The sequence below is a fragment of the Serratia proteamaculans genome (genome assembly GCF_013337185.1).
GTDB classification, from domain to species: domain Bacteria; phylum Pseudomonadota; class Gammaproteobacteria; order Enterobacterales; family Enterobacteriaceae; genus Serratia; species Serratia proteamaculans_D.
In genome coordinates this window covers 230,686-344,590 of record NZ_SWDE01000003.1, presented here as the reverse complement: position 1 = coordinate 344,590, position 113,905 = coordinate 230,686, and the positions used below count along the sequence as shown (strand labels likewise).

The 113,905-nt window shown below is 56.5% G+C and carries 113 protein-coding genes, 3 tRNA genes and 1 other annotated feature (2 of these 117 running past the window's edge); of the genes, 40 read left to right on the top strand and 76 right to left on the bottom strand.

What is annotated here, in order from left to right; translation table 11 throughout:
• Positions 1–137, top strand: the end of a protein-coding gene (locus FCL49_RS15200) for an alanine/glycine:cation symporter family protein (RefSeq protein WP_174354219.1). The gene continues 1,288 nt to the left of window position 1, outside the view; the window shows 137 of its 1,425 coding nt (coding positions 1,289–1,425); its start codon lies off the left edge, out of view; its stop codon occupies positions 135–137.
• 104 nt (positions 138–241) lie between these two features.
• On the top strand, positions 242–1,015 hold the full coding sequence (gene yaaA, locus FCL49_RS15195; protein WP_017891555.1) for a peroxide stress protein YaaA: 774 nt from the start codon (positions 242–244) through the stop codon (positions 1,013–1,015).
• A gap of 61 nt (positions 1,016–1,076) precedes the next feature.
• On the opposite strand, the gene thrC is transcribed toward yaaA, so the two are convergent.
• From thrC to FCL49_RS15170, 5 genes are all read right to left on the bottom strand, one after another.
• Positions 1,077–2,366, bottom strand: coding sequence for a threonine synthase (gene thrC, locus FCL49_RS15190; RefSeq protein ID WP_135315051.1), 1,290 nt, complete (start codon positions 2,364–2,366; stop codon positions 1,077–1,079).
• Positions 2,367–2,369: 3 nt separating this feature from the next.
• Complete coding sequence (gene thrB / locus FCL49_RS15185) at positions 2,370–3,299, bottom strand: homoserine kinase (RefSeq protein ID WP_012005136.1); 930 nt, start codon at positions 3,297–3,299, stop codon at positions 2,370–2,372.
• A gap of 1 nt (position 3,300) precedes the next feature.
• Positions 3,301–5,760, bottom strand: coding sequence for a bifunctional aspartate kinase/homoserine dehydrogenase I (gene thrA / locus FCL49_RS15180; RefSeq protein ID WP_174354218.1), 2,460 nt, complete (start codon positions 5,758–5,760; stop codon positions 3,301–3,303).
• Between the two features lie 25 nt (positions 5,761–5,785).
• Positions 5,786–5,904: a sequence feature (Thr leader region), on the bottom strand.
• Entirely contained in the window at positions 5,843–5,911 is a 69-nt protein-coding gene (thrL, locus tag FCL49_RS15175) for a thr operon leader peptide (protein WP_071998276.1), read from the bottom strand. Its footprint overlaps the feature before it by 62 nt.
• 212 nt (positions 5,912–6,123) lie before the next feature.
• Positions 6,124–6,810 carry a tRNA/rRNA methyltransferase gene (locus FCL49_RS15170; RefSeq protein WP_174354217.1) on the bottom strand — a complete coding sequence of 229 codons (687 nt, stop codon included), beginning with the start codon at positions 6,808–6,810 and terminating at the stop codon, positions 6,124–6,126.
• 633 nt (positions 6,811–7,443) lie between these two features.
• Between FCL49_RS15170 and arcA the strand changes: the two genes are divergently transcribed.
• Positions 7,444–8,160, top strand: coding sequence for a two-component system response regulator ArcA (gene arcA, locus FCL49_RS15165; protein WP_004949989.1), 717 nt, complete (start codon positions 7,444–7,446; stop codon positions 8,158–8,160).
• A 48-nt stretch (positions 8,161–8,208) separates the two neighbouring features.
• Here arcA and creA read toward each other — a convergent pair whose 3' ends face one another.
• Positions 8,209–8,688, bottom strand: coding sequence for a protein CreA (gene creA / locus FCL49_RS15160; RefSeq protein WP_174354216.1), 480 nt, complete (start codon positions 8,686–8,688; stop codon positions 8,209–8,211).
• A 342-nt stretch (positions 8,689–9,030) separates the two neighbouring features.
• Here creA and robA point away from each other — a divergent pair, with 342 nt between their 5' ends.
• A complete protein-coding gene (gene robA, locus FCL49_RS15155) occupies positions 9,031–9,900 on the top strand; it encodes an MDR efflux pump AcrAB transcriptional activator RobA (protein ID WP_174354215.1) in 870 nt (289 codons plus the stop codon).
• On the opposite strand, the gene gpmB is transcribed toward robA, so the two are convergent.
• On the bottom strand, positions 9,897–10,544 hold the full coding sequence (gpmB, locus tag FCL49_RS15150; RefSeq protein ID WP_135315045.1) for a 2,3-diphosphoglycerate-dependent phosphoglycerate mutase GpmB: 648 nt from the start codon (positions 10,542–10,544) through the stop codon (positions 9,897–9,899). The genes robA and gpmB overlap by 4 nt on opposite strands.
• Positions 10,545–10,655: 111 nt before the next feature.
• Between gpmB and yjjX the strand changes: the two genes are divergently transcribed.
• A complete protein-coding gene (gene yjjX / locus FCL49_RS15145; protein ID WP_174354214.1) occupies positions 10,656–11,195 on the top strand; it encodes an inosine/xanthosine triphosphatase in 540 nt (179 codons plus the stop codon).
• 18 nt (positions 11,196–11,213) lie between these two features.
• On the opposite strand, the gene trpR is transcribed toward yjjX, so the two are convergent.
• A complete protein-coding gene (gene trpR / locus FCL49_RS15140; RefSeq protein ID WP_153858096.1) occupies positions 11,214–11,543 on the bottom strand; it encodes a trp operon repressor in 330 nt (109 codons plus the stop codon).
• 55 nt (positions 11,544–11,598) lie between these two features.
• On the bottom strand, positions 11,599–13,527 hold the full coding sequence (gene sltY, locus FCL49_RS15135) for a murein transglycosylase (protein ID WP_174354213.1): 1,929 nt from the start codon (positions 13,525–13,527) through the stop codon (positions 11,599–11,601).
• A gap of 745 nt (positions 13,528–14,272) precedes the next feature.
• Between sltY and FCL49_RS15130 the strand changes: the two genes are divergently transcribed.
• The 4 genes from FCL49_RS15130 to ettA all read left to right on the top strand — a co-directional run bounded on the left by FCL49_RS15130 (position 14,273) and on the right by ettA (position 18,474).
• Positions 14,273–14,887: a YfiR family protein gene (locus tag FCL49_RS15130; protein WP_174354212.1), complete on the top strand. Its 615-nt coding sequence runs from the start codon at positions 14,273–14,275 to the stop codon at positions 14,885–14,887.
• The gene (locus FCL49_RS15125; protein ID WP_174354211.1) at positions 14,884–16,131 is read left to right on the top strand and encodes a diguanylate cyclase domain-containing protein; all 1,248 of its coding nucleotides are present in this window, start codon (positions 14,884–14,886) and stop codon (positions 16,129–16,131) included. Before FCL49_RS15130 ends, FCL49_RS15125 begins: the two co-directional genes overlap by 4 nt.
• A gap of 37 nt (positions 16,132–16,168) precedes the next feature.
• A complete protein-coding gene (locus FCL49_RS15120) occupies positions 16,169–16,666 on the top strand; it encodes an OmpA family protein (RefSeq protein ID WP_174354210.1) in 498 nt (165 codons plus the stop codon).
• Positions 16,667–16,806: 140 nt separating this feature from the next.
• A complete protein-coding gene (ettA, locus tag FCL49_RS15115) occupies positions 16,807–18,474 on the top strand; it encodes an energy-dependent translational throttle protein EttA (RefSeq protein WP_174354209.1) in 1,668 nt (555 codons plus the stop codon).
• Positions 18,475–18,504: 30 nt separating this feature from the next.
• On the opposite strand, the gene FCL49_RS15110 is transcribed toward ettA, so the two are convergent.
• Positions 18,505–19,416, bottom strand: coding sequence for a LysR family transcriptional regulator (locus FCL49_RS15110; RefSeq protein WP_174354208.1), 912 nt, complete (start codon positions 19,414–19,416; stop codon positions 18,505–18,507).
• Between the two features lie 98 nt (positions 19,417–19,514).
• On the opposite strand from FCL49_RS15110, the gene FCL49_RS15105 reads away from it, so the two are divergent.
• Positions 19,515–20,516, top strand: coding sequence for a zinc-binding alcohol dehydrogenase family protein (locus FCL49_RS15105; protein ID WP_174354207.1), 1,002 nt, complete (start codon positions 19,515–19,517; stop codon positions 20,514–20,516).
• Positions 20,517–20,555: 39 nt separating this feature from the next.
• Here the strand turns inward: FCL49_RS15105 and nadR are convergent, their stop codons facing one another.
• From nadR to serB, 3 genes are all read right to left on the bottom strand, one after another.
• On the bottom strand, positions 20,556–21,815 hold the full coding sequence (nadR, locus tag FCL49_RS15100; RefSeq protein WP_174354206.1) for a multifunctional transcriptional regulator/nicotinamide-nucleotide adenylyltransferase/ribosylnicotinamide kinase NadR: 1,260 nt from the start codon (positions 21,813–21,815) through the stop codon (positions 20,556–20,558).
• Positions 21,816–21,871: 56 nt separating this feature from the next.
• Positions 21,872–23,257, bottom strand: a complete 1,386-nt coding sequence (gene radA / locus FCL49_RS15095; protein WP_012005120.1) for a DNA repair protein RadA — start codon at positions 23,255–23,257, stop codon at positions 21,872–21,874.
• Positions 23,258–23,319: 62 nt separating this feature from the next.
• On the bottom strand, positions 23,320–24,297 hold the full coding sequence (gene serB, locus FCL49_RS15090) for a phosphoserine phosphatase (protein WP_174354205.1): 978 nt from the start codon (positions 24,295–24,297) through the stop codon (positions 23,320–23,322).
• A gap of 104 nt (positions 24,298–24,401) precedes the next feature.
• On the opposite strand from serB, the gene FCL49_RS15085 reads away from it, so the two are divergent.
• Entirely contained in the window at positions 24,402–25,094 is a 693-nt protein-coding gene (locus FCL49_RS15085; RefSeq protein ID WP_174354204.1) for a YtjB family periplasmic protein, read from the top strand.
• A gap of 151 nt (positions 25,095–25,245) precedes the next feature.
• Here FCL49_RS15085 and deoD read toward each other — a convergent pair whose 3' ends face one another.
• The 16 genes from deoD to FCL49_RS15005 all read right to left on the bottom strand — a co-directional run bounded on the left by deoD (position 25,246) and on the right by FCL49_RS15005 (position 40,901).
• Entirely contained in the window at positions 25,246–25,977 is a 732-nt protein-coding gene (gene deoD / locus FCL49_RS15080; protein ID WP_012005116.1) for a purine-nucleoside phosphorylase, read from the bottom strand.
• Between the two features lie 175 nt (positions 25,978–26,152).
• On the bottom strand, positions 26,153–27,376 hold the full coding sequence (deoB, locus tag FCL49_RS15075) for a phosphopentomutase (RefSeq protein WP_174354203.1): 1,224 nt from the start codon (positions 27,374–27,376) through the stop codon (positions 26,153–26,155).
• Between the two features lie 160 nt (positions 27,377–27,536).
• Positions 27,537–28,859, bottom strand: coding sequence for a thymidine phosphorylase (deoA, locus tag FCL49_RS15070; protein WP_099063152.1), 1,323 nt, complete (start codon positions 28,857–28,859; stop codon positions 27,537–27,539).
• Positions 28,860–28,928: 69 nt separating this feature from the next.
• Positions 28,929–29,708 carry a deoxyribose-phosphate aldolase gene (gene deoC / locus FCL49_RS15065; protein WP_174354202.1) on the bottom strand — a complete coding sequence of 260 codons (780 nt, stop codon included), beginning with the start codon at positions 29,706–29,708 and terminating at the stop codon, positions 28,929–28,931.
• A gap of 573 nt (positions 29,709–30,281) precedes the next feature.
• Positions 30,282–31,559: a NupC/NupG family nucleoside CNT transporter gene (locus tag FCL49_RS15060; RefSeq protein ID WP_174354201.1), complete on the bottom strand. Its 1,278-nt coding sequence runs from the start codon at positions 31,557–31,559 to the stop codon at positions 30,282–30,284.
• Positions 31,560–31,899: 340 nt separating this feature from the next.
• Positions 31,900–33,444 carry a bifunctional metallophosphatase/5'-nucleotidase gene (locus tag FCL49_RS15055; RefSeq protein WP_174354200.1) on the bottom strand — a complete coding sequence of 515 codons (1,545 nt, stop codon included), beginning with the start codon at positions 33,442–33,444 and terminating at the stop codon, positions 31,900–31,902.
• 232 nt (positions 33,445–33,676) lie between these two features.
• On the bottom strand, positions 33,677–34,456 hold the full coding sequence (locus tag FCL49_RS15050; RefSeq protein WP_174354199.1) for a TatD family hydrolase: 780 nt from the start codon (positions 34,454–34,456) through the stop codon (positions 33,677–33,679).
• On the bottom strand, positions 34,453–35,574 hold the full coding sequence (locus FCL49_RS15045) for a patatin-like phospholipase family protein (protein WP_174354198.1): 1,122 nt from the start codon (positions 35,572–35,574) through the stop codon (positions 34,453–34,455). The genes FCL49_RS15050 and FCL49_RS15045 overlap by 4 nt, the downstream gene beginning before the upstream one ends.
• A 10-nt stretch (positions 35,575–35,584) precedes the next feature.
• Positions 35,585–35,770 carry a CsbD family protein gene (locus FCL49_RS15040; RefSeq protein ID WP_174354197.1) on the bottom strand — a complete coding sequence of 62 codons (186 nt, stop codon included), beginning with the start codon at positions 35,768–35,770 and terminating at the stop codon, positions 35,585–35,587.
• Positions 35,771–35,828: 58 nt separating this feature from the next.
• Positions 35,829–35,990: a DUF1328 domain-containing protein gene (locus FCL49_RS15035; RefSeq protein ID WP_004857650.1), complete on the bottom strand. Its 162-nt coding sequence runs from the start codon at positions 35,988–35,990 to the stop codon at positions 35,829–35,831.
• Between the two features lie 157 nt (positions 35,991–36,147).
• Positions 36,148–36,762, bottom strand: a complete 615-nt coding sequence (gene osmY / locus FCL49_RS15030) for a molecular chaperone OsmY (protein ID WP_174354196.1) — start codon at positions 36,760–36,762, stop codon at positions 36,148–36,150.
• Between the two features lie 532 nt (positions 36,763–37,294).
• A complete protein-coding gene (gene prfC, locus FCL49_RS15025; RefSeq protein ID WP_135315027.1) occupies positions 37,295–38,884 on the bottom strand; it encodes a peptide chain release factor 3 in 1,590 nt (529 codons plus the stop codon).
• Between the two features lie 157 nt (positions 38,885–39,041).
• Positions 39,042–39,638 carry a type II toxin-antitoxin system HipA family toxin gene (locus tag FCL49_RS15020; protein WP_254611086.1) on the bottom strand — a complete coding sequence of 199 codons (597 nt, stop codon included), beginning with the start codon at positions 39,636–39,638 and terminating at the stop codon, positions 39,042–39,044.
• A gap of 3 nt (positions 39,639–39,641) precedes the next feature.
• Positions 39,642–39,947 (bottom strand): helix-turn-helix domain-containing protein, encoded by a 306-nt coding sequence (locus FCL49_RS15015; RefSeq protein ID WP_174354195.1) that lies wholly within the window; start codon positions 39,945–39,947, stop codon positions 39,642–39,644.
• A 128-nt stretch (positions 39,948–40,075) separates the two neighbouring features.
• On the bottom strand, positions 40,076–40,519 hold the full coding sequence (gene rimI / locus FCL49_RS15010) for a ribosomal protein S18-alanine N-acetyltransferase (protein WP_174354194.1): 444 nt from the start codon (positions 40,517–40,519) through the stop codon (positions 40,076–40,078).
• Positions 40,464–40,901 carry a DNA polymerase III subunit psi gene (locus FCL49_RS15005; RefSeq protein ID WP_174354193.1) on the bottom strand — a complete coding sequence of 146 codons (438 nt, stop codon included), beginning with the start codon at positions 40,899–40,901 and terminating at the stop codon, positions 40,464–40,466. Before FCL49_RS15005 ends, rimI begins: the two co-directional genes overlap by 56 nt.
• A 156-nt stretch (positions 40,902–41,057) precedes the next feature.
• Between FCL49_RS15005 and rsmC the strand changes: the two genes are divergently transcribed.
• Positions 41,058–42,101, top strand: coding sequence for a 16S rRNA (guanine(1207)-N(2))-methyltransferase RsmC (rsmC, locus tag FCL49_RS15000; RefSeq protein ID WP_174354192.1), 1,044 nt, complete (start codon positions 41,058–41,060; stop codon positions 42,099–42,101).
• A 60-nt stretch (positions 42,102–42,161) separates the two neighbouring features.
• On the opposite strand, the gene FCL49_RS14995 is transcribed toward rsmC, so the two are convergent.
• Positions 42,162–43,154 (bottom strand): aldo/keto reductase, encoded by a 993-nt coding sequence (locus FCL49_RS14995; RefSeq protein WP_174354191.1) that lies wholly within the window; start codon positions 43,152–43,154, stop codon positions 42,162–42,164.
• A gap of 130 nt (positions 43,155–43,284) precedes the next feature.
• Between FCL49_RS14995 and FCL49_RS14990 the strand changes: the two genes are divergently transcribed.
• From FCL49_RS14990 to FCL49_RS14975, 4 genes are all read left to right on the top strand, one after another.
• Positions 43,285–44,229 (top strand): LysR family transcriptional regulator, encoded by a 945-nt coding sequence (locus tag FCL49_RS14990; RefSeq protein WP_174354190.1) that lies wholly within the window; start codon positions 43,285–43,287, stop codon positions 44,227–44,229.
• Positions 44,230–44,301: 72 nt separating this feature from the next.
• Positions 44,302–44,388: transfer RNA gene (locus tag FCL49_RS14985), tRNA-Leu, on the top strand.
• 34 nt (positions 44,389–44,422) lie between these two features.
• Positions 44,423–44,509, top strand: a tRNA-Leu gene (locus FCL49_RS14980).
• A gap of 43 nt (positions 44,510–44,552) precedes the next feature.
• Positions 44,553–44,639 (top strand) — tRNA-Leu (locus FCL49_RS14975).
• Positions 44,640–44,721: 82 nt separating this feature from the next.
• On the opposite strand, the gene FCL49_RS14970 is transcribed toward FCL49_RS14975, so the two are convergent.
• Complete coding sequence (locus FCL49_RS14970) at positions 44,722–45,006, bottom strand: DUF1435 family protein (RefSeq protein WP_135315020.1); 285 nt, start codon at positions 45,004–45,006, stop codon at positions 44,722–44,724.
• A 263-nt stretch (positions 45,007–45,269) separates the two neighbouring features.
• Between FCL49_RS14970 and FCL49_RS14965 the strand changes: the two genes are divergently transcribed.
• On the top strand, positions 45,270–46,343 hold the full coding sequence (locus FCL49_RS14965; protein WP_174354189.1) for a diguanylate cyclase: 1,074 nt from the start codon (positions 45,270–45,272) through the stop codon (positions 46,341–46,343).
• Between the two features lie 17 nt (positions 46,344–46,360).
• Here the strand turns inward: FCL49_RS14965 and fucP are convergent, their stop codons facing one another.
• The 7 genes from fucP to FCL49_RS14930 are packed head-to-tail and all read right to left on the bottom strand — an operon-like array spanning position 46,361 to position 52,530.
• On the bottom strand, positions 46,361–47,590 hold the full coding sequence (gene fucP, locus FCL49_RS14960; protein ID WP_174354188.1) for an L-fucose:H+ symporter permease: 1,230 nt from the start codon (positions 47,588–47,590) through the stop codon (positions 46,361–46,363).
• A 23-nt stretch (positions 47,591–47,613) separates the two neighbouring features.
• Positions 47,614–47,973: an L-rhamnose mutarotase gene (locus FCL49_RS14955; RefSeq protein WP_174354187.1), complete on the bottom strand. Its 360-nt coding sequence runs from the start codon at positions 47,971–47,973 to the stop codon at positions 47,614–47,616.
• The gene (locus FCL49_RS14950; RefSeq protein ID WP_174354186.1) at positions 47,970–48,746 is read right to left on the bottom strand and encodes an SDR family oxidoreductase; all 777 of its coding nucleotides are present in this window, start codon (positions 48,744–48,746) and stop codon (positions 47,970–47,972) included. Before FCL49_RS14950 ends, FCL49_RS14955 begins: the two co-directional genes overlap by 4 nt.
• The gene (locus FCL49_RS14945; protein ID WP_174354185.1) at positions 48,724–49,587 is read right to left on the bottom strand and encodes an amidohydrolase family protein; all 864 of its coding nucleotides are present in this window, start codon (positions 49,585–49,587) and stop codon (positions 48,724–48,726) included. The genes FCL49_RS14950 and FCL49_RS14945 overlap by 23 nt, the downstream gene beginning before the upstream one ends.
• A gap of 14 nt (positions 49,588–49,601) precedes the next feature.
• Complete coding sequence (locus FCL49_RS14940) at positions 49,602–50,879, bottom strand: L-fuconate dehydratase (RefSeq protein WP_174354184.1); 1,278 nt, start codon at positions 50,877–50,879, stop codon at positions 49,602–49,604.
• 13 nt (positions 50,880–50,892) lie between these two features.
• Positions 50,893–51,738 carry a fumarylacetoacetate hydrolase family protein gene (locus FCL49_RS14935; protein ID WP_174354183.1) on the bottom strand — a complete coding sequence of 282 codons (846 nt, stop codon included), beginning with the start codon at positions 51,736–51,738 and terminating at the stop codon, positions 50,893–50,895.
• Between the two features lie 51 nt (positions 51,739–51,789).
• Positions 51,790–52,530, bottom strand: a complete 741-nt coding sequence (locus FCL49_RS14930) for an SDR family oxidoreductase (RefSeq protein ID WP_174354182.1) — start codon at positions 52,528–52,530, stop codon at positions 51,790–51,792.
• 235 nt (positions 52,531–52,765) lie between these two features.
• Between FCL49_RS14930 and FCL49_RS14925 the strand changes: the two genes are divergently transcribed.
• Both FCL49_RS14925 and ampH read left to right on the top strand, forming a co-directional pair.
• A complete protein-coding gene (locus FCL49_RS14925) occupies positions 52,766–53,524 on the top strand; it encodes a FadR/GntR family transcriptional regulator (protein WP_174354181.1) in 759 nt (252 codons plus the stop codon).
• 160 nt (positions 53,525–53,684) lie between these two features.
• Complete coding sequence (gene ampH / locus FCL49_RS14920; protein ID WP_174354180.1) at positions 53,685–54,827, top strand: D-alanyl-D-alanine-carboxypeptidase/endopeptidase AmpH; 1,143 nt, start codon at positions 53,685–53,687, stop codon at positions 54,825–54,827.
• Between the two features lie 9 nt (positions 54,828–54,836).
• On the opposite strand, the gene FCL49_RS14915 is transcribed toward ampH, so the two are convergent.
• The 12 genes from FCL49_RS14915 to FCL49_RS14860 form a co-directional block, all read right to left on the bottom strand.
• Entirely contained in the window at positions 54,837–55,136 is a 300-nt protein-coding gene (locus FCL49_RS14915; protein WP_017891533.1) for an addiction module antidote protein, read from the bottom strand.
• Positions 55,137–55,453: 317 nt separating this feature from the next.
• Positions 55,454–55,969: a 4-hydroxyphenylacetate 3-monooxygenase, reductase component gene (gene hpaC / locus FCL49_RS14910; RefSeq protein WP_017891532.1), complete on the bottom strand. Its 516-nt coding sequence runs from the start codon at positions 55,967–55,969 to the stop codon at positions 55,454–55,456.
• A 17-nt stretch (positions 55,970–55,986) separates the two neighbouring features.
• A complete protein-coding gene (gene hpaB / locus FCL49_RS14905) occupies positions 55,987–57,549 on the bottom strand; it encodes a 4-hydroxyphenylacetate 3-monooxygenase, oxygenase component (protein ID WP_174354179.1) in 1,563 nt (520 codons plus the stop codon).
• 179 nt (positions 57,550–57,728) lie between these two features.
• Complete coding sequence (gene hpaA, locus FCL49_RS14900; protein ID WP_174354178.1) at positions 57,729–58,625, bottom strand: 4-hydroxyphenylacetate catabolism regulatory protein HpaA; 897 nt, start codon at positions 58,623–58,625, stop codon at positions 57,729–57,731.
• 59 nt (positions 58,626–58,684) lie between these two features.
• Entirely contained in the window at positions 58,685–60,055 is a 1,371-nt protein-coding gene (hpaX, locus tag FCL49_RS14895; RefSeq protein ID WP_174354177.1) for a 4-hydroxyphenylacetate permease, read from the bottom strand.
• 30 nt (positions 60,056–60,085) lie between these two features.
• Positions 60,086–60,880 (bottom strand): 4-hydroxy-2-oxoheptanedioate aldolase, encoded by a 795-nt coding sequence (gene hpaI / locus FCL49_RS14890; protein ID WP_174354176.1) that lies wholly within the window; start codon positions 60,878–60,880, stop codon positions 60,086–60,088.
• Between the two features lie 124 nt (positions 60,881–61,004).
• Positions 61,005–61,808 (bottom strand): 2-oxo-hept-4-ene-1,7-dioate hydratase, encoded by an 804-nt coding sequence (hpaH, locus tag FCL49_RS14885; protein WP_012005083.1) that lies wholly within the window; start codon positions 61,806–61,808, stop codon positions 61,005–61,007.
• A gap of 10 nt (positions 61,809–61,818) precedes the next feature.
• Positions 61,819–62,205: a 5-carboxymethyl-2-hydroxymuconate Delta-isomerase gene (locus FCL49_RS14880; RefSeq protein WP_174354175.1), complete on the bottom strand. Its 387-nt coding sequence runs from the start codon at positions 62,203–62,205 to the stop codon at positions 61,819–61,821.
• 9 nt (positions 62,206–62,214) lie between these two features.
• Positions 62,215–63,072 carry a 3,4-dihydroxyphenylacetate 2,3-dioxygenase gene (hpaD, locus tag FCL49_RS14875; RefSeq protein ID WP_112363117.1) on the bottom strand — a complete coding sequence of 286 codons (858 nt, stop codon included), beginning with the start codon at positions 63,070–63,072 and terminating at the stop codon, positions 62,215–62,217.
• Between the two features lie 51 nt (positions 63,073–63,123).
• Positions 63,124–64,578: a 5-carboxymethyl-2-hydroxymuconate semialdehyde dehydrogenase gene (gene hpaE, locus FCL49_RS14870; protein WP_153858128.1), complete on the bottom strand. Its 1,455-nt coding sequence runs from the start codon at positions 64,576–64,578 to the stop codon at positions 63,124–63,126.
• On the bottom strand, positions 64,575–65,339 hold the full coding sequence (locus tag FCL49_RS14865) for a fumarylacetoacetate hydrolase family protein (protein WP_174354174.1): 765 nt from the start codon (positions 65,337–65,339) through the stop codon (positions 64,575–64,577). Before FCL49_RS14865 ends, hpaE begins: the two co-directional genes overlap by 4 nt.
• Complete coding sequence (locus FCL49_RS14860; RefSeq protein ID WP_174354173.1) at positions 65,336–65,968, bottom strand: fumarylacetoacetate hydrolase family protein; 633 nt, start codon at positions 65,966–65,968, stop codon at positions 65,336–65,338. The genes FCL49_RS14865 and FCL49_RS14860 overlap by 4 nt, the downstream gene beginning before the upstream one ends.
• A gap of 325 nt (positions 65,969–66,293) precedes the next feature.
• Between FCL49_RS14860 and hpaR the strand changes: the two genes are divergently transcribed.
• Positions 66,294–66,749: a homoprotocatechuate degradation operon regulator HpaR gene (gene hpaR / locus FCL49_RS14855; protein ID WP_174354172.1), complete on the top strand. Its 456-nt coding sequence runs from the start codon at positions 66,294–66,296 to the stop codon at positions 66,747–66,749.
• 49 nt (positions 66,750–66,798) lie between these two features.
• Here hpaR and FCL49_RS14850 read toward each other — a convergent pair whose 3' ends face one another.
• From FCL49_RS14850 to FCL49_RS14830, 5 genes are read right to left on the bottom strand one after another with little or no spacing between them, the layout of a single operon-like run.
• Positions 66,799–67,581, bottom strand: a complete 783-nt coding sequence (locus tag FCL49_RS14850) for an SDR family oxidoreductase (RefSeq protein ID WP_174354171.1) — start codon at positions 67,579–67,581, stop codon at positions 66,799–66,801.
• Positions 67,582–67,585: 4 nt separating this feature from the next.
• Positions 67,586–68,383, bottom strand: coding sequence for a MoaF C-terminal domain-containing protein (locus FCL49_RS14845; RefSeq protein ID WP_174354170.1), 798 nt, complete (start codon positions 68,381–68,383; stop codon positions 67,586–67,588).
• A gap of 10 nt (positions 68,384–68,393) precedes the next feature.
• Positions 68,394–69,176: an SDR family NAD(P)-dependent oxidoreductase gene (locus tag FCL49_RS14840; protein WP_174354169.1), complete on the bottom strand. Its 783-nt coding sequence runs from the start codon at positions 69,174–69,176 to the stop codon at positions 68,394–68,396.
• The gene (locus FCL49_RS14835) at positions 69,169–69,756 is read right to left on the bottom strand and encodes a DUF3156 family protein (protein ID WP_174354168.1); all 588 of its coding nucleotides are present in this window, start codon (positions 69,754–69,756) and stop codon (positions 69,169–69,171) included. Before FCL49_RS14835 ends, FCL49_RS14840 begins: the two co-directional genes overlap by 8 nt.
• Complete coding sequence (locus FCL49_RS14830) at positions 69,731–71,224, bottom strand: APC family permease (protein WP_174354167.1); 1,494 nt, start codon at positions 71,222–71,224, stop codon at positions 69,731–69,733. The genes FCL49_RS14835 and FCL49_RS14830 overlap by 26 nt, the downstream gene beginning before the upstream one ends.
• A 568-nt stretch (positions 71,225–71,792) precedes the next feature.
• Here FCL49_RS14830 and FCL49_RS14825 point away from each other — a divergent pair.
• From FCL49_RS14825 to FCL49_RS14810, 4 genes are all read left to right on the top strand, one after another.
• Positions 71,793–72,440, top strand: a complete 648-nt coding sequence (locus FCL49_RS14825; protein ID WP_174354166.1) for a LuxR C-terminal-related transcriptional regulator — start codon at positions 71,793–71,795, stop codon at positions 72,438–72,440.
• 144 nt (positions 72,441–72,584) lie between these two features.
• Entirely contained in the window at positions 72,585–73,757 is a 1,173-nt protein-coding gene (locus FCL49_RS14820; RefSeq protein ID WP_174354165.1) for an MFS transporter, read from the top strand.
• 13 nt (positions 73,758–73,770) lie between these two features.
• On the top strand, positions 73,771–74,883 hold the full coding sequence (locus FCL49_RS14815) for a class II histone deacetylase (RefSeq protein ID WP_174354164.1): 1,113 nt from the start codon (positions 73,771–73,773) through the stop codon (positions 74,881–74,883).
• 89 nt (positions 74,884–74,972) lie between these two features.
• The gene (locus tag FCL49_RS14810; RefSeq protein ID WP_174354163.1) at positions 74,973–75,779 is read left to right on the top strand and encodes an alpha/beta hydrolase; all 807 of its coding nucleotides are present in this window, start codon (positions 74,973–74,975) and stop codon (positions 75,777–75,779) included.
• A 39-nt stretch (positions 75,780–75,818) separates the two neighbouring features.
• Here the strand turns inward: FCL49_RS14810 and FCL49_RS14805 are convergent, their stop codons facing one another.
• From FCL49_RS14805 to FCL49_RS14795, 3 genes are all read right to left on the bottom strand, one after another.
• Positions 75,819–76,184 carry a cupin domain-containing protein gene (locus FCL49_RS14805; protein WP_174354162.1) on the bottom strand — a complete coding sequence of 122 codons (366 nt, stop codon included), beginning with the start codon at positions 76,182–76,184 and terminating at the stop codon, positions 75,819–75,821.
• 21 nt (positions 76,185–76,205) lie between these two features.
• Entirely contained in the window at positions 76,206–77,507 is a 1,302-nt protein-coding gene (locus tag FCL49_RS14800; protein ID WP_041418871.1) for an NAD(P)/FAD-dependent oxidoreductase, read from the bottom strand.
• Between the two features lie 100 nt (positions 77,508–77,607).
• Positions 77,608–78,366, bottom strand: a complete 759-nt coding sequence (locus tag FCL49_RS14795; RefSeq protein ID WP_174354161.1) for a helix-turn-helix transcriptional regulator — start codon at positions 78,364–78,366, stop codon at positions 77,608–77,610.
• A gap of 266 nt (positions 78,367–78,632) precedes the next feature.
• On the opposite strand from FCL49_RS14795, the gene FCL49_RS14790 reads away from it, so the two are divergent.
• Positions 78,633–79,760, top strand: a complete 1,128-nt coding sequence (locus FCL49_RS14790; protein WP_174354160.1) for an iron-containing alcohol dehydrogenase — start codon at positions 78,633–78,635, stop codon at positions 79,758–79,760.
• Between the two features lie 285 nt (positions 79,761–80,045).
• Here FCL49_RS14790 and FCL49_RS14785 read toward each other — a convergent pair whose 3' ends face one another.
• Positions 80,046–80,615 carry a GNAT family N-acetyltransferase gene (locus tag FCL49_RS14785; RefSeq protein ID WP_174354159.1) on the bottom strand — a complete coding sequence of 190 codons (570 nt, stop codon included), beginning with the start codon at positions 80,613–80,615 and terminating at the stop codon, positions 80,046–80,048.
• Between the two features lie 102 nt (positions 80,616–80,717).
• Positions 80,718–81,647: a LysR family transcriptional regulator gene (locus FCL49_RS14780; RefSeq protein WP_174354158.1), complete on the bottom strand. Its 930-nt coding sequence runs from the start codon at positions 81,645–81,647 to the stop codon at positions 80,718–80,720.
• A gap of 135 nt (positions 81,648–81,782) precedes the next feature.
• Between FCL49_RS14780 and FCL49_RS14775 the strand changes: the two genes are divergently transcribed.
• The 4 genes from FCL49_RS14775 to FCL49_RS14760 are packed head-to-tail and all read left to right on the top strand — an operon-like array spanning position 81,783 to position 87,127.
• A complete protein-coding gene (locus FCL49_RS14775) occupies positions 81,783–83,123 on the top strand; it encodes an aspartate aminotransferase family protein (RefSeq protein WP_174354157.1) in 1,341 nt (446 codons plus the stop codon).
• Between the two features lie 15 nt (positions 83,124–83,138).
• Positions 83,139–84,647, top strand: coding sequence for a CoA-acylating methylmalonate-semialdehyde dehydrogenase (locus FCL49_RS14770; protein WP_174354156.1), 1,509 nt, complete (start codon positions 83,139–83,141; stop codon positions 84,645–84,647).
• Between the two features lie 3 nt (positions 84,648–84,650).
• Entirely contained in the window at positions 84,651–86,015 is a 1,365-nt protein-coding gene (locus tag FCL49_RS14765; RefSeq protein ID WP_174354155.1) for an APC family permease, read from the top strand.
• 2 nt (positions 86,016–86,017) lie between these two features.
• A complete protein-coding gene (locus FCL49_RS14760) occupies positions 86,018–87,127 on the top strand; it encodes a DmpA family aminopeptidase (protein WP_174354154.1) in 1,110 nt (369 codons plus the stop codon).
• 122 nt (positions 87,128–87,249) lie between these two features.
• On the opposite strand, the gene FCL49_RS14755 is transcribed toward FCL49_RS14760, so the two are convergent.
• The 8 genes from FCL49_RS14755 to FCL49_RS14720 all read right to left on the bottom strand — a co-directional run bounded on the left by FCL49_RS14755 (position 87,250) and on the right by FCL49_RS14720 (position 96,274).
• On the bottom strand, positions 87,250–88,500 hold the full coding sequence (locus tag FCL49_RS14755) for a phospholipase D-like domain-containing protein (RefSeq protein WP_174354153.1): 1,251 nt from the start codon (positions 88,498–88,500) through the stop codon (positions 87,250–87,252).
• Positions 88,493–89,143: a MotA/TolQ/ExbB proton channel family protein gene (locus FCL49_RS14750; RefSeq protein ID WP_174354152.1), complete on the bottom strand. Its 651-nt coding sequence runs from the start codon at positions 89,141–89,143 to the stop codon at positions 88,493–88,495. Before FCL49_RS14750 ends, FCL49_RS14755 begins: the two co-directional genes overlap by 8 nt.
• 19 nt (positions 89,144–89,162) lie before the next feature.
• Entirely contained in the window at positions 89,163–91,406 is a 2,244-nt protein-coding gene (locus tag FCL49_RS14745) for a TonB-dependent receptor family protein (protein ID WP_174354151.1), read from the bottom strand.
• 39 nt (positions 91,407–91,445) lie between these two features.
• Positions 91,446–92,192: an energy transducer TonB family protein gene (locus tag FCL49_RS14740; RefSeq protein ID WP_174354150.1), complete on the bottom strand. Its 747-nt coding sequence runs from the start codon at positions 92,190–92,192 to the stop codon at positions 91,446–91,448.
• A 1-nt stretch (position 92,193) separates the two neighbouring features.
• A complete protein-coding gene (locus FCL49_RS14735; protein ID WP_012005055.1) occupies positions 92,194–92,601 on the bottom strand; it encodes an ExbD/TolR family protein in 408 nt (135 codons plus the stop codon).
• A 297-nt stretch (positions 92,602–92,898) separates the two neighbouring features.
• Positions 92,899–93,891, bottom strand: a complete 993-nt coding sequence (locus tag FCL49_RS14730) for an Rpn family recombination-promoting nuclease/putative transposase (protein WP_174354149.1) — start codon at positions 93,889–93,891, stop codon at positions 92,899–92,901.
• Between the two features lie 417 nt (positions 93,892–94,308).
• Complete coding sequence (locus FCL49_RS14725; protein ID WP_174354148.1) at positions 94,309–95,229, bottom strand: L,D-transpeptidase family protein; 921 nt, start codon at positions 95,227–95,229, stop codon at positions 94,309–94,311.
• Positions 95,230–95,395: 166 nt separating this feature from the next.
• Positions 95,396–96,274, bottom strand: coding sequence for a helix-turn-helix domain-containing protein (locus FCL49_RS14720; protein WP_174354147.1), 879 nt, complete (start codon positions 96,272–96,274; stop codon positions 95,396–95,398).
• Between the two features lie 122 nt (positions 96,275–96,396).
• Between FCL49_RS14720 and FCL49_RS14715 the strand changes: the two genes are divergently transcribed.
• A complete protein-coding gene (locus FCL49_RS14715) occupies positions 96,397–97,215 on the top strand; it encodes an AraC family transcriptional regulator (RefSeq protein ID WP_174354146.1) in 819 nt (272 codons plus the stop codon).
• 20 nt (positions 97,216–97,235) lie between these two features.
• Here FCL49_RS14715 and FCL49_RS14710 read toward each other — a convergent pair whose 3' ends face one another.
• The 6 genes from FCL49_RS14710 to FCL49_RS14685 form a co-directional block, all read right to left on the bottom strand.
• Positions 97,236–98,006: a 3-hydroxybutyrate dehydrogenase gene (locus tag FCL49_RS14710; protein ID WP_174354145.1), complete on the bottom strand. Its 771-nt coding sequence runs from the start codon at positions 98,004–98,006 to the stop codon at positions 97,236–97,238.
• Positions 98,007–98,018: 12 nt separating this feature from the next.
• The gene (locus FCL49_RS14705) at positions 98,019–99,413 is read right to left on the bottom strand and encodes a GntP family permease (RefSeq protein WP_206194508.1); all 1,395 of its coding nucleotides are present in this window, start codon (positions 99,411–99,413) and stop codon (positions 98,019–98,021) included.
• 72 nt (positions 99,414–99,485) lie between these two features.
• Complete coding sequence (locus FCL49_RS14700) at positions 99,486–100,409, bottom strand: 3-hydroxyacyl-CoA dehydrogenase family protein (RefSeq protein WP_174354144.1); 924 nt, start codon at positions 100,407–100,409, stop codon at positions 99,486–99,488.
• A gap of 17 nt (positions 100,410–100,426) precedes the next feature.
• Positions 100,427–101,608, bottom strand: a complete 1,182-nt coding sequence (locus FCL49_RS14695; RefSeq protein WP_174354351.1) for an acetyl-CoA C-acetyltransferase — start codon at positions 101,606–101,608, stop codon at positions 100,427–100,429.
• 23 nt (positions 101,609–101,631) lie between these two features.
• Positions 101,632–102,285, bottom strand: a complete 654-nt coding sequence (locus FCL49_RS14690; protein WP_174354143.1) for a CoA transferase subunit B — start codon at positions 102,283–102,285, stop codon at positions 101,632–101,634.
• A 10-nt stretch (positions 102,286–102,295) separates the two neighbouring features.
• Entirely contained in the window at positions 102,296–102,994 is a 699-nt protein-coding gene (locus FCL49_RS14685; protein WP_174354142.1) for a CoA transferase subunit A, read from the bottom strand.
• 169 nt (positions 102,995–103,163) lie between these two features.
• Here FCL49_RS14685 and FCL49_RS14680 point away from each other — a divergent pair, with 169 nt between their 5' ends.
• The 5 genes from FCL49_RS14680 to FCL49_RS14660 all read left to right on the top strand — a co-directional run bounded on the left by FCL49_RS14680 (position 103,164) and on the right by FCL49_RS14660 (position 107,573).
• Entirely contained in the window at positions 103,164–104,066 is a 903-nt protein-coding gene (locus FCL49_RS14680; RefSeq protein WP_167796600.1) for a LysR family transcriptional regulator, read from the top strand.
• Between the two features lie 120 nt (positions 104,067–104,186).
• Positions 104,187–105,191: a hypothetical protein gene (locus FCL49_RS14675; protein WP_174354141.1), complete on the top strand. Its 1,005-nt coding sequence runs from the start codon at positions 104,187–104,189 to the stop codon at positions 105,189–105,191.
• A complete protein-coding gene (locus FCL49_RS14670) occupies positions 105,191–105,580 on the top strand; it encodes a hypothetical protein (RefSeq protein WP_174354140.1) in 390 nt (129 codons plus the stop codon). The genes FCL49_RS14675 and FCL49_RS14670 overlap by 1 nt, the downstream gene beginning before the upstream one ends.
• 180 nt (positions 105,581–105,760) lie before the next feature.
• Positions 105,761–106,159, top strand: a complete 399-nt coding sequence (locus FCL49_RS14665; protein ID WP_368040115.1) for a hypothetical protein — start codon at positions 105,761–105,763, stop codon at positions 106,157–106,159.
• Positions 106,160–106,496: 337 nt separating this feature from the next.
• On the top strand, positions 106,497–107,573 hold the full coding sequence (locus FCL49_RS14660) for a YncE family protein (RefSeq protein WP_174354139.1): 1,077 nt from the start codon (positions 106,497–106,499) through the stop codon (positions 107,571–107,573).
• Positions 107,574–107,610: 37 nt separating this feature from the next.
• On the opposite strand, the gene FCL49_RS14655 is transcribed toward FCL49_RS14660, so the two are convergent.
• Together FCL49_RS14655 and FCL49_RS14650 are read right to left on the bottom strand one after the other, a co-directional pair.
• Entirely contained in the window at positions 107,611–107,910 is a 300-nt protein-coding gene (locus FCL49_RS14655) for a helix-turn-helix domain-containing protein (RefSeq protein WP_085119571.1), read from the bottom strand.
• Positions 107,911–108,015: 105 nt separating this feature from the next.
• Entirely contained in the window at positions 108,016–108,330 is a 315-nt protein-coding gene (locus FCL49_RS14650) for a hypothetical protein (protein ID WP_174354138.1), read from the bottom strand.
• 194 nt (positions 108,331–108,524) lie between these two features.
• Here FCL49_RS14650 and FCL49_RS14645 point away from each other — a divergent pair, with 194 nt between their 5' ends.
• The 5 genes from FCL49_RS14645 to yjiA all read left to right on the top strand — a co-directional run.
• On the top strand, positions 108,525–109,898 hold the full coding sequence (locus FCL49_RS14645; protein WP_174354137.1) for a glutamine synthetase family protein: 1,374 nt from the start codon (positions 108,525–108,527) through the stop codon (positions 109,896–109,898).
• A 63-nt stretch (positions 109,899–109,961) separates the two neighbouring features.
• Entirely contained in the window at positions 109,962–110,672 is a 711-nt protein-coding gene (locus FCL49_RS14640) for a trehalose-6-phosphate synthase (RefSeq protein ID WP_174354136.1), read from the top strand.
• A gap of 244 nt (positions 110,673–110,916) precedes the next feature.
• Positions 110,917–113,097 carry a carbon starvation CstA family protein gene (locus tag FCL49_RS14635; RefSeq protein ID WP_174354135.1) on the top strand — a complete coding sequence of 727 codons (2,181 nt, stop codon included), beginning with the start codon at positions 110,917–110,919 and terminating at the stop codon, positions 113,095–113,097.
• A gap of 66 nt (positions 113,098–113,163) precedes the next feature.
• On the top strand, positions 113,164–113,367 hold the full coding sequence (locus FCL49_RS14630) for a YbdD/YjiX family protein (RefSeq protein WP_004953088.1): 204 nt from the start codon (positions 113,164–113,166) through the stop codon (positions 113,365–113,367).
• 12 nt (positions 113,368–113,379) lie between these two features.
• On the top strand, positions 113,380–113,905 hold the 5' portion of the coding sequence (yjiA, locus tag FCL49_RS14625) for a GTPase (protein WP_174354134.1). The gene runs 443 nt beyond the window's last position; 526 of the gene's 969 nt are visible here — the first part of the coding sequence; the start codon lies at positions 113,380–113,382; its stop codon lies beyond the right edge, outside the window.

The following is a 113,905-nucleotide window of genomic DNA, read 5'->3' as shown; positions in this document are numbered from 1 at the left end:
TGCTGTCACGCGTGGCACTGAAATTGGCTAACGATTACCACCGTCAGCGAACGCTGGGAAGATTGCCCACTTTTGACGCCAACCGCTTCCCCGAGCTGAAATCCCAGCTTGAACCAGGCGTGTGGGACAAAAATTAATTTTTGCGGGCGCGTCAGACACGCGCCCTGCCTATCAGACCCATTGACCCTTTTTCCCGCGCTTTTTGCTACAGTAGCGGTTCTTGGAAAAACAGGATCTGGCCATGCTCGTTATTATTTCACCTGCAAAAACTCTTGATTACGAAAGCCCACTGGCAACCGAACGCTTCACCCAGCCGGAACTGCTGGATAAATCGAAGCAGCTGATCAAAATCTGCCGCGATCTGACGCCGGTACAAATCTCCAAGCTGATGGGCATCAGCGATAAACTGGCCGGCCTGAACGCCGCTCGCTTTGGCGACTGGCAACCGAAATTCACCCCGGACAATGCCCGCCAGGCCCTGCTGGCGTTTAAAGGCGACGTTTATACCGGCCTGCACGCGCAGGATTTCAGCGAAGATGACTTTGATTTCGCCCAACAGCATCTGCGTATGCTGTCCGGGCTGTACGGCGTGCTGCGCCCGCTTGATCTGATGATGCCTTACCGTCTGGAGATGGGCATCAAGCTGGACAATGCCAAGGGCAAGGATTTGTACAGTTTCTGGGGTGAGCAAATCACCAAAAAACTCAATGAAGCGCTGGAGCAACAGGGTGACGATGTGGTGGTCAACCTGGCTTCCGACGAATACTTCAAATCGGTGAAACCGGCCAAACTGCACGGCGAGCTGATTAAACCGGTGTTCCTCGACGAGAAAAACGGTAAATACAAAGTGATCAGCTTCTACGCCAAGAAAGCGCGTGGACTGATGAGCCGCTTTATCATCAAAAATCGCCTGACGCAGCGCGAACAACTGCTTGATTTCAATCTGGAAGGCTACGCATTTGACGAAGCCAACTCCCAAGGCAACGAACTGGTGTTCAAACGCCCCGAGCAGTAATCGCCCGCCCATAAAAAAAGCCGTCGCAATGACGGCTTTTTGCTTTATGTGGCCATGAGGATCAGGCTGGCAACGCCATCAGGAACTTACGCAGTTCGCCAAAGCCGGCGGGCAGATTGTGCGACAACAGCGGCAAATCAGCACGCAGTGCCAGCGCCTTCGGCAGTGGCAATTCCTGGCCGAGAATTTCCTCGACGCTCTCTTTGAACTTGGCCGGATGTGCAGTGCCGAGGAACAGACCAAACTCCCCTTCCTGCAACTGGTCACGCAACGCGCGGTAAGCAATCGCCGCGTGCGGCTCGGAGAGATAACCCAGCTTCGCCAGCTCACGCATAGTGTCTTTGGTGGTTTCGTCACTGACAGTGGCATGGCCCAACTCTTTCAACTGCCAGATCTTACGACGGAACAGCTCTTCGACCCGTGGCCAGTTGTTCGGCTGGCTGACGTCCATCGCATTGGACAGCGTAGCCACCGTGGCATGAGGCTGCCACTGACCGTTAGTCAGGAAGCGCGGCACGGTGTCGTTGGCATTGGTCGCGGCGATAAAACGCTTCACCGGCAGGCCCAGTGACTTGGCCAGCAGCCCGGCGGTCAGATCGCCGAAGTTGCCGCTGGGCACTGAAATCACCAACTGGTTGCGTGCTTCCTGTGGCAACTGCGCTACCGCTTCGAAGTAATAACAAATCTGCGCCAGCAGGCGGCTGATGTTAATCGAGTTGGCTGAGTTCAGGTGCAGAGCTTCTTTCAATTCCTGATCGTCAAATGCCTGCTTCACCAACGCCTGGCAGGCGTCAAAATCGCCGTCAATCGCCACGGTATGGATGTTGCCACCCAGGGTGCAGAACAGTTTTTCCTGCAGCGGACTGATTTTGCCCTGTGGATACAGGATCACTACGCGCACATTCTTCAGACCGTAGAATGCATGGGCCACCGCCGCACCGGTATCACCGGAGGTCGCGGTCAGGATAGTGACCGGCTGATCGCCCGCCACTTCCGCCAGCATCTGCGCCATAAAGCGGCCGCCAAAGTCTTTAAACGCCAGCGTTGGGCCGTGGAACAGCTCCAGGCAGGCGATGTCATCTTCCACTTGCGCTACCGGGGCCGGAAACTCAAAGGCCGCCGCCACGCGCTTATGCAATGCTTCTTCAGAAACTTCATCGCCAATAAATGCCGACAGGATACGGCTGCTGCGCGTGACAAAATCCTGTTCCAGCAGATGGTCGATTTCGGTCAATTCAAACTCTGGCAGATCCAGCGGGAAAAACAGCCCTTGCTGTTTGCCCAGGCCCTGTTTGATCGCCTGTGTGAAGCTGACCTGCTCGTTATGATCCTTAAGGTTGTACAGTTTCATGCGTTATCCCAGTAGTCGTGCGCCTGCGGTATCCAGGCGGCAAATATGAACAAAACCTTCGTCGTTTTGCAGATAGTGATTAGTCAGCCAGTCGGCCATACGTTGCGCCGTTGCGCCGTCATCACAGACGGCGAACAGCGTCGGGCCGGAACCGGAAATACCGCAAGCCAGGGCACCGATATCCTGAGCGGCTTTGCGTGCGTCGGCAAAACCCGGCAACAGGCGGGTGCGGTACGGCTCGGCAATCACGTCCTGCATCAGCTTGGCGGCCAGGCGCGGTTGTTGGGTATGGCAGGCATGGATAAAGCCCGCCAGATAGCGACCGTGGCTGATACAGTCCTGACGACGATACTGCGCGGGCAGGATCGCACGCGCTTCGGCGGTGGATACCTTGATGCCCGGGTAGGCCATCACCCACAGCCAGTCTTTAAAGCATGGCACTTCCTGGCTGATGAAGCCTTCTTCTTCCAACATCAACTGCAGGCCGCCGAGATAGCAAGGCGCCACGTTATCGTAATGCACGCTACCGGAGATGCGACCTTCCAGCTCGCCCATCAGGCCCAGCAGCGTCATTTTATCCAGCGGGCGGTTGCAGAACTCATTCATCGCCATCAACCCGGCGACCACCGAGCAGGCACTGGATCCCAGTCCTGAACCGATCGGCATATTTTTCTCGAGTCGCATCGCCACCGGGATCTGCTGACCGATTTCCTGGCAGAAGCGCTCCCAGCATTGGTAAACGATGTTCTCTTTCGGATCGTCCGGCAGCTTACTGACGAAGCGACCGGCATTTTGCAAACTGAACGTTTCGGCGGCCTCTACACTGACGCAGTCGCCCAGCAAGGTCCCGTCGATCGGCGACACCGCTGCACCCAGAACGTCGAAACCGACGCTGACGTTACCAATTGAGGCCGGTGCATACACCTTAACCATATTAAACTCCCAACTTCCATGACAGTGTGCGCAACAGGTCGGCAAATACCCCTGCGGCGGTCACATCGTTACCGGCACCGTAGCCACGCAGCACCAGCGGCAATGGCTGATAGTAGCGGCTGTAGAAAGCCAAGGCGTTCTCGCCGTTCTTCACTTTATACAACGGATCGTTGCCGTCTACCGCATCTATACGCACCTGGCAGCGACCATTTTCGATCGCTCCGACATAGCGCAATACCTTACCCTGTTCGGTGGCATTGGCCACGTTGCGGGCGTACTCCTTATCCAGCTCCGGCAGGCGCGCCATAAAGGTTTCAACGTCACCGGAAGCGTCAAAGGAAGGTGGCAGCACCGACTCAACCTCAATGTCCGCCAGTTCCAGTTTGTAACCCGCCTCACGTGCCAGGATCAACAGCTTGCGCGCCACATCCATACCGGAAAGGTCATCACGCGGATCCGGCTCGGTATAGCCCTTGGCTTTGGCCTCTAGGGTCGCGGCCGACAGCGACATACCCTCATCGAGCTTACCGAAAATAAACGACAGCGAACCGGACAGAATGCCTGAGAAGCGCGTCAGCTCGTCACCGGCGTTCAGCAGGTTTTGCAGGTTCTCGATAACCGGTAACCCCGCACCGACGTTGGTGTCGTACAGGAACTTGCGGCGCGAACCGGCCGCGGCGGTGCGCAGTTGTTGGTAGTAGTTCATCGACGAAGTGTTGGCCTTTTTGTTCGGCGTCACCACGTGGAAACCGTCGGCCAGGAAATCGGCGTATTGATCGGCCACCGCCTGGCTGGAGGTGCAATCGACAATCACCGGATTGAGCAGGTGATACTCCTTCACCAGGCGGATCAGACGCCCGAGGTTGAACGGCTCCTGCGCGCCGGCCAGTTCATCACGCCAACTGTCCAGCGAGATACCGTGTATGTTGGTCAGCATGGCGCGTGAATTGGCAATGCCGCACACCCGCAGGTCGATATGCTTTTGCTTCAGCCATGGCTGCTGACGGTAGATCTGTTCGATCAACGCACCGCCGACGCCGCCAACGCCGATAACAAACACCTCAATCACCTGATCGGTGTTGAACAGCATCTGGTGGCAGACGCGAACCCCGGTGGTGGCGGAATCGTTGCTGACCACCACCGAGATGGAACGTTCGGAGGAACCCTGGGCAATAGCGACAATGTTGATGTTGGCGCGCGCCAGGGCGGAGAAGAAGCTGGCTGAAATACCGCGCAGGGTACGCATGCCATCGCCGACGACCGAGATAATCGCCAACTGCTCCATTACGTCCAGCGGTTCCAGCAGACCATCTTTCAATTCCAGATAAAACTCGTCTTCCAGTGCGCGACGGGCACGCTGCAACTCACTCTGCGGCACGCAGAAGCTGATGCTGTATTCGGAAGAGGACTGGGTGATCAACACCACCGAGATACCGGTGCGTGACATCACGGCAAACACGCGCGCCGCCATGCCGATCATGCCCTTCATCCCTGGGCCAGAGACGTTGATCATCGCCATGTTATTGAGATTGGTGATGCCCTTTACCGGCGTATCGGTATCCAGATTTTCGCCACCAATCAGCGTGCCAGGGGCCTGCGGGTTGGCGGTATTTTTGATCAGGCAAGGGATTTGGAACTGGGCAATAGGCGCGATAGTACGGGGGTGAAGCACGCTGGCACCGAAATAGGAAAGCTCCATAGCTTCCTGATACGACATCGATTTCAACAGTCTGGCGTCAGGCACGGTGCGAGGATCGCAAGTATAAACGCCATCGACATCGGTCCAGATCTCACAACAGTCGGCGCGTAGGCAGGCAGCCAGTACCGCAGCAGAGTAATCGGAGCCATTACGGCCCAGCACCACCAGTTCCCCTTTGTCATTACCGGCGGTGAATCCGGCCATCAGCACGATGTGATCTGCCGGGATCGCTGCAGCGGCGATGCGCAGTGTGGACTCGGCAATGTCTACCGTGGACTCCAGGTAATGCCCCTGCGCCAGCAGTTTCTCCACTGGGTTTATCACCGTAACCGGGAAGCCTTTGGCGCGAAACACTCCTTCCATGATGGCGATGGAGAGCTTCTCACCGCGACAGATGATAGCCGCGTTCACGCTGTCCGGGCATTGCCCCAGCAGCGCAACGCCATGCAGTACCTGTTTGAGCTGGGAAAACTCCTGGTCCACCAGCGTCTTGAGACGATCGTATTCAAAGCCGGGCAACGCCTGTGCCAGGCCACTCAGCAGATCGGCAAAGATGCGCTCTGCATCGCTCATATTTGGCAGAATGTCCTGCCCCGCTACCGTTTTATCAATCATCGCCACCAGGTGGTTGGTGATTTTAGCCGGAGCGGACAAGACCGTGGCCACCTGTCCCTGACGTGCGTTACTTTCCATGATGTCGGCGACGCGCAGAAAACGTTCTGCATTCGCTACCGAGGTTCCGCCAAATTTCAGCACTCGCATTTCTTGTCTCTCCCGAATTTAAGCCGAAAAAAAAGCCCGCACTGGTTAGGTGCGGGCTTTTTTCTTTTGTTTCCTGTACGCGTCAGCCCGCCCCGTTACCTGTGGTATCGGTGGTGGTAATAATTGTTGTGTTCAGGCTGATATTTCGCATTTTTTCTGTCTGTCTCATTAAATACTCTGTCCCCTCTATTGGTTAAAGCAATCGCTATCCCAAGTCAAATTATTTCTTGTTTTTGCTTGTTTATTACCCAAAGCAGCAACTGGGCAATGCGACAGTCGAAAAGCCAAATGACAGGATAAAAAGACAGACAGGCGGCAATTTTGCAGTGGATCACACTGCCTAATTAGCCTTGTTTGCGGGTATCACTTTGTCAGTTTTTTTTCGATGTCGTGTAGCAAAGTATGCAACATTGCCGTATCGCGCTGCTGCAAAGTGCCGAGCCGCTGATGCAGCCAGTCGCGTAATTTTTGATCGTCGCCCACACCCAATGCACCCAGCAAACCCTCGGCACGCTGACGCAGTGCTTTAAGCTGGCCCTCATTAGCCACTGGCTCCTGCGGTGCGCTAACGTTCATCAGTTCCGACAATTGATAGCAATACACCATCACCGCCTGGCCGAGATTCAACGAAGGGTAATCGGCCTGCATCGGCACACCGGTCAATAGATCCGCCAGTTCCAGCTCTTCATTGGTCAGGCCGGAATCTTCACGGCCAAACACCAACGCTGCCTGCCCCACCCACTGACTGCGCTCACTCAACTGACCCAGCAGTTGCTGCGGCGTACAGTAATAATGAAAACGCGCGCGACTGCGGGCGGTGGTGGCAACGGTGAAATCCACGTCCGCCAGCGCCTGCTCGAGAGTGGCGAAAGTCTGCACGCCGTCGAGGATATCCCCCGCCCCATGAGCCACCCAGCGAGCCGCCGGCTGCAGGTGCGCTTCGCTGTCGACAATGCGCAACGAAGTGAAACCCATGGTTTTCATTGCCCGCGCCGCAGCGCCGACGTTTTCCGGCCGCGCCGGAGCCACTAAAACAATATGAAGCTGCATCAATACTCCACTAAATGAGAGATCGCGTATTTTTGACTGTTTGGGATAGTCTGATTATATTTACATCTGCGCAACAATAATCCCAAGACTGAGGGTAGACAGGGCTAAATAGGTTATTGACCCGATAAATTGCGCGTAATACATATTATTGCTACTTATGTTTTACTGCGCTTATTAATCAAAGCGTTAAAAGAAGACTTTTTTCAATAAGCCAATAATTCTACCTCATTAGGCGCTTCAATGCTGAATCGAACACAGAATTTAGGCTTCTGTGACTTAAGCTGGCATTTCTGTAAGTGTTTTTCACAAAACTGTTAACGTGCTACAATTGAATTTGATATATGTCAACAAACCTTAGTTTTGTTGGGTGATGAATTCGGTGCGCACTGTTATATTGCTGTTAATACGGTTAGGATATGCACCGTTTTGGCACCTTTGGGGATGTAAGGAATAGCGCCCCAACCAAGCTAGCGATCTTGTTGACATGGGATGGAAAGTGCATCAAGAACGAGTTTACGTACTTTAGTCATTGGGTAGCAGGGAACGTGAGCGCTAATCTCTGCCCTCCGCTATGAAAACAAAGACTTCTGTACTTCCTATTTTCTATTTTGTTGGCAATTTTAGGTAGCATATATGCAGACCCCGCACATTCTGATTGTCGAAGACGAGTTAGTCACTCGTAACACCCTGAAGAGCATTTTCGAGGCGGAAGGCTACGTTGTTCATGAAGCCAATGATGGTGCAGAAATGCACAACATCCTGTCTGAAAATGATATCAATCTGGTTATCATGGACATCAATCTGCCAGGCAAAAATGGCCTGCTGCTGGCGCGTGAATTGCGCGAACAGGCCAGCGTTGCGCTGATGTTCCTGACCGGCCGTGATAACGAAGTTGACAAGATCCTCGGCCTGGAAATCGGCGCCGATGATTACATCACCAAGCCATTTAATCCACGTGAACTGACCATTCGCGCGCGCAACCTGCTGTCACGCACCATGAATCTGGGCAGCGTCGGCGAAGAACGTCGCCTGGTTGAAAGCTATAAGTTCAACGGTTGGGAGCTGGACATCAACAGCCGCTCACTGATCAGCCCTGCGGGCGAGCAATACAAACTGCCACGCAGTGAATTCCGCGCCATGCTGCACTTCTGCGAAAACCCGGGCAAGATCCAATCCCGTGGCGAACTGCTGAAGAAGATGACCGGCCGTGAGCTGAAGCCGCATGACCGCACCGTGGACGTGACCATCCGTCGCATCCGCAAGCACTTCGAATCAACGCCGGACACGCCGGAAATCATCGCGACTATTCACGGTGAAGGCTACCGTTTCTGCGGCGATCTGGAAGAGTAAGCCCTCCTCCCGCGTTAAAATATTTGGGGTTCCGCAGAACCCCAAATCTTATTTTGCCTCACCCCAGGGGATGATCGGCACGGCGCTCAGCGCATTTTTCGGTGAACCATCCACCACACGGTCTGAATAGCTAAGATAAATCAATGCATTGCGGGTAGCATCGTAGAAACGCACCACCTGCAGTTTCTTGAACACCAGCGATGTTCGCTTCTGGAACACTACCGTCCCTTCCGCCTTACCATTTTTGATTTTATCGTTCAGCTCAATCGGCCCAACCTGCTGGCAGGAAATGGCAGCATCCGCAGTATCTTCCGCTAATCCCAACCCGCCTTTGATGCCACCGGTTTTTGCCCGGCTGATATAACAAGTTACATTTTTAACATCAGGATCGTCGAACGCTTCCACCACAATTTTATGGTCCGGACCAAAGAGTTTAAATACCGTATCAACCGACCCAACCTGTTCTGCCTGCGCACTATTTACCGTTGCGCAAACTAAACAAAACAAAAATAACCATCCTTTTTTCATTCACTTAACTCCAATAGGCTAAATCCTAAAAATGGGTGCCGGCAATCAATATTGTTTATGTTTTAGGTCACAGAAAAAGGATCTTTCTGGTCCGCACCCGTCTTTTTAGCACAGAGCGTGAAAAAAATCTTTGAGAGTCTCGGAGGAAAAAAATTGCTATTATGCGGCGTCGTTATATCTTTGCGCCCGTTTAAGGTGTGCCCCTGTCCAACCCTTGCTCAACAGCGGCAAGAGGCAAAGAGTGCTACGCAAAATGGCTCATGGATTGGTCTGATAGCGCAAGCACCAGCGTAATGAATAAACAGTTCGGGTTCCTACCCTAAAGCTCTACGAGGAAGATCTATGGATCAAGCCGGTATTATTCGTGATCTGCTTAGCTGGCTGGAAAGCCATTTGGACCAACCTTTGTCACTGGACAATGTAGCGGCCAAAGCAGGTTACTCTAAATGGCATTTACAACGGATGTTTAAAGATATTACCGGTAACGCCATCGGCGCTTATATCCGGGCAAGGAGATTATCCAAGGCTGCGGTAGCACTGCGTTTAACCAGCCGACCTATTCTGGATATAGCCTTACAGTATCGCTTCGACTCGCAGCAGACATTTACCCGCGCATTTAAAAAACAGTTTGCGCAAACGCCGGCACTGTATCGCCGTGCGGAAGACTGGAACTCATTCGGTATTTGTCCGCCAATCCGCCTGGGTGCCTTTACTCTGCCGCAGCCAGAATTTATAACCATGCCGGAACAGCAGCTGATTGGCCTGACACAAAGCTATTCCTGTACGCTGGAGCAAATCTCACACTGTCGTACCGAATTGCGATCGCAGTTTTGGCGCCAGTATCTGGGCGAAGCGGACTCGTTGCCGCCGGTGTTGTACGGGCTGCACCATTCGCGTCCGAGTCAGGAAAAGGATGACGAGCAGGAAGTGCTGTATACCACTGCGCTGGAACCGCATCACGTACCGGCGAAAATTCAGGCCGGACAGCCGCTGGTTCTGCAAGGTGGCGAGTATGCGATGTTCAGCTATGAAGGCCCGGCCTCTGGCCTGCAGGACTTTATTCTGACCGTGTATGGTACCTGCCTGCCGGCGCTCAAACTCACGCGCCGTAAAGGGCACGACATTGAGCGCTTTTATCCCAAGGGTGACCGCCGGCCACCCCAACCGCCGACCGAGATCAACTGCGACTATTTGATCCCGATCCGCCGTTAACGCTGCAGTTCATCCAGCGCGGGCGTGTCCAGATGCGTGACATCGCCCGCCGTTTCGACGATCCAGCCGGAAGCCAACCAGGGGCTCTGCTGATGATCGACTCGCGACAGTGAACAGTTGCGTAAACGCAGACGGCGCTCGGCATAGGCCGGTAGCCCGAGCACGGTACTGATCAGACAGCCTAAAGCGATACCATGGCTGACAATCAGCGGTTTGCTACCCTCGGGTAACATCAGGCAACTTTCCAGTGCCTCACGCATCCGGTCGCCCAGTTCGCTCATGGATTCCCCCTGAGGGATGCGGCCATCGGCAGTACCATCGACCATCTGCTTGCGCCACTGTTCTTCCTGCGGCGTCAGGCTGTCGATTAAGCGCTCTTCCAGCACCCCCATATGCAACTCACGCAAACGTGGATCGTTTATCACCTCGCAACCGCAAGCCTCTGCGATGATTTGCGCAGTGCGACGGGTACGCCCCAGATCGCTGGTAATCACGTGCGTGATGCCTTGTTTGCTGACCCGCTGGGCAACCAGGCGAGCCTGATGTTCACCGTTAGCGGTTAACGGGCTGTCCGACTGACCCTGGATGCGGCGAGCCGCATTCCATTGAGTTTCGCCATGGCGAACGAGGTATACCTGTAACATTTTGCTTTTCCGTTATACTGCGTGAAACCTGAGTTTATCGTCGTCAGATGCCGCTTGCGCAAGCGTCTGACGTATTGAATAGGCTCTTAGCTTAAGGATGCCAAACCCGTTATGTATCATGTTGTCGCTGCAACTACCAACCCGGCAAAGATCAAGGCTATTCAACTGGCCTTTGAGGACACTTTTGGCCAGGACCAATGCCGCATTGAATCGGTCGACGTCGCCAGTGGCGTTTCACTGCAACCCATAGGTAATCACGAAACCCGCACCGGTGCACGCCAGCGTGTTATGGAAGCACGACAGGTACGCCCGGAAGCCGACTTTTGGGTCGGCGTGGAGGCAGGAATCGAAGAGAATATGACTTTCGCCTGGATGACGGTGGAAAACCCGAATACCCGGGGCGAGTCGCGCTCTGCCAGCCTGATGCTGCCAGAGACGATTTTACAGGGAATTCGCGCCGGCCGCGAATTGGGCAGTGAAATGGCAACCATCACCGGCAATGCCGAAGTGAAACGCCAGGGTGGCGCTATCGGTATCTTTACCGATGGGCGATTGAGCCGCACCAGCGTTTACCATCAGGCTCTACTGCTGGCGCTGGTCCCTTTCCACAATCCGATCTACCAGAACCACAACAACGCGCCGCAAAAATAAGCTCTGCCGGGCGCGGTGCTACGGTGCCTCGCCCAGCAACTGCTGTTCCAGCCACTGCTTTAATGCCGGGGTCGCTGCCTTCAGGCTGTTTGAACCGCGAGTGATGGTGGCAATCCCCGCCCCCAGTTCGTTCTTCAGCTCACGTTGGCTCATCTCACCGCGCATCAATTCCTGGATAATCCGTACCCTGGTGCCTAAAGCCGTACGTTCGTCCGGCGTCAACAACAGTTGCATCAGCGGTTGATGCAGATCCTGGGCAAACGAATTCTGCAGCAGCGCAACAAAGCGCAGCCAATCCTCATTACCTTGTTCTGAAAGAGCCGGGTCGTTAAGCGATAATTGCGTCATGGCAAGCCACCATACTATTTAACTAGTACAGCAGCATACCATAGCGACGTCAAAATCAATAACGCCTCTGCCACTCGGCATCGGTCAGCACTTTAGCCGGCCGATGCATGAGATAGCGATAAAATGCGTCGTAAGCCAACACGTTCTTCACGTAAGAACGGGTTTCCGAGAACGGGATGCTTTCAACAAACGCCACGGCATCAACCCGCCCTTCACTGTTGCCCAACCAGGTATTCACCCGGGACGGACCGGCATTGTATGCCGCCGATGACAGGATCCGGTTGCGACCGAACTGCTGGTAAACATACTCCAGATAGCTGGTACCGATGATAATATTAACCCGCGGATCAAGCAGTTGGCTGGGGCTTGAGTAACCTGGAATATTGTACATCTGCACGGTATGCTGCGCGGTACGTGGCATGACCTGCATCAGGCCGCTGGCCCCTACCGGGGACTGTGCTTTCGGGTTCCAGGCGCTCTCCTGACGAGCAATCGCCATGGCATAACTCGGCGTTATCCCCTTGTCATCGGTCGCGGCACGGAACTCTTGCGGCCAGGCCACCGGGAAACGTTCTTCAAGGTGGTCCCACATTTTGCCGACGATGGTCGCCTGTACGCTGAGATCGGCCCATTTCTGTTCGAAGGCATAACGAGCCAGCGCTTCCTGTTCCGGGCGGCTGCGACTGGCCACGAAGGAAGTCCACTCGCTGCGCGCCAGGTTATCCATATTCCAGTACATCAACTCGCGCACCCGAGCAATTTCCGGCCCATCCACTAACGAAGCGCGGGGTTTTGCCGCCACCGCCACCATCACCGGGTAAGGCGTATTCAGTTTCTGCGCCGCCACCATCGGGTAGAAGCCACGTTCGGTCATCAGCCGACGCAGGATCTCTTCCCCTTCGCTGCGCTTGCCTTCGTCCAGCAACATGCTCGCACGCCAGTAACGCCATTCATCCTTATTACGCGATTCCGTCGGTAAACGGGCCAGCCAGGTTGCCACCCCCTGACGATCGCCGGCCCCCAGCGCCATTCGTACTCGACGCTCCAGCAGTGCCGGTGACTGGCTACGCAGGATCACCTTGTCGCGCCACTGGGTCTGTTCAAAGGTCGCATCGCTGCCCATCAGGCGCCATGCCACCGCTTCCTCCAGCCCCAGCCGCTCGCTGTCGCTCATTTTCTGCAGCCGGGCGAGGGTCGGGATCATTGCCCGGGCATTTTCCGCATCCTGACGTGCCAGACGTTCGAAGGCGATACCGGTCGCGGCGCGGGTAAAGTCGGTCGGCCCCACGCTGCGGGCAAAGGACTCGACCGTCGTGGGATCGTTTTGCAGACGCACCAGGGCATCACCCATGGTCTGATAATCTGATGGCAATTGGCGATACAGGCTGTTCACCAGGCCACTGTTGCCCTCTTTCAACGCCAGCTTCATGCGCTCCAGAATAGCCGATGGCGTTTGTTTACCGGCCCCCTGCCAGACGCTGAACAGCTTGTCACAGGCCCCCGGCAACGATTTGCCGCTCATCCAGATGTCGTCGACGCCGCTCCAGGCCGCTTGCTGATCGCCGGTGGCCCATTTGGCATAGTAGTAGTTACAGCGCGCAGCTATGGGTTTCGGCGGCTGCGGGCTGAAGGTCAACAAGGTGCGCCAGTCTTCACGCCGCGCCAGTTCATTAACAAAGCGCGGGGCCAGCGACTTGGCCGGCGGCAGCGTCGGATGCTGCTTGATAAAGTCATTCACCTCAGAGAATCCGGCCTGGCTGAGATCCTGCGTCAGCTCACGGTATTCCAGGTAAGGGTATAGCGGGTAATCACGCAACGTCGGCATCAGTTGCGCCACCACATCCATCTGATTGCTGTCCCACGCCTGCTTGATCTGCAGGTAACGCTGACGCTGAGCGTCCAGCGAGTCCGCCAATGCGGTACTTGAAAATGCCGTCAGGCACAGGCCTACAGCCAAAAACCGCCACTTGTCTACCTTGACCATACTGACTCTTTCCTCGCTAATGCTGATGGTGTTGCCAGAGCCGTTTCACCCCGTTGCCGCGCTACGCCAGCAGCCAACGGATCGGTGAACCCGGCTCTCCGAGTATTTCGCGCTCTGTCGTGGGATAACGTCCATCCGGCACGCCAGAGCAAAAGGGGGGCACTGAGCAACCTGCTCAGCCGTCTATCATAGACAGCAGGATCGCTTATCCATTCACTACTGTAGAAGAAGTTTATCGTCACGATGGGCTTCAGGTAAAAAAGGTTTACCCTTGCTGACAAATCCATTAAAGCCGGCGACAATTTTGCCGTATTAATCATTTCATTCTGGGTTCGGCATTAACAGGCGATCGGATCGCCGATTATTAATCCCCGTTACCAATATAAAATTAAGCCATTTGAAATTATTAGCCATCATAGAATTTCGCCATCAAAACGATGGGCTGAAAAGTTGCGCAAACCGCCAGAATCCAGGCCTGACGCGCCAACTTTGCAGAAAACGCCTGGCAAACCCCGGTGGTCGTTTTTATACTGTTAAAAAAGGGTAAGATAATTCCGAGAAAATGGCACATAAAGCGCGCAACAGGGATATCTTATAATACAATCCGCGCCAATTATGGGTTAGATAGTGTTCATCAGGCAGTGCGATTGACAGTTTTCAGCAAGATAATTATCCCTTCGACCGGGTCAGGCTTCTCATCGTTATGTTGCCGCAACAGTACTGCGGACGTGGGCAGGAATAGCAGATGAAGATGGCAAAAAATGCCGCGTTGTTAGTGACCTGCGCAAAAAACTCATTCACGAGTTTCCTTTGCGCACGTCTGGACAACGGCCGGCTGTTATCGCTGTTTCTGCTCTTCCTGTTGGCATTTCCCGGTTTGGCTCACCCCGAGACGGGCGATTCACATAAAAATCGTAGCCATGCCGTCACCACTGTGGTGGTCGGGATCATCAGCTATGCCCGCTGGCCAAGCGAGCCTAACCCTATCCGGCTGTGCGTAACGGCACCGACCCAATTTGCCGACGGACTGTTCGATCCCATCTTGCTTAGCGCGCCCAGGCCAATAAAAGCCGAGCGTATCGCTTTCGACAGCCCATTGCTGAGCACCGGCTGCGACGTGATTTATTTGGGTAATATCAATGCCGGGCAGAAACAGAATTTCATCCAGCGCATTAGCGGTCATTCGATTCTCAGCATCAGCGAGAACGATGTGGAGTGTTCCGCCGGTAACGCATTTTGCCTGCAGTTCGAAGGCGACGAGGCCAGCTTTAAAGTGAACCTCGATGCACTGGCACGCAGCGGCGTACGCGTTCATCCCAACGTGCTGCAACTGGCACGCAAACCGGTGCCGCCGCTATGAAGTGGTTGCGCAAGAACCGCTCGGGTCAGTCACGCCCGACCCTGGGCCGGGTGCTGCAACGGGTGCATCTTGGCTTGGCGCTGATTGCCGTCGGCACCGCCGGGATTTTCCTGACGCTGGTCGCGCTGTTTGCGCTGCGCGCTTATGCCGACCATAACCTGCATCTGATTGCGCGCTCCATCAGCTATACCGTCGAAGCTGCCGTGGTGTTTGAAGACCGCACTGCCGCACGTGAGGCACTGGCATTGATCGCCTCCAAAGAGGAGGTATCGGAAGCCAGAATTCTCAGCAACAGCGGCAAAGTGCTCGCCACCTGGCGTCACCCCAAAGATGGTCCGCTGCACGGTATGGAACAAATCGTGGCCCATTGGGCGCTGCCGGAGCCGGTGATCCTGCCGATTACTCATGAAGGTAAAGAGGTCGGCAAAGTATGGCTGCTGGGCCACGGTGGCAGCCTGCTGCGTTTTCTGTTGCGCGGTATGATCGGCATGATCGCCTGTCTGGTACTCAGTACCCTGTGTGCGCTGGTGCTTTCCCGCCGCATGCTGGTGGGCATTGTCCGTTCTTTGGATGACATCGCCAATGTAGCGCATGCGGTACGTCGCGATCGCGCCTTTGGTCTGCGGGTGCCGTCGGCGCCGATTGCCGAACTGCATGAGCTGAGCATCGACTTTAATGGCCTGCTCGACGAACTGGAAGCCTGGCAGGCGCACCTGAAACAGGAAAATGACTCACTGACCCACCGGGCTACCCACGACAGCCTGACCGGCTTGCCGAACCGCGCCTTCTTTGAAGGCCGTCTGAGCCGTGCGCTGGGGGACATTAAACCCACCGAAAAACTGGCGGTGCTGTTTATCGACGGTGACCGCTTCAAGGAAGTTAACGACAGTTACGGCCACGCCGCAGGCGATGTGGTGTTGACTGCCATTGCCGGGCGCATTCGCGCACAGCTGCGAGAAACCGATCTGGTGGCACGTTTGGGAGGTGATGAGTTCGCCGTATTGTTGGCACCGGTCCACACTACGGAAGATGTCCTGCAGATTGCCGATAACATTATCGACTGCATGACCCAACCGGTGATTTTACCGAACGATGAGGCGGTGATTTCCTCTCTGAGTATCGGCATTGCACTTTACCCCGAGCACGCGGTAACGCCTCAGGGGCTCTTGCACGAAGCTGACGATGCGATGTACCAGGCAAAGCATCGTTATAACGGAGGCTGGCGGCTGGCAATACAAAAATAAAGCCCCGGCTAAATAATAAAACTAGGGATTTTTGATTATGATACAGCAAACACTAAGAAACCGTTTTTCACTGCTGGCGATGATGTTTATCGCCCTGTTGGCCCTCGCGGGCTGCCAAAGTAAGCCACAGGGCCTGACGCCTGAGCAAATTGCCCTGTTGCAGTCGCAAGGGTTCAAGCTGACCGATAACGGCTGGGAATTTGGCCTGTCCGACAAGGTGCTGTTTGGCAATAACATCGGCAAGTTGAACCCGGAAAGTACCGACACGGTACAAAAAATGGGCCGCGCGTTGATGAGCGTCGGCATCACCCAGTTCCGTCTGGATGGTCATACGGATAATTACGGTGAAGACAGCTATAACGATCAGCTCTCTCTGCGCCGCGCCAATGCCGTGGCAGATCTGCTCGCCAGCGTAGGCATTCCACGTGCCAACATCGAAACCCGCGGCATGGGTAAACGCGATCCGGTGGCCGATAACCGCACCTCCAGCGGCCGGGCAGAAAACCGCCGCGTCGCGATAGTCGTCACCCCTTAAGCGACCGATATGCGCCTTCACCGGCGCATAAAAGGTTATACTTAGCGATCGCTGTGTGATGTCTGGGATCCGCTTTCGAAACGGGCTACACTCCGCAGCCAGACATCCTATAAAAACTGATATAGAGAGGCAGAGGCACCGTGGCTCAATACGTCTATACCATGCATCGCGTCGGCAAAGTGGTTCCGCCGAAGCGTCACATTCTGAAAAACATCTCGCTGAGCTTCTTCCCTGGCGCCAAAATTGGTGTGCTGGGTCTGAACGGCTCGGGTAAATCCACCCTGTTGCGCATCATGGCCGGCATCGATACCGATATCGAAGGTGAAGCTCGCCCGCAACAAGGGATCAAGATCGGTTACCTGCCACAGGAACCGCAGTTGAACCTCGAACACACCGTTCGTGAGTCGGTTGAAGAAGCGCTGGCCGAAGTGGTTGGCGCGCTGAAACGCCTTGATGAAGTGTACGCACTGTACGCCGAAGAAGGTGCCGATTTCGACAAGCTGGCCGCTGAGCAGGGCCGCCTGGAAGAGATCATTCAGGCTCACGATGGCCACAACCTGAACACCCAGCTGGAGCGTGCCGCCGATGCGCTGCGCCTGCCGGAGTGGGACGCGAAAATCGCCAACCTTTCCGGTGGTGAACGTCGCCGTGTCGCCCTGTGCCGCCTGCTGCTGGAAAAACCGGACATGCTGCTGCTGGACGAACCGACCAACCACCTGGATGCCGAATCCGTGGCCTGGCTGGAACGCTTCCTGCATGACTTCGAAGGCACCGTAGTGGCCATTACCCACGACCGTTACTTCCTCGACAACGTGGCCGGCTGGATCCTCGAGCTGGACCGCGGCGAAGGCATCCCATGGGAAGGCAACTACTCTTCCTGGCTGGAGCAGAAAGACGCTCGTCTGGCGCAGGAAGCCTCTTCCGAAGCCGCACGTCGCAAATCCATCGAGAAAGAGCTGGAGTGGGTTCGTCAGGGCGCCAAAGGCCGTCAGTCCAAAGGCAAGGCCCGTCTGGCTCGCTTTGAAGAGCTCAACAGCACCGAATACCAAAAGCGTAACGAAACCAACGAACTGTTTATCCCACCTGGCGCACGCCTGGGCGATAAAGTGGTTGAGGTCAATAACCTGCGCAAGTCTTACGGCGACCGCCTGCTGATTGACAATCTGACCTTTGCAGTACCGAAAGGCGCCATTGTTGGCATTATCGGCCCGAACGGCGCCGGTAAATCCACGCTGTTCCGCATGATGTCCGGTCAGGAGCAACCTGATTCCGGCGAGATCGTGCTGGGTGACACCGTCAAACTGGCCTCGGTCGATCAGTTCCGCGACAGCATGGATAATTCCAAAACCGTTTGGGAAGAAGTTTCCGGCGGCCAGGACATCATGCGTATCGGCAACACCGAAATGCCAAGCCGTGCCTACGTCGGTCGCTTCAACTTCAAGGGTGTCGATCAGGGCAAACGTGTCGGCGAATTGTCCGGTGGTGAGCGTGGTCGTCTGCATCTGGCCAAGCTGTTGCAGGTTGGCGGCAACGTATTGCTGCTCGATGAACCGACCAACGACCTGGATATCGAAACCCTGCGCGCGCTGGAAAACGCCCTGCTGGAATTCCCAGGCTGTGCAATGGTCATCTCGCACGACCGTTGGTTCCTTGACCGCATCGCCACCCACATTCTGGATTATCAGGATGAAGGCAATGTGGAATTCTTCGAAGGTAACTTTACCGAATACGAAGAGTACAAGAAACGGACGCTGGGCGCCGAAGCGCTTGAGCCACACCGTATCAAGTACAAACGAATCGCCAAGTAATCCCGGAAAGCGCCGCATGCGGCGCTTTTTTTATTCCCATGCCAGCTCGCGGGCATAATCGTCAAACACCGGGTGCTGCAATACCACGTCGATAAAACAGGCCAATGCCGGTGAATTCAGCTTGCGGCTTGGATAAACCAAATACAGCTCATTACCTTCCGCCTGCCATTCCGGCAACACCTCTACCAGTTGTTTTTGCGCCACCACCTCACGGCTGAGAAAAGCCGGTAGCAAGGTGATACCCGCACCGGAAATCGCACATTCCCGCGCGTACAGCAGATTATCGGTAACATGCCGCATCGGTAGCTGCCAACGAAAATACTCGTCGCCCCGACGCAGGCTCCAGACCGGCCAGGAGCTGTGTGCAATACAGCGGTGCTGCTGCAATTGTTGCGGATCGACAATCGGCGGGGACTGCGCCAGATAGGCCGGTGACGCCAGCAAATAACGTGGCGCATGCCCCAAACGACGGCCAATCAGGGAAGAATCCTGGGGCTTACCGGTACGCAGCGCGGCATCGAGCCCTTCCTGCACCATATCCACCATAGCATCAGATACCGACACCTCCAGCGAGACATCCGGATATTGCCGCTGGAAATCCGCCGCCAGCCGCGCCAGCAAGGTCGCCCCCAACCCGGCGGGGGTCGAGATGCGCAACCGTCCACTGGGGTTATCACGCAACCGTTGCAGCGCCAGATCGGCCCGTTCGGCGGCGGACAGCATTTCCTGGCAGTGTTCCAGATAACGTTCGCCGGCAAAGGTCAGATTGAGCTGACGTGTGGTGCGGTTCAACAGCCGCAGGCCCAGCGTCTGTTCCAACTGACTAATGCGCTGGCTGACGCTGGACTTTGGCAAGGCAGCCCGTTTGGCGGCGGCGGTATAGCTGCCACATTCGGCCACCAGCGCAAACAACGCCATATCCTGAAGCTGTTTAAACCTCATTGTTCACCTCAAACGAACACTTAGTTAGCTATTGTCCATCTTATCATCAAGTGCCAACAGGTCTACACTGAGGGTATTCATTCGAAAGGAGCAAACTCATGCCGATTAAAGCCATTGCCGTAGACCCTAAAAACCCCACCAACTTCATTGAAATCAGCCCGGAAAAACCCACCCCAGGCCAGTACGATTTATTGGTTGAAGTCAAAGCGGTGTCGGTCAACCCGGTGGATACCAAGGTCCATGCCGGTCTGCAAAAAAGTGGCCTGCAACAGCCCCGCATTCTCGGTTGGGATGCCAGCGGTATCGTGGCCGAAGTGGGCAGCAGCGTCAGCGGTTTCAAACCCGGCGATGAAGTCTGGTATGCCGGTGACATCACCCGCCCAGGCAGCAACACTACCCATCAGTTGATTGACTCGCGTATTACCGCCCATAAGCCGAAAAGTCTGAACTGGGCTGAAGCCGCGGCCATGCCATTGACCGCCCTGACCGCCTGGGAAGCGCTGTTCGAACATCTGAAGATTCAGGACGCCGCTCCCGGCAAAACCCTGTTGATTATCGGCGGTGCCGGTGGCGTTGGTTCGCTGGCGATCCCCTTTGCCGCGCAGCGCAGTCAGGTAAAAGTGATTGCGACCGCCTCACGCCCAGAGTCAGCGGCCTGGTGCCGGGAGCGCGGTGCCGATCTGGTGGTGGACTACCGCGATCTGAAAGCCAATCTGGCGCAGCAAGGCATTGAGAATGTGGATTATATTCTTTGCCTGAACGACACCGACGGCCACTGGAAAGCGATTTCCGATCTGATTGCGCCAATGGGCCACATCTGCACCATCGTCGAAAATGCACAGCCGTTGGACCAAAATGCGCTGAAGTTGAAAAGTGCCGCTTTGCATTGGGAGTTGATGTTTACTCGCAGCATGTTCACCACGCCGGACATTGCCCAACAAGGTGAGATCCTCAAGCAAGTGGCGCAACTGCTGGATGAAGGGAAACTGAGCACCACCCTGAGCGAAACCTTGCAGGGGCTGACGGTAGACACCCTGACCGCCGCGCATAAAAAACTGCTCGATGGGCATATGCAGGGCAAACTGGTGATTGTTTACTGATGACAGTTGGGGCGCAGCACTGAACTGCGCCCCGATGGTTTATACCGCCGCAACACCGAGCAGCCGACTGGCATCCGCCGCCAGCAGTTGTTTAACCAGCTCAACGCAGCGCAGGAAGCGTTCGTCATAGTCGCTGGATTCCACGTGTACATACTCGATGTTATTGGCCCGCAGCATCTCTTCCAACAAATGCTGGAACACTTTGCGATCCCTGGGGTTACCCAGGCTGCGCAGGCCATCCGCCACCCAGGGGGTGTTGTTTTCCAGCAGGATCACCAGATCAAACCGGTACTCGTCAATCAGCGCCTGCACAAAGGGGTGCTCGCGCCCTTCGTATTTTTTGCAGAAGGCCTGAGTGGTGACAAAGTCGGTGTCGATAAAGGCCACTTTGTTGGCGTACTTCACCGCAAAGTCGACGTACTGCGCCTGCCCGAGGGCAATCTTGTCGTAGTCGGAATACTGGAGCGCCATCTCATCCCCGCCGAGGTGCGAGAACACATAGTCGCGGCCATATTCCCAGGCACTGGTGGTGTTAAAGATGTTTGCCAGCTTATTCACCAGCGTGGATTTACCGCTCGACTCACCGCCGAGGATCGCCACGGTACGAACAAAGAACGGCTTCACTTCAGTCGGAATATAATCCCAATAAAGGAACGGATCCTGACGGATCTGGCGGCCGCTGATATTCATAAATGAACGTTCGGGATCAATCAGAACGGTTTCAATCCCCAGATGTTCACGGTAACGCGGGGCATCCTGCGCTTCGCTGGAATAGATAAAGCTCGGCACTATGGCTTTCTGTTCCAGAAAAGCCTTCACCCCGTCACTCCAGACGTTCCAGCCGTGCGGATAGGGTTCAATGCCCTGTTCGTCGAAGGAATGAATATGGATGTTTTTCTGGTACTTGAAGGTTTGCAGCAGCCAGCGCAGACGATCGCTGACCGTCGGCTGTTGCGACATCGAACTGTTCTCGAACAGCTCCCTGTCGCGGGGTTCATCGTGACACAGGATCACATGCAGCTCATCTACCTGGCTGCAGGCGCGCTGGATCAGGTAAATGTGGCCGGTGTGCAGCGGGTAAAATTTACCAAACACTACGCCGACCTTTTTCTCACGCCGTGGAAACTCCAGGCCAAGATAGCGGTGCAGCGCCTCCAGTTTCTGGGCGCTCGGACTTTTGATTTTGTCGTTTAACAACTGGCTGAGGTAGCCTTTGGTCATGCCACTGGCATCCGCCACCTGTTGCAGGGTACAGTTCTTCTGCTTAATCGACGCCTTCAGGTAATCGAATTGCCGCATAGCCCCTCCGTTTAATATGCTAAACAAAATAGCACAGTCTGTGCACCGCGTGGCAATTAATAAAACTGTTCCAGCACGTCCAGGGCGTCCGCCAGTTTCTTCACGCCGAACACCTGCATATTGGCCGGTGGTTTTTTAGGGACGTTGGCATGTGGCACGATGGCGCGCTTGAAACCGTGTTTGGCTGCTTCGGAAATACGTTCCTGACCGCTCGGCACCGGGCGTATTTCCCCCGCCAGCCCCACTTCGCCAAACACCACCAAATCGTTTGGCAGAGGGCGATCTCGCAGGCTGGACACCAGCGACATCAGCAACGCCAGGTCGGCGCTGGTTTCACTGACTTTCACCCCGCCAACCACGTTGACGAACACGTCCTGATCGGACATCTGCAGCCCGCCGTGGCGGTGCAGCACCGCCAGCAGGATCGCCAACCGGTTTTGTTCCAGACCTACTGCCACCCGGCGCGGATTGGACATCATCGAATGATCCACCAATGCCTGAATTTCCACCAGCAACGGCCGCGTGCCTTCCCACACCACCATCACCGAACTGCCGGAGGTGACCTCGTCGCCACGGCTGAGGAAAATGGCCGACGGGTTGCTGACCTCACGCAGGCCCTGCTCTGTCATGGCGAAAACGCCCAATTCATTCACCGCACCAAAGCGATTTTTGTGGCTGCGCAGGGTACGAAAACGCGAATCGGCGTCGCCGTCCAGCAGCACCGAACAGTCGATACAGTGTTCCAAAACTTTCGGCCCGGCCAGTGAGCCGTCTTTGGTAACGTGCCCCACCATCACAATGGCCACACCGCGCGTCTTGGCGAAGCGCGTCAGGTAAGCGGCGGTTTCACGCACCTGCGCTACGCTGCCTGGCGAAGACTGAATATCCGCCATGTGCATCACCTGAATGGAGTCGATCACCATCAGTTTCGGCTGTTCCTGCTCGGCAATCAGGCAGATCTGCTCGATACTGGTTTCCGACAGCATATTCAGGCCACCGGTTGGCAAGCCGAGACGGTGAGCGCGCATCGCGACCTGCTGCAATGATTCTTCACCGGTGACATACAGGGTTTTCATCTGTTCGGAAAGTTTGCACAGCACCTGTAACAGCAGCGTACTTTTACCGGCGCCAGGGTTACCGCCGATCAGGATCGCACTGCCCGGTACCACTCCACCGCCCAGCACCCGGTCAAACTCAAGGAAACCGGTGGAGAAACGCGGCAGCTCATCCAGACTGATGTCCGACAGCTTTTGCACCTTGCTGATACCGGCATCGCCGGCGTAGCCGCTCAGGCGCTCATTGCGAGAAGAGGAAGACACCGCAGCCAGACGCACTTCTGTAATGCTGTTCCAGGCGTGGCAAGCGCTGCACTGCCCCTGCCAGCGCGGATAATCGGCTCCGCACTCATTACATACAAACGCCCGTTTTGCTGCTTTTGCCACGTATTACCTCTGTTTTTACCACATTGCCGCTGTCTGGCACTATCGCCGGGACAGGGTCAATTTTAGCGAACTTCGTGTTTCAGGCTGCCGGTCAGTACACACAGCACGCCAATCAGGTCAGCATGGCGAATCGACACCTGCGCCTTCTCATAGACTTTCGGTTTGGCGTGATAGGCAATGCCCAACCCGGCAACCTGCATCATTTTTAAATCGTTGGCACCGTCGCCGATAGCCACGGTTTGCTGCGGTGGAATACCCAGCTTTTCAGCCAGTGCGACCAGCGTATCGGCTTTAAACTGCGCGTCGACTATCGGTCCCAGCACTTCACCGGTCAGCTTGCCGTCGCGAATTTCCAGCTCATTAGCCGCCACCGCCACCAGTTTTAGTTTATCGCGCAGGTACTCGGCATAATAGGTGAAACCGCCGGAAGCGATCGCCACATGCCAGTCCATCGCCTGCAGCTTGCGCACCAGATTCACCAGCCCAGACATCAGCGGCAGCTCATCGCGCACCTGCTTGAGGATATTGGCATCGGCGCCTTTCAGCGTGCCGACGCGTTGGCGCAGGCTGGCGGTAAAGTCCAGTTCACCGCGCATCGCGCGTTCGGTGACTTCAGACACCTGTTCACCAACGCCCGCCAGTTTGGCGATCTCGTCGATGCATTCAATCTCTATCGCCGTAGAGTCCATATCCATCACCAGCAGCCCGGGGGTGCGCAAATGAGGGATTTTGCCGAGAGGAGCCACATCCAGCCCGCTCTCTGCCGCCAACAGCTTGGCGCGTGGCGTCAGGGTGCCTGCCAGACGCACCACCTGATAATCCTCGACGCACCAGGCGGTAACAATCACCATCGCCGCACCCAGCTTGCGCTGGAAATCGGTAATGCGCGTTTTGTTCAGTTCTCTGCCATATAATAGCCAACCGGTATGACCCGCCCGATAATCCAGCGGCATCACTTCGTCACCGCTCAGCGAAAGGGGAAGACCCGGCCATTGAGAGATCTCTGCCGGGAGATCGCAATAGGTCAGACTATTCGACATCCTTAACTCCTGAAAAAACACTGCATGATAAAACGACGCATCAAGCTATCCTATCGCCATTGCTTCTGGCAACATAAAGTGTCCAAGATGCCCAAGGAACCTGCATGGCTCGCGCTAAACTGAAATTTCGCCTGCACCGCACCGCTATTATCCTGATTTGTCTGGCTTTGCTGGTACTGCTGATGCAGGGCGCGTCCTATTTTAGCCTGAGTCACCAACTGGCGCGATCCGAACAGGTGGAAGAACTGGCGCAAACGCTGACCAAACAGGTCGCGTCCAGCCTGGCACCGCTGATGGACGACGACAGCGACGTCGATAACCAGCGCATCGATGCCATCCTCAAACAGCTCACCGGGGGCAGCCGCATTCTGGACGCCAGCGTCTATCAGCTTGACGGCACATTGGTTTCCCACGCCGGTGAACAGATAAGTATACGCGATCGTTTGTCGCTCGACGGTAAACGCGCCGGCAGCTACTTCAATCATCAACTGGTCGAGTCGATTCAGGGCAAAGACGGCCCAATCGGCTTTATCCGCATCACGCTGGACACCCACGTACTGGCGACCGAATCCAAACAGGTGGACAACACCACCAACCTGCTGCGCCTGATGATCCTGCTGGCTCTGGCCATAGGTATTATTCTGGCGCGTACGCTGCTGCAACACCGTCGCAGCCGCTGGCAGCAATCGCCGTACCTGCTGACCGCCAATACGCCATTGGAGGAAGGTAACACGGTAGAAAATGACGATGACGACGATCGGTCGGATGCGAACAAAGAAGAAGAGAAGAAAATCTGATCACCCTATTCTGGTGAATGGATAATGAATAGATTCGAGATCAATCAATTAACTGAATCAAAAGGAAAAATCAGCTTTTACCTTGCTGAAATGAATAGATTAGTGAATAGATTGCTACAGGGGCGCAGCAGAGTGCTGCGCCCGCTGGATATTACTCTTTGTCGCCCAGCAGTACAGATTCCAGCGCGATAACGATCATTTCGTTAAAGGTGGTCTGACGCTCTGCTGCGGTAGTCGCTTCGTGACGCAGAATGTGGTCAGAAACGGTACAAATGGTCAGTGCCTTACAGCCAAACTCTTCGTACAGCTCCGCCGCCACACCGTAAATACCGGCCGCTTCCATTTCCACACCCAGGATGCCGTACTTCTTCATCACCTGGAACATGTCCGGATCTGGCGTGTAGAACAGGTCAGCGGAGAAGATATTGCCTACGCGCGCCGGGATACCCTGCGCTGCCGCTGCGTCTACTGCGTTACGCACCATGTCAAAGTCAGCGATTGCCGCGTAGTCATGATCCTTGAAACGCATGCGGTTCACTTTGGAATCGGTGCAAGCACCCATGCCGATCACCACGTCACGCAGTTTGACATCGTCACGCACCGCGCCGCACGAACCCACACGGATGATCTTCTTCACGCCGAACTCGGCAATCAGTTCACGCGCATAAATGGAGCAGGACGGGATACCCATACCGTGACCCATTACGGAGATTTTGCGGCCTTTGTATGTCCCGGTGAAGCCCAGCATGCCACGCACGTTGTTCACTTCCACCGCGCCTTCCAGGAAAGTTTCCGCGATGTATTTTGCACGCAGCGGATCGCCCGGCATCAGTACTACGTCAGCGAAATCACCCATTTCAGCATTAATATGCGGCGTAGCCATAATTGTCTTCCTTTAGAAATCGTATTTAAGTATTTAATAAAAACGCCAAACATCTAAGCCATTGGATTTCGAGTTGCAGCTAGGCAGCTAGCGAGTGAATCCCCAGGAGCTTACTTGAGTAAGTGACTGGGGTTTGCTCGTGAAGCTAACAACGCTGCAGCTTGAAAGACGGGGCTTAGAACATCGATTTGCCGTAATCCATCGGCGACACGCCAAAATAGCTGGCGATCGTCTGGCCGATGTCGGCGAAAGTTTCACGGTGGCCCAGCGAGCCCGGTTTTACTTTCGGGCCGTAAACCAACACCGGAATGTGTTCGCGGGTGTGGTCGGTGCCCGGCCAGGTTGGGTCACAGCCGTGGTCAGCGGTGAAGATAATGATGTCTTCATCTTTAACCAGCTTCAGCAACTCCGGCAGGCGGCGGTCGAACAACTCCAGCGCAGCAGCGTAGCCTGCAACATCACGGCGGTGGCCGTATGAGGAGTCAAAATCAACGAAGTTGGTGAACACGATGGTGTTGTCGCCGGCTTTTTCCATTTCAATCAGGGTGGCGTCGAACAGCGCGTCGATACCGGTCGCCTTGACCTTCTTGGTGATGCCCACGTTAGCGTAGATGTCGGCGATTTTACCGATAGACACCACTTCGCCGCCCTTCTCGTCCACCAGCTTTTTCAGCACGGTTGGCGCCGGTGGCTCTACTGCCAGGTCATGGCGGTTACCGGTTCGCTGGAAGTTGCCCGGCTTGTCGCCCAGGAACGGACGCGCGATCACGCGGCCAATGTTATAACCGCCTTCGGTCAGTTCTTCACGGGCGATTTCACACAGCTCATACAGACGGTCCAGGCCGAAGGTCTCTTCGTGACAGGCGATCTGGAAGACCGAGTCGGCAGAGGTGTAGAAAATCGGCTTGCCGGTTTTCATGTGCTCTTCGCCCAACTGGTCGAGGATCACGGTGCCGGAAGAGTGGCAGTTGCCGAGGTAACCCGGCAGATTAGCGCGCTCAACCAGCTTGTCCAGCAGCTCCTGCGGGAAGCTGTTGTGCTCATCGCTGAAATAGCCCCAGTCGAACAACACCGGCACGCCGGCAATTTCCCAGTGGCCTGACGGCGTATCTTTACCGGAAGAAAGTTCGCTGGCGTGAGCATAGGCGCCAATGATGTCTGCATTGCGATCCAGCCCCTGCGGGAAGGTACCGGTGGACTCTTCCGCCGCTTTACCCAGGCCCAGTCGGCTCAGGTTAGGCAGGGTCAACGGGCCCTGACGGCCAACGTTGGCTTCACCGCGCGCGCAAACCTCGGCAATATGGCCCAGAGTATCGGAGCCCTGATCGCCAAATTTCGCCGCATCTTCGCTTGCGCCAATACCGAATGAGTCTAATACCATAATGAATGTACGTTTCATGCTTATCTCCTGTATACCCGTCGCCTTTCAAGCCGCAGCGTTGTTAGCTTCACGTGTAAACCCCAGTCACTTACTAAAGTAAGCTCCTGGGGATTCACACGCTAGCCGCCTAGCTGCAACTTGAAATTCATAGGGTATATCAATGTTGTAAGGACACAGCCTATTCTGTGATGCGCTTATAAACGACTGGCGTCACTTCCGGCGCTTTGTCACTCAGCACCATCGCACTGCGTACCGCTTCGGCCGCCTGCTGCCAGCTTTCTTCGTCGTTGGCGTGGATCACCGCCAGCGGCTGCTGGGTATCGACTTTATCGCCCAGACGCGCCATGCCGGTCAGGCCGACGCTGTAGTCGATATTGTCGGTCGCGCGACGGCGACCACCGCCCAGCGATACCACCGCCATGCCCAGCGCACGGGTATCCATCGCACTGATGATACCCTGTTTTTCGGCGTAAACCGGTTTACTCAGGGTGGCGGCCGGCAGGTAGCTGTCGTAGCGCTCGACGAAATCGGTCGGGCCCTGTTGCGCCGCCACCATGCGACCAAACACTTCAGCCGCTTTACCATTGTCCAGCACCGCCTGCAGTTTGGCACGCGCATCAGCGTCATCTTTCGCCAGGCCACCGGAAAGCAGCATTTCCACGCACAGTGCCATCGTCACTTCCAGCAGGCGTGGGTTACGGTATTCACCGGTCAGGAAACGAACCGCTTCACGAACTTCGACCGCATTACCGGCGCTGGAAGCCAGCACCTGGTTCATGTCAGTCAGCAGCGCGGTAGTTTTACAGCCTGCACCGTTCGCCACACCGACAATCGCCTGCGCCAGATCGGCCGACAATGCGTAGGTTGGCATAAAGGCACCGGAACCGACCTTCACATCCATCACCAACGCATCCAGCCCTTCTGCCAGCTTTTTCGCCAGAATCGAGGCGGTGATCAGCGGGATAGAATCCACGGTAGCGGTGATATCTCGGGTCGCGTAGAAACGCTTGTCCGCCGGGGCCAGCGAGCTGGTCTGGCCGATAATCGCTACGCCCACGTCCTGAATAATTTTACGGAAGGCATTGTCGTCCGGGAAAATATTAAAGCCCGGGATCGCCTCCAGCTTGTCCAGCGTACCGCCGGTATGCCCCAGGCCACGCCCTGAAATCATCGGCACATAACCACCACAAGCCGCCACCATCGGGCCGAGCATCAGCGAAGTCACGTCGCCCACGCCACCGGTAGAATGCTTGTCGACCAATGGGCCGTTCAGTGACAGACTTTTCCAGTCCAGCACGGTGCCGGAATCACGCATCGCCATGGTGAGCGCCACGCGCTCCGGCATGGTCATGTCGTGGAAGTAAATGGTCATCGCCAGCGCCGCGATCTGCCCTTCGGAAACCACATTGTCACGGATACCATTGATGAAAAAGCGGATTTCCGCTTCGCTCAACGGCTGGCCGTCACGTTTTTTACGAATAATTTCTTGTGCCAGGAACAAGGCATCCCCCTGTTTTAGCTAATGTAGAGTGCGGGCAGGCGCTATTTCGCGCTTTGCCGACGGAATCGATCAGTAACCGCTGCCAGACGGCTCGGCACCGTGGCCCAGCGTCGCCAACAGGCTGGCTAACAGGCTGGAAGCCCCGAAGCGGAAATGACGCGCATCGGCCCAGCCCTCACCCAGAATACGATCGGCAAGTTGCAGGTAATGCAGTGCGTCTTCCGCCGTACGCACACCGCCGGCCGGCTTGAAGCCCACCGTCTTGGCGACGCCCATATCACGGATCACCGACATCATCAGCTCGGCGCTTTCCAGCGTCGCGTTGACCGGCACTTTACCGGTTGAGGTCTTGATAAAGTCTGCGCCGGCATTGATGGCAATTTCCGACGCCTTGCGGATCAGATTGGCCTGCTTGAGCTCACCGCTTTCGATGATCACTTTCAGCAGCACGTTGGCGGCCAGACAGGCCTGTTTGCACTGTTTTACCAGTTCAAAACCGACCTGCTCATTACCGGCGATCAGCGCGCGGTAAGGGAACACCACATCCACTTCATCGGCGCCGTAAGCGATAGCCGCGCGAGTTTCCGCCAGCGCGATCTCGATATCATCGTTGCCATGCGGGAAATTGGTGACGGTCGCAATGCGGATGTCTGGCGTCCCCTGCTCACGCAGGGCCTTGCGCGCCACCGGGATAAAGCGCGGGTAAATGCAGAGGGCCGCGGTATGTCCGGCCGGGCTGTTCGCCTGACGACACAGCGCGATCACTTTCTCATCGGTGTCATCATCGTTCAGCGTGGTTAAATCCATTAAGGTCAGCGCACGTTGCGCTGCTGCGGTTAATTCGGTCATAAAACTCTCCAACTGAGAATCTGGGTGTTGGCGAGCGGACTTGGTTCCTTGAAGATAGCGCTGGGGAACGGGTTCCCCCATCGGCAACTGAGATCCTTCTCACCGCACATACCCTCCGCATCGCGCAGGGTCAGTAATAGCTATTTGAACACGATCGCCAGGGGCAATTCGCGCTCACAGTCACACTATATGAAATAACACTGTAACAGGACGGAATTATATGTGAAGAACATCACAAAATAACGCGATATCGTTCACAAATTCACTAAAGAAACGGGCAAAGACAGCGAGCACAGCATCCTGTGCCCGTGTTAGAAGTATAGGCGCTGTCCTGCAATATATACCCTATGGCTTTCAAGTTGCAGCTTGGCGCCCAGCTCGCTCATCCTCAGGCGCTTACTTTAGTAAGTAACTGGGGTGAGCGACAAATCTGTCGGGAACAGATTTGAACGCTGCTTGCAGCGGCCCTGAAAGGGCAAGGCCCATGGATGGGCCTTGTAAGCAGGTAACAACGCTGCGGCTTGAAAGACGACGGGTATAGAGCCTGTCGCCCTATGCAGGACAACCCTGGGCTTACAGCGCCAGGAAGAACCCGGCGATGGTCGCGCTCATCAGGTTGGAGAGCGTGCCCGCCGCTACGGCTTTCAGGCCGAAACGTGCGATGTCGTGACGGCGGTTCGGTGCCATGCTGCCCAGGCCACCGAGCAGGATCGCCACCGATGACAGGTTGGCAAAGCCGCACAGGGCAAAGGAGATGATCGCCTTGGTATGGGCCGAAAGCACCTGCAACCCGTCTGCCGCCACCACGTCGTCCGGACGCAGGTAAGCGCCAAAGTTCATGTAGGCAACAAATTCATTCACGATAATTTTCTGGCCGATAAACGAACCGGCGGTCATCGCTTCATGCCAAGGCACGCCGATCAGGAAGGCAATCGGTGAGAACACCCAGCCCAGGATCAACTCCAGCGACAGCTGTGGATAGTCAAACCAACCACCGATACCGCCAAGAATGCCGTTCAACAGGGCGATCAGCGCGATAAACGCCAGCAGCATTGCGCCCACGTTCAGTGCCAACTGCATACCGGAAGCTGCGCCAGAAGCCGCCGCATCGATCACGTTGGCCGGACGGTCTTCTTCTGCGATCAGTTTCGTCGCATCGTCTTTGTCGTGGGTTTTTTCGGTTTCCGGCACCATCAGCTTGGCAAACAGCAGGCCACCCGGTGCGGCCATGAACGAAGCGGCAATCAGGTATTCCAGCGGTACGCCCATCTGGGCATAACCCGCCAACACCGAACCGGCCACCGAGGCCAGGCCGCCGCACATCACGGTAAACAGTTCAGACTGGGTCATGGTGGCGATATACGGACGCACCACCAGCGGAGCTTCGGTCTGGCCAACAAAGATATTGGCAGTGGCCGACAGTGATTCCGTCCGCGAGGTGCCCAGCAGTTTTTGCACGCCGCCGCCCAACACGCGGATCACCAGTTGCATTATGCCCAGGTAGTAAAGCACCGCAATCAGCGAGGAGAAGAACACGATCACCGGCAGGACGCGCAGCGCAAAAACGAAGCCGCCGCCGCCAAAGACTTCAAACATCTTGTCGGAAACCAGACCGCCGAAGATAAATGAGATCCCCTGATTACCATAGGCAATCACGTTAGCCACGCCGGCCGACATACCGCCAAGAATGGAACGGCCCACCGGGACATACAGCACCAGCGCGCCGATGGCGACCTGAAGAACAAATGCCCAGCCAACGGTGCGAAACCTAATCGCGCGGCGGTTGCTGGAGAGCAGCACGGCAATGGCGATCAGCGCCGCCATGCCGATCAGGCTCATGATGAGTTGCATGCGAAGTATCCCTGTTGCGAAAAAAAAGAAATGCATCCCTGTCCGGTTATACCGCGAGGGCTGCTTATGAGTGATTTCGGGGTGTGATTATACGGAGCAAGACGGCACTCGCACCGATTTATGTCACAAATGTATACAACAGGAAGCAAATGAAAATCTTATAGCGTGACGCTCATCACATTTAAAGCGTGTTTTGACGCTCAGAGAGTCCATAAAGCGTCATCTTGCTGCTATCGCGAATCTTCGCTTCCTTACACCCCAGTTTTCAGCAACCCCATAAAAAGAGATGGCGGCGGCTGGAGCACATCACTCTTCCTCCGCCATCCCTTCTGCCGCCCTACTAAGATGAGCTATCCTCAATGCGCTTTTGCTCGTTAGGCTGAAGCTGCGGCTGGGCTTTGATATATTCCACCACCGCATCTGCCGCGCTGCTGCCGGCGATCACTTTAGAATTACGGCCCTCGGTAAAGGCGCTAAAGCCATCGCCACCGGTCGCCAGGAAAGAATTCACCACGATGGGATACCAGACATCATTCTCGACGGGCTTACCATCGACCTTGAGTGACACAATGCGCTGATCAATGGGCTTACTGCTGTCGTACCGCATCTCCAACCCACGTGAAACCTGCAATATGCCATTGGTCAAATTGGCAGCATGATTCATTAGTGAACGCAGTTGCTTGCCGTTGATTTCCATATAAGTTAAGTCATCCGGGAAGGGGAACATGGTGATAATATCGCCAAGAAGAATATCCCCTTTCGCCAGTTCACTCCTTAACCCACCGCTGTTGACGAATGCAAAACGTGCATTGGCTGTCGTCGCCAGAAAAGCATCACCCACCATATTGCCAACTGGGGAGGACTCCCCATAGGAACGCGTCAACTCTGCGCTGGCCACGCCTATTTTTTGCTGGGTGATTGTCTTCAGTTTGTCTGACCACAGCTTGATTTTATCTGCCGTTGCTTTATCTGGTGTGACTTCCCCATCCCGAATATTGATCAACTGCCCGCGATACCCGGTTATTTTCTTGTTGCTATCATCAATATTCAAAACCAATTTACCCAGGTCGATACCATAGGCATCGGTAGATACAATTAGAGTATTATTTACTTTTATCGGTTTTGGGGTTCCCACATGGGCATGACCCGTAATAATAATATCCAATCCTTCGACCTGCTTCGCCAGTTCAATATCTTTACTTAAAAGTCGGCTCACATCAGCAGCCCCAAAACTTGACTGACGGGCGGGAACACCTTCATGCACCAATAAGACGGTAATATCAACTTTGCTGCGGATCTCTTTGAGATACTTTTTCAAGTAATCGACTTCATCGCGCATTTCAACGCCATTACGCATATTTTTATTCACGGTGTCGTAAAACGCGAACTTTCCATGCAAACCAATAACACCAATCTTGACGCCTTCTTTCTCCAAAATCACCCAGGGTTTATTCCAGACCGGTTTATCACTTTTTTCATAGAACAGGTTACCCAACAGCACGGGGAAAGTGGCTTTATCAAGCTGCTGTATCATATTGGGCACACCATGATCGAACTCATGGTTGCCTATGGAGACGGCATCAAACGACATTTGATTCATCACATCAACGATGGCCTCCCCTTTGGTGAGGGTACTAATATAGGGGCCGGTAAAGAAATCACCCGCATCAAAAAAGAAAACACCCTTGTCTTTCTCTTTGGCCGCTTTAACGATTCCCGCAATATTGGCCATCCCGCCCACTTTTTGATCTTTACTGATATAAGGCGCTTTGAAAGGATAGACGTTGGCATGCAAATCATTGGTATGGTAGATAGTAATATCAACCGCAAGTGCCGAACCACAGGCCCCCAGTAGTCCAGCAACTAATATATTAATGCCTCTCATTGTATTTCCTCCATGAATACTAGATTAAGAAAAATAACTTTAAACGTTGACCATAGATTTAGTCATATCCGACAAATAAAGAGGTATTGCAGACAGGCATTAAATCCAACATCACAGTCAGGTACTGTGATTGACAGCACATATTTATACAACAGTAATTACCACATATAAATTCAAACGCATCCAATAAATTAAAATCATCTTTCAATAAAATAAATACACTTATTTTTATTTAAAGTAATTTAAACAAGGCGTGAGTGTTGTGTTGCAGATGGGCGGCAATATCATCCGGGGATTCAGAGCGAAGTTGGCACAGCGTATGGAACACTTCCACCGCGCGTTCGGGGCGGTTGGCTTGCCCCTGGTAACCGGCCAGCGGCATATCTGGTGCATCGGTTTCCAATAACAGCGAGGTCAGTGGCAGTTGGGCCATCACATTGCGGGTTTTCTGTGCCCGCTCATAGCTGATGGTGCCCCCTACGCCAATGTAATACCCCAGACGAATAAACGCCTGCGCCTGCGACAGGCTGCCGGCAAAGCCATGTACCACGCCACGCCGCGGCACTTCGGTGCGACGCAGCATTGCCGCCAACTGATCGTGACTGCGACGCGAATGCAGGATCACCGGTAAATCATATTGCTTTGCCAGCTTCAATTGCGCGGTTAACACCCGCTGTTGCCGTTCAAACTGCGGGTTTTCCATATACAGATCGAGGCCAATCTCCCCCACCGCCACCAGCTTCGGCGGTCGGCTGGCCAGAAACCCGGTCAATTGCTCCAGCTCCGGTTCATGGTGCTCGGCAATATACAGCGGGTGTAGCCCCAGGGCGGCAAACAGCGGTGGATAATCGCGTGCCAGCTTTAACACCCGCACAAAACGATCGGCGGTCACCGTTGGTACGATAATCCGTCGCACACCCGCTTGCTCCGCCAGCGCCAGGCTTTCAGGCTCATGATCGCTAAAGGGTGGGAAATCGAAATGGCAGTGGGTGTCGGTGAAGTCGTGCATCACAGCTGGCCACCCTCGCCCGGCGGCACTTCACCCGGCAAAATAATGTCCATCGCCGCCAGCTTGGCTTCAGACGGGTTGGCAAGATCACGCGGGTGACTGATGTCAGTAATAATCGGTGAAGGCATGATCACATTTTCCGGTTGGATCAAACGGCGTGACAGCGCCTTTTTCACCTTCATGCCGTCCAGTTTATCCTGTTCTACCAGCCAGTGGCCGACGGTGGCCAGGAAGTAGCGCCCGCACTTACGGCCCAGATGATAATCCTGATTGAGCGACGTTAGGCGGCTCCCCAGGGCATTACTGGCCAGCGGCTTCGGCGGGAAAATCTCGAAGATGCGCAGCTTGCCGGGCGGCTTCTCAATAAACTGCTGGATGCGGTGGTAACTTTGCTCGTGGTGTTGCAGGATGCGCACCATCTGCTGCAGGCTGCTTTCGCTCAGCAAGCGCTCCATGCGTTTCATCCACTGTGGCGTGTAGTACATCTGCGACGGCACGGTGCGGATCACCACAATGGTATCTGCGCCCCGGCGATAGGCTTCTTCAACCGGGATCGCATCGCTGATGCCGCCATCCTGATAGCTGACGCCGTCCAGCTCCACACCCATGCGGTAAAAACCGGGGATGGCACTGGAAGCCTTGAGGGCCGGCAACCAGCTTTCACGTTGCGCCGGCAGGTAGGTCGGTTCGAAGTCATCACTGCGGCAGGCACACATCAGGAATTCACGGCCATCAATCAGGCTTTTTTCCGCAACGTCCATCGCCAACGGGACCTGTTGCGAAGTGGTATCGAGCAGCCAGTCGAGATCGATCAGATGCCCGCCGCGCACAAAGCGCAACGGGTTAAAGAATTCAGCGGAGGTGGTATAGCGGGTGATCACCCGCCGTGCGTAGCCCATCTGGCCACAAATAAAAGCCGAGAGGTTCTGCGCGCCGGCAGAAGTGCCGATCATCAGATCAAAAGGATTAAAGCGGGCACGCTGGAACTCGTCCAGCACGCCGGCAGTAAAAATGCCGCGCTGCCCGCCCCCTTCACATACCAGCGCCATTTTACCGGGCCGGTAAGGTTTATACGCCAGCGGTTCGATATTGCCGAGCGTGATGGGTATTCTGTATCCCAACCCTGCATCCTCAGTGAGACGTTTTACCCGAGGATACCTTGTATTGCTCTCTTCCGTAATCCTCTTGCAGTACACCAGAGAGGCAATCATTGCTGCCCATCAGCCAGATGCAGTCGCTGTCAGACCACTGCGCCAACCTCTGACACACCCGGCCCTTCAGCTGTTTCCAGCGTCCGAGGATGATGTCGCTGTTCATGACTGACCTCCCTACTGCGAGAAAACAGATTAAGCTTTGTTACACTTTGAGGATAAAGCTAAGGGCGTCGGCGGCCGGTAAACAGGCTGACCAGGAACAGAATGATCCCTACGACGAAGACGATTTTTGCAGCCCAGGCGGCGGTACCCGCCAGTGAACCAAAACCTAATGCTGCAGCAATCAATGCGATGACTAAAAAGATAATGCCCCAACGAAACATAAGCTTCTCCTTACCATAGTGAAAAAACACATCGCAATCCGTGCCCTTCTCGGGCGCAACCAGACTGCCGGTCAGTTTCTTTTTTTGATGGTGCATCCTGGGCTAGCCTCACGGCTAACCCAGGATTTGGTGCTTGTTGTTGCGCTTGCTAAAAAATTTATGGCTTAACGACCAGGTCGTTTTTAACGCTTTTCACACCGTCGATAGCCTTGGCAATGCTTTCTGCACGTTCTGACTGCGCCTGAGTTTTCACTTCACCGGAAAGCTGTACCACACCGTCGGTGGTTTCTACTTTCACGTTACGTGAAGGTACGATGTCATCGGCCAGCAGTTTGGCCTTCAGTTCGCTGGTGGTCGCAGTATCACCGGCATAAGCCTTCATGGACTGTTTGCTTTCGTCTTTCACATGCAGCTTGTCGCTGACGGATTTGACGCCTTCCACTTTACCGGCCACTTCAACCGCGTGCTCGGCCTGCGTCTGGCTGCCGACAAAACCACTCAGGGTGACGGTGCCTTTTTCGGTTTTCACCGAGATATCAGAGCTGGCGATGGATTTGTCATCGACCAGCGCACTTTTAACTTTAGCCGTTGTTGCGCTGTCATCCATGTAGCCGTCAACTTTTTTCATGGAGCTATCGATTTTGGCACCCGCGCTATCAGCGGCACTTGACGCTTTATTGAGCATGGTATCTTCAGCCAGCGCGCTGCCACTAACCAGAACGGAACCCAAAACAACAGCCATCAGTGATTGTGCAAATTTAGTATTTTTCATCGATCTCTTCCTTTGGTTGTGGATCCAAAATGGTTACGGATCCTTCAGCCGCCATAACGCGGCCCACTCAGTAATACTTCACGATTTCTATACGTTCAAACATTCACGTTAAACGATTGTTGCCACATCAGGAGTATTGCAACGGCTGTGCCAATTTTAAAAAACCATTTAAAATCAATAACAAAATAAATATCGCTTACATTTTAGGCTAAAAACTGTCGCCTATTGACGACAACACCTGTCAGTAAAACCCATGTTATCGCTATGTTATTGATTTACATGACATCACACTGTCTCTAATTGGCAACAGTTCCGAATAACTCGCTGCGGTTATGACAAAAAGCAGTGAATTACGCTTACCCGATCGGTTATGCCCTGTTAAATATAGACCATATGACAAAAAAAGCAGGTGCTGCCCGGCAAAACGCGGTTGACGATGAGGAATGCAATAACTGGTGAGGAGGATTAACTAATTAGCAGGCTCTGATGGGGGGAGACTATACAGGGCGCCCTAAGGCGCCCTGCTGTTCTGTTAGTGCTCGCGTGTCTTGCGGAACACCACTTCAGGGTAGCGTTCCTGGGTGATATTCAGGTTAACCATGGTTGGCGCGATGTAAGACAGGTTGTCGCCGCCGTCCAACGCCAGGTTAAGCTCACACTTGCGCTTGAACTCTTCAAACTTCTTCACGTCGCTGCATTCAACCCAACGGGCGGTCGAAACGTTGACCGACTCGTACAAGGCTTCGACGTTGTATTCGCTTTTCAGGCGTGCAACCACCACTTCGAACTGCAGCACACCGACCGCACCGACGATCAAATCGTTGCTGGCGATCGGACGGAATACCTGCACGGCCCCTTCTTCGGACAGTTGCACCAGGCCTTTCAGCAGCTGTTTTTGCTTCAGCGGATCGCGCAGACGAATGCGACGGAACAGCTCCGGCGCGAAGTTCGGAATACCGGTGAACTTCATATCTTCACCCTGGGTGAAGGTATCGCCGATCTGAATGGTGCCGTGGTTATGCAGACCAATGATATCGCCCGGATAAGCCTCTTCGACGTGCGAACGGTCACCCGCCATAAAGGTCAGAGCGTCGGAGATCACCACGTCTTTACCGGTGCGTACCTGGCGCAGCTTCATGCCTTTCTCGTAGCGGCCGGAGACCACGCGCATAAAGGCCACGCGGTCACGGTGTTTAGGATCCATGTTAGCCTGGATCTTGAACACGAAACCGGTGAATTTCTCTTCCGCCGCAACCACTTCACGGGTGCTGCTTTGACGCGGCATCGGCGCTGGAGCCCAAGCCACCAGGCCGTCAAGCATATGGTCCACACCGAAGTTACCCAAAGCGGTACCGAAGAATACCGGCGTCAAATCACCGCTCAGGAAAGCTTCATGATCGAACTCGTGGGATGCGCCCTGCACCAGCTCCAGCTCTTCACGCAGCTGCGCGGCCAGGTCTTCACCCACGGCGGCGTCCAGCTCCGGGTTATCCAACCCTTTGACAATACGCACTTCCTGGATGGTGTGACCTTTACCGGTCTGATAAAGGTAGGTTTCATCCTTGTACAGATGATAAACCCCTTTAAACAGCTTGCCGCAGCCGATAGGCCAGGTGATCGGTGAGCAGGCGATTTTCAGCTCGCGCTCGACTTCATCCATCACTTCCATCGGATCGCGGATGTCGCGGTCCAGTTTGTTCATAAAGGTCAGGATCGGCGTATCGCGCAGACGGGTAACTTCCATCAGCTTGCGGGTACGATCCTCAACCCCTTTGGCGGCGTCGATCACCATCAGACAGCAGTCGACAGCGGTCAGGGTGCGGTAGGTATCTTCGGAGAAGTCTTCGTGCCCCGGGGTATCCAGCAGGTTAACCAGGCATTCGCGGTACGGGAACTGCATCACCGAGGTGGTGATTGAGATCCCACGCTGCTTTTCCATTTCCATCCAGTCGGATTTGGCATGCTGATTTGAGCCGCGGCCCTTTACCGTACCGGCGGTCTGGATAGCCTGTCCGAATAACAACACCTTTTCGGTAATGGTCGTTTTACCGGCATCGGGGTGCGAGATGATGGCGAAAGTTCTTCTTTTCGAGACTTCGCGGGCAAATTCACTAGGAGACATGTTTTTCAGATTCTACAGTTAGTCCGCCCTGCGAAAGCATCAGAACGCGCCGCGCACGGCGCCAGGCAAAGCGGTAAATAAAAGATAATAGCCGGGTATTTTCGCTGATTTACCAACCGGTGACAATCAATGGATCCAGCGAAGATAGATTAAATCCTCAATGCAGGCGGAAATCCGGCGACAACGAAGTCCAATGCTGGTGCAATATCGCTTTATGCTCTTTCGCCATCGGTAGGGTTGCCAATAGATCCGGCCATAGGGTGCGCGCCTGGTCGATGGCATCCAATAAATGCACCCGTATAGCAGGCCAGGGCAGACCAACACGATCCGCCCAATGTTCGAAAGTTTGCATTGAAATCATTGACCAACGCTTCTCCCTTGCCATATTCAGCGCCACTTCTGACTCACGCGGAATATAAGCCAAAGTGGTTACGATGTCATAAGCAGGAGAGAGCCGAACATCGGTTTTGTTGGGATAAATCATTGACCAGTTTTTGATATGAGCATCGCCATTAGCCAGCAGAATGTTGGCCAACAGGCGACGAGCCATTTGCTGCGCATCAGCCAAGGGATCACTGCCCCACTCGTAAAGATAAGCCGCTATTTGCTCATAGTTTTTGCCACGATATTTATCATGCGGATCAAACGTCAGGATATTTTTGCCGCCGCTATAATGCGCCAGCACACCAATACGCACATGGTATAAAACCAGGGCTAATGCCCGTACCGATTCAACCTGCCGCTGTCCATTCATCAGCTAGTCCTCGAGATCTTTCAGCTTTCTTTCGAAACTGGGTAATCCATTCGCTTCTGAAACTCTATCTGCTCCCGTTTGAAGCGATAACTCCACTTCACGCACCTTGTTTTTCGGCACGATAACGCATTCCAAATCCATTGCCATCAATATACGTAGCAGCGTGCTCATCCGCATATCACTACCGGATTCAATACGCTGATATTGTTGCTGGGTCATGCCAATCTTCATCAAAAAGTCTTTTTGGTTCCAGCCCAGCTCAGCGCGTTTTTCTTTTAATATCGTTGATATTTCTGATGATTTTTTCATTCATCACCTCAAAACAACTCATTATTTGTATTTGCATCAATAAACAACAAATTAGTTGTACAGCGGTGCGAAAACAACCTGTTTATTGTAAATTAACGATAAAACAATAAAAAAGTTGTTTTTTGGATTCAAGCCAGCGGCAGCGCCATGACGATAGCGTCTTCGCGCCCATTGGCTGCAGGGTAGTAGTTACGGCGGATGGTGACTTCATTAAAGCCGAGATCTTCGTACAGCGCGATGGCGGCACGGTTAGAGGCTCGCACTTCCAGCCACAGCGTAAACACGCCGCGGGGTTCCAACTGTGCAATCAGCGCTTCCAACAGTTGGCGGCCAAAACCCTGGCGTTGCCAGTCGGGATGAATGGCGATATTGAACAGCGTGGCTTCATCCAGCACGATTTGGGTGATGGCAAATCCCGCCATCTGCCCGTCGGCTTCCAGTTTCAGGTTAAGGTAGCGATCGCCCTGATTACTGGCAAAGGTAGCTTGTGTCCAAGGAAAGGCGTGGCTGGCTTGCTCAATCGTGAAGGCTGTGGCCAGATCGGCCGCGGTCAGGGTAGAAATCTTGTTCATGATGACAAATCTGCTGCCAGAGTGCGCGTTTGGCACTCGCATCGAGAGAAAGCTCGGCCAGTGCCGGGCTGTATAGCTGCGCGCCGGCCACCGCAAGCGGCTCCGCAACGCCCAACCGCCAACTGTTGCATTCGGTATCTTCAGGCAACATCGCCACCTGATCCGGCGTCAGGCCATAGGTTTGCGCCGGGGTCAGCCCCAGGCTGCGCAGCACGTCGCAAAACAGCGGATCGTTATGCTCAGGCAAGGCCTGCGCCACGACCAGTAAACGCACCTCGGGTGGCAGGCTGACCGCCACTTCGCCCTGCAACACGCCCGGGCGGCGCAATGTCCACTGCGTAATACCCAGTTGTTGTAACAGCCAGTCGCGTTTTGATGCCATGCCGATTCCTGTCAGGATCTACCCGTTGTGGTGCGCCATGCCTGCCATGCGCCGCGCTATGCTAACAAACCCGCGCGGCCTGCGCCAACAAACCCGTCGAACATATCGCCACAAAGCTCTATAATCCCCGATCTAATTTCTAGGAGCCAAAACCTGATGTCTGCATTAACCCCCGCCAGTGAAGTCATGCTGCGCCACAGTGATGAGTTTATCGAACGCCGTGTTCTGTTCGCCGGTGACCTGCAGGACGCCCTGCCGGCCCAATTTGAGGCCGCGGATGTGCGTGTCCATACCCAGCAATACCATCACTGGCAGTTACTGAACCGGGCGATGGGTGACAACGTGCAGTACGGCCTGACCGTAGACGCCGCGTTCGTCGCCGAGTGCGATACGCTGATCTACTACTGGCCGAAGAGCAAACAGGAAGCGCAATTCCAGCTGTGCAACATTCTGGCACTGCTGCCGGTAGGTACCGACGTGTTCGTGGTCGGTGAGAACCGCAGCGGCGTGCGCAGCGCCGATCAAATGATCGAAGACTACGCCACGCTGGTGAAAATCGACAGCGCCCGCCGCTGTGGCCTGTATCACGGTCGCCTGGACACCCAGACCGAATTCAACCTGGAAGACTGGTGGGAAAGCTATCAGTTGCACGATCTGGAAGTGAAAACCCTGCCGGGCGTGTTCAGCCGTGACGGGCTGGATGTCGGTAGCTCACTGCTGCTGTCGACGCTGGATAAACACATGAAAGGCAAAGTGCTGGACGTGGGTTGTGGTGCTGGCGTAATGGCCTCGGTGCTGTCCAAACTGTCACCAAAAATGAAGCTGACCCTCAGCGACGTCAACGCCGCAGCTATTGAATCGAGCCGCGCGACGCTGGCCGCCAACGGCATTGAAGGTGAAGTGATCGTCAGTAACGTCTATTCCGACATTACCGGCCGTTTCGACCTGATCATCTCCAACCCGCCGTTCCATGACGGGCTGCAAACCAGCCTGACCGCAGCAGAAACCCTGATCCGCGGTGCGTTAAAGCACCTGCCTATCGGCGGTCGTCTGCGCATCGTGGCCAACGCCTTCCTGCCGTACCCGGATATTCTGGACGCCACCTTCGGCAGCCATGAAGTGCTGGCACAAAACGGCCGCTTCAAGGTGTATCAGGCAACGGTTGCCCGTGCACCACGCGATGCCAAGAAGAAGAAATAAGTAACGCCGCCCGCGAATAGCGGATATCAGGGCGCAGCGTTCACACGCCGCGCCCTTTTTTTAACCGTTGATATAGGTCATCGACTCTGCGCCGTAGCGTGCGCCCGCCGCTGCCTGCAACGGGAATACCGCCTCAATCGCCGCCAGTTCAGCCTGGCTCAGCGTCAGTTCGACCGCCGCAATGTTCTCTTCCAGATAACGACGACGCTTGGTCCCCGGGATCGGCACAATGTATTCGCCCTGCGCCAATACCCACGCCAGCGCCAACTGTGAAGGGGCCACGCCTTTTTGTTTGGCCAACTCGGTCACTTTCGCCACCAGTTCCAGATTACGGGCAAAGTTTTCCCCCTGGAAACGCGGATTACTGCGGCGGAAGTCGTCAGCATCCAGATCTTCCGGCCGTTGGATAGCTCCGGTCAGAAAACCTCTTCCCAACGGGCTGTAAGGCACAAAGCCGATGCCCAGACGCTCACAGGCCGCCAATACCCCTTGTTCGGCATCGCGCGTCCACAGTGAATACTCGGTCTGCAACGCGGTTATCGGATGCACCTTATGCGCACGCTCAAGCGTAGCGACCGAAGCCTCACTCAGCCCGATGTAGCGGATTTTACCTTCGCCGATCAGGTCTGCCATGGTGCCCACCACCTCTTCAATCGGCACATCAGGATCCACGCGGTGCTGGTAATAAAGGTCTATCGCCTCCACCCCAAGCCGCTGCAGGCTGCCTTCTACCGAACGACGGATATACTCCGGCCGACTGCTGACGCCCCTGGCACCGGGATTGGCCGGATCGCGCAGGATGCCAAATTTGGTGGCCAGGAAAACCTGCTGCCGTTTGCCCTTGATCGCTTTGCCAATCAACTGTTCGTTGGTGTGCGGGCCGTACATGTCGGCGGTATCGAGCAGGGTGACCCCCAGCTCCAATGCCCGGTGCAGGGTGGCAATGGCCTCTTTCTCGTCCTGCGCCGTCGAATAGAAATCACTCATCCCCATGCAGCCCAGCCCCAGAGCAGAAACGGTCGGGCCATTGGGACCTAATTGACGTTGTTGCATTGTGTTGCCCTCATGCGGTTTTTATCAGCGGAGTGCTGGTACAACAGAGTCTGGTTGTTTACCCTGAAAAGATAAATAATGCAGATTGCTCATCACTGTTCATAAATTGCTAACAATAGGGAGCGGCAAAATGGATCAGATCCAGGCCATGCGCATTTTCACCCGCATCGTCGAACTGGGCAGTTTCAGCCGCGCAGCCGAGCGTTTGCAGTTACCGCGTGCCACGGTCAGCAATGCCCTCAAACGGCTCGAGCAGCGCCTCGGCGTCCGTTTGTTGATCCGCACCACCCGTCAGGTGCAGGTGACCAGCGAAGGCACGCTTTATTATCAGCGCTGCGTGCAGTTGCTGGGAGCGCTGGAAGAAGCAGACACGCTGTTCAGCCACCATAAACTGCAGCCTTCCGGCAAGGTACGCATTGATATGCCCCATTCGCTGGCGCGTGAAATCGTGATCCCCGCTCTGGATGACTTTTACCAACGCTATCCAGACCTGACTCTGGCGTTGGGCGCCAACGATACTCATGTTGATCTGTTGCGCGAGGGGGTGGATTGCGTGCTGCGCGCCTGGGAAACCGAAGATGACAGCCTGGTGGCGCGGCGCATCGCCATGCTGCCACAGCTGACCTGCGCCTCCCCCGGCTATCTGGCTGCGTTCGGCGTACCCCAGTCGATTGACCAATTGCAACAGCATCAGGCGGTGGGCTATTTTTCCCTCGCCAGTAACCGCAATTACCCGCTGGAGTTTTGCCGCAACGGCAAAGTGGAGTTGCGCGAATTGCCCGCCAGGCTGAGCGTCAGCGGTGCCGATGCCTATACCAGCGGCTGTCGTGCGGGCATGGGCCTGATCCAGGCGGCGCATTACTCGCTGGCACCCTGGTTGCAGAAAGGGGAATTAGTCGAAGTGTTGGCGGAAACCCCGCCGCCGCCGATGCCAATTTACATCATGTATCCCCCCGGCCGGTTCCTTGCGCCCCGGGTCAGGGTATTGATTGACTGGCTGATTTGGCTGTTTGAACAGTATCAACAGCCCAAAACGGACGTTTTTCCAGCAAACGTCCGCAAACAGGGGAAATAACTATTGACGTCCCCGCCAAAATCTCTAGAATTCGCCTCCGTGGTACGTTACTCCGGTAATGTTTCTTGGAATGCGAAGGTGGCGGAATTGGTAGACGCGCTAGCTTCAGGTGTTAGTGTCCTTACGGACGTGAGGGTTCAAGTCCCTCTCTTCGCACCAAATAACCACATGATTTATATTACACAGCATCAATGCGAAGGTGGCGGAATTGGTAGACGCGCTAGCTTCAGGTGTTAGTGTTCTTACGGACGTGAGGGTTCAAGTCCCTCTCTTCGCACCAAGCTGGTGATATAAATCGAAAGCAAAATAAAGATATCGGCTGTGCGAAGGTGGCGGAATTGGTAGACGCGCTAGCTTCAGGTGTTAGTGTTCTTACGGACGTGAGGGTTCAAGTCCCTCTCTTCGCACCAATCGATAACTCTCTCCGGTAATATCCCCAAAGCAATCCCCAATTGAACGATGATGAACACGCGAAAGCGTGGTTTTGTGTTTTCAGCCCAGATTGAAGTTCAGACCGATCGCCGCCAATCCGCCGGCCAATGCCATGCAGGAAGGCAGCAGCAGGTAGTGACGCCAGCGACTATTGAACAGCATCACCAGGGTGGCCAGCATGGCAATCACAATCAGCGTGCGCAATTGCATCATATCCAGGTTGATCAATGCCAGTAACGGCAACAAGGCGCAGGGCAGCAAAACGCCCCAGGCGCTGGCCAGACGGTTGCCCAGGCACCAACTGACGCCCCACAGCCCACACGCGGTAATCATGGCTGCAATCATGATAACCCTACCCTTCAAGTGATAATGAGAACCAATATCATATACCACTTTTTTTCACTGCGCATCATTTTCGCCATGACGGTCAAACGCGGATGACATAACGGTTGAAAAATGATAATTTGCCATAAGAAAATTCCTAGTCTAATTCGCATGTTAATAATCACAATCTACAACCATACAATGCGAGTGTTTAATTCCCACCGACAGAATTTTTCGCAACCTTACCTTTTCGACAGATCGATATTGTAAAGAGTGAACTCCGTATGAACGCGCGTTCTTATCAGGAACTGCTAAACAGCAAACACCGTTTGTCATTATTTTTATTTTTATTGATGAACGCTGCCTCTTCCGTATTTACATTATTAGTCCCGTTTCAAAACAAACCCGCATTTACCCTGCCTTTATTAGGTATACCGCTATTTTGTCTGGCGGCACTGTTATTTACCCTGCAATCTCCGCGGTTATACGTCAGAAAATTGAATCAATTTTCCTGCGTCCTCGGTCTGCTGTGGGCGACACATATTTACCTTAAAAGTCAGCACTGTGCGCCGAATAATCAAAGTTTTCTATTAATTAGTCTGTTCAGCATGTTCTTTATCAGCGCCATTGCCTTAACCGATAATTTTATCGCCTTTTGCCTGCACGCCGTTCCATCTGCATTAGTGATTCTATTACTGGACGGTATGCACAATACCACGCGGATAGTATTCACCACGGTATTGCCGATTATCGCGTTCTCTATCCACCACCTGATGCTTAAACGCAGTGAACACTTTACTCAAACGCTGGTGGCTAATCTGTATAACGAACGGGACAGATTCAGCAATTTAAGCATGATCGATCCCTTAACCGGGCTTTATAACCGCCGTGGCCTGGAGAATAAAATCAATATGTTGCCGGCCGCCGCATCAGACAGTCATTTCGTGCTGCTGCTCGATATCGATCACTTCAAGGCTTATAACGATAATTATGGCCATACCATGGGTGACCAGGCGCTGGTGCAGGTCGCTATCACCATCCGCGATTCGGTACGTTCACGCGATATCGTGGTGCGCTACGGTGGGGAGGAGTTTCTGGTGCTGTTAACCAACGTGAGCGAGGAATATGCCACTCAGGTGGCTGAGCGGGTGCGTCAGCGGGTACAGGAATTAAAAATCCCCCATCGCTTTAATCAGCTTGAAACCACCACGGTCACGCTCAGTACCGGGATTTCCGTGTTGAACCAGCTGGATGTCGCCTCGGCGATCCGGGCGGCCGATGCCGCGTTATACCAGGCCAAAAACAACGGGCGCAATAATATTCAGCTGGCTCCCACCGTTCAGCCCGCCGCTGTATGAGCCGGCGGGCTGTGAGCTTAGCGGCGGCGCTGCTGTAAGCCGTAAGCAAACACCACGGCGAAGCACAGCAGCGGCAGGCAATACGACAACGCCGTACTGTACCTGTCCGCCAGCGCCCCCATAAAGTAAGGCATGATGGCGCCACCAACGATCGCCATGATCATAAAGGAGCTGGCGCGCTTGGTGTGCTTACCCATGTTTTTCACCCCGAGAGCGAAAATGGTCGGGAACATGATCGACATAAAGAAGAATACGGCGATCAGCGCCACCACCGAGATGCCATCCATACTGAGCATGACGACCCCGCACAGCACAATGTTGACCAGCGAGTAAATCATCAACAGCGTGGCCGGTTTGACCCTGCCCATCAGCCAGGTACTGAAAAAGCGCCCGACCATAAAGCAAATCATGGCGATAGAGAGCAGATAGGACGCGCTTTGGTTGGAAACGTCGCTCCAGTGTTCGGTGGCGTAGTTAATAAAGAACGCGCCGACGCCGACCTGTGCCGCCACGTAGAAGAACTGGGTGATCACCCCGCCAACAAAGTGCTTGTGCTGCCAAAGCCCCTGCGCAATTTCACCGTGCTCCGGCCGTTCTTCCTCGCGAATGTCCGGCAACCGGGTGCGGCTGAACAAAAAGGCAATCAGCAACACCAGCACGGCGATCGCCACATAGGTCATCTTCACCGCGCTTTGGTCACCGCTGCCTGCCCCCTGGGTGGCAGAGAAAAACAGCGTGCCGCCGATCATCGGGCCGATAAACTGTCCTAACCCGTTAAACGACTGGGAAAGGTTCAAGCGTCTTTCGGCACCCTGCACGTCCCCCAATACCGTGGCATAAGGGTTGGCGGCGGTTTCCAGGCAACCCAGTCCGCAGGCAATGACAAACAGCGCGAACAGGAACATGCCAAAACTGTTGGCGGAAGCCGCCGGCACAAACAGCAATGCCCCCAGCGCATACAGGCACAGCCCGATCAGAATGCCGGCTTTGTAGCCTTTTTTATCCATAAAATAGCCGGCGGGCAGCGCCACCAGGAAGTAGGCACCAAAATAGGCCGCCTGTAATAATCCCGACTGCGCCTTGGTCACGTGCAGCGTTTCCTGAAAATGCTTATTTAATACATCCAACAGGCCATACGACAGCCCCCACATAAAGAACAGGCTGGTGACCAGGATAAAAGCCCAGCGCAGATTGGCCGTCGCCTTGGCGCCCGCCTGAGGTGGGGCAGCAGTTTTTTCAGCAAGCATTGAACTATCCTCGGTAGGGTAAGTTATTGTTGTTTCAATGAGAATATCCGCTCCATCACCACCCATTTTTCGCCTTGCGGCGTCCAGGGGGTGGCCACCTGGTAGTGCCACATCAGGGCTTCCCAGCACTGCACGTGGGGATTGCTCAAACCGGCGGCGTTAAACCGCTCGGCATCGAATCCGCTACTGACTTCAACAATCATGAACAGTCGGGTACCCAGCCGGTAAATCTCCATATCCAGGATGCCGTGCTCACGCAGATGAGTGGCAATTTCTGGCCAGATGCGTTGGTGATAGGCCAGGTATTCCTCGATCAACGCCGGTGAGTCGACCAGATCGAGCGCCTGACAGAAGCGCTGCCCTGTCCCCGCCGCGCCACTCATGTGATCGCCCGGTCAAGATGCAGATAACCCCCGTCCACCGACAGCCACTGTCCGGTGGTGTGCGACGAACGCGATGAAATCAAAAACACCACGGTGTTGGCGATTTCCTGCGGCGTGGTCATCCGTTGTTCGAAGGGAATGCGCGCGGTAATTTTCTCGAGCTGCTGCTCCGGCTGCTCAAAGGTATTGATCCAGCGTTGGTACTGCGGCGTAATCACCTCCGCCGGGACCACCGCATTCACCCGCACCCCTTCATGGCGCAGCGACACCGCCCACTCGCGTGTCAATGCCAGCACCGCGCCCTTGGCGGCGGTATAGCCACTGGTGCCGCCCTGCCCGCTCAGTGCGGTCTTGGAGGCGATATTGACGATCGCCCCCTTACTGCTTTGCAACGCCGACTGGCACAGGTGCGCCATCAGGTAGTAATGAATCAGGTTTTTCTCCAGCGATCCGACAAAGGCTTCACGTCCGGCCTCCAGCCCCACCCCGTCGTTAACCCCGGCGTTATTCACCAAGGCATCGATACGGCCAAAGGTTTCCTGCGTTTGCGCCACCGCCCGCCGGCACTGCTGCTCATCACACAAATCGGTGATGATCACCGTGCTCCGTGGCTGCAAGCGACGCAGCTGCGCCAGGAACTCGGCCTCCGGCATGGCGTTGGTGACCATCACCGGGATGGCCCCTTCTTCAGCCAGCAGTTGGGAGACCGCCGCACCGATGCCGGAGCCGCCACCGGTAACCACCACCACCTTATCTTTCAGATACAGATCCATAACCCGACTCCGTTAACCCATAAATTCGGCAGGCCGTGCCACCCCAAATCTCCGCCTGCTGCGAAGGACTCAGCGTGGCGATGGCCTGCTCATTCAGTTGATAAACCTGGCCGTAATCCCCCGCCAGCAGGCACACCGGCCAGTCAGAGCCGAACATCAATCGCTGCGGACCGAACGCCTCCAGCGCCGCCTCAAAAAACGGCAGTAACTGCGAGGCTTGCCAATGCCCTCCGGGGGCTTCGGTGATTAACCCGGAAAGCTTGCAGACCACGTGCGGCAGTGCCGCCAGAGGCTTGATTTGCTGTGCCCAATGCTCTGCACCCTGGGCGATATCCGGTTTGCCAAGATGGTCCAGCACCAGCCAGTAATCGTCGTGTTCGGCGGCAAACTGCGCCGCTGCCGCCAGATGCCGGTGGGTGACCAAAATGTCGTAAACGTATCCCTGTCGCTGCAACGCCTGCATACCGCGTCGCACCTCCGATCGTGCCAGCCAAGCATCCGGCAGCGGCTCGTCTTGCACCAGATGACGCCACCCACGCAACAAAGGTTGCTGGCGCCATTCCTCAAGCCACTGCGGCAGTTGCGGCGCGGTGATGTCCAGCCAACCCACGACGCCGCATACGCCATGGCTTTGCTGCGCCAGTGCCAGCAACGACTGGGTTTCCTGCTCGCACTGCCGGGCCTGCACCACCAGTGCACCGTCAAAACCCTGCTGTTGCAGCAGGGGTTCGAGCTGCTTTGGGCCAAAATCCTGTTGCAACACCGCCATCTGCTCGCTGATCCACGGATAGCGTTGCGGATGGTAATGCCAGTAATGTTGGTGAGCATCGATACGCAGCATGGCGTGTTTCCCGTTCAACCGCGGAACCGGTACTGTTCGAGCGACGCCGCATGCATCTCGATCGAATAGCCGGGGTTGAGCGGTGGCATATAGGCCGCCCCCTTGACCTCGCAGGGGTGGACAAAATGTTCATGCAGATGATCGACGTATTCGATCACCCGGCCATCGTGGGTGCCGGCAATGCACAGGTAGTCGATCATCGACAGATGCTGAACGTATTCGCACAGGCCCACACCACCGGCATGCGGGCACACCGGCAGATGGTATTTGGCCGCCATCAGCATCACCGCCAGCACTTCGTTGACCCCACCGAGACGGCAGGCGTCAATCTGCACCACGTCAATCGCTTCGCGCATAATGAACTGCTTGAACAAAATGCGGTTTTGGCACATCTCGCCGGTGGCCACCTTGACCGGATGCACCCCCTCGCGGATGCGGCGATGTCCTTCCACATCGTCCGGGCTGGTCGGTTCTTCGATAAACCAGGGTTTGGCGAACGCCAGATGCTTCACCCAGGGAATGGCGTCGTTGACTTCCCACACCTGGTTGGCGTCGATCATCAGTTGACGGTCGGGGCCGATCACCTCGCGGGCAATGCGCACCCGGCGGATATCATCTTCCAGATCGCGCCCGACCTTCAGCTTCAGGTAGGAGAAACCGGCGTCGACCGCTTCCTGACACAACCGGCGCAGCTTATCGTCCGGGTAGCCCAGCCAACCAGCGGAGGTGGTGTAGCAGGGGTAGCCGTCCTGCAGCAGTCGCTCCAGGCGTTGCTCCTTGCCGTGCGCCCGCTGTTTGAGCAGGGTGAGCGCTTCCTGCGGGGTAATGCAGTCAGTGATGTAGCGAAAATCGATGCAGCGCACCAGTTCCTCTGGCGTCATCTCCGCCACCAGTCGCCACACCGGTTTACCCTCGGCCTTGGCCCAAAGATCCCAAACCGCGTTGATCACCGCCCCGGTCGCCAGGTGGATCGCCCCCTTGTCCGGGCCGATCCAGCGTAACTGGCTGTCACCGGTAAAACGCCGCCAGAAGGCGCCCATATCGGCGGCGATCTCTTCAAGCCGGACCCCGACGATCTGATGCTCCAGTGCGCGGATCGCCGCGCAGCAGATCTCATTGCCGCGGCCAATGGTAAAGGTCAGCCCGTGGCCGGTCAGATCGTCGCGATCGGTCTCCAGGATCACGTAAGCGGCGGAATAGTCCGGATCCGGATTCATCGCGTCGGATCCATCCAGCGCCAGCGAGGTGGGGAAGCGGATATCTTCAACCCGCAGTGCGGTAATTGTGGTCATGGCGTGCTCCCCATCAGGCTTGTACGGTTGTTTGACGCTGTTCACCCAATCCCTCAATGCCCAGACGCATCGTCTGCCCGGCCTTCAGGTAGAAAGGCGTGGGCTTTTGCCCCATGCCGACGCCCGGCGGCGTTCCGGTGGAAATCACATCGCCCGGTTGCAGGCTCATAAAGCGGCTCAGATAGCTGATAATTTGTGGAATGCGGAAGATCATGGTGCTGGTATTGCCGTCCTGATAGCGTTTGCCGTCCACTTCCAGCCACAGATTCAGGCTATGGGGATCGGCAATTTCATCGGCCGTCACCAGCCAGGGACCAGTGGGGCCAAAGGTGTCGCACCCCTTGCCCTTGTCCCAGGTGCCGCCGCGTTCGATTTGGAATTCACGCTCCGAGACGTCGTTGATCACGCAGTAGCCGGCGACGTGCTGCATCGCGTCCTGCTCGCTGATATAGCGCCCGCCCTGACCAATGATCACCCCGAGTTCCACCTCCCAATCGGTCTTGAGCGAGTCTCGCGGGATCTGCACCTCGTCGTTCGGCCCCACCACCGCGCTGGTCCACTTGCTGAACACCACTGGCTCCGCGGGGATCGCCGCGCCGGTTTCCGCCGCATGGTCGGCGTAATTGAGACCAATGCAGATAAACTTGCCGATGTGGCCCACACAGGCCCCCAAACGCGGCTGTCCAGCCACCTTCGGCAGTTGATTGATGTCCAGTGCGCGCAGTTGGTCCAACGCGGCGGGCAACAGTGCGTCACCACTGAGATCGGCAATGTGCTGCGAGAGGTCACGGATCTGACCCTGAGTATCCAATATCCCTGGGCGTTCCTGCCCCGGTGCGCCATAACGTAAAAGTTTCATCCTGTCCTCACTGTGGAAAATGTGTCGGGCATCGCTGTCTGGGCCAGGGCCTCAGTTACTCCAGCCGCCATCGATAATCTGTACCGTGCCTGTGGTATAGGAACTGGCGTCGGACGCCAGATACAGCGCCAACTGGGCAATCTCGCCGGTGGTGCCGATGCGGCCAATCGGTTGACGGGCAACAAACGCCTGATACACCTCTTCTTCGCTAAGGCCCTGCTCGCGGGCCTGCTCGGCTATGCGCTGGCGCAACGATGGCGATTCCACCGTGCCGGGACAAATGGCGTTGCAACGGATGCCCTGGGTGACGTAGTCCGCCGCTACCGAGCGCGTCAGGCCGATCACTGCCGCCTTGGTGGCGCTGTAGGCAAAGCGGTTCGGTACCCCTTTCACGCTGGAGGCGACCGACGACATATTGATAATCGAGCCGTTTTTGCGTGCCAGCATGCTGGGCAGAAAGGCACGGATCATGCGGAACATCGCCGTCACATTAAGATCCAGAGCAAACGCCCACTGCTCCTCGCTGCACTCGAGGATCGAGCCGCTGTGTACCACGCCGGCGCAGTTGAAAAGCACGTCGACAGGTCCGAGAGTTTCCGCCGCCGCAGCGATCGCCGCAGGATCGGTGACGTTCAGCGTCATCGGCTGAATACCGGCCAGCCCCTGCAGCTGGTCGGTGTTGATATCGGTGGCGATCACCTCGGCACCCGCATCGGCAAACAGCCTGGCGGTGCTAAAGCCAATCCCCTGACCCGCCGCGGTGATCAGCACACGTTTTCCGGTTAAATTCATTTTCGCTCCCTTGGCCTAAAGGCCTAATGGTCAGGCCATTAAAGGCGGTTAAAGGTCAGGCCTTTAACATGACAAAAGACGCTTTACGCGTTATGGTTTGGTGATAATGTTATGAGACACACTTAAAACAGCATTTTGATTAACCAATTTTTTACACTTGAATAACGATTACTCAAGCGGCTTGAGCAATATTTGTGCGCAACATCACTTAACATCGAACAGCCTAAGGTAAAAAATGCCGATCACCCGACTGGAAAACCCACGTATTTACAGACAGATAGCCGACCAATTGAAACGGCTCATCGATAATAACGAATTTCCTCCAGGCAGCCGCCTGCCGTCCGAGCGGGATCTGGCCCAGCAGTTACAGGTTAGCCGGGCCTCCGTGCGTGAGGCGCTGATCGCGCTCGAAGTGATTGGTCTGGTGGATGTTAAAGTCGGCAATGGGGTGATTGTCCGGGCACAAACGCCGACCATGGTTTCTCAGGAACCGGTGATGGCACAGGCCGGGCGGGGTCAGTGGGCGGAAATTGACGATGAGCTGAATATCGAGCTGGATTTTAACGCCGAGCTGCCGCCCTTTTCATTGCTGCAAACCCGTTTACTGATCGAGCCGGAAACCGCCGCGCTGGCGGCACGCCAAGCCACCGACCAGGAATTGGCGGGTATCCGCGCCGCCTATGAACAAAACTGCCGTGATAACCGTGAAGGTTCGGCCACCCACCCCGGTGACCGGTTGTTCCATATCCGCATCGCCCAGGCCAGCGGCAACCCGGCCTACGCATTTATCATCGGCCACCTGCTCGGCCACCGCTACGGCAGCATGTTCCGCGTGCTGCAGCGCAACTATACGCCGGACGATATGTCACACCGCTCCGAGCAGGAACATCAGGCCATTCTGGCGGCGCTCGAAGCGCGTGACGTGCGCGGTGCGCGTAAAGCGATGAAAGCCCATTTGGATCAGGTGATCGCCATATTCACTCGCGCGCAATAGGGCGATGCGGCGGCATCAGGGCGGCGGAAAAATATTTATCAAACCGCTCTTTTTTCCACATGCAGCCAGGGCCGAGGCACATTACACTGACAACAGATAAGACCGGGTCATACTGCGGCCACGGCCTCTCCCTGTTGCCTTTTAAAATGGATAACAACCGTTGAAGAACTCTTTCTCCGCTTCATTGCTGGCGCTGAGCCTGTGTGCCGCCCCGCTGGCCGCGCAGGCCGCCGCCCCGCAACTGGCCTCGCAAATCGTCGACCAGTATGCCGAACATATTTTCTACAACAGCGGCGCCACCGGTATGGCGCTGGTGGTGATCGACGGTAACCAGGTGGTTAACCGCAGTTTTGGCGACACCAAACCCGGCAACAACCTGCGCCCGCGTCCGGACTCGCTGATCCGCATCGCCTCAATCACCAAGCTGATGACCAGTGAAGTGATGGTCAAGATGGCAGCGGAAGGCCGGGTCAAGCTCAACGATCCGCTGCGCAAATATGCCCCACAGGGTGCTTACGTACCGGCTTACAATGCTCGCCAACCGATCACTTTGCTGAACCTGGCAACCCACACCAGCGCCCTGCCGCGTGAGCAGCCGGGCAAGAAGCCGCCAAAAACGCCGGTATTTACCTGGCCGACCAAGGCACAGCGCTGGCAATGGCTGGAACATGCCAACGTCACGGTGCCACCGGGCGTGCGCGCCTCTTATTCCAACCTGGCGTACGACCTGCTGGCGGATGCACTGTCGCGGGCGGCGGGTAAACCTTACACCGCCCTGCTGAAGGAAAAAATCACCGCACCGCTCGGCATGGTCGACACCACTCTCACCCCAAGTGCCGAGCAGTGTTCACGCCTGATGGTGGCTTCCGCCGGCCCGAGCGCCTGCCGTGATACCACCGCCGCGGCCGGCAGCGGTGGCGTTTACTCCACCCCGCGCGACATGCAGCGCTGGATGCAACAGTTCCTCACCTCCAACGTCTCCGGCTCGCGTAAATCGACCGCTGCCAGTGAGCAAACCATGTACTTCCAGCGCAATGACCTGGTATCGCTAAAAGGCATGGACGTGCCGGGTGAAGCCAGTGCGCTGGGCCTGGGCTGGGTGTATATGGCACCGAACGGCGAACTGCCGGGGATTATTCAGAAAACCGGCGGCGGCGGCGGCTTTATTACCTATATGGCGATGATCCCGCAGAAAAACGTCGGGGTATTTGTGGTGGTGACCCGCTCGGAGCTGAGCAAGTTCACCAACATGAGCGATCCGGTGAACCGGCTGGTGAGTGATTTGGCGGCGAATAAAAGTTGATGTTAAAAATCAAACTATTGCACTGAATTTCATACCAGAAGCATGCACGACACGGGTAATCGTCTTTAAGGTAGGGTTTCCTTTGGGCGATAAGGTGCGATACAGCGTTTCTCTGGATATACCTGCCTTATCGGCAATAAACGCCATTCCACCATTGGCTTCAACAATGTGGCGTAATGCGATGAGGAACGCTGTTTCCCCCCCCTCTTCATCCAGCTCTTCTAATGCTGTTTTTAAATACGCGGCTGCAAAGGCCCGATCATTACGAATCATTTCAATGACAGACGCATCATGATCACGGGATTTCATATATTACCTCGACTGATAATCTCTCAAATAATCTTTACCCTATGGCTTTCAAGTTGCAGCTAGGCGCCCAGCTCGCTCATCCCCAGGCGCTTACTTCAGTAAGTAACTGGGGTGAGCGAGTGCAGGTAACAACGCTGCAGCTTGAAAGATAACGGGTAAATAGCTTTCTCAATATCTGCCTGTTGCTTACGATTGTCACCCCAGACAAACGCAACAACGTGACCTGAGCATAATAGACCCGATATCCTGGCCCTTGATTTATTTGAAGCACCTCACACCTTCATGGGGCGCAGCGGTGAACTGCGCCCCTATTATCTTCAGGCCAGAGCCAGCCTTTCGTGCATCACCGGATGGAAGTTGCGCTTGAAGTAGATCAGGCCGTTACCGGCCGCACTGACCACGATCTGGCGGATCTGCACCAGATACACCTGATGGGTGCCGATGCTTTGGATCTGCTCGATCTCCCCTTCCAGGCTGGCCAGCGTGTTACGCAATACCGGCTGCCCCAGTGCGCCACTCTGCCAGTCATCCAGACGGAAACGCTCTTCCATACTGACCTCGGTCATTCCGGCAAAGTGGCGTGCCATCAGCTCCTGCTCATGATTCAACACGTTGACGCACAGCCGTTGATTGGCCTGGAAAACCGGGTTCATCGCGCTGTTGCGGTTAATGCACACCAGCAGCGTCGGCGGCGTATCGGTCACCGAGCACACCGCGGTGGCGGTTATACCGCAGCGTCCCGCCGGGCCGTCGGTGGTGACGATATTCACCGCGGCAGACAGGCTGGCCATGGCGTCGCGAAACAGCAGACGGTGTTCATTTTCCTGAGACATACAAACCTCCTCGCGGATCACTTAAGCAGTTTATCCAACTGATTAATATCGTCATTGTTATGCAGATGCGGCACTTTCCAGCCGTGTTGGTCATAGTCGGACAGGCATTTGTCGACCATTTCCATCATCTTGCCCATGGTGCCGGATCCCTGCGCCTGACGCAGGCATTGCAGGCGGATCTCGTCCTGGCTGCCGGCGTAGTTGATCTCATACAGTTCGTGACGGCCGCCGAACTCACTGCCGATCGCATCCCACATCAGTTTGAGGATCTTGATGCGTTCGACGTGATCCATCCCGTTGGAGCCACGTACATAGCGGGACAGATATTTGTCGATTTCCGGGTTATTCATGTCACGCACGCTGGACGGCAGATAAATCAGGCCGCTGGTGACATTCTTTTCGATGATGTTCTTCACCTTGGCGTAGGCCATCGGCGCCATCACGCGATACGTCTGCAGCGCGGCGGAGTCCGGTAGATAGGCACCGTTTTCCCACTTGGTGGCCTCGGCGCACATCGCATCGGTCAGCGACCAGAACAGATTGCGCCAGGCCACCACTTCGCCGAGATCGGCCTGAACGCCACGGAACTCCAGCACGCCGGTACAGGCCAGGCTCTTTTGCAGCAGCGCGGTAATAAAGTCCATCTTCACCGCCAGACGAACACAGGCCTGCAGTGGGAACAAGCGGGCGAAACCGCCCTCGGTGCTCCAGCGGCGGCAGCGATCGAAATCGCGGTAGATCAGCACGTTTTCCCATGGGATCAGCACGTGATCCATAATCAGGATCGCATCGTTCTCATCAAAACGGCTCGAAAGCGGATAATCGAATGGCGATCCGGTGGCACCGGCGACCAGTTCATAGGAGGCGCGAGAGATCAACTTCACCCCTTCCGCGTCCATAGGTGCGACAAACATCAGCGCAAAGTCCGGGTTGTCGCCCATCACCTGAGCCGAGCCGAAGCCGATAAAGTTGTAGTGGGTCAGCGCCGAGTTGGTCGCGACCACCTTGGCACCGCTGACAATAATGCCGGCGTCGGTTTCCTTTTCCACCTGAATAAATACGTCTTTCACTTCGTTGACCGGCTTGTGGCGGTCGATCGGCGGGTTGACGATGGCGTGGTTAAAATACAGACCAGTTTCCTGAATGCGTTTGTACCAGTGGCGCGCGTTGTCGGCGAACTGGCCGTAAAACTCCGGGTTAGCACCCAACGCAGATCCGAAGGCCGCCTTGTAGTCCGGGGTGCGCCCCATCCAGCCGTAGCTCTGACGCGACCAGTCGGCGATGGCGTCACGCTGTTGACGCAACTCATCCGGGCTGCGGGCGTAGCGGAAGAATTTGTGGGTGTAGCCGCCGTTGCCGGTATCGGTGCCCCAGCACAGACTGTCCTGGCTAACCGGATCGTGCAACGCGTCGTACAGCTGGCCGACCGAGGCCGCTGCGTTGCGGAATGCCGGATGAGTGGTAACGTCCTTCACCCGCTCGCCATAGATATAAATTTCGCGGCCGTCCTGCAAACTCTTCAGGTATTCGTCACCGGCGAACGGGCGTTTGTTGTCAGCACGAAAGTCTTCAGGTTTCATTTAAGTCTTCCTCGTAATCGGTATTTTATGGGCCGTGGAGTCGGCCACTTGTTAAAATAATGTTTTCTTTTGGTTGCTTAATTGAAGCCCCCAACGCCGATTTCGAGAAGAGACTTTTGCGGCAATCGCCGGTACTTTTCAGGCAGCTTGGCCACTATCGCTGCAAACTGTGATCCAGCTTACGAAAGGGAGTGTTGTGCGGCGCGGTAGCTCGAGGGGGAACAGCCTTCCAGCCGATTGAAAAAGCGGGCGAAATAAGCCGGATCCTTAAAACCCAGGCTATAGGCGGTTTCATGCACCGTGCAGGCGCTAAACAGCAGCATACGTTTGGCTTCACGCAGCAAGCGATCGAATATCAGACGTTTGGGGGGCTGGTTGGCGAAACGCCGACACAGGTCATTGAGCCGTGACTCGGTGACGCCCAGCGCCTGGGCATAGTCCGGCACCGGCAGGTGATCGCGGAAACGCTCGTCCACCATCTTGTTAAAACGCTGGAATAATTTCAGCTCGCCACGTACTCCACTGGCGGCAGAGTCCTCCAGCGACGCATTGCGTAACAGCAGGGTAAACACCGCCTGCGCCAGCAGCGCCAGCGTTTGTTCGCGACCGGCTAGGCGCTGGCTGAATTCACGGCGGATCAGCGCCCAGTAATGGCTGAGCGCCGTCAGCTCTTGCGGCGCGTCCGCCATCGACAGGCAAATACCCGGCATGTCCAGCGCCAGGTTGCTGCCGGGGTACAGCCGTTCCAGCAGCGGCCAGATCAACTCCTGACGCACCGTCAGCACGTGGCCGTCACTGTCCGGCTCGGTGAAGAACGCATGCGGCACCGAGGGTGGCGTGAGGATAAACAGCGGTGCCTGCACCGAATAGTGCTGGCTGTCCAACTGTAGCTCAATCTTGCCGGTCTCCAGAAAATGCACCTGGAAGTAACGGTCGTGCCAGTGCACCTGCATATCGCGACCAAAAAAGGCCGCCAGCCCGGCAAAGGTTTCGTAATGCACTTCATCGGTGGCATAACGCGCATCGTACTCTTTGCAGATATCGATATTGGCGATAAAACCGGTACTTTTCTGCATCTATTGACCTCATTCCCCCGGTAAAGGGCGCAGCATGCCGCGCCCGCAAACTTTCCCCATTATGGCGTGGCCCGTGGCCGCGAGCCCTGCATCGGAATACGCCAGACGATCAGCGCCCCCACTATCAACAGTGCCGAAACAAAGTACAGCCCGGAGTTAAAGCTGCCGGTCAGATCCTTGAACCAGCCAATCAATAGCGGGCTGACCGCCGACCCTATATTGCCGGTGGCATTGATCACCGCGATCCCGATCGCCCGCGCCTCCAGGCTGATCGACTGATCCGGCGTGGTCCAGAAGATGGCCATGGCGGTGAATGAGCCCACTGAAGCCATCACGATCCCCAACAGTTGGATCATGCTGTGATCGGTCGCCGAGGCCAGCAGCCAACCGGCAGCAGCAAACAGATACGGCAGTGCGGTGTGGTGTTTTCGCTCCTGCAACCGATCCGAGCGTTTACTCCACCAGATCATCCCGGCGATGGTGCAGATCTGCGGGATCGCCGCCAAAATGCCGATCACAATGTTACTGCTGCCCTGGTTAAAACTCTGCAGGATCTGCGGCGTCCAGATGTTAATGGCGCTCAGGGTATTGGTCAGGCAGAAATAGGCCAGCGTGTACATCAACACGATCGGCGTGAAGATTTCCCGCCACAGGTTGCGCTGTTGCATCGCCCGATGACTGCCTGGCCCATTGGGCTGCACCAGTTGCAGCTTGTCGGCGTCCATCATGGCTTTCAGACTGGTTTTTTCTTCGTCGGTCAGCCACTTGGCCTTGGCCGGGGTATCGTCCAGGTAGAACCACACCACCACGCCCAACAGCACCGAAGGAATGCCCTCTATCAGGAACAGCCATTGCCAGCCCTTGAGGTTCATCAGCCCGTCCAGCGCCAGAATATAGCCGGACACCAGCGAGCCGATCGCCATGGTCACCGGCATGGCGATCATAAACAGCGCGTTGGCCCTGGCGCGGTAAAACGCCGGGAACCAGTAGGTGAGATAAACCAGAATACCCGGCAGGAAACCGGCCTCGGTAATGCCGACAATCATCCGCAGCACATACAGACTGGTTGGGCCGGTGGCAAACAGGGTGCAGGTTGAGGCGATGCCCCACAACACCATGATGGTGGCGATCCAGCGCCGCGCCCCGACGATCCCCAGCATGATATTGCTCGGAATACCGAAAATCACGTAGGTGACGTAGAACAGGGTCGCCGCCAGACCGAACATGGTCGAGCTGAGGCCGAGATCCTTGCCCATGGTTAGCCCGGCGAAACCGATATTGATGCGGTCGAGGAAAGAGAAAACAAACAGCACAAACAGGAAAATAATCAGTCGCCGAAATAACTTTTTAATCACCGATTGTTCGGTGGCGGTTAACGCTTTATGTTGCTGCGCCGGGTTGACCGGCGGCAGCGAATCGACGTTGCTCATGGTGTCTCCAGTAAGATTGCGTCCTGCAACCTAATAAACGCCCGGGGATTGCTCGGGAGGCTGTTGCTGCTTAAAGCGACCGGCCAGGGACTCCGCCGCCCGCGCCAACAGGGTGGTATCCACCCCTACCGCGACAAACAGCGCGCCGGACGCCAGATAATGCTGCGCCAGCTCAGGATTGGCGGTCAGAATACCCGGCGACTTGCCGGCAGCGCTGATGCGCGCAATGGCATCGTCGATGGTGCGTTGCACCTCCGGCTGTTGGGGATTGCCGGCATAACCCATGTCGGCACTGAGATCCGCCGGGCCGATAAACACCCCGTCGACGCCTGCCACCTGCAGGATTTCGTCCAGGTTTTTCACCGCCTCACGAGTTTCAATCTGCACCAATACGCACATCTGCGCGTCGGCCTGTTGCAGATAATCCGGTACCCTATTCCAGCGTGACGCACGCGCCAATGCACTGCCGACTCCGCGTATCCCATGCGGCGGATAACGGGTGGCACGCACCGCTTCACGCGCCTGCTCGGCGTTTTGAATCATTGGGATCAGCAGCGTCTGGGCACCGACGTCCAACAGTTGCTTGATCAGCACCGCGTCATTCCACGCCGGGCGAACCACCGGCTGGCTCGGATAAGGCGCGATCGCCTGCAACTGGCCCAGCACCGTTTGCACGTTGTTGGGCGCGTGCTCGCCGTCGATCAGCAGCCAGTCAAAGCCGGAGCCGGCCAACAGTTCTGCACTGTAGCTACTGCACAGCCCCAGCCACAGGCCGATCTGCGGGCGTTTTTCCTGCAGCGCCTGCTTGAAAGCGTTGGTTAACATTGTGTTCTCCTTGGTGTTTTCCCCTCACCCCGGCCCTCTCCCAAAGGAGAGGGGGTGGATCCAGTCTCATCCAACTCCATCGATCCCCTCTCCCTCTGGGAGAGGGTTAGGGTGAGGGGGGAAATCAAACAAACCGACAGCTAATGCAGCCCATCGGGCCGTAATCAGCATGGAAGGTATCGCCGCGTCGTGCAGCCACCGGCCGGGTAAAGGAGCCGCCAAGGATCACCTGTCCGGCTTCCAGCTCCACGTCATACGGGAACAGCTTGTTGGCCAGCCAGGCCACGCCGTTAGCCGGGTGGTTCAACACCGCCGCCGCCACGCCAGATTCTTCGATCACACCGTTTCGATATAGCAGCGCACTGATCCAACGCAGATCCAACGCATCCGGTTTAATCGGCCGGCCGCCCATCACCACACCGGCATTGGCGGCGTTATCGGAGATAGTGTCGAACACCTTGCGCGGGCGCTGAGTTTCCGGATCGACGTTATGGCTGCGCGCATCGATGATCTCCAGTGCCGGAATGATGTAATCGGTGGCGTTGTAGACGTCGAACAGCGTGCAGTTCGGTCCGCGCAGCGGCTTGGCCAGCACAAATGCCAGTTCAACCTCGACGCGCGGCACGATAAAGCGATCGATCGGAATATCGCTGCCGTCGTTGAAAAACATATCGTCCAGCAGCGCGCCAAAATCCGGCTCGGTGATTTGCGAACTGACCTGCATGGCGCGTGACGTCAGGCCGATTTTATGGCCCTTCAAGGTGCGGCCTTCGGCGATTTTCAGCGCGACCCACTGCCGCTGAATGGCGTAAGCGTCTTCGATGGTGATCTCGGGATGATCCAGCGACAGCGCACGGATCTGCTCGCGGTTCTGCTCCGCCTGATGCAAGCGCTGCACGGCACGGCTCACCAGTTCTTTATTCAACATGGACGGCCCCTTACTCTTTCCGAAATAGCGCGTGGACATTGTTTTGCTTGTAGTTCAGCACCGGATGCAGCTCTTCCATGGCGAACGAAAGTGCCAGAAAGCGGTTGGCCATCAGTTCGGCGAAGTGCTCGGTGATCAGGGTGAACAGCATCGCCCCCACCTGCTCACGGCTTTCCAGACTGCGGCCATGGCCGATCTTCAATGTCATATGCACAAAAGCGTAGTCCCGCTGGCCGTCGGCCATCTGCCAGGTATCGAGCCAGATGGCACGGCTGCGCACCCCGGCCAGTGGGAAAATACCGGTGTCCGCCAGTGCCTGATTGACCTTGGCGAACAGCGCGGGCAAATCCGCCTCACGGCGGATGTTGTCGGTACATTCAGCGTAAAAATGGGGCATTGAGACTCCTCAGGCTTCAGCCGGCAGCGGGAAGATGGCATTGACTTGCCCAGTGCCGGAACTGGCAAACAGCGGGGTAACAAACTCCACCTTGCCGTCATATTTGTCCCAGCCCAGCAGGCCGAGCAGCATCACGGTGTCATGCATGTTGCCCTCGCCGTAGCAGTAGTCGGCGTACTCCGGCAGCATTTCGCAAAACTCGCGGAAGCGCCCTTCCTCCCACAGCTTGACCACCCGTTCGTCCATCTGCTGGTCAAACTGGCGGGTATAGCTGTTCATGCCTTCTTCGGCACGCTGGTCGTCGATAAAGCGGTGTGAAAGCGAACCGCTGGCCAATACCGCCACCGTGCCGTCGTATTTCTCAATCGCGGTTTTGATCGCCTCACCCAGCCGACGGCTGTCGGCAAAGTCATGTACGGTGCAAAACGCCGAAATCGAGATCACTTTGAAATGCTTGTCGCTATTCATGTATCGCATCGGCACCAGCGTGCCGTACTCCAGCTTCAGACTAGGGATCTCATGCGCTTTGGCGCGAACCCCGAGTTTGCAGGCTTCAGCGGCAATCAACTGACCCAGTGCCGGGTTGCCTTCGTATTCGTAGGTCATGTCGCGGATAAAGTGCGGCAGTTCATTACTGGTATACAACCCTTCGAAATGCGGGCTGCAGTTGATGTGATAGGCGCTGTTCACCAGCCAGTGGGTGTCGAACACAATAATGGTGTCGACGCCCATTTCACGGCAGCGCGCGCTGATCTCTTTGTGACCGTCGATCGCCGCCTGGCGGCAACCGTGGTTTTTTCCTGGCATTTCCGACAGATACATCGATGGAACATGCGTAATCTTGGCGGCCAAAGCTAACTTACCCATACAACCTCACATGAAACAAAAATGATTCCGTGAAACAGTGCCGGGACGAACTTAAACGCCCCAGCGTGGGATCGGGTGATCACCCATGGAAATACACACGTTCTTCATCTCGGCGAACACTTCGAAGCTGTATTCCCCGCCTTCACGGCCGGTGCCAGACGATTTCACGCCGCCAAAGGGCTGGCGCAGATCGCGTACGTTTTGGGTGTTGACGAAAACCATGCCCGCTTCAATATTGCGGGCCAGACGCAGCACCTTGCTCACATCCTGCGTCCAGATATACGACGCCAGGCCGTACTCCACGTCGTTGGCCATGCGCAGGCCGTCTTCTTCTGATTTGAACGGCAGCAGGCAGGCCACCGGCCCGAAAATCTCCTCCTGCGCAATGCGCATCCGGTTGTCGACATCCGCCAGCACCGTCGGGCGCAGGAAGTTGCCGTGGCTCAGACCGGCCGGTTTATCCGGGCCGCCCGCCAGCAGGGTTGCCCCTTCTTCGATGCCAAGGCGGATATAGCCGGAAACTTTTTCCCAGTGCTGCGGGCTGATCAAGGCCCCAACCTGAGTGTTGGGATCCTGTGGATCCCCCACCCTCAGGCGGTTGGCGCGCTCGGCGAAGCGTTTGACGAATTCCGGGTAGATGCTCTCCTGAATAAAGATGCGCGACCCGGCGGTGCAGCGTTCACCGTTGATCGAGAAAATGGTGAACAACGCGGCATCCAGCGCGCGTTCGATGTCGGCATCCTCAAAAATCAGCACCGGCGATTTGCCGCCCAGTTCCATGGAAAACTTCTTCAGCCCGGCACTTTCAATAATCCGGCGACCGGTAGCGGTACCGCCGGTAAAGGACACGGCGCGCACGTCTTTATGGCGCACCAGCGCATCACCGGCAGTCGCGCCGTAACCCTGCACCACGTTGAGCACTCCGGCCGGAATGCCGGCTTCCAGCGCCAGTTCGCCCAGACGATCGGCGGTCAACGGCGACAGCTCGGACATTTTCAGCACCGCGGTGTTGCCCAGCGCCAGGCAGGGCGCGGTTTTCCAGGTGGCGGTCATGAATGGTACGTTCCACGGCGACACCAGCGCACACACCCCGACCGGCTGGATCAGCGTGTAGTTGAGCATCTTGTCGTCCACCGGGTAGGTGCGGCCATTCATCTGCTGACAGATCTCGGCGAAGAACTCAAAGTTGTGTGAGGCACGCGGGATCAGCACGTTTTTGGTTTGGTGGATCGGCAAGCCGGTATCGGCGGTTTCCATCTCGGCGATTTGCGGTACGTTCTCGTCAATCAGTTCGCCCAGGCGACGCATCAGACGCGCACGCTCTTTCATTGGCGTATTGGCCCATTTCGGGAAAGCCGCCTTGGCGGCAGCCACCGCCTGGTCGATTTCCAGCTGTCCGCCGGACGCCACTTCCGCCAGCACCTCGCCGTTGGCCGGGTTGGTGGTGGTGAAGTACTCTTTGCTGGCTACGTTTTTACCGTTAATCCAATGGTTGATGGTTTTCATCGCAGGCTTTCCTCGTAATCTTTTTCACTGATGATGTGGTTAACCAGACGGCCAATGCCCTCGATCTCCACCACCACTTCGTCACCCGGCTGCACGTCGGCCAAACCTTTCGGCGTGCCGGTGGCGATCATGTCGCCCGGCTGCAGCGTCATAAATTCGCTCAGGTAACTGATCAAATAGGGGATATCAAAAATCATGTCGCCGGTGCTGCCACGCTGGCGCAGCTCTCCGTTGACGTAAGTGCTGAGCGCCAGACGGTGCGGATCGGCGATATCATCGCGATCGACGATATACGGCCCAATCGGCGTCAGGGTGTCGCGGCTTTTCACCCGCAGGTTCGGACGGTAATAGTTTTCCAGATAGTCGCGGATGGCGTAGTCGTTACACAGGGTATAACCCGCCACGTAGTCCATGGCATTCTCACGGCTAACGTTGCGTGCCGTTTTGCCGATCACCGCCACCAGCTCGGCTTCGTAGTGCATATACTCGACGTCGGCCGGGCGCACCGATACCTGACGGTGGCCGGTCAGGGTGTTGGGGGCCTTCAGGAACACCAGGGGTTCTTCCGGCGCCTTGAATTCCAGCTCGCTGGCATGGTCGGCATAGTTCAGGCCCAGGGCAAACACCGTGCCCTGCGCCGGGGGCAGCCACTCGACTTCCAGTTCATTGAGCACGCTGCCATCAGGCAGGGTGACGCGCAGTTGCTGGTCAACGCTGACGTTAAATATTTGGCCGTGATGGCGAATACGGGCGTGTTTCATGATGCTTCTCCTGCCTGCGTCACACGGTTGGTCAGGGTCGGCAGACCGGCGGCGCGTACCGTCACTTCGTCCCCCGGTTTGATCTCCACCCGCTGGTGCGGCGTGCCGATCAGCACCGCGTCGCCCGGCTGCAGGGTAATAAAATCGCTAATGGCGGCGATCAGTTCCGGCACCGAACGTACCAAATCGGCCGTCGACCAGCGGTCCTGCTCCACGCCGTTGATTTCGGTGATAATTTCCAGCCTGTCGCTGGTTGCCAATTGGCCGATCTCCCCCAGCGGACAAAAACCGTCGCGGCATTTCGCTTTGATCGCCGGGCGGTAAAAGCTGCTTTCCGGCAGGCTGACATCATTGGCCAGCGCATAACCGGCCAGATAGTCGGCTACCCGCGCAGCTGGCACCTTGCGGGCGGTGTTGCCGATAACCACCGCCAGCGTTGCGCCGCTTTGTACTTGCTCACCGGCAGGAAACGGGATCGCCCCGCCGTTGGCCAGGTGGGTATTGCGGGGTTTGATAAACCACACCGGGGTCTTCGGCGGGGTTTTATAAGGTGGCTGATGAAACGCCTGATCCCAGGCATCCATCTGGCTGCGGTGATTCAACGCGACGGAAAAAACGGTGCCTTTCATGCAAACTCCTTTCAATGACAGAACATGACAACCGGCATTCATTAATATGTTAATGATTACTTTTATACGCTGTTCGACTTTTACGCAACGCGGGTGGATTGATTTGTGATCGCGCTAACAAAATATTCACAAACCACAAACATTAGCGTGATTATTCAACGTATTAATCATTTTCAGGCGATTTTTCCACCCAATATGACGTTTTCGCTTTATCCGTCGGGGTAAACCTGGCTACTATTAAGTTATTAATAAATCCAGACTGCACCGGGCATTGCCTGCGAGCGGTAGCGGAATAACGAACACCTTGATAGCTAAGGCCAAATCTATGCATGAATCCTTGACCATTGCCCTGCTGCAGGCGCGTGAAACCGCCATGGGGTTTTTCCGCCCGATCCTGAAAAGCCATAATCTGACCGAGCAGCAGTGGCGCATCATTCGCGTGTTGGCCAACAGCCGTTCAATTGAGTTCCACGAGTTGGCGGCAGAAACCTGCATTCTGCGCCCCAGCCTGACCGGCATTTTGTCGCGCATGGAGCGCGACAAGCTGATCTTCCGCCTGAAGCCGGTTAACGATCAGCGCAAGCTGTATGTGTCGCTGACCCAGCAGGGCCAGGAGTTATATGATGTGGCACGCCATCAGATAGAAAAGGGTTACGCCGAGATTGAGGCCGCGTTTTCGCAGCAGAAGATGGGCCAACTGATGACCTTGCTGGACGAACTGATCCGGCTGGGCGACCAACTGCCCGCCAACGTGACTGCCCACCCAACAAAAAAGCTTTAGGGGCGCTGCCTGCTGCGCCCGTATAAATCGGGACGAACCTGTTCGTCCCCTACGGATGAGCCTCGGGGAGTAATGCGCCGCCGTCCACCACCAGCGTTTGTCCGGTAATATAGGCCGCCGCCGGAGAGGCGAGAAACACCATCGCCGCCGCGATGTCTTCCGGCTCCCCCAGCCGCCCGAGGGGCACCGCTGCGGCAATCGCCTGATTGACCTCTGCGCCCCCCAGATTGGCCATGGCCGGCGTGCGGATCATCCCCGGCTCCACACCATTGACCCGAATACCCGCCGCCGCCAGCTCCAGCGCCGCCGCGCGAATAAAACCGTTCACCCCGGCTTTGGAGGCGGCATAGTGTGCCAGCCCGGGATAAGCCACCCGTGGCCCGGTCACCGACGAAGTCACCAAAATGCAGCCGCCTCCCTGGCGTTGCATCCATACCTGCGCCGCCTGTGCCAGAAAAAACGGCGCCATCAGATTGACGCTCAGCGTGCGTTGCAGCAGCACCGCGTCAATTTCGGCAAAGGGGGTCAACGGGAAGTAGGCCGCGTTGTGAACCACCACATCCAGCCGCTGATGTTGCTGTCCCACCGCCGCCACCAGTTCGGCTATTTGCCCTGGGTCGGCCAGGTCGCAGGCCATCGCCTGCACCCGCCATCCCTGCTGCTGTAGCGTCTCGGCGGCATCCTGCGCCTTCTGCAGTTGCAGATCCGCCATCACCACCGTCGCCCCCAGCCGGGCAAAGGCGCTGACAATCGCCAGCCCAATGCCCTGCGCGCCGCCGGTCACCAGCACCACCTGGCCGCTAAAGGCATCCGCCGCATAAGTTGTCTTCATCGGCCTATACCCGTGGATGACGAGTGGTGTTTAGCACCTGCGCATGGGCTCCCACGGCAAAATTGCTCAGCGCACTGAAATCGCTGCCCTGATAACCGAGGATCTTGCCGTCAGTGCGCATGCCCTGCAGATCGATCATCACCACGCCCAGCGTCGGCACGATCTTCTCGCGCCACACGAACAGGTAAAGTTTTTCGGCCACCTTCACGTAGTGACAACGATCGACATCCGCCAACCCTTTCTCCACCCCGTCCAGACACTGCCAGGCGTAGAAATTGTCGTTCAGGTAGATATGTTCGTAACGTTCGGTCGGGCTGTAGGTGTACATATTGCGCATGCCGATTAACTCATCGGTGAAGTGCGGTGGCGCCACGGTCGCATCATCCAGCGTGCCAAAGCGGAACTCCGCATTGACCGCCGTCAGCGGCAACCCTTGTTCTACCCGGCTGAAGGCGTCCAGACGGGTTTGCTGCTCGTCCGGCAACTGGCCGTAGACCGCGGTGAAATTGCCCTGATTGCGATCGCACACCAGCGTAATACTGGCGTTATCCTGCCCAGGATCGAGAAAATCAATAAACAGAATGCCGGGACGAATGCTGGTGGCGCGATAAGCGATGCCCCGATACTCGCCCCAGCTCAGCGTCTGCTGATCGACGAAATGACAGCTCAGCGTTTCCCCGTCGGCAAAGCGCAATGCCAGCGTGGTGCCGCTCAGGCCATGCTGCTGTTCCAGCGTATTGCTGTGCGGCGCAAAGCCTTCCGCCAGTGCGCCAACCTGAATGAATATCGCTTCTGAACTCATTTGATGCTCCTTAAAGGGAAGTAAATGCCAAAGTCGGCACGTCGACAATGGTTGAGCCGCCGTCGGCCACCAGCGCCGCGCCGGTTATAATTGACGCCTCTGCCGAACAGAGAAAACGGCAGATGCCGGCGATTTCCTCGGCACTGGCCGGGCGGCGTAACGGCACGTCGCGGCACACCCGCAGGTAGGCTTGTTCCAGCGTCAGCTGGTGCGCGGCCATCAACGGCTGCATCTCTTCATCCGCCATCGGCGTCGTCACCCAACCAGGGCACACCGCGTTGGCGCGCACCCCCAGCGGGCCGTAATCGCGGGCGATGGATCGCATCAGCCCGATCAGCGCATGTTTGGCTGTCACATAGCCGCAGACTTCCGGCCCGGCGGCCAGTGAGGCAATAGAGGCGACAAACAGCAGGTTGCCGCCGCTTTTCACCAGTTCCGGCAGGCAGGCACGGGCGCTGGCAAAAGCGCTGTTGAGATTGCTGTCCAGCGCCTGGCGCCAGGCATCGTCACCGATCTCGGTAATGCGCCCCACCCCCATGCCGCCGGCGCAACCGATCAGACAGTCGATGCGCCCGGCCTGCTGCAAAATGGCCGGCAGCAACAGGCTTTGCCAACACTCCCCGCTGGCGGCGTCACCGACCAACGCCTGAGCGCCAATCTCATCGGCCAGTGCGGCCAGCGGTTCACGGCGGCGGCCGATGATAAACACCCGATCGCCATGGGCTGCCAATAACCGGGCGCAGGCGGCCCCAACGCCGGTGCCGCCACCGGTAATCACCACCACTCTACTCATCGATTTTCTCCATCAATTGGCCGATCATCAGCAAGCTGCTGAGCAGCAACCGCCGTTGCTCCGGCTCCAGCCGCAGATAGCGACGAGCGGCGGGCAAACGGCTGACCACTTCCGATGCGGCAAAATGTTCGATCTCCAGCCGCCAGCGACCGGCAACCACCGTCAGTTGAATACGGCGAAAATCAAGTTGCTCCAGCGTTTGGCCGATCTGCGGATAACGCTGCAGGGCGGCGATCACCCGTTGCGCCGTTGCGTCATTCCGGCTGGCGCGATAAACCACGCCGCTTCGCCGTAGCCATCCCCCGGCGGTAATACGCAGCGTCAGCGGCTCTGTCAGCCTGCAGTCCCCCTGCCGTTGAAAACGCTGGCTGACGATATGTGCCATAAACAGCGCGCTAACCTGTTCGCTGATGTCGACAACCGGCCCCTGTGGCAACATCAGCCGCAGCAGGCACGGCGCAACGCGCTCGCAGGCGTAGGGCTGCAGATTGTTCGCCAGGCGGCTGAGGGTCACCCCCGGCTGATAGCCTGTCGGCGTTCGCTGCCACAGGCGGTTAAGTGAGGGAAGTAAGCCGATCAAACTGCGCCTCCTCGTTTTCTGCCTTGGCAAAAGCGGTTTCCAGCACCTGCTCAACCGGCACCGGTTTGAACGGGTTGACCTTCTGCACGCACAGGGTCCAAAACAGCGCGTAAGCGGCTGTCAGGCCAATCATGATGCTGAAAGGGATATACACCGCGCGCGGGTTCATGCCTGGCGGAGTGATATAGATAATCGCCAGCACGATACCGACGCTGGAGACGATTTGCGGCAGCGGGAACCAGGGCGATTTGTAGGCACGCGGCAGATCCGGACGGCGGATGCGCAGGATCACCACCGAACAGGTCACCAGCAGATAGGCCACGCCCCAGGCGCACACCGCCGCCAGCACCAGCGGAATAATACGGTCGAGGTTGCCCTGGATGGCAAAAGCGTGCACGCAGGGGATCAATACCGCCACCAGGATCCCCACCACCGGGGTTTTAAAACGCGGATGCAGATAAGCGAAAATGCGCGGCAGCGCGCCATCCAGCGCCATCCCGTAGAGAATACGCGGCACCGCCGCCATCAGCGTATTGATGGTCGCTGCCCCGGCCAGCAGCAGCCCGATGCCCAGCCAGTATTTGCCGAATTCCCCCATCACCTGGCCGGCAAAGGCCGGAATGGCCATCGGCGTGTCCAGCAGATGGACGCCATTGGCGGCATCCACCAGCACGTTTTCCACCTGGTGGCTGAGCGCTGCGCCGTATAACGCCATGCAAACCGCCACGCCGCACAACCCCAGCGACATGGCTCGCGGGATCACACTGGCCGAGCGTTTGATCTCCGGTGCCATCGGCGTAACCAGTTCGCAGCCGACGAACATAAACATCGCCATGCCGATCAGGCTGAACACCGCGAACGGATCGTTCAGGCTCAGCGTGCTGCCGAACCAGCCTTCCAGCGGTACCGCATGCGGTGAAAGCAATCCGGCAATGCCGAAGATCACCAGCGTGCTCCACATGGCGAAGGTCAGCACGATTTCCGCCTTACCGAACGCCTCAATGCCGAAGGCGTTGAGGATGCCGAACACCACCACCAGCCCAACCCCGACCATCCAGGAGGCATTGTGAGTTTCCATCAGGGTGTTGAGGTGCTCGAAATTCACCAGCGCCATGATGCCGGAGAGAATGGTTTCGGCGGTACCGGCAAAGATGTGCACGATCAGGTAAGCCGACAGTGCGCCGGTAATGGCAAAAAAGCGTCCCATGCCGCAGGCGATATAGTCATACACCGAGCCGGAAGTCGGCAGTATCGCCGCCGCCTCGGAGAAGGTGGTGAGCTGGGCCTGCATCATGATAAAGGCGATCAGCATCGCCAGCGCGAAGGTATCACCGCCGATACCGAAACCGCTGGTGACGGTGAGGATCACCGGACTGGCCATAATCACCCCGACCGAACTGGCCAGCGTGGTAGGGAATCCGACCTTGCCCCGCTCAAGATGGGCGTGAAGCCGCGACGACAGGTTCATGGGTATTTCCTCTTATAGTTTTATCGTTTTGCCCTGATGTTGCATTTGCAGGTGTAACGTCGCCAGTGGCGGCAATATCACTATAGAGAGGAAAAGAAAATGCTGACTATCGTCCTTAAGAACGAGGCCGAGCCATAGCTTTTTCGTCTTACCCTGGTCGCCCGGCCAACCGTTATGGTTTTAACCGGATCGAAGCGGTTTTTACCGGGGAATAAGAGAGGTTGCGTTTGTCTATCGTTCTTAGGAACGAGACGCCGATGGCGGCTAAACGGGGGTGATAAAAGGACGATTCGTGGTGGGGACGTCACTCTAAATGGGAAATCGCTGTAAATTCAGCGGGAAGGACACAGCACACTCGTTAATATATTAATGAAATATGGGCACCCAATGACCACCTGGGACTTCAACCACCGGCCGTCACCTTGTTATTTATGTATTTTATTGCAATCCGGCTCACGTTGTTAATATGTTTTTATTGTGTTGCGAAATTGCTACAACTATGCTTGTATCGTTCATATATTGACCGCGGCAGTTCTCCAGTCTGAATGATAAAAGGAGGAAATGAATCATGCACACTACACCATCCGATGCCTTTATCACTAGCTGCCTGAACACCATTGCGCACCTGATCCCGGTATCCGCCGGGGTATTTTATTTGGTGAACTCGGATCTGCGGCCAGACCATTATATTTTGCATGACATTTCCGATAAAACCCATCAGCAGTATTTGAACCATTTCCAGCAGATTGACCCGCTTAAACCGGCCAACTTCCACCAGCAGGATATCAATATGGTCGGGATGAGCCCGGCGGCAATCAACAATAACCGCCATTATTATCATGACTTTATGCTGCCCAATAATATGCGCGATATGACGGAGATATTTATCCGCCAGCGTAAGCGCATTGTCGCCGGGGTGTCTTTGATTCGCGATACGCCGTTTACCGAACTCGAACGCGGTCGCCTGCGGGCGGTGATGCCGCTGATAGAACTGGCGACCCGCGATCTGTTGCCCGGCGGGGAGGCCCAATTGCTGACCGCCAAGGAGCAAGAGATCGTCAATATGGTGCGCGAAGGGGCCAGTAATAAACGCATAGCACTGAAATTGGGTATTTCCCTTTCCACAGTAAAAACCCATATGCGTAATATTTTTGCCAAAACCGAAGTCGTCAATCGCACCGAATTGGTCGCCAGCAGCTTTATTGCGCACGGTTAATAAATTAAGCCATAGCAATGGCTTATAACCGATAAATTAAACGCGTTAATTATTCGCCATTCATTAATGGCGCGGTTTCCGCCTGCCCAAAATAGGGTACCGCGGATATATCTGACCCAGACTTGCCCGGTGGAGATAATTTTTATGTCCAGTGATTCTGTTTCCGTACCCGCAGCCGGGGCGGCCCTCCCCTGCCCGCCGCGGCTGTTGACCGCCATTATTATCTTTGCCGCCATTGCGCCTGGCATCCTGATGACCGCACCGGCGGTAGCGGCACAACTGGCCAGCCAGTGGCAGCTGACCCCGGCGCAAGTCGGCCACCTGTTTTCAACCGAACTGGGGGCGATGAGCCTGGCCACGCTGCCCGCCTGGTGGTGGATTGGTCGCGTTAACTGGCGCCGGGTGGCAGCGCTGGCGGCAGGGATGTTTATCGCCGGTAACCTGGCCTCGGCTTGGGTCAACGATTTCAGCCTGCTGCTGGGGTTGCGCTTTGTCGCTTCGCTGGCGGGCGGCACCTTGATGATCCTGTGCATCACCTGCGCCGCCGGCACCGCCAACCCCAGCCGGGTCTATGCCCTGTGGGTACTGGGCCAACTGGTGCTGGGAACGATCGGGCTGCTGGTCCTGCCTGCATTGTTTGCCCATTTTGGCCTGATGGCGGTCTATCTGATCCTGGCGGCTATCATGCTGTGCTGCCTGCCGCTGATCGCTGCCTTCCCCAGCGGGTTTCACCCGGTGCCATCCGCCGCCCATCACGCTACAACCCCCTGGCTGCGTAAAGCCTTCGCCGTGCTGGCGGTACTGACTTTTTACATCAGCCTGAGCGCGGTCTGGACCTTTATCGGCAGCATCGCTGCCGCTGCCGGCCTTTCGCCGGTCAATAGCGGACAGATACTGGCCACGGCCACGCTGTTCGGCATCGCCGGTGCCGGAGGTGCGGCGTTAATCCGGGTGCGACACGCGGGTAATCGACTGATTTGGCTGAGCTATGGCTTGTTGATCGCCGGCATCGCGCTGCTGACTCGTGAGCCCCTGCTGCTGCGCTTTGCGGTGGCCGCCGTGTTGTTCAAATTCACCTGGACCTTTGTACTGCCGTTTATTCTGGCTCGCGTCGCCGGGCTGGATAACAACGGCAAGTTGATGAACAGCATCAATCTGGTGATTGGCGGTGGGATGGCGATTGGCCCGACGCTGGCCGGTTATCTGATTGAATCTTTCGGCGGTTTCGACGCACTGCTGGCCGGTGCGCTGGGCTGCTCCTTGCTGTCGTTACTGTTGATTTTGTTGGCTTCACCGCGCGCACGCCGCGCCGTTTAACAGGAGTAAAAAGGTGAAAAGAAAAACCGGTTTCTTGTTTGATGAACGCTGCTTCTGGCACAGCACCGGCCTGCACGCCACCACACTGCCGGTCGGCGGCTGGGTGCAACCGCCTTCGGGGGCCGGCCATGCCGAGTCACCGGAGACCAAACGGAGGATGAAGAACCTGATGGACGTGTCCGGCCTGTCGCGCCAGCTCACACTGCTGAGCGCCGAGCTGGCGACCGATGAAGACCTGCTGCGCATTCACCCGGCCGACTATCTGCAACGTTTCAAACAGTTAAGCGACAACGGCGGCGGTATGCTGGGAGAGGAAGCCCCGCTGGGGCCGGGCAGTTATGAAATCGCCAAACTGTCCGCCGGGTTGGCCTGCGCCGCCGTCGAAGCGGTACTGCAGGGCGAACTGGAAAACGCCTATGCGCTGTCGCGCCCACCCGGCCACCACTGCCTGCCGGACCAGTCGATGGGCTTTTGCTTTTTGGCCAATATCCCGATCGCCATCGAACGAGCCAAGGCTAAATACGGCCTGGGCAAAGTCGCGGTGCTCGACTGGGACGTACATCACGGCAATGGTACCCAGCATATCTACTGGCAGCGGGACGACGTGTTGACGCTGTCGCTGCATCAGGACGGGTGCTTCCCCGCCGGGTATTCCGGTGAACAAGACCGTGGTGCCGGAGCGGGTGAAGGCCATAACATCAATATTCCGCTGCTGGCCGGTGCCGGTGACGACGGCTACCTGTATGCGATGCGCCAAATCGTTATCCCGGCGCTGGAGCAATTCCAGCCGGAACTGATCATTGTCGCCTGTGGCTACGATGCCAACGCCATCGATCCCTTGGCACGCATGCAGTTGCACAGCGACAGTTTTCGCAGCATGACGGCTTTGGTGCAGGACGCCGCCGATCGTCTGTGCAACGGCAAACTGGTGATGGTACACGAAGGGGGGTACGCCGAATCCTACGTGCCGTTCTGCGGCCTGGCGGTGATGGAGCAGCTCAGCGGCATCCGCACCGAAGTGCAGGATCCGCTGCTGGCCTTTATCCAGCAACAGCAGCCACGCGAGGCCTTTAATCAGTTCCAGCGTCAGGCTATCGACCGGCTGGCACAACAATTCAAACTGTAATTTCTCTTCGGGGCACAGCACGTTGTGCCCCTTGGCAATTCTGGCTTTGCCGCTACGCTGAATATGACCCTTCCGATGAGAACAATGATATGTCTGAACAAAAAATCAGCTTTATCAAAGGCAGCCAGGGCGATATCGCAGTGCATGACTGGGGCCATGACCAGCCGCGCTTTCTGGCGCTATTGGTGCACGGTTACGGCGAACATCTGGGCCGCTATCAGTACGTGGCGCGCACCTTAGAGGCGCAGGGCGCACGGGTATTCGGCCCCGACCATCTCGGCCATGGATTGTCACAGGGTGAACGCGTATTGATTGAGGATTATGATGCTGTAGTCGACGACGTTCACCGCACAGTTGAGCATTTTAAGGCATTGCACCCTGATCTGCCGCTGGTGGTCATAGGCCATTCCATGGGCGGCATGATCGCCACCCGTTACGTTCAGCGTTATGGCGATAACCTGCGTGCGCTGGTGCTGTCAGGCCCGTTGATCGGCGAAAGAACCCAGATCTCCGATCTGCTGGCGTTACCGAAGATCCCCGATGAGCCGCTAGATACCGCCACCCTGTCGCGCGATCCGGCGGTCGGCATTGCCTATCAGGCCGATCCGCTGGTGTGGCATGGGCCATTCAAACGCCCAACATTGCACGCCATCCAGCAGATGCAGGCCAAAATCAACGCCGGGCCAGGCTTTGGCACATTGCCCACGCTGTGGATACACGGCGAGGACGACCGGCTGGTGCTAATGGCACAATCACAAACCGCCATTAACCTGCTGAAGGGTAAAGATTTTGAAGTCATGATCAATCCGGGCGGACGGCATGAAAGCTTTAACGAGACCAACAAGGATCAGATATTAAGGCGGATCGGCGATTTTATTGAGCGGGTGCTGGGCTAGCGAGTCCCCCTTTCCCGGCGGAAAGGGGGAAGTTCGGCATCAGCCTTCGACAATCGCCAGATAGTGTTTCACAAAGCGATCGGAGGTAATCTCCCAGCGCACCGGGGTCCCCTTTTCGACAAACCATGAGTCACCGGCCTGATACTTTACGGATTGACCGGTGTTCTCGTCGGTCAGGGTCGCCGTGCCTTCCCACACCGTGGCATGTTCGGCGAACGGATACTCCATCACGAAGATGCCACGGGTGCAGCTAAAGATACCGCAGCTCAGGTTGTCGGTCGCCTCCCCAAAAATGCCCGCCACGCCGACGTTCGGCTCACCGGCGATCACGGTGGCACCCAGGTTGCTGACGCTGCCAATGTCCAGCAGTTCAGGCAGCGGTTGTTTAAGCAGTAATGGTTTCATTTCTCTCTCCTGTGATAACAATTAACGGCGGCCTTTCCAGTAGCCGGATGTCTGGTGCCACACCTTGCCGGCGGTGGTCATCACCCGCCGCAGTTTGTCCTTGCCGAAGATATTGACGTGTGGGATCGAACTCATCAGATCGTATCGATCGGATCCTTCACTCATGCCCTCCGCCAACACCTTGCAAACGATATGGCTCGGGGTTACGCCAAAGCCGGAATAACCCTGCACGTAGAACACGTTGTCGTGCTGCGGCAAAGTCCCGATCTGCGGGAACAGGTTGGCGCTGCAACACAGCGGCCCGCCCCAGGCCAGGTCAATTTTGACGTCGTGCAGATAGGGGAACACCTTCAGCATCAGGTTACGGTTCCAGGCTTTGAGATCCGCCGGAATGTATTCGATCAATCGGGTAGCGCTGCCGAACAGCAGGCGGTTTTCGTTGGTCACCCGGTAATAGTCGATCACCGGACGGATGTCGCTGTAAGCCCCGCGGATCGGGCTGATCTGGCGGATCAGCTCGTCAGACAGAGGTTCGGTCGCCAGTTGGAAGGCATAGGTATTGATGGTTTTGTTGTAGATGAACGGCTCCATGCCGTTGAGAAAACCGTTACACGCCCACAGCATCTTGTTGGCCCGCACTGAGCCCATGGCGGTGCGCACCTTGATGCGCTGGCCATACTCCACGTCAATCACACTGCTGTTTTCGAAGATCTTCACGCCGTAACCACTCAGCGCCTGGGCCTCGCCCAGTAGCAGATTGAGCGAATGCACGTGGCCGCCGCCCATGTGTTTCAATGCACAGGTGTAGGCGTCCGATCCCACCACCTGCTTCACCTCAGCGCCGGTATAGAGTTCAATTTCTTCATCCGGCGAGACCGCCTTGAATTCCTTCAGCCAACTGCGCAAGGTTTTCTCCTGGCGCGCATTGCTGCCGAGGTAGCCGTAGCCAAAGCAGAAATCGGCATCGATTTGGTATTTTTTTATCCGTTCGCGAATGATCCCGGCGCCGAGATTGCTGATTTTAAAGATGGTTTCCAGCCCGGCCGGGCCGACGTGACGTTTGATTTTCTCCAGATCGTGGCCGATGCCGGCCATCACCTGCCCGCCATTGCGTCCGGTGCCGCCGTAACCCAAATGGCGGCCTTCCAGAATAGCGATATTGGTGATACCCCGCTCCGCCAACTCCAGCGCGGTATTGATGCCGGAGAAACCACCGCCGATGATCACCACGTCAACGTCCAGATCCTCTTCCAGCGTCGGGAAGCGCAGATCGTACTTTTTGGTTGCTGCGTAATAGGTTAAGGATTCGATATTATTATTCACTGCCGCACTCCCGATGACCCAGCTCTGTCATCGGATTATCAGCAAGCGGCCCGGCGGCCACCATGTCCCCTTAGGGACATTCGCAACAAATAATTAACACTCAGGCGCTGCGACGCAGCGGCGCGGCCAGCAACAGGCTGAACAGTTCGGCCTGCGAACCAATATCCAGCTTGCTGTAGATGTTTTTGCGGTGGTTTTTTACCGTGCCCAGACTGATAAACAGCCGATCGGCGATCTGCTGTGAACCGCAGCCGTCGAGGATCAGATCCACAATCTCACGCTCGCGTGGGGTCAACAGATAACGCGCCTGTACGGCACTGTCGGTTACCCGATCTGGCGTGGCAGGCGCAACCCGCACTTCGCCATGCAGACGAGCGACGCTTTTCAACAGCGTCAATGCGTCACGCAGGTCAGCCAGTTGCGGGGAACGAACCCCCACAGACTGGCGTGCCGAGCCAAAAAACACACCCAGCCCGCGTTCCGCCGTCAGCGGCAGCAGCACGCCGGCTTCATCATGCCAGCCGGTCTTGCGATAAAAATTGCGATAATAATCCGTATGATAAAAACCACAGGGCGCCAGTTGGCGCAGGGTCAATACCTCACCGCATCCCCCGCCGTTCAGCGCCTGATAAAACGGATCCTGCAGGTAAGCGCCCTGCTGGTAGAGTTGATTGACCGCGTCACTGTTTTCTTTCTCGGTTTTGATCAGGCAGCGTGGTGCCTGACCACGTTCGAAGGCGTAAACAATGGCGTTATCGAAGGCGAAGAAACCTTCCAGCCAGGCCAGCAGGCTGGGATAGAAGCGTGCCGTCGCCACCGCGTCGATCACTGCTGATAATCTTTCGACCTGAATATTCATCTTCGCCTCGCCATCATTAATAAATTAACAATCACTTTATTTCGGCTATGCCGTGGCCTGCTTGTTATAGAAAACACTCAATAGCGCCAAATGCAACAGCACAATTGTTTACATGTTAAACAAATCACACCTTCGCCCGGTTATTGCCGTCTGGCCCAGAGGCCCAGAGTTAATATATTAACGGAATGCCTTTCAGGCAGTGAAAAGCAGTGGTTCAGCCGCAGAGGCTGGATTATGCTGGGGTTTTCGCGCGCCAAGGAGAGACCATGACTACCAGCCTGACGATCGCCAACCGCCATACCTGGTTCGGCCACGGCAGTATCAGCCAACTGATCCCATTATTGACCGCTGACCCGCAGCCGACGCTGCTGTTTAGCTGTCGTTCATTCCTCAATGGCGCGGTGTACTCTTCTCTGGCCGATGCGTTGACACCGCTGTTGATCGGCACCGAGATCGTCAGCCACGAAGCCTCACCGCAGGAGATAGACGCCTGGGTGGCACGCTGGCGCGGAAAAGCCCAGCGTGTCGTCGCCATCGGCGGTGGCAGCGTGCTGGATGCCGCCAAAGCGTTCGCCGCCCTGGTGGAGCACCCGCTACCGACCCTGCGCTATATGGAAAAGATCGGCGATACCAAAATCAGCGGAGCCACGCTGCCGCTAATCGCCATTCCGACCACCGCCGGTACCGGCAGCGAAGTCACCCAGAATGCGGTGATCACCGACACTCAATTGAGCAAGGTGAAAGCCTCGCTGCGCCATAACAACTTTGTGCCGCATACCGCCATTCTGGACCCGCAGCTGCTGGAAGGTACGCCGGACAAGGTATTGGCCTATTGTGCCATCGATGCCTTCACCCATTTATTCGAAGCCTACTTGTCCAAAACCGCCAACGCCATGACGCGCGAAATGTCGCTGACCGGCATCCGCCATTTCCTGCTCGCCTGGCCGGCACTTAACCGCAGTGCCCAGGCGCGCGAGGATATTATGCAGGCCTCCTACCTTGGCGGGCTGACGCTGAGCGCCGCAGGTTTGGGGGTGATCCACGGCATTGCCGGCGAGGTAGGCGCCTTGCGTGATTATCACCACGGCCAGGTCTGTGGCCGCCTGCTGTTGCCGTTCCTCGAACTGCTGGCGCAAAGCGACCAACCGCAGCAACGAGCCCTGATGGCCGAACTTGCCGCCCGCCTGTTTCCCGACCAGCAGGACAGCCCGGAGCGCTATCTGATCGACTTTATTACCCGCAACGCCATCGCCAGCTTCTGGCAGGACGACCTGCCGATTACCGCCGATGAACTGGCGGTCACGCTGGCAAAATCCAACAGCAAAAACTCTCTGATCGACTACAGCGCGCCGCAGCGGCAGCTAATGATCGAAGGCGCTTTCCGCGTCGAATGATTATATAATTTGATCAAAGTAATAGCGGGAGATGGGAAATGGGTATTATCAGCTGGATTTTCACTGGCATCGCCATCGGTATCCTGGTCGGCGTACTGATCAAGATTTTTGGCAAGAAGAAAGACCAGTAAACGGCCTTTCAAAGGCGAGTCGCACCGAATGCCTGCTCGACAATACCCTCTTTACGCAACAGGTAACGGCGGTATATTTCCAGTTCGAGCAGGCAACGCCCCCCTGAAAAGTCCGTGCTTCAAATAAATCCAGGACGGGTGCTGCTCACCATGATTACTCCTGCTCACTCACCGGAAAAACGTACGAGTTCAGTACATGATCCTGCCATTTTCCGTTAATTTTCAGATAAGACCGCGCAAAGCCTTCTTGTACAAAACCCAGTTTCGCCAGCGTATTTTTGCTGCGCTGATTATCCGCCAGATGATTGGCCATAATACGGTGTAAGCCATACTGCTGATAGACATAATCGAGGGCCGCTGCCAACACTTCAGACATCAATCCTCGTCCTTCATGTTGTTGATCCAGAGAGAATCCCAGATAGCCTGCCTGAAAGACCCCGTAGACAAAGTTGGTAAAATTGACGCTTCCTGCAATTTCATCTGAATCCTTTAATGAGAAAACCAACAGCAGGCATTTCCTATCCTGATAATCGGGCCAGGATGCGCCAATGCGCTGGCTGATACTGGCGTGGGAATAATAGTCCTCAGTACGCAGTGGCTCAAAAGGCGCAAATTTCTGTTTATTGTTCAGCAAGAAGGTCTGCATCGCCGGGACGAAATCTTCCGTCAAACAATAGACCTCGGTTCTGGCGGTAGAGAAGAGCTTTATTTTTCCCGTGTTCATTTTCATGTCCCTGTGTCACTCAGTTAACTGACTGTATTTCAATCGCCTGTGAGGAGGTTAAAGCATGGGTTGTTCGCGGGCTTTTGGCAGGACGCAGATTACTCAAGCCGTTCCATGGGTCGCCAGCAGGCATTCGTGGAACAGCTTGACTACCCGCTGTGGGCTGGGTGAACGCCGCAACACGCTGGAATACTCGCAATGGTAACGGAACAGCGCCGGTTTGATCGCCCGCATCATATTTTGCGCGACAAAAAACGCCGCATAGTGGTCGGGCAGAAAACCCACGTACTTGCCGGAGAGGATTAAGGTGGCGATAGATTCCTGAGCAAATCCCGTCGCCTTGCGCTGCAAATGCTGCTGCAGGCTCAGCTCCATATTCGGCGAGTGATAACCTAATCCGGCAAAGGCATAATTGTGCAACAGATCCCAATTCAGCCCCTCGTGATTAACGGAAAATAATTCATGTTGCGCGCCGCAATATAAGAACATCCTCTCACTAAATAAGGAACTATAAGATAAACTTTCCGCACTGCGATGCATGGGAATAATGCCAATCTGAAATTGACCGTCAATAACGCCACGTTCAATGGTATTTATTGGCTCGACATACATTTGCAAAGAAACTTCCGGTGCCTGTTCGCTAAATAACGCAATTGCCCGGCCAATATGCGCCTGCGGGTTGCTGACGGTATGATCGAATATCGCCACGTGCAGTTGCCCGCCCAGGCGCTGATGTACGTCATCTACCCCACGGCGAAAAGCCTCGGTTGCCGCCAGCAGGTTAATGGTTTCCTGGTAAATCAGCAGCCCTTCGTCAGTGACCGCAAACCCCTCGCGCCCGCGGTGGCACAGCGTCAGACCCAGTCGCTGCTCCAGATCCTTGATATGTTTGCTGATGGTCGACAGGCTGATATTCAGCTCCAGTTCGGCGGCGCTCATGCCACCACAGTCGACCACTACCTTAAACACCCGCAGCAAGCGCAGATCCATATCCGATAACTGCCCTAAAATCGCACGCTTTTTTACTTGCATAAAACCTTAAGTAAGTTTCGATATTTGATTATTCACATTAGTGAAGAAGCGGCACATAGTCAATTTAAGGCAACAATTTATTAACACGTCAGATTATTTAATTAACCGTACCTATTCTCCCCCTTGGAGGGAAAAATGGCTGATTTAAATCACCCTGAAAATAAACCCGAAGCTGAATGGTTAGAAGCACATTGGATGCCCTTTACCGGCAACCGCAATTTTAAAACCAACCCACGAATGATAAGCCACGCGGAAGGCGTTTATTATACCAGCCAGGACGGCCGCAAGATTTTTGACGGTTTATCCGGATTATGGTGCTGCGGGTTGGGCCATGGCCGCACGGAAATTGCCGAGGCGGCCTACCGACAGCTTTCCCGACTGGATTATTCTCCGGCGTTTCAGTTTGGCCATGCCTTATCTTTCGAACTGGCCAACAAGATTAAAGCCATGACGCCTGCCGGGCTGGACTATGTGTTTTTCACCGGCTCCGGCTCTGAAGCGGCGGACACCTCATTAAAAATGGCACGCGCCTACTGGCGGGCCAAAGGTCAGGCAGGCAAAACCTGCTTTATCGGCCGTGAAAAGGGCTACCACGGCGTTAACTTCGGTGGCATTGCGGTGGGCGGCATCGCCGGCAACCGGAAAGCCTTTGGCGCCAGCGCCGAAGCGGATCATCTGCCGCATACCCTGCTGGCGGGTAACGCCTTTTCACGCGGCATGCCTGAACAAGGAGCCGAACTGGCGGAAGAGCTGAACCGGATCATCACGCTGCGTGACGCCTCAACTATCGCCGCGGTAATTATCGAGCCGTTCTCCGGTTCCGCCGGGGTGATTGTGCCACCGGTCGGTTATCTGCAACGCATCCGCGAGATCTGCACTCAACACAATATCCTGCTGATTTTTGACGAAGTGATCACCGCCTTCGGCCGCTGCGGTGCCCTGACCGGTGCCGAAGCCTTCGGCGTCACGCCGGACATCATGAATATCGCCAAACAGGTGACCAACGGTGCCCAGCCGATGGGTGCGGTGGTGGTACGGCCAGAGATTTATCAGGCCTTTATGACCACCGATGAACCCGAGTATTTACTTGAGTTCCCGCACGGCTACACCTATTCAGCCCATCCGGTCAGTTGCGCCGTGGGGCTGGCGACGCTGGATATCATTGAACGCGAACAGATGATTGAACGGGTACAGGCACTGACACCCTATTTCGAGCAGGCGGTACATAGTTTACAGGGTTGCCGTCATGTCACCGACATTCGCAACTTTGGTCTGGCAGCCGGCATCACGCTGGCGGCGCGACCGGGGGAAGTGGCCCGCAGGCCGTATGAGGTGGCGATGCGCTGCTGGGAAAAAGGCTTTTATGTCCGCTACGGCGGCGACACCCTGCAGCTGGCACCGCCGTTTATCAGCAGCGAGGCGCAGATCGATTCGTTGATCAACGCCCTGGGCGACGCCATCAACGCAACCGAATAATCAGGAGCGAATGCCATGCCTATTGCACATTGGATCAACGGTCAGTCCGCCATCGGCGGCAACCGCAGCCAGCCGGTATTCGATCCGGCGACCGGGCAGTCACAACAGGAAGTGTTGCTGGCCGACCGGGCCACGGTGGAGAGCGCCATCGATGCTGCCGAGCAGGCCTACCCGGCCTGGCGCGATACCCCGCCGCTGAAGCGAGCCAGGATCATGATCCGCCTGAAAGCATTGCTGGAGCAGCACGCCGACCACATCTGTCAGCTGATTACCGCCGAGCACGGCAAGGTGCTCAGCGACGCCATGGGTGAACTGCAGCGCGGCATCGAAAATATCGAGTACGCCAGCTATGCGCCGGAGTTGCTGAAAGGCGAGCACAGCAAGGATGCCGGGCCGGGTATCGACAGCTGGAGCGAATTCCAGCCGCTGGGGGTGGTGGCGGGCATCACGCCGTTTAACTTCCCGGCGATGGTGCCGCTGTGGATGTGGCCGATGGCGGTGGTGTGCGGCAATACCTTTGTGCTGAAACCCTCGGAGCGCGTGCCTTCCTCCACGCTGTATATCGCCCAACTGGCATCAGAGGCCGGGCTGCCGCCTGGCGTGCTGAATCTGGTCAATGGCGACCCCGAGGCGGTAGAAACCCTGCTGCACGACCCACGCGTTAAAGCGGTGAGTTTTGTCGGATCGACGCCGGTAGCGGAGCATATTTATCACACCGGCTGCGGCCAAAACAAACGGGTGCAGGCCTTGGGTGGGGCGAAGAATCACGCGGTGGTGCTGCCGGACGCCGACATCGCCGGTAGCGTCAGTGCGCTGATGGGGGCAGCTTTCGGTTCCTGCGGGCAGCGCTGTATGGCGATCCCACTGGTGGTGGCGGTAGGCGATGACACCGCCGACGCGCTGATCGCCGGGTTACGGCAGCAAATGATCAACATGCGGGTGGGCGCAGGCAGCGACAACCGCAACGACATGGGGCCGCTGGTGACCCACCAGCATTATCAGAAGGTGAAAGGCTATATCAGCCAGGGCGTTGATGAAGGTGCCAGCCTGGTAGTCGACGGCCGCGAGCTGCAGGTGCGGGACGACAGCGGACAGCTCAGTCAGGGGTATTTCCTCGGCCCGACGCTGTTTGACCATGTGCGGCCCGGCATGCGGATTTATCAGGAAGAGATCTTCGGCCCGGTACTGGGCGTGGTGCGAGTCGGCTCTCTGAAAGAAGCGATGGCGCTGATTGATGCCCATGAATACGGCAACGGCACCTGCCTGTTCACCCGCGACGGCGAGGCGGCACGCTACTTCTCCAGCCATATTCAGGTCGGCATGGTGGGGATTAACGTCGCCCTGCCGGTCCCGGTGGCCTACCACTCCTTTGGCGGCTGGAAACGCTCGCTGTTCGGTGACCTGCACGCCTACGGCCCGGATGCGGTGCGCTTTTACACCAAACGCAAAACCATCACCCAGCGCTGGCCATCCTCCAGCGATGCCCAATATGCCAGCTTCAGTTTCCCATCCGGGCAGGGTTAAGCCATGACAGAACATAAATTCAAAGGCAATCTCAGCGTCCTCGACGTGGTGATGATCACCGCCTCCGGCGTCACACCGGCCAGTTCGATCTTCGTCATTGCCCCGCTGGCTATCGCCAGTGCCGGCAGCGGGGCCTTTATTTCGTTTCTGATCGCCGCCTTTATCGCCGCCACCATCGCGCTATGCTACGCCGAATTGGGTGCCGCTCACCCCAGCGCCGGCGGTGAGTACAGCATTATCAAACGGCTGTTCGGTACCCTGTGCGGGTTGCAAACCTACCTGTTTATCCTCAGCGCCGCCCTGTTTGTGCCGGCGGTATTAGCCACCGGCGCGGTGCCCTATTTAAATACCGCACTGGGCACCCAGTTCGACGCTTCTACCGCCGGTATGATCACCATTTTGATCGGCGGTGCCTGCGCCATTTTCAATATCAAGGCCAACGCGCTGTTGACCGGGACTTTTCTGGTGGTAGAAGTCGCGGTGCTGGGCTTAATCGCCTGGCTGGGGTTCAGTAACCCGCACCAGAGCGCCGAAATCCTCACTTCGCCGGTAATGCTCAGTTCCGCAGGCGAACTGGCACCGGTTTCCGTGCCGCTGATCGTCGCCATGGTCGGCGTGGCGCTGTTTTCCTATAACGGCTACGGCGCGGCGGTGTATATGGCGGAAGATATGCGTGAGCAGGGTAAACCCATGGCCACCGCCATCATGCTGACGCTGGTGATTGTGGTGCTGGTCGAGCTGCTGCCCTTCACCGCTCTGCTGATTGGTGCGCCATCTTTGGTTGAAATGGCCAAGCAGGCCGATCCGGTCGGTTACGTGGTCAGCCAACTGGGCGGGCCGACGCTGGCACGGGTGGTCAGCGGCGCGATTTATCTGTCGGTGTTCAACGCCATTATTGCCATCGTGGCGCAGTTCAGCCGGATGATGTTCTCCAGCGGACGCGACGGTTTTTGGCTGCCGCAGGTGAACCGCGCGCTGAAAATCATCCACCCGCGCTTCGGCACTCCGTGGATTGCCACCCTGCTGTTCGGCATTCCTTCGGCGCTGCTGGCCTTCTGCTCCAACCTGGGGGACCTGACCTCCTTTACCGTGATCCTACTGCTATTGGTCTACATCATCATGGCCATCGCCGCGCTGATCAGCCGCCGCCGGGTGCGCTTCCACCACCCGTACCTGATGCCGTTATGGCCGTTGCCGGTGGCGATCGCGCTGATCGGTTGCCTGTACGTCCTCTGGACAATTTTGATCGCCAGTAGCCTGAAAGACTTTATTATCATTGCCGGCATCTTCTGTTTTGGTCTGGTACTGAGCTACATCCGCAACCGGCAGGCCGTCCCGCTGGTTGAACCCTCAATTGAAGGAGAATAACCATGTCGCAGCGCGCTCAGGATTTGGGGATTAACATCGGCCATGGCGTTGCCGGCCCGCTGAACGCCATTACCGATGTGCCCGGCGTCCGCGTCGGTCATGCCAGCATTCACGCCGACTTGGCCGACGGCCGCAGCGTACACACCGGCGTCACAGTGATTGAGCCGCGGGCCGGACAGGCCCGGCAATCCCCCTGCTTTGCCGGGGTGCACGTGCTCAACGGCAACGGCGATGCCACCGGGCTGGAATGGATCCGCGAAGCCGGCCTACTCACCAGCCCCATTGCCTTTACCAACACCCACAGCGTCGGCGTGGTGCGCGACAGCCTGATCGCGCTGGAGCGCGAAACGCTACCCGCCGACGATAAGGCGGTGTACTGGAATATGCCGGTGGTGATGGAAACCTTCGACGGCCTACTCAACGACATCAACGGCTTTCACGTCAAGCCCGAGCACGTACGGCAGGCGCTGCAGGCGGCACATAACGGTTTGCCACAGGAAGGGGCGGTCGGCGGGGGCAGTGGCATGGTCTGCCATGAATTCAAGGGCGGTATCGGCACCGCATCCCGCCGCCTGCCTGCAGACCGTGGAGGTTGGACGGTCGGGGCCATCGTGCAGGCCAACCACGGCAAACGTGCGTCGCTGCTGGTTGGCGGCTATCCGGTAGGTCGCCATCTGGGGCATATTCACTCGCCATTCACCCCGCAACTGCCCCATCCTGGCATGGGGTCGATCGTCGTCACGCTGGCCACCGACGCCCCGCTATTGCCACACCAATGCACGCGTTTGGCCCAGCGCGCCAGCATCGGTATTGCGCGCACCGGCGGTGGTACCGAGGATTCGAGCGGTGATATTTTTATCGCCTTCGCCACCGGCAACGACGGGCTGCCGCCAGCCGACTACGCCAACAAAGGGGCCTTCACCACCCCATTGCGCATGGTGAATAACGATTACATCTCCGAGCTGTTTGCGGCGGCGGCCGAAGCGGTGGAAGAGGCGATTATCAATGCCCTGCTGGCGGCCAACACTATTTCCGGTAACGGCCATCGGGCAGAAGGGCTAAGCGCGGAGCAGTTGCTGGCCGCGCTGGAACAAGCCGGCTGGCGCGCATAATCCGGCGACGCCAAAGGTAGGGGCGCTGCATGCCGCGCCCTGTAGCATCATCAATGGGTTAAATCGGGTCGAACATGTTCGACCCCTACCGGTTTAGTTTTGACGAGTATTTACCGACGAGCTCAGGACTCGCCACCCGGTTTGGGGGCCGGGTAGTCATAATCGAGTTTGATCGGTTCGGCGTAAACGCTGTCCCATAGCTGGCTGTAGAGCTTATCCACCCGCTGGCTCATCGCCGGGTTGTGCAGCACCAACTCCAGATTGCGCGAGTTATCCAGATAACCGCCGGTCCAGTTGCTGGTGCCGATCCACGCCGTTGCGCCGTCGATGGTCATGATTTTGCTGTGGATCACCCGGGCAAACGGGATAAAGCCGCTGCTGGCCGGGGGAATAGTGACGATTTTCACCTGCACGTTCGGCACCACCGCCAAGCTTTTCAGCCAGGCGATATCCGGTTTTTTGGTGTTCCAGTTGGCCACCATCAGCTCAACCTTCACGCCGCGGGCAGCGGCGCTGCGCAGGGCATTGTCGATTACCGCGTAGTAAGGTCGGCTGTGTTCCGGGCCATAAGACAGCGGCGCGTAATCCATCACCTGCACCCGTACTCGTTCTTTGGCCGTAGCCAGCAAGCGCGGCAATTCCACCTGCGAGTCAATCACCCCGGCCGGATTATAGGCACGCGGACTGGCAACCAGATAATTACCCTGCGGCGTTTCGGTACTAGGCTGGTAAGGCAATTGCGGCACCGGCTTATCCGCCGCCAGCAAAGCCTGAGCCTGCCAATCCTGCTCGAAGATAGCCTGGATCTGCCCGACCACCCCGGCATCGCTGATGCGCAGCCCGGTTTCATGGATATGCGCCAGCGCACGCCAGTCAAAGTTCTGGCTGCCGACAAACGCCTGCTCACCGTCCACCAGCAGATATTTGGCATGCAAAATACCGCCGCTCAGCCGCTGATAAGGAATAATGCGCAGTTCCAGATTAGGGATCGCCTTAAGCTGTTCCAGCGTCTCAGGGGTCGAAATACGGATGCCCTTCTCTTCCATCAGAAAACGGATCTTCACCCCGCGCTCGCCCGCCGCTTTCAGGTGTTGCAGCACGCCATCCAGTAGTGAACCCTGTTGGTTCGCCACATAGAACTGGCCCAGATCGATGCGGGTTTTCGCCGCATCGAACATCTGCTGCCACACTTCGGCGGTGTTACGCAGGTCATCCGCCTGCAAAGCGGTTTCCACCGGCGCGGTATACACCAGCTCGTAGCCGGGAATATCAAAACGCGCCGTCGCACTCTGGCTCAACATCAACAGACAGCCACCCCATAATGCCGTGTAAAGGCGGCCCAGCGGCCGCCGTAGTTGCAGGCCATTAGGCATAGCGCGGTGCCTCACTGTCAACCCATTGCTCGCGGTTGCCGTTTTCCGGGCGGCTGGCTGGCGCACCGGCGCGGATCAGCAGCACTTTGAGCAGCTCGTTAATGCGTTCCATGCGGCTTTGCAGATAGTTGTTACCCACCAGGCACAGCAACGCGATGGCGATCCCCAACCCGGTGGCGTACAGCGCGGTCCCCATCCCGGCAGAAACCAGGCTCGGCTCGGAGACCCCGGAGGCGGCCAGCGCCTTAAAGGTTTCAATAATCCCCATCACCGTACCCAACAACCCCAGCAGCGGTGCGGCGGTCACGATGGTTTCCAGCAGCCACAGGCCACGCGCCATCAGCGGCTTGCTCAGCAGGTACTGGGCGTCGATCAAATCACCTATCGCTTCGCGATCGCCGGCACGGTACTTTTGCTCCAGCACCGGTGAAATTACCGCCAGCGGCAGGCTGTTGCGCTGGGTCAGCTCATCCGGCAAATCGGCAGTGCGGCGTACGTCCAGCGTCAATGCCTGCTCCAGCTTGCGAGCCTGGCGCTGGGTATAAGCGAAATACAGCGCGCGTTCGATAATGATCACCAGCGCTATCGCCAGTGCGGCGTACATCACGTAGAAAATAATGTCGTGCATCAAATTGGCATTCATCGTTCAAATCTCGGATTGGTTAAAAGGTGGCTTCCAGCGATACGCTGAAGGTACGTTCTTCCCCGACGTTGTAGTACGGCGTACTGGCCTTCACACCGTCATACGGCGCTGCGTTGAAGGTAGTGCTGCGCACCGAGGTCAGGTACTCCTTGTCGAACAGGTTGCTGATACCAAAGCGCAACGCCGCGCTCTTGACGATCTTCTTGTCTACCGGCAGATGCACCCCCGCCGCCAGATCGAACACCGTGCGGCCGCCGATCTTCTCGTCGTTGGTCAGGTCGCCGTAGAACGAACTGACGTATTTGCCACTGACGCTGCTGTAATACAGGCCATCGTCATAACCCAGCGTCATATTCAGCAGGTTTTTCGGCACGTTCGGCACCTCTTTGCCACTGGTCGGCAGCGGCTGGCCGCCGTTGCTGACAATGTCGCTCTTCTGCTTGGACTGGGTGTAGGTGTATGAGGTGTAGTAGTTGAAGTTATGCGGCAGCTGACCGCTCCACTCCAGCTCCAGCCCTTTGTTCTCCACATTGCCGATGTTCATCATCTCGTAGTCACCGGACGAGTTGGTGGTGGAGATTTGACGATCGCTGTAACGCATATAGAACAGCGTGGCGCTCATCAGCATATCTTGCTGCTGGAAACGCCAGCCCAGCTCGTGGTTCCAGCTCAGTTCCGGTTTGGTGCTGATTGAATCCCCCACGTTGTACAGCACGTAGTTCGGCGGAGTACGCATGTTGCGCGTCAGGTTGTAGAACACCTGGTTTTCCTGATTCAGCTTGTAGCTGGCGCTGAAATTCGGCAGGAACTCATGGTATTTGGCATCGCGTTTTTCCGGCACGTTGTACAGGCTGCCCTTGTTATCCCCTTTTCGTTCAACGTACTGGTAGGCCAGCCCACCAACGAAAGTCCAGTCCGGGGTGGCGAACCAGGTGTCCTGCAGCCACACTTTTTGCGCCGGGGTGATCGTGTACTGGTTACGCCCCTGAACGGTGTTGCCATTGGCGTCTTTCACCTGATCGCTGCCACCCGGTTTGCCCGAGAGCTGCTCAGGGTTGCCGTCGTCCTTGATGCCGATAAACGGCTGGGTCTGCGACTGGCGAGCACGTTCATACCAGTAGCCGATATCCAGGCTGTGCTGATCGTTGATGTCCCACTTCAGCTTGGTGGTAATGCCCGGCCGCCAGGTCTGGGTCCAGGAAGGACGGTAATAGGTGTTGGACTGCAAATTACTCAGATCGTACTGACCGGCCTTATCCGACGTATTGGACAACACCGAAGCGGTCTGGCCAGTGAAGCTGCCGCCATTACCCCAGTAGTAATAGGGTTGCAGAGTCAGCGCCAGGTTGTCGCGCAGTTGCAGCTTCTGGGTGAACGACAGGGTGAAGGTGTCAAACGGGTTGCGGTTAAGTTTGTAGTATTTGTTTAACTGGCCCTTGCTGTTGTACTCCGGCGTGGTGGCGTAGTCGGTATCACGGCCGTCATTTTCAAACTGCGCCTTGCTCAGGGTGCTGTAGTTGACGTTATTCTGCTGGTTGTACTTCATGATCAGGTTGCTGCTGTTGCCGTTGCCGTCCTCATACAACGAGTTCATTTCGAACTTGTTGGAGTACTCGCGCCCTTCCCCACGCCACTTTTTCGCCTCGGTGTGTGAATATGAGATCCAGTTGCTGAAGCCGTTGTACTCACCGGTTTCCAGACGGGCGAAGGTTTTGCTCAGATTGTTGCTGCCCAGCGTCTGTTTGACGAAGCCACCAAAATCTTTCGCCGGACGGCGCGTCACCATACCAATGTTGCCGCCGCTGGAGCCGATATGCGGGCCGTCGACTTCAGAAGAACCCTGGGTAACAAACACCTCCTCCAGGTTTTCCGAGTCGCCCAGCAGGTTTGGGTAGACCGCATAGTTGCCGGAGTCGTTAATCGGAATGCCGTCCATCGACAGGCCGATTTGATCGGAGTTCATACCGCGCATGGTGTAATCGACGCCGCTCAGGCCGCTGGCGTCGTTGCTGTTGACGTTCAGGCCTGGGGTATATTTCAGTTTGTCGATGGCGTTGGCCGCCGCCGGCATTTTATCCATCGCCTCTTTGGTGACGGTCGAACGCCCCTTGGCGCTATCGTCCTGCACCATCATGCCACCGCCCAGCGACTGCCCTTTTACGCTGATGGTACCGACGTCGGTTGAGTCCGCCGCCAGTGCCGCCCCCGGCAATATCGCCGACATCACCGCCAGATAAAGCCCAGATCGATTGAAAGATTTCATTGTTCCCTTCCCATAAAAATCAAACTGTTATGCCAGGCGTCAAGGCGCCTGATAATTAAACGTGGCTGAAAATCGTTTTGTTGTTTGCCCGTTGAAAGCCTCGCTTGGGAACGGCTTCACCTGGCTGATACTTTGCAGACTGCTTAGCGCCGCACGGTTGAGCAGCATGCTGGCCGCTTTATTGGCGATGCCGGACGAGAGCACCCGACCGCTGCGATCGACCTCCAGCCAGACTTCGACGTTGCCCTGTGGCCGTTCGAGTGATGCCTGCCGCCCGCTTGGGTAGCGCTTGCGCTGCTCGAGTTCACGGCGCAGCGCCTGCAGGTAACCGTTTTCTATCGCCTGCGCATTCACTTTCGGTGCCGCCGGGGCTGCCGGAGCGGGTTGTGCCACCGGTTTGCTGGCCAGCGCTTTTGGCGTCGCTGGGGCCGCGACAGGTTTAGCCTTCTCCACCGGCCTGGCTTTTTCTTTTACCGGCTTGGGCTTGGGTTTCGGCTGTGGTTTGGGTACCGGTTTGGCTTCGATGATCGGCTCCGGGGCCGGCACCACAGGCTCGGGAACAGGTTCTGGTTCCGGCGGCGGCGGTTCGGGTTGCGGCTCCGGTGGTGTTTCCGGTTGAGGTTCCGGTGCAGGTTCAGGCTCGACCAACGCCAGTTCCATGGCCGTTTCGTCATAGCGCGGCTGGATTTTCAGCGCCGCCTGCTGGCTGGCAAACAGCACGCAACCGACGACGATCAGCGCCGGTAACCAACTGAAAAGGTGACGTGAACGATAGAGCAGATACATGTCACAGCTTCCGTGTGGCGATAGAGACGGAATAGAAGCCGCCCTGCCGCAGGTTATCCATCACCGCCACCAGCCGCTCTACCGCGACGCCCTTGTCGCTGTTGACGATAATGGTGGTGGTCTGGTTCTCCTGCTGCTGCTGTTTTAGCGTGCTGACCAGCGCACTCAGCGCCAACGGTTGGCCGTCGAGCTGCAGTTGATCCTCTGCGCCCAACGTAATGATCGCTTTCTTCTGCGGCTTCAATTGCTGGGCGCTACCGGCGGACGGCAACTGAGTTTTCAGCCCGAGGGCCGGGATCACGTTCAGGCTAATCAACACAAAAAACACCAGCAAAAACATCATCACGTCGATCATCGGGATCAGTTCGATGTGCGCTTTGTTCTTCTTCGGCTCGTTCCAGTTACGCATGGCACTCCCTCCCAAAAGCAAAGCAGCCAATATAGAGAGCCTATGTTTACCTTTTGTTACGCTTGTGTGATCTTATTTTCACAGCGCACATTATTTGAGATAATTTTCTCAAGCGGAAACTGGTCCGAGGGGTTATATAACTAATTAATTGGATATGATTTTTAATGGAATAATGACGGAGGGTGAACTTATAGCGGTTAATGCATAGGCAGGTAAGTTGTGATTATCCTGACACTTTATAACAAGATCTTCAGACCCTGCTTTTGCATCAGGACTTTGGATAAGGGGTTCACACAATTAGTGGCGGATTTGTGCCAGGTCTTCAGCCGTCAAACCGGTCATTTTCATTACCGCGTCGTGGTCGATGCCGTTCGCCAGCATGGCGCGGGCAACGGTAAGTTTTCCTTCAAGTACGCCTTCTTGACGCCCTTTCTCGATACCGCGCTGTTCACCAAGCTCGATGCCCTTTTCGATGCCCTTTTCGATGCCCTGCTCGATACCTTTTTCGATACCTTTTTCGATGCCCTTCTGCTCAAGCTGTTGTGCAATAGTCATTAGTTCATCCTCATGTTGCGGTACCCGCAGTGCCAATTCGCGTACAAAGGCTTCAGCATCGGCCGCTTCTCCGGCCAGAAGAATATAGTGTACCAGCGAAATCACCTGTGGCGAAGACAGATAGCCACTCAGCAGGATGGTGGCCAGTTTGTCAGTCAGCTCTGCCAGGTCCCGCTGCCGAATATGTTTCTGCAGCAAAGTCAGTGCGGCCATGCTGCGATGGCCCATGATCTCGTTATCAGGGATAAGCGTCACATCGACCAGCGGAAATTCGGCTGTATAGAGTTTTCCCGCCAGTTCCGGATCGTAAAACTCCCGCAGCCAGTTGGTGGAATAAGGATAAGGAGTGCGTTTGCCGGTATAAAACAGGACAGGTATCACCAACGGCAGTTTTTTGTGACCGGCATCCAAGTGTCTCTGCATGGCCGCTATTGCATACCGGATTAGCCTGAAAGCCATGTGTTTATCGGGGGTAGACTGATGCTCAATAAGTACGTGGATATAACCATCATCCTCAGTAGTGGTTTTCAGGCTGTAGAGCACATCGCTGAAATACTGGCGAAGGTCATCTTCAACGAAAGAACCGGATTCCAGTTTCAACGTACTGAGGTCGCAGATGGCACGCAGTTCTGGCGGAAGATGGAGCTCCATAAAATCACGGGCAATCTCCGGCTGCGTCAAAAACTGACGAAATGCCGCATCGTGTGGCGTTGGCGTTTTGTTTTTCTTTTTCATTCCCTGATAGCCTTTGAGTATTATTTAATTTCACATTATCACAAGCAACCGCCGGGTTATATTAGCAACCATGGTAAGATGAACGTGTAGTACAGAATTAAACACGACATAAGGCCATGAATTAAAATGAAAATATTAATAATACTTAAATAATCATTCTGGAAATAAATATATTAATAGGATTATTTCAGTACACTTATATTATTTAAAAATAGGTTAATTATTGCCGCCAAACATCGACCCACAAATACCCACTAATAGTAATACATCTTTGAAATATAACTCCGACATATTGAAATTCTAACTATCCTATCCACAGGACGATAATTCACTTTCTTGAGAGATAAATATTTTCATTTCAAATAACAACCATAAAAAAAGACGCCCGAAGGCGTCTTGTTTGCAGCACTGATGTAATCAGTTCACTTTAACCGGCATACCGGAACGGGCTTTCATTGCCGCGTCCACTTCGCTCTGGTTAACGGCTGGGTCCATCATCACTTTGCCTACTGGCGCAGAGATGGTCAACGGCACCGGATCTTTCGACTTCAGCTGCTCTTCGTTAGCGGAAAGCGGGTTGTGCACTTCCAGGTAACGGGAACCGTCCGGCTCGACGCTGGCTTTGATCGGCTCGTTGATGAATTGCACACGAGTCCCGACCGGCACGTTGTCGAACAGGAACTTGATGTCGTCAGCACGCAGACGTACGCAGCCGTGGCTCACGCGCAGACCGATACCGAAGTTGGCGTTGGTACCGTGGATCGCATACAGACGACCAACGTACAGCGCATACAGCCCCATCGGGTTGTCAGGACCGGCCGGGAATACCGCTGGCAGGATCTCGCCGTCAGCGGCGTATTCTGCGCGCATCTTGGCGGTTGGCGTCCAGGTTGGGCCGTCTTTCTTGCGCTGTACCGTGGTGGTCCAGTTCAGCGGGGTATCTTTACCCAACTGGCCGATACCGATTGGCAGCACGATCACCGTGTTGGTGCCTTTCGGGTAGTAGTACAGACGCATCTCGGCGCTGTTGATGATGATGCCTTCACGCGGAGCGTCAGGCAGGATCAACTGCTGAGGGATGGTCAGGGTGCTGCCTGGCTTCGGCAGGAACGGATCCACACCCGGGTTGGCTTCCAGCATATTGCTCAGGCCCATCTGGTATTGAGCGGCAAAGCTCTCCAGCGGCAGCTTGCTGTCTTCCGGTACGGTGATTTGGATGTTCTCACCCACCAGACGGCTGTCTTTGGCGGGTAAAGGATAGACAACGGCGAAGGCAGCTTGGCTGAATACCACCAGTGCCGTAAACAGGGTTAGTAACGCGCGAATGCTCATTTTCATCTTCGTGTTGGTTGTGGCCACTGGCAGTTATAGGTTATTTCGGCCATGAATGACCGGATGCGCATTATATGTGCACATCGACCTAAGTGTGAAACATTACCGGCGCAATATCGAACTTTTTTGTAACCTGGTGCGGCACGAAGAGGAATAACTGTGAAAACCGCCGCTAAAGCGCGGCGATTGGCGGTGACATCAGGCGGATAGGGATCAGATATTCGCAGCGGATCGCCGTACTGCCTGCGCTACAAACGCCACCCGGCGTGGGATAAAAACGCTCGATATCCTTACCCGGCCGTCGTATTGCTTTCATCATGGGTATCGCGGTGTCATACAGGCGAGCGATAAAATTTTGTAACTCTTCAACCTGCCCCTGATAGGCAAAGCTGGCGTAGTCGCCCTGCTCGATCAGGACCCTTTCGCCTTCGGCGCGCTCGTCCGCCAACGCCAGGGTATAAGCCATCCGTTGCCCACCGCGTAGCCTGCTGTCGGCTTCCAGGCTGGTGAGGCCATAGACCACCGTCGAGGTTTCGGCCTCCATCGGCATCATCTGCCGCCAGGCGTGCTGACGCAGCTCGTTTTTCGAATGCAGCAGCTGCCCCAGCGTACAGCTGCGGTGCTGGGTGTGACCAACCAGTTGCATTGCCGGCAGCGTAATGATCTCCGCCTGGGGCAATGGCGCATCCATCAGCCGCAGCGGAGGCTGCATGCCCTGCCCTGACCAGTCCGCATTGCGGCGATAACCGGCCGGTGGCATACCGAACTGCTTTTTGAAACAGCGGGTGAAAGTCTGCTGGGAATCAAACTGATACTTGTCGGCGATAAAGGCCACGCCGTGGTTGGTGAGCCGCAGTTCGCGGGCTGCGGCCGTCAGCCTCCTGCGCCGGGCGTATGTCCCCAGGATCTCACCGGTTAACTCTTTGAATAACCGCTGCAGGTGCCATTTGGAATAACCTGATTTGGCCGCAATATCGTCGAGCGTCAGCGGCTGGTCGAGGTTTTGCTCGATCCAGGCCAGCAGTGCCGTAATGACCTGTTGTTGATACATAGCGCCACCTTATCTGCTGAGAGGGCTAAAACCAGCGCTCACTGTAGCGGTAGCGGTGCTAGACCACATTGCACAATCAGGACATAATGTTTTTCAATTCCGCCAAACTGAGAATTATTCTCATGACCTTTATCACCGAGCCGCGTTTCGATATCGATCAGGTGCCGCGCGCCATTTTTGCCGTGCAGGGTTCCACCATTGATAAAGATTGGGAGATCACCCATCACCGGCACCGCAAGGCACAGCTGATTTATACGGTGCGCGGTATGGTCCGTTGCGAGGTGGAAAACGGTCTGTGGCTGGTGCCGCCACAGTGTGCACTATGGATGCCCAGCAATGTGCTGCATAACGCCCAGGGGGCCAGTGCCAGCGAGTGCTACTGCCTGTTTGTCGATCAGGATGCTATCGCCGGATTGCCGACCCACTGCTGCACGCTGGCGGTGTCCCCGCTGCTGCGTGAACTGCTGTTCCAGGCCAGCGGGTTCGAACAGCTGTACGATCAACAGGGCCCGGAAGGACGATTGGCCGGCGTGTTGTTGGATCAGTTGGTCAAGGCGCCGGTTGAGAACCTGCACCTGCCGGTCTCCAATGACGCGCGCATTCGTCAGTTAACGGAGCGCCTGCTGGCCAACCCGGCGGATAAAGCAACACTCGGCCAATGGGCGCAGCGTATCGGCATGAGCGAACGCTCGCTCAACCGCACTCTGCAACAACAAATGGGCATGAGCTTTGGCCACTGGCGGCGGCAGTTGCACGTGGTACTGGCGCTGCAACGGTTGACCCAGGGCGACAGCGTGCAACGGGTGGCGCTGGATCTGGGCTACGAAAGCGCCAGCGGATTTGTCACCATGTTCAGAAAAGCGGTGGGTAAACCGCCGGCGCGCTATCTGGCAGAGAAAAACGCGGCGGACCGGGCACAAGGGGCCGGGATCGTCATGTAGTACCGAAACCGGCCACAAAGTTACTGCGCCAGCCAGCCACCATCCATATTCCAGGCGGCACCGCGCACCTGCACGGCGGCGTCGCTGCACAAAAACAGCGCCAGTTCGCCCAACTGCTCCGGCGTCACAAACTCCAGCGAGGGCTGTTTCTCCGCCAGCAGGCCATCACGCGCCTGCTGTGGATCGGTGCCGGCGGCAATCCGCCGATCAATTTGCTGTTGCACCAGCGGCGTCAGCACCCAACCGGGGCAGATGGCGTTACAGGTAATGGCGCTGCGGGCGGTTTCCAGCGCGATGGTTTTGGTCAGCCCTATCACGCCATGCTTGGCCGCCACATAGGCCGCCTTGTCTTTGGATGCCACCAGCCCATGCACCGAGGCGACGTTGATAATCCGTCCCCAACCGCGCTCTCGCATACCCGGCAGTGCCAGGCGGCTGGTGTGGAACACCGACGACAGGTTAATCGCGATAATCGCGTTCCACTTATCGGCCGGAAATGACTCCAGGGGGGAAACATGCTGAATACCGGCGTTATTGACCAAAATGTCGGTGCCGCCAAACTCCAGCTCGGCATAGCGCATCAGGTCGGCGATCTGTTGCGGATCGCTGAGATCCGCGCCGTGGTAACCGGGCGCAGCGCCCAACCCCGCGATATGTGCCTTCGCCTGTTCTACATCGCCAAACCCGTTGAGGATCACCTGGGCGCCCGCGGCTGCCAGGCTGGCGGCCAGCCCGAGGCCGATACCGCTGGTCGAACCGGTCACCAATGCCGTTTTACCTTGTAAATTCATCTCGTTGCTCCTTTAAACAATGCCGGTCAGGTAGAACACGCCAATCACAAACAGCACTGCGGCGCTCTTAATCAGGGTGATGGCGAAGATGCCGCCATAGGCCTGCCGATGGCTAAGGCCGGTGATCGCCAGCAGGGTGATCACCGCACCGTTATGCGGCAAGGTGTCCATGCCGCCGCTGGCCATCGAGGCCACCCGGTGCAGCACTTCCAGTGGGATATGCGCGGCGTGGGCAGCGGCGATAAAGGATTCGGACATGGCCGCCAGCGCGATGCTCATGCCGCCAGAGGCCGAACCGGTGATGCCCGCCAGCAGCGTGACGCTGACCGCCTCGTTCACCAGCGGGTTGGGAATGGTTGCCAGCGCCTTCGACAGCACCAAAAACCCCGGCAGTGCCGCGATCACGGCGCCAAAGCCGTATTCTGAAGCGGTGTTCATCGCCGCCAAAATCGCCCCGCCGACCGCCGTTTTACTGCCTTCCGCCAGCCTCCCGCGAACGTTGCGGAAACCAAAAATCAGCACCAGCAGAATACCCGACACCAGCGCCGCCTCCACCGCCCAGATGGCGGTGATCTTGCCGATCTCGGTGGTGATCGGCTTGGCCAACCCCGGCAGGGTCAACTCGTGGCTGACGCCATACCACTGCGGGATCCAGTGGGTGAAACCCAGGTTCAGCAAACCCACCAGGATCAACGGCATAATGGCGATCAACGGATTGGGTAAATTGATGTTGTCCGGGGTTTCAGGCTCATTGAGCAGTTCGGTGCCGTAGCCTTCGCCCCGTGCCTGTGCCTTGCGGCGCTGGCGTTCAAGATAAAACAGGCCGACCGCGATGATAAACAGCGAGCCAATCAATCCCAGCCAGGGGGCGGCCCAGGCATTGGTGCCGAAAAAGCTGGTCGGAATGATGTTCTGGATCTGTGGCGTGCCGGGCAGCGCATCCATGGTGAAGGAAAACGCGCCGAGCGCCACCGTCGCCGGGATCAGTCGTTTGGGGATACCGCTCTGGCGAAACAGCTCGGCGGCGAAAGGATAGACCGCGAACGCCACCACGAACAGCGAGACGCCGCCGTAGGTCAGCAGCGCACAGACCAGCACAATCACCGGGATAGCGTGGCGACGGCCGAGAATGTTAATCGCCGCAGCCACAATCGAACGGGAAAAACCGGACAGTTCGATCAGTTTGCCAAACACCGCCCCCAGCAAAAACACCGGGAAGTAGAGTTTGACGAAGCCGACCATCTTTTCCATAAACAGCCCGGTGAAGGTCGGGGCGACCGCGCCAGGATCGGTCAATAACACCGCGCCCAGCGCGGCAATCGGGGCAAACAAAATAACGCTGTAGCCGCGATAGGCGGCCAGCATCAGGACTCCCAGTGCTGCCAGGGCAATCAAAACGCTCATCATCACTCCCTATTGCTCTTGATGTCTGAACAGCGCCAGCCATGTTGAGCAACTCATTATTGTTGTTGGGTGCGGTTAAGGTTTCAGGGCAAAACGCAGCTGATGCGCCCGCCGCTGTTGAATGCGTTCCCTGCGTGCTTCATCCCAGTGATAAAACCCCTGGCCGCTGCGTTGGCCGGTGTTGCCCTGGCGGAGCTGACTTTCCACCAGCGCCATCATGCTTTCGTCGGTCGCCAGCTCCGGCAGCAAGTGACGGGCAATATCCGCCACCGTCTCAAGGCCGGTCATGTCGGCGGCCTCCAGCGGCCCGACCATCGCGTAACGCCGCCCCAGCGAGGCGCGCATTACCTGATCCACCACCTGCGGGCTGGCGATGCCGCTTTGCACGATGTGCAGAGCCTCGCGCAGCAGCGCAAACTGCAGCCGGTTGCCAACGAACCCCGGTGCGGCACGATCCAGCAGCACTGCCTCCAGCGCCATACCACTGAGTAATTCCTGTACCGCCGCCAGATAACGGGGCTCGGTGGCGCTGCCGGGTACGATCTCCACCAGCGGGATCAGGTGCGGCGGATTCCAAAAATGGGCGATCAACAGGCGCTGCGGATGGATCATTCTGACCGCCAGCTCATCCGGCGGCAGACCGCTGGTGTTGCTGGCGATCACCGCGTCGTCGGCAATCAGCCCTTCCAGCTGTTCGTACAAGGCGTGCTTGAGCGCGAGACGCTCGGGGATCGCCTCGATCAACAGCCGGGCGCGGGCCACATCGTTCAGATCGTCGGTCACGCTCAGGCGCGCCAGCACCGCCGCCTGCTCTGCTGCCGCAAACTGCCCAATCTCGATCAGCTCCGCCAGAATACTGCCCGCGACCACCGGAACTTCCGCCAACCGCTGTGAGTCCGGGTCATACAGCAGGACGTCGTGGCCGTGGCGGGCAAAGTGGGTGGCGATGCCAATCCCCATCAGCCCGGCGCCCAACACCACAGTCTCAGATGCACGCATAGTTTCCTCCTGGGTTATCAGCCGCGCTCAACCGCCAGCGCCACGCCCTGCCCACCGCCGATACACAGCATCGCCAGCCCCTTGTTGGCCTCACGGCGCTGCATCTCATGCAGCAGCGTGACCAAAATACGGCAACCGGAAGCGCCGATCGGATGCCCGAGCGCTATCGCCCCACCGTTAACATTGACCCTGGCACTGTCCCACTCCAGTTCGCGGCCGACGGCCAGCGCCTGTGCGGCAAAGGCTTCATTGGCCTCGATTAAATCGACTTCGCTCAGCGACCAACCGGCATTGGCCAGACAGCGACGCGCCGCCGGTACCGGGCCGATGCCCATGATCGCCGGATCAACACCCGATACCGCATAGCCGGCAATGCGCGCCAGCACCGGCAGCTTCAGCTCGGCAGCCTTCGCCGCGCTCATCAACAGCACCGCCGCCGCACCGTCGTTAATTGAGGAAGCGTTACCGGCGGTCACCGTGCCGTCTTTGCGGAACGCCGGGCGCAGTTTGGCCAGACTTTCCAGCGTGGCATCACTGCGCGGTTGCTCGTCACAGGCCACCCGCAGCACTTCCCCTTTGGGTTTGGCTACCTCGACCGGGGTGATTTCCGGTACAAAACGCCCGGCCTGTTGCGCAGCCTGGGTTTTCTGTTGCGAACGCAGCGCAAACTCATCCTGCTCGCTGCGACTGATGGCGTATTTCTCCGCCAGATTTTCGGCGGTGATACCCATGTGATAATCGTTGAAGGCATCCCACAGGCCGTCCTGGATCACGCTGTCAGTCAGCTGACCGTGGCCCAGCCGCAGCCCGGCACGCGCGCCGTTCATCAGATACGGCGACTGACTCATGCTTTCCTGCCCCCCGGCGATAATTACTTCGGCGTCCCCACAGCGGATCGCCTGCACCGCCAGATGAATCGCCTTCAGCCCGGAGCCACAGACTTTGTTGATGGTTAGCGCCGGCACGCTATGGGGCAGCCCGGCGTTCAATGCGGTCTGGCGTGCCGGGTTCTGCCCACAACCGGCCGTCAGCACCTGCCCGAGGATCACCTCATCCACCTGATCCGCTGCAATACCGCTGCGGGCCAGCAGGGCTTTCACCACCACCGTGCCCAGATCCACCGCCGACAATGAGGCCAGCGCGCCCTGAAAACTGCCAATCGGCGTGCGAGTCGCCGCTACAATCACTACCTGTTGCATGGTTTTCTCCGTGGATAACGTCATCAGAAGCGCATCTCCGGCACCTGAGCCGGCACTATCAGCCGACCGGCGGTTTTGGCGACAATCTCTTCCACGCTGATGCCAGGGGCGCGTTCGCGCAGCACAAAGGCACCGTTTTCAATTTCCAGATAGGCCAGGTCGGTCAGGACCTTGCGAATGCAACTGGCACCGGTCAGCGGCAACGTGCAGCGTGGTAACAGCTTGGACTCGCCACTCTTTGACGCGTGGGTCATCACCACAATGATGTTCTCCGCACCGGCCACCAGATCCATCGCGCCGCCCATGCCCTTCACCAGCTTGCCGGGGATCATCCACGAGGCGATGTTGCCCTCGACATCTACTTCAAAAGCGCCCAACACGGTGAGATCGACATGGCCGCCACGGATCATGGCGAACGACTGCGCCGAGTCGAAAATCGAGGCGCCGATCCGGGCGGTGACCGTCTGCTTACCGGCGTTGATCATGTCGGCATCCAGCTCAGCCTCGGTCGGGAAGCCGCCCATACCCAGCAGGCCGTTTTCGGATTGCAGCATCACGTCCATGCCCGGCGGCACATAGTTGGCCACCAGCGTCGGAATGCCGATCCCCAGATTGACGTAGTCGCCGTCACGCAGTTCTTGCGCCACGCGCTGCGCCATTTGTTCACGGGTAAGCATGGGGTTCTCCTCAGGTACGCAGGGTGCGCTGTTCAATGCGCTTTTCGAAACTGCCCTGGATCAGGCGGTCGACGTAGATGCCGGGGGTGTGGATCGCGGCCGGATCCAATTCGCCCGGTGCGACGATCTCTTCCACCTCCACCACGGTGACTCGCCCGGCGCTGGCCATCAGCGGGTTAAAGTTTTGTGCGGTGTGGCGATAGATGACATTGCCGAAGTGATCGGCTTTCCAACCCTTGATGATGGCGAAGTCGCCGGTGATCGCCTGCTCCATGATGTAGGGACGGCCGTTGAATTCACGCACTTCCTTGCCTTCGGCCACCGGGGTGCCGTAACCGGTGGCGGTGAAGAACGCCGGGATGCCGGCGCCCCCGGCACGGATTTTTTCTGCCAGCGAGCCCTGTGGCGTCAGCTCCACCTCCAGCTCACCGCTGATCGCCTGCTGCTCGAACAGCGCGTTCTCGCCAACGTAGGAAGCCACCACCTTGCGGATCTGCCGGTTTTCCAGCAACAGGCCGAGGCCAAAGCCGTCGATGCCGCAGTTGTTTGATACCACCGTCAGGCCGGTCACGCCCAGGCGACGGATCTCATTAATCAGGTTTTCCGGGATGCCGCACAGGCCGAAACCGCCCGCCAACACCGTCATATTGTCCGTCAGGCCTGCCAGCGCTTCCTGGTAGCTTGCGACGCGTTTATCGAGCCCTGCCATTGGCTGCCTCTGAGTGTTCTGTGGCCGTGGGCGGTATGCCCCTGCCTGTGCAAAGGCATCATCAGCTCACAAAAATGATTTGTTAATTTTGTTTTTGTGCCCCATTGATTTAAAATTTTTATTAATAAATTGTTAATTGCTGTTTTCAAAAGAGTTAAATAATTCAAAAATGAAAATGAGCATCAAACAGTTACGCGCGTTTTTAGCGGTAGCTCACACTCTTAACTTCGCCCAGGCGAGTGAACGGCTGAATATTTCACAGCCGGCGCTGAGTCTTGCCATTCGCGGGCTGGAAGAGGTGCTGGGCGGGCAATTGCTACTGCGTACCACCCGGCGTGTGGCGCTGACGCCGGAAGGGGAAAGCTTCTTCCCGATGGCGCGCCAACTGTTGGCGGACTGGGACAATGCGGAAGAGGCGATGCGTCAGCGCTTTACTCTGCAACTGGGCAAGGTGGCGATCGCTGCCATGCCTTCGTTCGCCGCCAACCCGCTGCCGCCGATCCTGAAAGTGTTTCGCGATCACTACGCCGGGATCAACGTAGCGGTGCACGACGTAATTAACGAGCAGGTGTTCGAGATGATCCGCGAAGGCCGAGTGGAAATGGGCATTGCCTTCGAGCCGGAACCCAGCGATACCCTGCACTTCACCCCGTTGTGCAACGATCGCTTTGTGGCGGTGGTACCGAAGCATTCACCGCTGGCGAGCAAGGCGCAGGTGAGCTGGAAAGAGTTGCTGACGCTGGACTTTATTACCCTGCAGCGCCCTTCTGCGGTGCGTCTGTTGCTGGAGCAAACGCTGGCCAAAAGCGGCAGAACGCTGGAGGTGGCATTTGAAAGTCACCAGTTGGTGACGGTCGGCCGTATGGTGGCTAACGGACTGGGCGCCAGCGCGGTACCGGCGCTGTGTGAACAACAGATGGGCGAGTTGGGTGCAACCTGCGTGCCGTTGTTCGGCCCGGTGATTGAACGACGGGTCGGGCTGATCCGCCTCGCCCAGCACCGCCTGTCTTCGGCAGCCCAGGCGCTGGCCGGAGTGATTGAACGGGAAATGGCGATGAATGGGATTGAATGAAGAGTTTGATGGGATCATTCAGGCTTTTCGGAGAGTTCTGCCCCTCGTAGCGTGAACCCGAACCTGTTCTCATTCTACAGAAAATGTTAAGTTTCCGTAAAAACAGGGAGCTTACTCAACATGGAACACAAGCCCAGCAGTATTGCGCCAGGCTATTGCATCGCTCAGCAGGCTGGCCCTTTGGCCTACCAAGCCCACTATCTGTTTGGCGGCAAGCCATCGAAAGCAGCCGACTATTTTCTGCAACTCAATGCTGACACGCCCATAGTGCAGCCGGGGCAAATGCTGATCGTTGCCGATCCGCGCAACCCTAATCAGGCGGTGCAACTCGCCATGTTGATGCAGGCCAAGACTCGCACCAGCAAGGCGGTGCAAGCCGGTGGCGGCGATTTTTCCGCTTTTTTACACCGTAACTATGCCGCCATCGCCGCTTTCACCAACTACGGTGATACCGTCATCGGGCTGGCTTCTGATGCCGGTGAACGTTACTTTGGCCAGATCAAAAACATCCTGGTCGACATTGAAAAAACCTACCAGAATCAATTCCGCATGAGCGGTGCGCTAATCGGCACCCAGTTTCAGGTGGAACGAGCACGACTGTTTGGTACATTAAAACCATTACTCAATCGCCTTACCCGCGCCCAGCTCAATATGAAAGAATATAGCCAGATTAAGCATGCTCTGGGGCTTTCCAGCAAATCACTGGTACATGAATGGAGTACCGCCGGAGTCGGCGCGATTAAGGGTTATTCGAACTATATCGACAGCGCCAGCCGCGCCGCGAAATTTATGAAAGCCGGCGGCTGGGTTGGCATCGGCCTCAGTGGGCTGAATACCACCAATGACGTTTATAATGCCTGCACCAGCGGCCGGGAGCAGGAATGCACCAAGATTGCGGTTAAGGGGTACAGCAATTTTGCTGCGAGTACCGCGGCGGGAATTTGGGGTGGTGAAGGTGGGGCACTATTAGCTACTGGGGCTTGTAGTATCGTATTGGGAGCTTCTACTTTTGGCGCAGGTATTTTAGCCTGCGGTATCGTGGGTGCTGCTCTTGGAGGAGCAGCTGGCAGCTGGGGTGGCGGCGTAGCAGCCGATGCCATGACCGGCTTGATTTTTGGTGAGTGATGAAAATAGCCATTATCACATTTTTCGTTCTGACACTGATTAGCGCTTTAATTCAGTTTTTTTTCTATCGACGCCATAAGGACGAATTTACTTCTTTTTATCAGATATATACACAAAACGGCCATCCACTTCCCCCTTTTGTAGTCATAGCTGACAACTTAGGCCTGATTGGGGTCTCTTTAAAAGCGCAATGGTTTCGTTGGATATTGAATGGCAGAAAACTAAAGATCGGTAAGGACACCTGGCTGGATAAAAAAACCTATGATTTCGTGCAGAGCAATACCTCTCAACGGCTGAAAAATTGGATCCGCAAAGACTTCAGTCTGAGCCTGTTAAAAATAGGTAGTTTAGTTCTGATGTGCGTCTGTGCATTTTTGAGCAAAGTCTAAACGTTTATCTCTGGCCACACCCGAATGAAAACTGCATCACTTATCGCAGCCACCCGACTCCATAACAGCGGGTGTCGGTGCACTGGCATCTGGAGTCGTGGGAGCAGCTATCGGAGATGCAGTAGGATCCACTCTAGGCAGCATGGGTTCCGATTATTTGACAACCCTGGTGGTAGGTGAATGATGAAAATTATCGTCATACTGTGTTTGTTGCTGCTGGCTTTGGGAGCCTTCATTCAGTATCTCTGCTATCGCCGTCATAAAAAAGAATTTGACGTTTTTTATCAAGACTATGTCACCAAGGGTCACTTTATCCCTCCCTACGTGGCCTTCGCAGATAGCCTTGGCATGCTCGGTACCTCACTGAAAGCTCAGTGGTTTCTCTGGATCCTGAAGAATAAAAAAATAAAGATAAGAGACCAGGTTTGGCTTGATGCAAAAACTTACGATTTCGTGCAAAAGATGGCGTCCCCGGCGTTACAAAAATGGTTGGCGTTGGATTTTATACTTTTACTTATCGAAGCTTTTATTATCGTCGTTGGTTGTATTTTTATTTATCTCCTTAAGAACAGTATTTAACAATGATGTCTGATTAGGTCATAGCCACCTTCCCGTTCTGACACTTTTTATCACAGTGATATTCAACAACCCTCGCCCAGTCGGCGCCTGCGAACTGGGCTGGCCTCCTCTATCGAACGGGAAATGGCCGCCTGCCAATCCTCCACACTGTGATTTTCACCCCAGCCTGCATTGAAATAACTCCCATTCTCAATAAATAATGATTACTATTCTCAAACAAGGATCCGGTGCGCCACGACGTGACCGGCAGGACTTTACCTTCAATTCAATGTTGAGCTTTCTTGACCTCAGGGCAACGGCTCTGCGGCAACAGGCTTTTTAACTCCATGGAGAGGTTATGAACTCTGCAACAACTCGCAACCGCCGTTTCGGCACACGCACCGCTTTCCCACTGCTGCTGCTCACTTCAATGCTGTTTTCTGCCCCGCTGCTGGCCCAGGGCGAGCCAGAACTGCTGCGTAAACCAGTCGCGAAAGGCGCTTATGAGATGGTCTACAGCCAGGGCGAGAACGCGCTGTATCTGGCCACTTCGCAAAGCCGCAAGCTGGATAAAGGTGGCGTAGTCTATCGTTTGGATCCACAGACGCTGGATATCACCCAGATCATTCACAACGACATCAAACCCTTCGGCGCAGCCATTAACAACAAAACCGGCACGCTGTTCTTTGGCAATACCACCAGCAACTCGGTGACCGCCATCGACGGCAAAACAGGCGAGGTTAAAGGCCGCCTGGTGCTGGATGCGCGCAAGCGCTCCGAAACGGTAAAACCCCTGGCACCTCGTGAACTGGTCGCCGATGCCACCACCGATACCCTGTATATCACCGGGCTGGGTGAATCCAGCGTGGTTTGGGTGGTCGACGGCAAGGATCTGACCCTGCGCACCACCATCACCGAGACCGGTAAATATGGCACCGGCCTGGCGCTGGACGCCGCTGCCGGCCGTCTGTATGTGACCAACGCCGACGGCGAACTGGTGACTATCGACACCAAAGCCAACAAGGTGGTCAGCCGCAAGAAGCTCGATGAGTCCAAAGAACACTTCTTCCTGAACATCAGCCTGGATCCGGCCACTCACCGCGCCTTTATCACCGACTCCAAGCAGGCGCAGGTGTTGGTTGTCGATACCCGCGATGGCAAAATTCTGAGCAAAATTGACGTGCCGGAATCGCTGGCGGTGCTGTTCAACCCGGCGCGCAATGAGGTTTACGTAACCCATCGCCAGGCGGGTGAAGTGAGCGTGATTGACGCCAAGAGCTACAAGCTGCTGCAAACCATCAAGACGCCGACCCACCCGAACAGCCTGGCGCTGTCACCGGATGGTCAGACGCTGTACGTCAGCGTCAAGCAGGCTTCCAGCCGTGAAAAAGAAGCCACGGCGCCGGATGACGTGATCCGCATCGCTTTGAAATAACACCGACAGGGGGCGCTATAGCGCCCCTTTTATCGGTTTAAACCTTAAACCCGACGTGCTTGCCGTCCGGCAATTCGATATCCAACCGCAGTGTCCCCCCCATGGCTTCGACATAACGCTTTAATGTCGAAATTTTTAGCTCATTACCCCGCTGCTCGATCGCCGCAACGGAGGGCTGGGAAATACCAAGACTATTCGCCAGTGCCTGCTGCGAGATATTTAGGGCTTCGCGTAGCTCGTACAAACGTGTTTCCAGCAGCATCTCCTCCGCCATTTCCTCGATCCGCTGCCTGCTCTCAGGGGTACGTGAAGCCAACATTTCTTTTAAAGTACCCATTTTGATATCCCTTCAACACGGACTTATCCCGCACGTTTAAATTATAGACTGCAGTCTATAAACACAACGCCATTGCAGAAAATTTAGCCATTGATAGTCCGTTGGCTACAGCTTACCCACCAGCCCGTCGGCGTCCTGGATCACCGCTTTTTTAGTCGCTCGCTGGTAAAGGCACAGCTCTTTGCCCGGTTTGTTGTGCATAAACGCCTGCGGGTAACGGCCGCTAATCAGCAGTGCCGAATAACCGACGTCGTCGCCATAATGAATAATGCTGCCAACAGCTTTGGCGCCTTTCAGTCCGCTGACCTTCAGACAGGCCGCTTGCAGCGCTTTATCGCCACTGGCCCAGGCAGCTTCCGACGATGCCGCGACGTTGAACGCCGTGATGGCGGCGATAAATACGATTAAGGTTCTGATCATCTACTTCTCTCCTGAATAACCCAATGATTCGCAGTATATGCGGCGGTTTATTATTCAGCCATCAGAGGGTGACGTATTATTTACAGTTTTTTTATTCCGGGCGGAAATAAAGTTACGGCGTTTTTACAGACAGTTTTTAGGACCACGGATAACATCATTACATCGCCAATATGGCCTCACGAGACGGATGTTTCATGCATTCTAATATTATTGGTTTCAACCCGATGCTGGCGGATATTACCGCCACGCAGCCACGCCCATTTGGCAAGGAAGTTGAACAGTATTTACAGCGTTATCCGGATACTGAACACGTCGATATTTATCTCAACGATTTAAACGGTCAATTCCGTGGCAAACGGCTGCCGGTCGCCGAGTTATTCACGCTGGAAAAGGGCTGTTATTTCCCGCTGTCGATTTACGCCATGGATCTTGCAGGCCAGGTAATTGAAGAAAGCGGGCTGGGCCAGCAGGCCGGGGAACCGGACCGGTTGTGCCTGCCGGTAGCGGGCACATTGCGCCCCTGCGCCCGTGATCCACAGCACCATGCCCAGTTGCTGCTGACGATGAAAAATGCCGAGGGTGAGGTGTGCGAACTGGAACCGCGCGTGGTGCTGCAACAGGTTCTCAAACGCCTGCAGGCCAAGGGTTACTACCCGGTGATCGCGGCAGAGCTGGAGTTTTATCTGCATGACCCGCAGCAACAGCCCGCCGATGCCGTGCAATGCCCGACGCAAAGTTTTTCTGTCGATGCCCCGGAGCGCCACCACGCCCTGCTCAATGACATCGAACATCAGGCCAGGCTGCAGGCTCTGCCGCTAACCGGCGTGGTGGCCGAGGCGGCTTGCGGTCAGTACGAACTGAACCTGCACCACAGTGCCCGGGTGCTGGAAGCCTGCGACCAGGTGCTGGCCCTGAAACGGCTAACGCGCCAGATAGCGGAGAAACATCACCAGCACGCCTGCTTTATGGCCAAACCCTGCGCGCAATCCGCCGGCAGCGGTTTGCACTTTCATATCAGCCTGCAGGATGAACAGGGCAACAACCTGCTGACCGGCGCTCCGGGCGAAATGAGCGACAACATGCAACAGGCGATGGCCGGAATGCTGACATTGATGCCGGCCTCGATGGCCATCCTGGCACCAAATGTCAACGCCTTCCGCCGTTTTCGTCCGGGTATGCATGTGCCGCTGCGTGCCTCCTGGGGGCACAACAACCGCACCGTCGCGCTACGCCTGCCCTGTGCCGACAGCGCCAACCAACGTATCGAATACCGGCTGGCCGGTGCCGACGCCAATCCTTATCTGGCGGTGGCCGTCATACTCGGCGGCCTGTTGCACGGGCTGGAACAGCCCCTGCCGTTGCCCCCGAGCACCAACGGCTACGAAAACGACAGCGCCGCACCACTGCCACTCAACCAGCGGGAGGCACTTACGCTGTTTCGTCGCTGTCAGCCGCTGCGCGAGCTGCTTGGCCCGGCATTTTGCACCCTGTGGTACACCTGCAAAACCGCCGAACTGCGCCGCTTTGAAGGGCAGGTCACCGCTACGGAAGTCAGCTGGATGCTTTAACCCGTCGGGTTCTGCATTCATCGGGCGAATATTTTCGCCCCATCATTGAACAAGGAACAAAACATGTCTCGTTTGGTTTTGATCTCGAATAAGCAGTGTGACAGCAAAGATTTGGCCTGCGCTACGCAGGCGCTATCCTCCGTTGACGCCAGCGATGATGAGCAAGGCCTGTGGCTGGGCTGGAACGGCGACGTGCAGAACTTCGGTGCCGCCCCGCTGCGTCCGGTCAACCTTCAGCAGCGCAGCGGCTATCAGCAGGTGACCTTCCCGCTGTCCACCGAAGAATTTAAATTCCACTATCAGGGCTACTATCACGATGGCCTGTGGCCGGTGTTCCATAATCACCCGGAGAAGGCGCACTTCACCCCGGAGAACTATCGGGCTTACCGGCAGCTCAACCAACAGTTCGCCGATATCGCCTGTGAGTATGTGTGCCCGAACGACATCATCTGCATTGATGATTATCAGTTGCTGCCCTGCGGCCAGGCGTTGAAAGAACAGGGGCTATTGAACCCCTGCGCGTTCTTCTTCCACTTACCCTTCCCGTCGGCGGCGCTGCTCAGGCAGATCCCCGAGCACCAGGGGTTAATCGAGTCGCTATTTTTCTACGACCTGATCGGCTTTCAGTCGCTCGATGACCGCAATAACTTCCTCAATTATCTGGCCAATGAATATCCGGTCGAGATGCTACCTGACGACCAGCTACAGGTTAACGGCCATATCTTTGCCACCGGCATCTTCCCGGCCGGGATCAACGCCCGCAACATCTACTGAACATCGCTGCCTGGTTGGCGTTGCCGTACAACGCCCAACCGTTCACCCCGGGATTTTGACCGCTTAGCGCCCCTATAGCACCGCTGACTGAAATTCAGATGTCTTCCCCTGCCCCGACCCGCAATGATGAGCTGTTCCTATACCTATACCCGAACGTTATCCGCACCCGGGCCACGCGCCTAAACATCTTATAAGCGGATTAACTTACTCATTTTTTTTGCAGATTTGAACTAAGGACATCTCAATGAACCGAGAGGGGATTTTAAAACACATACCCTGGATGCTGCTGGGGATACTCGGCGCTTCCTGCCTGGGTGTGGTGGCGCTGCGTCGCGGCGAACACATCAGCGCACTGTGGATCATCGTCGCTTCGGTGGCGGTGTATCTGGTGGCTTACCGTTATTACAGCCTGTATATCGCCACCAAGGTGATGAAGCTGGACGCCTTCCGCGCCACCCCGGCGGTGGTCAACAACGACGGCCTGAACTATGTGCCGACCAACAAGTACGTGCTGTTCGGTCACCACTTCGCCGCCATTGCCGGCGCAGGCCCACTGGTCGGCCCGGTGCTGGCAGCGCAGGTCGGCTATTTGCCCGGCACGCTGTGGCTGTTGGGCGGCGTGGTGCTGGCGGGGGCGGTACAGGACTTTTTAGTGCTGTTCATCTCCTCACGCCGCAACGGCGCTTCGCTCGGTGAGATCATCAAAAAGGAAATGGGGCCGATACCGGGCACCATCGCGCTGTTTGGCTGCTTCCTGATTATGATCATTATTCTGGCGGTGCTGGCCCTGATCGTGGTGAAAGCGCTGGCCGAAAGCCCATGGGGCGTGTTCACCGTGTGCTCCACCGTGCCGATTGCCCTGTTTATGGGCATCTACATGCGCTTCCTGCGCCCCGGCCGGGTCGGTGAGATCTCGGTGATTGGCATCGTGCTGCTGGTGCTCTCGATCTGGTTCGGCGGCGTGATTGCCCACGACCCGTTCTGGGGCCCGGCGCTGACCTTTAAAGACACCACCATCACCTATACGCTGATTGGCTATGCGTTTATCTCCGCGCTGCTGCCGGTGTGGTTGATCCTGGCGCCGCGCGACTATCTGGCGACCTTCCTGAAAATCGGCGTGATCGTCGGGCTGGCGATTGGCATCGTGATCCTCAACCCTGAGCTGAAAATGCCGGCGATGACCCAGTTTATCGACGGCACTGGCCCGGTGTGGAAAGGCTCGGTGTTCCCGTTCCTGTTCATTACCATCGCCTGCGGTGCGGTCTCCGGCTTCCATGCGCTGATCGCCTCCGGCACCACGCCGAAGCTGTTGGCCAATGAAAAAGACGCGCGCTTTATCGGTTATGGCGCGATGCTGATGGAGTCCTTCGTCGCCATCATGGCGCTGGTTGCGGCTTCCATCATCGAACCTGGCCTGTACTTCGCCATGAACACCCCACCGGCCGCACTGGGCATCACCATGCCGGACCTGCACCGCTTGGGCACCGAAGATGCCCCGATGATCATGGCCTCTCTGCGTGATGTGACCGCGCATGCCGCGGCGACCGTCAGCTCCTGGGGCTTTGTCATCAGTCCGGAACAGATCCTGCAGACCGCCAAAGACATCGGTGAACCTTCAGTGCTGAACCGCGCCGGTGGCGCACCAACCCTGGCGGTGGGTATCGCCCACGTGTTCCACCAGATCATTCCTGGCGCCAATATGGGCTTCTGGTACCACTTCGGCATTCTGTTTGAAGCGATGTTCATCCTGACCGCGCTGGACGCCGGTACCCGTTCCGGCCGCTTTATGCTGCAGGACCTGTTGGGCAACTTCGTCCCGTTCCTGAAAAAAACCGACTCGCTGGTGGCCGGTATTGTCGGCACCGCCGGTTGTGTGGGGCTGTGGGGCTACCTGCTGTATCAGGGGGTGGTCGATCCGCTTGGCGGCGTGAAGAGCCTGTGGCCGCTGTTCGGCATCTCCAACCAGATGCTGGCCGCCGTGGCGCTGATACTGGGTACCGTGGTGCTGATCAAGATGAAGCGCACCAAATACATATGGGTCACCGTGGTACCGGCCGTCTGGCTGCTGATTTGTACCACCTACGCCCTGGGCCTGAAGCTGTTCAGCAACAACCCGCAGCTGGAAGGCTTCTTCTTCCAGGCCGGTGAGTACAAACGCAAAATCGCCGAAGGCGGCGCCGAGCTGACCGCCCAGCAGGTGGCCAACATGAACCATATCGTGGTGAACAACTACACCAACGCCGGGCTGAGTGTTCTGTTCCTGCTGGTGGTGTACAGCATCATCTTCTACGGGGTGAAAACCGCCATGGCGGCGCGCAAAAACCCGAACCGCAGCGACCAGGAAACTCCTTACGTGCCGGTGCCTGAAGAAGCGCCTGCCAGCGGCGTAACTGAGGGGGACGTCAAAGTTTCACCGCAGCACTGATGGTGATTTAACGGATACCCTGCATAATGAAACCTATTATGCAGGGTCATTTTTTGGGAGAAGGCTATGTTCGGTAATCTCGGCCAGGCGGGTAAATACCTCGGGCAGGCGGCGCGCATGTTGGTCGGCGTGCCTGACTACGATACCTACGTCCAGCATATGAAAGACAACCACCCGGACAAGCCGGTGATGACCTATAAAGAGTTTTTCCGCGAACGCCAGCAGGCCCGCTACGGTGGGGACGGCAAAGGCGGCATGCGCTGTTGTTAACAAGGATCCGTAATGAAACCCATCGCAGTCACCATTCTGACCGGCTTTTTGGGTGCCGGTAAAACCACCCTGCTCCGCCATATTCTCAACGCCGAACACGGCTACAAGATTGCCGTGATTGAAAACGAGTTCGGCGAAGTGCCGATCGACAACGCATTGATTGGCGATCGCGCCAGCCGCATCACCACCCTGAGCAACGGCTGCATCTGCTGCAGCAAATCCAACGAGCTGGCAGACGCGCTGCTGGACTTGCTGGACGGCGTTGACCAGGGCCAACTGGAGTTCGACCGGCTGATCATTGAATGCACCGGCATGGCCGACCCCGGCCCGATCACCCAGACCTTTTTCTCACATGAGATCCTCTGCGAACGCTTCCTGCTGGACGGCATCATCACGCTGGTGGACGCCGTACACGCCGATCAACAACTCAACCAGTTCAGCATCGCGCAGGCGCAGGTGGGCTACGCCGACCGTATTCTGCTGACCAAAACCGACGTGGCGCCGGACTGTGAAGCGCTGACCCAGCGGCTGCAACAGA

Excerpts from the sequence above, each read along its gene's own strand:
- FCL49_RS15040 (WP_174354197.1), bottom strand. The coding sequence starts at position 35,770 with ATGAACAGCGACATCATCCTCGGACGCTGGAAACAGCTGAAGGGCCGG.
- rimI (WP_174354194.1), bottom strand. The coding sequence starts at position 40,519 with ATGAACAAGATTTCTACCCTGACCGCGGCCGATCTGGCCACAGCCTTC.
- robA (WP_174354215.1), top strand. The coding sequence starts at position 9,031 with ATGGATCAAGCCGGTATTATTCGTGATCTGCTTAGCTGGCTGGAAAGC.
- FCL49_RS14845 (WP_174354170.1), bottom strand. The coding sequence starts at position 68,383 with ATGAGTTCAGAAGCGATATTCATTCAGGTTGGCGCACTGGCGGAAGGC.
- FCL49_RS14675 (WP_174354141.1), top strand. The coding sequence starts at position 104,187 with ATGGAACACAAGCCCAGCAGTATTGCGCCAGGCTATTGCATCGCTCAG.
- FCL49_RS14795 (WP_174354161.1), bottom strand. The coding sequence starts at position 78,366 with ATGAATATTCAGGTCGAAAGATTATCAGCAGTGATCGACGCGGTGGCG.
- FCL49_RS14930 (WP_174354182.1), bottom strand. The coding sequence starts at position 52,530 with ATGAATTTAACCGGAAAACGTGTGCTGATCACCGCGGCGGGTCAGGGG.
- FCL49_RS14715 (WP_174354146.1), top strand. The coding sequence starts at position 96,397 with ATGACCTTTATCACCGAGCCGCGTTTCGATATCGATCAGGTGCCGCGC.
- FCL49_RS14635 (WP_174354135.1), top strand. The coding sequence starts at position 110,917 with ATGAACCGAGAGGGGATTTTAAAACACATACCCTGGATGCTGCTGGGG.
- FCL49_RS14745 (WP_174354151.1), bottom strand. The coding sequence starts at position 91,406 with ATGAAATCTTTCAATCGATCTGGGCTTTATCTGGCGGTGATGTCGGCG.
- FCL49_RS14785 (WP_174354159.1), bottom strand. The coding sequence starts at position 80,615 with ATGAACACGGGAAAAATAAAGCTCTTCTCTACCGCCAGAACCGAGGTC.
- sltY (WP_174354213.1), bottom strand. The coding sequence starts at position 13,527 with ATGGTCAAGGTAGACAAGTGGCGGTTTTTGGCTGTAGGCCTGTGCCTG.
- deoD (WP_012005116.1), bottom strand. The coding sequence starts at position 25,977 with ATGGCTACGCCGCATATTAATGCTGAAATGGGTGATTTCGCTGACGTA.
- FCL49_RS14705 (WP_206194508.1), bottom strand. The coding sequence starts at position 99,413 with ATGATGAGCGTTTTGATTGCCCTGGCAGCACTGGGAGTCCTGATGCTG.
- gpmB (WP_135315045.1), bottom strand. The coding sequence starts at position 10,544 with ATGTTACAGGTATACCTCGTTCGCCATGGCGAAACTCAATGGAATGCG.
- FCL49_RS14830 (WP_174354167.1), bottom strand. The coding sequence starts at position 71,224 with ATGAACCTGTCGTCGCGGCTTCACGCCCATCTTGAGCGGGGCAAGGTC.
- deoB (WP_174354203.1), bottom strand. The coding sequence starts at position 27,376 with ATGAAACGTACATTCATTATGGTATTAGACTCATTCGGTATTGGCGCA.
- FCL49_RS14955 (WP_174354187.1), bottom strand. The coding sequence starts at position 47,973 with ATGAGTGGCGCGGCGGGGACAGGGCAGCGCTTCTGTCAGGCGCTCGAT.
- thrB (WP_012005136.1), bottom strand. The coding sequence starts at position 3,299 with ATGGTTAAGGTGTATGCACCGGCCTCAATTGGTAACGTCAGCGTCGGT.
- FCL49_RS14710 (WP_174354145.1), bottom strand. The coding sequence starts at position 98,006 with ATGAATTTACAAGGTAAAACGGCATTGGTGACCGGTTCGACCAGCGGT.
- nadR (WP_174354206.1), bottom strand. The coding sequence starts at position 21,815 with ATGCGGCAATTCGATTACCTGAAGGCGTCGATTAAGCAGAAGAACTGT.
- trpR (WP_153858096.1), bottom strand. The coding sequence starts at position 11,543 with ATGACGCAATTATCGCTTAACGACCCGGCTCTTTCAGAACAAGGTAAT.
- prfC (WP_135315027.1), bottom strand. The coding sequence starts at position 38,884 with ATGTCTCCTAGTGAATTTGCCCGCGAAGTCTCGAAAAGAAGAACTTTC.
- hpaA (WP_174354178.1), bottom strand. The coding sequence starts at position 58,625 with ATGCAGAAAAGTACCGGTTTTATCGCCAATATCGATATCTGCAAAGAG.
- hpaR (WP_174354172.1), top strand. The coding sequence starts at position 66,294 with ATGCATGAATCCTTGACCATTGCCCTGCTGCAGGCGCGTGAAACCGCC.
- FCL49_RS14755 (WP_174354153.1), bottom strand. The coding sequence starts at position 88,500 with ATGCCTAATGGCCTGCAACTACGGCGGCCGCTGGGCCGCCTTTACACG.
- FCL49_RS14695 (WP_174354351.1), bottom strand. The coding sequence starts at position 101,608 with ATGCAACAGGTAGTGATTGTAGCGGCGACTCGCACGCCGATTGGCAGT.
- FCL49_RS14840 (WP_174354169.1), bottom strand. The coding sequence starts at position 69,176 with ATGAGTAGAGTGGTGGTGATTACCGGTGGCGGCACCGGCGTTGGGGCC.
- FCL49_RS14655 (WP_085119571.1), bottom strand. The coding sequence starts at position 107,910 with ATGGGTACTTTAAAAGAAATGTTGGCTTCACGTACCCCTGAGAGCAGG.
- FCL49_RS14735 (WP_012005055.1), bottom strand. The coding sequence starts at position 92,601 with ATGCGTAACTGGAACGAGCCGAAGAAGAACAAAGCGCACATCGAACTG.
- FCL49_RS14940 (WP_174354184.1), bottom strand. The coding sequence starts at position 50,879 with ATGACCACAATTACCGCACTGCGGGTTGAAGATATCCGCTTCCCCACC.
- yaaA (WP_017891555.1), top strand. The coding sequence starts at position 242 with ATGCTCGTTATTATTTCACCTGCAAAAACTCTTGATTACGAAAGCCCA.
- FCL49_RS14775 (WP_174354157.1), top strand. The coding sequence starts at position 81,783 with ATGGCTGATTTAAATCACCCTGAAAATAAACCCGAAGCTGAATGGTTA.
- FCL49_RS15120 (WP_174354210.1), top strand. The coding sequence starts at position 16,169 with ATGATACAGCAAACACTAAGAAACCGTTTTTCACTGCTGGCGATGATG.
- FCL49_RS15110 (WP_174354208.1), bottom strand. The coding sequence starts at position 19,416 with ATGAGGTTTAAACAGCTTCAGGATATGGCGTTGTTTGCGCTGGTGGCC.
- hpaH (WP_012005083.1), bottom strand. The coding sequence starts at position 61,808 with ATGTTGAATAAAGAACTGGTGAGCCGTGCCGTGCAGCGCTTGCATCAG.
- osmY (WP_174354196.1), bottom strand. The coding sequence starts at position 36,762 with ATGAAAAATACTAAATTTGCACAATCACTGATGGCTGTTGTTTTGGGT.
- FCL49_RS14665 (WP_368040115.1), top strand. The coding sequence starts at position 105,761 with ATGATGAAAATTATCGTCATACTGTGTTTGTTGCTGCTGGCTTTGGGA.
- FCL49_RS14750 (WP_174354152.1), bottom strand. The coding sequence starts at position 89,143 with ATGAATGCCAATTTGATGCACGACATTATTTTCTACGTGATGTACGCC.
- FCL49_RS15085 (WP_174354204.1), top strand. The coding sequence starts at position 24,402 with ATGGCTCGCGCTAAACTGAAATTTCGCCTGCACCGCACCGCTATTATC.
- FCL49_RS14965 (WP_174354189.1), top strand. The coding sequence starts at position 45,270 with ATGAACGCGCGTTCTTATCAGGAACTGCTAAACAGCAAACACCGTTTG.
- FCL49_RS14880 (WP_174354175.1), bottom strand. The coding sequence starts at position 62,205 with ATGCCCCATTTTTACGCTGAATGTACCGACAACATCCGCCGTGAGGCG.
- FCL49_RS14650 (WP_174354138.1), bottom strand. The coding sequence starts at position 108,330 with ATGATCAGAACCTTAATCGTATTTATCGCCGCCATCACGGCGTTCAAC.
- FCL49_RS14860 (WP_174354173.1), bottom strand. The coding sequence starts at position 65,968 with ATGAAAGGCACCGTTTTTTCCGTCGCGTTGAATCACCGCAGCCAGATG.
- FCL49_RS14630 (WP_004953088.1), top strand. The coding sequence starts at position 113,164 with ATGTTCGGTAATCTCGGCCAGGCGGGTAAATACCTCGGGCAGGCGGCG.
- serB (WP_174354205.1), bottom strand. The coding sequence starts at position 24,297 with ATGTCGAATAGTCTGACCTATTGCGATCTCCCGGCAGAGATCTCTCAA.
- FCL49_RS14670 (WP_174354140.1), top strand. The coding sequence starts at position 105,191 with ATGAAAATAGCCATTATCACATTTTTCGTTCTGACACTGATTAGCGCT.
- FCL49_RS14700 (WP_174354144.1), bottom strand. The coding sequence starts at position 100,409 with ATGCGTGCATCTGAGACTGTGGTGTTGGGCGCCGGGCTGATGGGGATT.
- FCL49_RS14685 (WP_174354142.1), bottom strand. The coding sequence starts at position 102,994 with ATGGCAGGGCTCGATAAACGCGTCGCAAGCTACCAGGAAGCGCTGGCA.
- FCL49_RS14720 (WP_174354147.1), bottom strand. The coding sequence starts at position 96,274 with ATGTATCAACAACAGGTCATTACGGCACTGCTGGCCTGGATCGAGCAA.
- thrC (WP_135315051.1), bottom strand. The coding sequence starts at position 2,366 with ATGAAACTGTACAACCTTAAGGATCATAACGAGCAGGTCAGCTTCACA.
- FCL49_RS14945 (WP_174354185.1), bottom strand. The coding sequence starts at position 49,587 with ATGCTGCGTATCGATGCTCACCAACATTACTGGCATTACCATCCGCAA.
- FCL49_RS14935 (WP_174354183.1), bottom strand. The coding sequence starts at position 51,738 with ATGAAACTTTTACGTTATGGCGCACCGGGGCAGGAACGCCCAGGGATA.
- FCL49_RS14805 (WP_174354162.1), bottom strand. The coding sequence starts at position 76,184 with ATGAAACCATTACTGCTTAAACAACCGCTGCCTGAACTGCTGGACATT.
- FCL49_RS14825 (WP_174354166.1), top strand. The coding sequence starts at position 71,793 with ATGCACACTACACCATCCGATGCCTTTATCACTAGCTGCCTGAACACC.
- FCL49_RS14730 (WP_174354149.1), bottom strand. The coding sequence starts at position 93,891 with ATGAAAAAGAAAAACAAAACGCCAACGCCACACGATGCGGCATTTCGT.
- FCL49_RS14645 (WP_174354137.1), top strand. The coding sequence starts at position 108,525 with ATGCATTCTAATATTATTGGTTTCAACCCGATGCTGGCGGATATTACC.
- FCL49_RS14820 (WP_174354165.1), top strand. The coding sequence starts at position 72,585 with ATGTCCAGTGATTCTGTTTCCGTACCCGCAGCCGGGGCGGCCCTCCCC.
- FCL49_RS15130 (WP_174354212.1), top strand. The coding sequence starts at position 14,273 with ATGAAGATGGCAAAAAATGCCGCGTTGTTAGTGACCTGCGCAAAAAAC.
- hpaI (WP_174354176.1), bottom strand. The coding sequence starts at position 60,880 with ATGTTAACCAACGCTTTCAAGCAGGCGCTGCAGGAAAAACGCCCGCAG.
- FCL49_RS14850 (WP_174354171.1), bottom strand. The coding sequence starts at position 67,581 with ATGAAGACAACTTATGCGGCGGATGCCTTTAGCGGCCAGGTGGTGCTG.
- FCL49_RS14740 (WP_174354150.1), bottom strand. The coding sequence starts at position 92,192 with ATGTATCTGCTCTATCGTTCACGTCACCTTTTCAGTTGGTTACCGGCG.
- fucP (WP_174354188.1), bottom strand. The coding sequence starts at position 47,590 with ATGCTTGCTGAAAAAACTGCTGCCCCACCTCAGGCGGGCGCCAAGGCG.
- FCL49_RS15020 (WP_254611086.1), bottom strand. The coding sequence starts at position 39,638 with ATGAATGGACAGCGGCAGGTTGAATCGGTACGGGCATTAGCCCTGGTT.
- hpaX (WP_174354177.1), bottom strand. The coding sequence starts at position 60,055 with ATGAGCAACGTCGATTCGCTGCCGCCGGTCAACCCGGCGCAGCAACAT.
- FCL49_RS15015 (WP_174354195.1), bottom strand. The coding sequence starts at position 39,947 with ATGAAAAAATCATCAGAAATATCAACGATATTAAAAGAAAAACGCGCT.
- hpaE (WP_153858128.1), bottom strand. The coding sequence starts at position 64,578 with ATGAAAACCATCAACCATTGGATTAACGGTAAAAACGTAGCCAGCAAA.
- yjjX (WP_174354214.1), top strand. The coding sequence starts at position 10,656 with ATGTATCATGTTGTCGCTGCAACTACCAACCCGGCAAAGATCAAGGCT.
- FCL49_RS14970 (WP_135315020.1), bottom strand. The coding sequence starts at position 45,006 with ATGATTGCAGCCATGATTACCGCGTGTGGGCTGTGGGGCGTCAGTTGG.
- FCL49_RS14865 (WP_174354174.1), bottom strand. The coding sequence starts at position 65,339 with ATGAAACACGCCCGTATTCGCCATCACGGCCAAATATTTAACGTCAGC.
- thrA (WP_174354218.1), bottom strand. The coding sequence starts at position 5,760 with ATGCGAGTGCTGAAATTTGGCGGAACCTCGGTAGCGAATGCAGAACGT.
- hpaB (WP_174354179.1), bottom strand. The coding sequence starts at position 57,549 with ATGAAACCTGAAGACTTTCGTGCTGACAACAAACGCCCGTTCGCCGGT.
- FCL49_RS14950 (WP_174354186.1), bottom strand. The coding sequence starts at position 48,746 with ATGGATCTGTATCTGAAAGATAAGGTGGTGGTGGTTACCGGTGGCGGC.
- FCL49_RS15125 (WP_174354211.1), top strand. The coding sequence starts at position 14,884 with ATGAAGTGGTTGCGCAAGAACCGCTCGGGTCAGTCACGCCCGACCCTG.
- FCL49_RS14765 (WP_174354155.1), top strand. The coding sequence starts at position 84,651 with ATGACAGAACATAAATTCAAAGGCAATCTCAGCGTCCTCGACGTGGTG.
- FCL49_RS14640 (WP_174354136.1), top strand. The coding sequence starts at position 109,962 with ATGTCTCGTTTGGTTTTGATCTCGAATAAGCAGTGTGACAGCAAAGAT.
- rsmC (WP_174354192.1), top strand. The coding sequence starts at position 41,058 with ATGTCTGCATTAACCCCCGCCAGTGAAGTCATGCTGCGCCACAGTGAT.
- FCL49_RS14725 (WP_174354148.1), bottom strand. The coding sequence starts at position 95,229 with ATGAAAATGAGCATTCGCGCGTTACTAACCCTGTTTACGGCACTGGTG.
- FCL49_RS15170 (WP_174354217.1), bottom strand. The coding sequence starts at position 6,810 with ATGCAGCTTCATATTGTTTTAGTGGCTCCGGCGCGGCCGGAAAACGTC.
- hpaC (WP_017891532.1), bottom strand. The coding sequence starts at position 55,969 with ATGTCTCAGGAAAATGAACACCGTCTGCTGTTTCGCGACGCCATGGCC.
- FCL49_RS14925 (WP_174354181.1), top strand. The coding sequence starts at position 52,766 with ATGCCGATCACCCGACTGGAAAACCCACGTATTTACAGACAGATAGCC.
- FCL49_RS15060 (WP_174354201.1), bottom strand. The coding sequence starts at position 31,559 with ATGCAACTCATCATGAGCCTGATCGGCATGGCGGCGCTGATCGCCATT.
- FCL49_RS14680 (WP_167796600.1), top strand. The coding sequence starts at position 103,164 with ATGAAAATGAGCATCAAACAGTTACGCGCGTTTTTAGCGGTAGCTCAC.
- FCL49_RS15005 (WP_174354193.1), bottom strand. The coding sequence starts at position 40,901 with ATGGCATCAAAACGCGACTGGCTGTTACAACAACTGGGTATTACGCAG.
- FCL49_RS14790 (WP_174354160.1), top strand. The coding sequence starts at position 78,633 with ATGACTACCAGCCTGACGATCGCCAACCGCCATACCTGGTTCGGCCAC.
- FCL49_RS14660 (WP_174354139.1), top strand. The coding sequence starts at position 106,497 with ATGAACTCTGCAACAACTCGCAACCGCCGTTTCGGCACACGCACCGCT.
- FCL49_RS15035 (WP_004857650.1), bottom strand. The coding sequence starts at position 35,990 with ATGTTTCGTTGGGGCATTATCTTTTTAGTCATCGCATTGATTGCTGCA.
- FCL49_RS14760 (WP_174354154.1), top strand. The coding sequence starts at position 86,018 with ATGTCGCAGCGCGCTCAGGATTTGGGGATTAACATCGGCCATGGCGTT.
- arcA (WP_004949989.1), top strand. The coding sequence starts at position 7,444 with ATGCAGACCCCGCACATTCTGATTGTCGAAGACGAGTTAGTCACTCGT.
- FCL49_RS14915 (WP_017891533.1), bottom strand. The coding sequence starts at position 55,136 with ATGAAATCCCGTGATCATGATGCGTCTGTCATTGAAATGATTCGTAAT.
- FCL49_RS14770 (WP_174354156.1), top strand. The coding sequence starts at position 83,139 with ATGCCTATTGCACATTGGATCAACGGTCAGTCCGCCATCGGCGGCAAC.
- FCL49_RS14690 (WP_174354143.1), bottom strand. The coding sequence starts at position 102,285 with ATGCTTACCCGTGAACAAATGGCGCAGCGCGTGGCGCAAGAACTGCGT.
- creA (WP_174354216.1), bottom strand. The coding sequence starts at position 8,688 with ATGAAAAAAGGATGGTTATTTTTGTTTTGTTTAGTTTGCGCAACGGTA.
- FCL49_RS15055 (WP_174354200.1), bottom strand. The coding sequence starts at position 33,444 with ATGAGAGGCATTAATATATTAGTTGCTGGACTACTGGGGGCCTGTGGT.
- FCL49_RS14810 (WP_174354163.1), top strand. The coding sequence starts at position 74,973 with ATGTCTGAACAAAAAATCAGCTTTATCAAAGGCAGCCAGGGCGATATC.
- FCL49_RS14990 (WP_174354190.1), top strand. The coding sequence starts at position 43,285 with ATGGATCAGATCCAGGCCATGCGCATTTTCACCCGCATCGTCGAACTG.
- FCL49_RS15105 (WP_174354207.1), top strand. The coding sequence starts at position 19,515 with ATGCCGATTAAAGCCATTGCCGTAGACCCTAAAAACCCCACCAACTTC.
- FCL49_RS14995 (WP_174354191.1), bottom strand. The coding sequence starts at position 43,154 with ATGCAACAACGTCAATTAGGTCCCAATGGCCCGACCGTTTCTGCTCTG.
- hpaD (WP_112363117.1), bottom strand. The coding sequence starts at position 63,072 with ATGGGTAAGTTAGCTTTGGCCGCCAAGATTACGCATGTTCCATCGATG.
- FCL49_RS14780 (WP_174354158.1), bottom strand. The coding sequence starts at position 81,647 with ATGCAAGTAAAAAAGCGTGCGATTTTAGGGCAGTTATCGGATATGGAT.
- deoC (WP_174354202.1), bottom strand. The coding sequence starts at position 29,708 with ATGACCGAATTAACCGCAGCAGCGCAACGTGCGCTGACCTTAATGGAT.